Origin of the sequence: Polyangium sp. 6x1 (assembly GCF_029946515.1) — a bacterium.
Lineage (GTDB): Bacteria > Myxococcota_A > Polyangia > Polyangiales > Polyangiaceae > Polyangium.
This window is the reverse complement of sequence record NZ_JARZHH010000034.1, coordinates 1-112558: the sequence shown is the minus strand read 5'-3', so window position 1 is coordinate 112558 and position 112558 is coordinate 1. Positions and strand designations below refer to the sequence as shown.

General features: G+C 68.8%; 104 protein-coding genes, 1 tRNA gene and 2 pseudogenes (1 of these 107 cut by a window edge). 49 read left to right on the top strand and 58 right to left on the bottom strand.

Translation table 11 applies throughout. The features are described from left to right. From QHF85_RS28595 to QHF85_RS28570, 6 genes are all read right to left on the bottom strand, one after another. Positions 1-284: the 5' portion of an ATP synthase subunit I gene (locus QHF85_RS28595; RefSeq protein WP_281330515.1), read on the bottom strand. The gene continues 235 nt to the left of window position 1, outside the view; only the first 284 of its 519 coding nucleotides appear in the window; the start codon lies at positions 282-284; the stop codon falls past the left edge of the window. Beyond that, positions 281-679: an AtpZ/AtpI family protein gene (locus tag QHF85_RS28590; protein ID WP_281330514.1), complete on the bottom strand. Its 399-nt coding sequence runs from the start codon at positions 677-679 to the stop codon at positions 281-283. Before QHF85_RS28590 ends, QHF85_RS28595 begins: the two co-directional genes overlap by 4 nt. Continuing rightward, entirely contained in the window at positions 676-1341 is a 666-nt protein-coding gene (rdgB, locus tag QHF85_RS28585; RefSeq protein WP_281330513.1) for an RdgB/HAM1 family non-canonical purine NTP pyrophosphatase, read from the bottom strand. The genes QHF85_RS28590 and rdgB overlap by 4 nt, the downstream gene beginning before the upstream one ends. Continuing rightward, the gene (gene rph / locus QHF85_RS28580; protein ID WP_281330512.1) at positions 1338-2102 is read right to left on the bottom strand and encodes a ribonuclease PH; all 765 of its coding nucleotides are present in this window, start codon (positions 2100-2102) and stop codon (positions 1338-1340) included. The genes rdgB and rph overlap by 4 nt, the downstream gene beginning before the upstream one ends. A gap of 97 nt (positions 2103-2199) precedes the next feature. After that, on the bottom strand, positions 2200-2919 hold the full coding sequence (locus QHF85_RS28575; protein ID WP_281330511.1) for a hypothetical protein: 720 nt from the start codon (positions 2917-2919) through the stop codon (positions 2200-2202). 33 nt (positions 2920-2952) lie between these two features. Then, entirely contained in the window at positions 2953-3507 is a 555-nt protein-coding gene (locus QHF85_RS28570; protein ID WP_281330510.1) for a helix-hairpin-helix domain-containing protein, read from the bottom strand. Between the two features lie 181 nt (positions 3508-3688). On the opposite strand from QHF85_RS28570, the gene QHF85_RS28565 reads away from it, so the two are divergent. Further along, positions 3689-4768, top strand: a complete 1080-nt coding sequence (locus QHF85_RS28565; RefSeq protein WP_281330509.1) for a DUF362 domain-containing protein — start codon at positions 3689-3691, stop codon at positions 4766-4768. A gap of 19 nt (positions 4769-4787) precedes the next feature. Here the strand turns inward: QHF85_RS28565 and QHF85_RS28560 are convergent, their stop codons facing one another. Both QHF85_RS28560 and QHF85_RS28555 read right to left on the bottom strand, forming a co-directional pair. Continuing rightward, a complete protein-coding gene (locus QHF85_RS28560) occupies positions 4788-5603 on the bottom strand; it encodes a hypothetical protein (protein ID WP_281330508.1) in 816 nt (271 codons plus the stop codon). 254 nt (positions 5604-5857) lie between these two features. Then, positions 5858-6085 (bottom strand): type II toxin-antitoxin system MqsA family antitoxin, encoded by a 228-nt coding sequence (locus QHF85_RS28555; protein ID WP_281330507.1) that lies wholly within the window; start codon positions 6083-6085, stop codon positions 5858-5860. Between the two features lie 370 nt (positions 6086-6455). Here QHF85_RS28555 and QHF85_RS28550 point away from each other — a divergent pair, with 370 nt between their 5' ends. Genes QHF85_RS28550 through QHF85_RS28525 form a run of 6 tightly spaced genes read left to right on the top strand, consistent with a single transcriptional unit; the run spans position 6456 to position 11810 of the window. Further along, positions 6456-7358 carry a hypothetical protein gene (locus tag QHF85_RS28550; RefSeq protein WP_281330506.1) on the top strand — a complete coding sequence of 301 codons (903 nt, stop codon included), beginning with the start codon at positions 6456-6458 and terminating at the stop codon, positions 7356-7358. A gap of 52 nt (positions 7359-7410) precedes the next feature. Then, the gene (gene tssI / locus QHF85_RS28545; protein ID WP_281330505.1) at positions 7411-9483 is read left to right on the top strand and encodes a type VI secretion system tip protein TssI/VgrG; all 2073 of its coding nucleotides are present in this window, start codon (positions 7411-7413) and stop codon (positions 9481-9483) included. Positions 9484-9486: 3 nt separating this feature from the next. Continuing rightward, positions 9487-9855, top strand: a complete 369-nt coding sequence (locus QHF85_RS28540) for a PAAR domain-containing protein (RefSeq protein ID WP_281330504.1) — start codon at positions 9487-9489, stop codon at positions 9853-9855. Then, the gene (locus QHF85_RS28535; RefSeq protein WP_281330503.1) at positions 9852-10694 is read left to right on the top strand and encodes a DUF4123 domain-containing protein; all 843 of its coding nucleotides are present in this window, start codon (positions 9852-9854) and stop codon (positions 10692-10694) included. Before QHF85_RS28540 ends, QHF85_RS28535 begins: the two co-directional genes overlap by 4 nt. A gap of 4 nt (positions 10695-10698) precedes the next feature. Beyond that, on the top strand, positions 10699-11079 hold the full coding sequence (locus QHF85_RS28530) for a hypothetical protein (RefSeq protein ID WP_281330502.1): 381 nt from the start codon (positions 10699-10701) through the stop codon (positions 11077-11079). Continuing rightward, positions 11076-11810, top strand: a complete 735-nt coding sequence (locus QHF85_RS28525; RefSeq protein ID WP_281330501.1) for a hypothetical protein — start codon at positions 11076-11078, stop codon at positions 11808-11810. Before QHF85_RS28530 ends, QHF85_RS28525 begins: the two co-directional genes overlap by 4 nt. A 5-nt stretch (positions 11811-11815) precedes the next feature. On the opposite strand, the gene QHF85_RS28520 is transcribed toward QHF85_RS28525, so the two are convergent. Next, positions 11816-14098 (bottom strand): DUF2169 domain-containing protein, encoded by a 2283-nt coding sequence (locus QHF85_RS28520; protein ID WP_281330500.1) that lies wholly within the window; start codon positions 14096-14098, stop codon positions 11816-11818. A 15-nt stretch (positions 14099-14113) separates the two neighbouring features. Further along, positions 14114-15418 carry a serine/threonine-protein kinase gene (locus QHF85_RS28515; protein ID WP_281330499.1) on the bottom strand — a complete coding sequence of 435 codons (1305 nt, stop codon included), beginning with the start codon at positions 15416-15418 and terminating at the stop codon, positions 14114-14116. 192 nt (positions 15419-15610) lie between these two features. Here QHF85_RS28515 and QHF85_RS28510 point away from each other — a divergent pair, with 192 nt between their 5' ends. Continuing rightward, complete coding sequence (locus QHF85_RS28510) at positions 15611-16264, top strand: hypothetical protein (RefSeq protein ID WP_281330498.1); 654 nt, start codon at positions 15611-15613, stop codon at positions 16262-16264. Here the strand turns inward: QHF85_RS28510 and QHF85_RS28505 are convergent. After that, positions 16257-17435: a hypothetical protein gene (locus QHF85_RS28505; RefSeq protein ID WP_281330497.1), complete on the bottom strand. Its 1179-nt coding sequence runs from the start codon at positions 17433-17435 to the stop codon at positions 16257-16259. The genes QHF85_RS28510 and QHF85_RS28505 overlap by 8 nt on opposite strands. Positions 17436-17533: 98 nt before the next feature. Between QHF85_RS28505 and QHF85_RS28500 the strand changes: the two genes are divergently transcribed. Both QHF85_RS28500 and QHF85_RS28495 read left to right on the top strand, forming a co-directional pair. Continuing rightward, the gene (locus tag QHF85_RS28500; protein ID WP_281330496.1) at positions 17534-18391 is read left to right on the top strand and encodes a Uma2 family endonuclease; all 858 of its coding nucleotides are present in this window, start codon (positions 17534-17536) and stop codon (positions 18389-18391) included. Between the two features lie 390 nt (positions 18392-18781). Then, complete coding sequence (locus tag QHF85_RS28495) at positions 18782-19531, top strand: hypothetical protein (RefSeq protein ID WP_281330495.1); 750 nt, start codon at positions 18782-18784, stop codon at positions 19529-19531. Position 19532: 1 nt separating this feature from the next. Here QHF85_RS28495 and QHF85_RS28490 read toward each other — a convergent pair whose 3' ends face one another. Next, complete coding sequence (locus tag QHF85_RS28490) at positions 19533-19784, bottom strand: hypothetical protein (protein ID WP_281330494.1); 252 nt, start codon at positions 19782-19784, stop codon at positions 19533-19535. 144 nt (positions 19785-19928) lie between these two features. Here QHF85_RS28490 and QHF85_RS28485 point away from each other — a divergent pair, with 144 nt between their 5' ends. From QHF85_RS28485 to QHF85_RS28470, 4 genes are all read left to right on the top strand, one after another. Further along, positions 19929-21887 carry a SpoIVB peptidase S55 domain-containing protein gene (locus QHF85_RS28485; RefSeq protein WP_281330493.1) on the top strand — a complete coding sequence of 653 codons (1959 nt, stop codon included), beginning with the start codon at positions 19929-19931 and terminating at the stop codon, positions 21885-21887. Between the two features lie 59 nt (positions 21888-21946). Further along, positions 21947-24016 carry a hypothetical protein gene (locus QHF85_RS28480; protein ID WP_281330492.1) on the top strand — a complete coding sequence of 690 codons (2070 nt, stop codon included), beginning with the start codon at positions 21947-21949 and terminating at the stop codon, positions 24014-24016. Between the two features lie 276 nt (positions 24017-24292). After that, positions 24293-25168, top strand: a complete 876-nt coding sequence (locus tag QHF85_RS28475; RefSeq protein WP_281330491.1) for a hypothetical protein — start codon at positions 24293-24295, stop codon at positions 25166-25168. A 57-nt stretch (positions 25169-25225) separates the two neighbouring features. After that, a complete protein-coding gene (locus QHF85_RS28470; protein ID WP_281330490.1) occupies positions 25226-26410 on the top strand; it encodes a metallophosphoesterase in 1185 nt (394 codons plus the stop codon). Here the strand turns inward: QHF85_RS28470 and QHF85_RS28465 are convergent. Continuing rightward, complete coding sequence (locus QHF85_RS28465; RefSeq protein WP_281330489.1) at positions 26373-27128, bottom strand: response regulator; 756 nt, start codon at positions 27126-27128, stop codon at positions 26373-26375. The two genes, QHF85_RS28470 and QHF85_RS28465, sit on opposite strands and share 38 nt — an antisense overlap. 179 nt (positions 27129-27307) lie before the next feature. On the opposite strand from QHF85_RS28465, the gene QHF85_RS28460 reads away from it, so the two are divergent. From QHF85_RS28460 to QHF85_RS28445, 4 genes are all read left to right on the top strand, one after another. Next, on the top strand, positions 27308-28357 hold the full coding sequence (locus QHF85_RS28460; protein WP_281330488.1) for a thioredoxin domain-containing protein: 1050 nt from the start codon (positions 27308-27310) through the stop codon (positions 28355-28357). Next, a complete protein-coding gene (locus QHF85_RS28455) occupies positions 28354-29097 on the top strand; it encodes a 3'-5' exonuclease (RefSeq protein ID WP_281330487.1) in 744 nt (247 codons plus the stop codon). The genes QHF85_RS28460 and QHF85_RS28455 overlap by 4 nt, the downstream gene beginning before the upstream one ends. Next, the gene (locus QHF85_RS28450; protein ID WP_281330486.1) at positions 29098-29643 is read left to right on the top strand and encodes a hypothetical protein; all 546 of its coding nucleotides are present in this window, start codon (positions 29098-29100) and stop codon (positions 29641-29643) included. Positions 29644-29793: 150 nt separating this feature from the next. Continuing rightward, complete coding sequence (locus QHF85_RS28445) at positions 29794-30207, top strand: hypothetical protein (RefSeq protein WP_281330485.1); 414 nt, start codon at positions 29794-29796, stop codon at positions 30205-30207. A gap of 2 nt (positions 30208-30209) precedes the next feature. Here QHF85_RS28445 and QHF85_RS28440 read toward each other — a convergent pair whose 3' ends face one another. Beyond that, positions 30210-31421, bottom strand: coding sequence for a hypothetical protein (locus QHF85_RS28440; protein ID WP_281330484.1), 1212 nt, complete (start codon positions 31419-31421; stop codon positions 30210-30212). Positions 31422-31619: 198 nt separating this feature from the next. Between QHF85_RS28440 and QHF85_RS28435 the strand changes: the two genes are divergently transcribed. Beyond that, on the top strand, positions 31620-32330 hold the full coding sequence (locus QHF85_RS28435; protein WP_281330483.1) for a hypothetical protein: 711 nt from the start codon (positions 31620-31622) through the stop codon (positions 32328-32330). A 102-nt stretch (positions 32331-32432) separates the two neighbouring features. Here QHF85_RS28435 and QHF85_RS28430 read toward each other — a convergent pair whose 3' ends face one another. The 4 genes from QHF85_RS28430 to QHF85_RS28415 all read right to left on the bottom strand — a co-directional run bounded on the left by QHF85_RS28430 (position 32433) and on the right by QHF85_RS28415 (position 37599). Next, entirely contained in the window at positions 32433-34064 is a 1632-nt protein-coding gene (locus QHF85_RS28430; RefSeq protein WP_281330482.1) for a multiheme c-type cytochrome, read from the bottom strand. 56 nt (positions 34065-34120) lie between these two features. Then, positions 34121-35185 carry a hypothetical protein gene (locus QHF85_RS28425; RefSeq protein WP_281330481.1) on the bottom strand — a complete coding sequence of 355 codons (1065 nt, stop codon included), beginning with the start codon at positions 35183-35185 and terminating at the stop codon, positions 34121-34123. Between the two features lie 315 nt (positions 35186-35500). Then, positions 35501-35953: a hypothetical protein gene (locus QHF85_RS28420; protein WP_281330480.1), complete on the bottom strand. Its 453-nt coding sequence runs from the start codon at positions 35951-35953 to the stop codon at positions 35501-35503. Between the two features lie 179 nt (positions 35954-36132). Continuing rightward, the gene (locus QHF85_RS28415; RefSeq protein WP_281330479.1) at positions 36133-37599 is read right to left on the bottom strand and encodes an MlaD family protein; all 1467 of its coding nucleotides are present in this window, start codon (positions 37597-37599) and stop codon (positions 36133-36135) included. 109 nt (positions 37600-37708) lie between these two features. Between QHF85_RS28415 and QHF85_RS28410 the strand changes: the two genes are divergently transcribed. Both QHF85_RS28410 and QHF85_RS28405 read left to right on the top strand, forming a co-directional pair. Continuing rightward, on the top strand, positions 37709-39019 hold the full coding sequence (locus QHF85_RS28410; protein WP_281330478.1) for a tetratricopeptide repeat protein: 1311 nt from the start codon (positions 37709-37711) through the stop codon (positions 39017-39019). Positions 39020-39038: 19 nt separating this feature from the next. After that, positions 39039-40247, top strand: a complete 1209-nt coding sequence (locus tag QHF85_RS28405) for a CAP domain-containing protein (RefSeq protein WP_281330477.1) — start codon at positions 39039-39041, stop codon at positions 40245-40247. Positions 40248-40250: 3 nt separating this feature from the next. Here QHF85_RS28405 and QHF85_RS28400 read toward each other — a convergent pair whose 3' ends face one another. Further along, positions 40251-41336, bottom strand: coding sequence for a cation diffusion facilitator family transporter (locus QHF85_RS28400; RefSeq protein WP_281330476.1), 1086 nt, complete (start codon positions 41334-41336; stop codon positions 40251-40253). 134 nt (positions 41337-41470) lie between these two features. On the opposite strand from QHF85_RS28400, the gene orn reads away from it, so the two are divergent. Both orn and QHF85_RS28390 read left to right on the top strand, forming a co-directional pair. After that, positions 41471-42025, top strand: coding sequence for an oligoribonuclease (orn, locus tag QHF85_RS28395; RefSeq protein WP_281330475.1), 555 nt, complete (start codon positions 41471-41473; stop codon positions 42023-42025). 69 nt (positions 42026-42094) lie between these two features. After that, a complete protein-coding gene (locus QHF85_RS28390; RefSeq protein WP_281330474.1) occupies positions 42095-42982 on the top strand; it encodes a hypothetical protein in 888 nt (295 codons plus the stop codon). A 1-nt stretch (position 42983) separates the two neighbouring features. Here the strand turns inward: QHF85_RS28390 and QHF85_RS28385 are convergent, their stop codons facing one another. The 3 genes from QHF85_RS28385 to QHF85_RS28375 are packed head-to-tail and all read right to left on the bottom strand — an operon-like array spanning position 42984 to position 45179. Then, on the bottom strand, positions 42984-43682 hold the full coding sequence (locus QHF85_RS28385; protein WP_281330473.1) for a hypothetical protein: 699 nt from the start codon (positions 43680-43682) through the stop codon (positions 42984-42986). Beyond that, on the bottom strand, positions 43679-44623 hold the full coding sequence (locus QHF85_RS28380; protein ID WP_281330472.1) for an ABC transporter permease subunit: 945 nt from the start codon (positions 44621-44623) through the stop codon (positions 43679-43681). The genes QHF85_RS28385 and QHF85_RS28380 overlap by 4 nt, the downstream gene beginning before the upstream one ends. Before the next feature lie 31 nt (positions 44624-44654). Further along, on the bottom strand, positions 44655-45179 hold the full coding sequence (locus tag QHF85_RS28375) for a hypothetical protein (protein WP_281330471.1): 525 nt from the start codon (positions 45177-45179) through the stop codon (positions 44655-44657). A 390-nt stretch (positions 45180-45569) separates the two neighbouring features. Between QHF85_RS28375 and QHF85_RS28370 the strand changes: the two genes are divergently transcribed. Both QHF85_RS28370 and QHF85_RS28365 read left to right on the top strand, forming a co-directional pair. After that, entirely contained in the window at positions 45570-46340 is a 771-nt protein-coding gene (locus QHF85_RS28370) for an alpha/beta hydrolase (protein ID WP_281330470.1), read from the top strand. Beyond that, positions 46337-47215: a 1-acyl-sn-glycerol-3-phosphate acyltransferase gene (locus QHF85_RS28365; RefSeq protein ID WP_281330469.1), complete on the top strand. Its 879-nt coding sequence runs from the start codon at positions 46337-46339 to the stop codon at positions 47213-47215. The genes QHF85_RS28370 and QHF85_RS28365 overlap by 4 nt, the downstream gene beginning before the upstream one ends. 7 nt (positions 47216-47222) lie before the next feature. Here QHF85_RS28365 and QHF85_RS28360 read toward each other — a convergent pair whose 3' ends face one another. Continuing rightward, entirely contained in the window at positions 47223-47783 is a 561-nt protein-coding gene (locus QHF85_RS28360; protein ID WP_281330468.1) for a GNAT family protein, read from the bottom strand. A 159-nt stretch (positions 47784-47942) separates the two neighbouring features. Here QHF85_RS28360 and QHF85_RS28355 point away from each other — a divergent pair, with 159 nt between their 5' ends. After that, entirely contained in the window at positions 47943-49112 is a 1170-nt protein-coding gene (locus QHF85_RS28355; RefSeq protein WP_281330467.1) for a hypothetical protein, read from the top strand. A 72-nt stretch (positions 49113-49184) separates the two neighbouring features. Here QHF85_RS28355 and QHF85_RS28350 read toward each other — a convergent pair whose 3' ends face one another. After that, complete coding sequence (locus QHF85_RS28350; protein ID WP_281330466.1) at positions 49185-53129, bottom strand: MYXO-CTERM sorting domain-containing protein; 3945 nt, start codon at positions 53127-53129, stop codon at positions 49185-49187. Between the two features lie 211 nt (positions 53130-53340). Here QHF85_RS28350 and QHF85_RS28345 point away from each other — a divergent pair, with 211 nt between their 5' ends. After that, complete coding sequence (locus tag QHF85_RS28345) at positions 53341-53964, top strand: histidine phosphatase family protein (RefSeq protein WP_281330465.1); 624 nt, start codon at positions 53341-53343, stop codon at positions 53962-53964. A gap of 59 nt (positions 53965-54023) precedes the next feature. Here the strand turns inward: QHF85_RS28345 and QHF85_RS28340 are convergent, their stop codons facing one another. The 3 genes from QHF85_RS28340 to QHF85_RS28330 form a co-directional block, all read right to left on the bottom strand. Beyond that, positions 54024-54659 (bottom strand): DUF4360 domain-containing protein, encoded by a 636-nt coding sequence (locus QHF85_RS28340; RefSeq protein WP_281330464.1) that lies wholly within the window; start codon positions 54657-54659, stop codon positions 54024-54026. A 296-nt stretch (positions 54660-54955) separates the two neighbouring features. After that, positions 54956-55031 (bottom strand) — tRNA-Ala (locus tag QHF85_RS28335). 78 nt (positions 55032-55109) lie between these two features. Further along, positions 55110-57131 carry an HTTM domain-containing protein gene (locus tag QHF85_RS28330; RefSeq protein ID WP_281330463.1) on the bottom strand — a complete coding sequence of 674 codons (2022 nt, stop codon included), beginning with the start codon at positions 57129-57131 and terminating at the stop codon, positions 55110-55112. Between the two features lie 124 nt (positions 57132-57255). On the opposite strand from QHF85_RS28330, the gene QHF85_RS28325 reads away from it, so the two are divergent. Further along, positions 57256-57543, top strand: a complete 288-nt coding sequence (locus QHF85_RS28325; RefSeq protein ID WP_281330462.1) for a hypothetical protein — start codon at positions 57256-57258, stop codon at positions 57541-57543. Between the two features lie 34 nt (positions 57544-57577). Here QHF85_RS28325 and QHF85_RS28320 read toward each other — a convergent pair whose 3' ends face one another. The 4 genes from QHF85_RS28320 to QHF85_RS28305 are packed head-to-tail and all read right to left on the bottom strand — an operon-like array spanning position 57578 to position 60739. Beyond that, positions 57578-58126, bottom strand: coding sequence for a hypothetical protein (locus tag QHF85_RS28320; RefSeq protein ID WP_281330461.1), 549 nt, complete (start codon positions 58124-58126; stop codon positions 57578-57580). Further along, positions 58123-59244, bottom strand: a complete 1122-nt coding sequence (locus tag QHF85_RS28315) for a hypothetical protein (protein WP_281330460.1) — start codon at positions 59242-59244, stop codon at positions 58123-58125. Before QHF85_RS28315 ends, QHF85_RS28320 begins: the two co-directional genes overlap by 4 nt. A gap of 1 nt (position 59245) precedes the next feature. Then, complete coding sequence (locus QHF85_RS28310) at positions 59246-59896, bottom strand: hypothetical protein (RefSeq protein ID WP_281330459.1); 651 nt, start codon at positions 59894-59896, stop codon at positions 59246-59248. A gap of 57 nt (positions 59897-59953) precedes the next feature. Next, positions 59954-60739 (bottom strand): hypothetical protein, encoded by a 786-nt coding sequence (locus QHF85_RS28305; protein WP_281330458.1) that lies wholly within the window; start codon positions 60737-60739, stop codon positions 59954-59956. 482 nt (positions 60740-61221) lie between these two features. On the opposite strand from QHF85_RS28305, the gene QHF85_RS28300 reads away from it, so the two are divergent. Beyond that, positions 61222-62706 (top strand): PLAT/LH2 domain-containing protein, encoded by a 1485-nt coding sequence (locus tag QHF85_RS28300; RefSeq protein WP_281330457.1) that lies wholly within the window; start codon positions 61222-61224, stop codon positions 62704-62706. A gap of 192 nt (positions 62707-62898) precedes the next feature. On the opposite strand, the gene QHF85_RS28295 is transcribed toward QHF85_RS28300, so the two are convergent. Then, positions 62899-63918, bottom strand: a complete 1020-nt coding sequence (locus tag QHF85_RS28295; RefSeq protein WP_281330456.1) for an alpha/beta fold hydrolase — start codon at positions 63916-63918, stop codon at positions 62899-62901. A gap of 268 nt (positions 63919-64186) precedes the next feature. Between QHF85_RS28295 and QHF85_RS28290 the strand changes: the two genes are divergently transcribed. Beyond that, entirely contained in the window at positions 64187-64333 is a 147-nt protein-coding gene (locus QHF85_RS28290) for a hypothetical protein (protein WP_281330455.1), read from the top strand. A 45-nt stretch (positions 64334-64378) separates the two neighbouring features. Here QHF85_RS28290 and QHF85_RS28285 read toward each other — a convergent pair. Then, positions 64379-64705 (bottom strand): annotated as a pseudogene (locus tag QHF85_RS28285) (DUF1214 domain-containing protein); the annotation flags it as partial. Positions 64706-64902: 197 nt separating this feature from the next. On the opposite strand from QHF85_RS28285, the gene QHF85_RS28280 reads away from it, so the two are divergent. Together QHF85_RS28280 and QHF85_RS28275 are read left to right on the top strand one after the other, a co-directional pair. Then, positions 64903-66381, top strand: coding sequence for a vanadium-dependent haloperoxidase (locus QHF85_RS28280; protein WP_281330453.1), 1479 nt, complete (start codon positions 64903-64905; stop codon positions 66379-66381). Between the two features lie 395 nt (positions 66382-66776). Further along, the gene (locus QHF85_RS28275; protein ID WP_281330452.1) at positions 66777-67232 is read left to right on the top strand and encodes a hypothetical protein; all 456 of its coding nucleotides are present in this window, start codon (positions 66777-66779) and stop codon (positions 67230-67232) included. Between the two features lie 210 nt (positions 67233-67442). On the opposite strand, the gene QHF85_RS28270 is transcribed toward QHF85_RS28275, so the two are convergent. Next, complete coding sequence (locus tag QHF85_RS28270; protein ID WP_281330451.1) at positions 67443-68876, bottom strand: aerolysin family beta-barrel pore-forming toxin; 1434 nt, start codon at positions 68874-68876, stop codon at positions 67443-67445. Between the two features lie 247 nt (positions 68877-69123). Here QHF85_RS28270 and QHF85_RS28265 point away from each other — a divergent pair, with 247 nt between their 5' ends. Next, positions 69124-69525 (top strand): hypothetical protein, encoded by a 402-nt coding sequence (locus tag QHF85_RS28265; protein WP_281330450.1) that lies wholly within the window; start codon positions 69124-69126, stop codon positions 69523-69525. Positions 69526-69573: 48 nt separating this feature from the next. On the opposite strand, the gene QHF85_RS28260 is transcribed toward QHF85_RS28265, so the two are convergent. The 8 genes from QHF85_RS28260 to QHF85_RS28225 all read right to left on the bottom strand — a co-directional run bounded on the left by QHF85_RS28260 (position 69574) and on the right by QHF85_RS28225 (position 76500). Next, complete coding sequence (locus QHF85_RS28260) at positions 69574-70260, bottom strand: hypothetical protein (protein ID WP_281330449.1); 687 nt, start codon at positions 70258-70260, stop codon at positions 69574-69576. 165 nt (positions 70261-70425) lie between these two features. Further along, positions 70426-71214: an OmpA family protein gene (locus QHF85_RS28255; protein ID WP_281330448.1), complete on the bottom strand. Its 789-nt coding sequence runs from the start codon at positions 71212-71214 to the stop codon at positions 70426-70428. Positions 71215-71519: 305 nt separating this feature from the next. Beyond that, the gene (locus tag QHF85_RS28250; protein ID WP_281330447.1) at positions 71520-72044 is read right to left on the bottom strand and encodes a cupin domain-containing protein; all 525 of its coding nucleotides are present in this window, start codon (positions 72042-72044) and stop codon (positions 71520-71522) included. A gap of 81 nt (positions 72045-72125) precedes the next feature. Next, positions 72126-72668, bottom strand: a complete 543-nt coding sequence (locus QHF85_RS28245) for a hypothetical protein (RefSeq protein ID WP_281330446.1) — start codon at positions 72666-72668, stop codon at positions 72126-72128. After that, the gene (locus tag QHF85_RS28240) at positions 72665-73258 is read right to left on the bottom strand and encodes a hypothetical protein (RefSeq protein ID WP_281330445.1); all 594 of its coding nucleotides are present in this window, start codon (positions 73256-73258) and stop codon (positions 72665-72667) included. The genes QHF85_RS28245 and QHF85_RS28240 overlap by 4 nt, the downstream gene beginning before the upstream one ends. Beyond that, positions 73255-75453 carry a DUF3570 domain-containing protein gene (locus QHF85_RS28235; RefSeq protein ID WP_281330444.1) on the bottom strand — a complete coding sequence of 733 codons (2199 nt, stop codon included), beginning with the start codon at positions 75451-75453 and terminating at the stop codon, positions 73255-73257. Before QHF85_RS28235 ends, QHF85_RS28240 begins: the two co-directional genes overlap by 4 nt. Before the next feature lie 74 nt (positions 75454-75527). Beyond that, positions 75528-75782 carry a DUF4266 domain-containing protein gene (locus QHF85_RS28230; RefSeq protein ID WP_271928769.1) on the bottom strand — a complete coding sequence of 85 codons (255 nt, stop codon included), beginning with the start codon at positions 75780-75782 and terminating at the stop codon, positions 75528-75530. Positions 75783-75897: 115 nt separating this feature from the next. Continuing rightward, positions 75898-76500, bottom strand: a complete 603-nt coding sequence (locus tag QHF85_RS28225; RefSeq protein ID WP_281330443.1) for a hypothetical protein — start codon at positions 76498-76500, stop codon at positions 75898-75900. Between the two features lie 171 nt (positions 76501-76671). On the opposite strand from QHF85_RS28225, the gene QHF85_RS28220 reads away from it, so the two are divergent. Beyond that, positions 76672-77241, top strand: coding sequence for a TlpA disulfide reductase family protein (locus QHF85_RS28220; protein ID WP_281330442.1), 570 nt, complete (start codon positions 76672-76674; stop codon positions 77239-77241). Between the two features lie 232 nt (positions 77242-77473). Next, the gene (locus QHF85_RS28215) at positions 77474-79060 is read left to right on the top strand and encodes a long-chain-fatty-acid--CoA ligase (RefSeq protein WP_281330441.1); all 1587 of its coding nucleotides are present in this window, start codon (positions 77474-77476) and stop codon (positions 79058-79060) included. Between the two features lie 68 nt (positions 79061-79128). On the opposite strand, the gene otsB is transcribed toward QHF85_RS28215, so the two are convergent. Beyond that, positions 79129-79914 carry a trehalose-phosphatase gene (gene otsB, locus QHF85_RS28210; protein WP_281330440.1) on the bottom strand — a complete coding sequence of 262 codons (786 nt, stop codon included), beginning with the start codon at positions 79912-79914 and terminating at the stop codon, positions 79129-79131. A gap of 65 nt (positions 79915-79979) precedes the next feature. Here otsB and QHF85_RS28205 point away from each other — a divergent pair, with 65 nt between their 5' ends. Then, the gene (locus QHF85_RS28205; protein ID WP_281330439.1) at positions 79980-82244 is read left to right on the top strand and encodes a carboxypeptidase-like regulatory domain-containing protein; all 2265 of its coding nucleotides are present in this window, start codon (positions 79980-79982) and stop codon (positions 82242-82244) included. On the opposite strand, the gene QHF85_RS28200 is transcribed toward QHF85_RS28205, so the two are convergent. The 9 genes from QHF85_RS28200 to QHF85_RS28160 form a co-directional block, all read right to left on the bottom strand. After that, positions 82231-83592: a hypothetical protein gene (locus QHF85_RS28200; protein WP_281330438.1), complete on the bottom strand. Its 1362-nt coding sequence runs from the start codon at positions 83590-83592 to the stop codon at positions 82231-82233. The two genes, QHF85_RS28205 and QHF85_RS28200, sit on opposite strands and share 14 nt — an antisense overlap. Before the next feature lie 106 nt (positions 83593-83698). After that, on the bottom strand, positions 83699-83848 hold the full coding sequence (locus tag QHF85_RS28195) for a hypothetical protein (RefSeq protein ID WP_153823572.1): 150 nt from the start codon (positions 83846-83848) through the stop codon (positions 83699-83701). Between the two features lie 176 nt (positions 83849-84024). Further along, positions 84025-84438, bottom strand: coding sequence for an NUDIX hydrolase (locus QHF85_RS28190; RefSeq protein ID WP_281330437.1), 414 nt, complete (start codon positions 84436-84438; stop codon positions 84025-84027). A 20-nt stretch (positions 84439-84458) separates the two neighbouring features. Further along, on the bottom strand, positions 84459-86096 hold the full coding sequence (locus QHF85_RS28185; RefSeq protein ID WP_281330436.1) for a transglutaminase domain-containing protein: 1638 nt from the start codon (positions 86094-86096) through the stop codon (positions 84459-84461). Positions 86097-86163: 67 nt separating this feature from the next. Next, positions 86164-86628, bottom strand: coding sequence for a nuclear transport factor 2 family protein (locus QHF85_RS28180; protein WP_281330435.1), 465 nt, complete (start codon positions 86626-86628; stop codon positions 86164-86166). A 55-nt stretch (positions 86629-86683) separates the two neighbouring features. Beyond that, entirely contained in the window at positions 86684-87994 is a 1311-nt protein-coding gene (pcnB, locus tag QHF85_RS28175) for a polynucleotide adenylyltransferase PcnB (RefSeq protein WP_281330434.1), read from the bottom strand. A gap of 140 nt (positions 87995-88134) precedes the next feature. After that, positions 88135-89043 (bottom strand): serine/threonine-protein kinase, encoded by a 909-nt coding sequence (locus QHF85_RS28170; RefSeq protein ID WP_281330433.1) that lies wholly within the window; start codon positions 89041-89043, stop codon positions 88135-88137. Between the two features lie 58 nt (positions 89044-89101). Then, positions 89102-90109, bottom strand: coding sequence for a tRNA glutamyl-Q(34) synthetase GluQRS (gene gluQRS, locus QHF85_RS28165; protein ID WP_281330432.1), 1008 nt, complete (start codon positions 90107-90109; stop codon positions 89102-89104). A 191-nt stretch (positions 90110-90300) separates the two neighbouring features. Continuing rightward, complete coding sequence (locus QHF85_RS28160; protein ID WP_281330431.1) at positions 90301-91104, bottom strand: hypothetical protein; 804 nt, start codon at positions 91102-91104, stop codon at positions 90301-90303. A 71-nt stretch (positions 91105-91175) separates the two neighbouring features. Between QHF85_RS28160 and QHF85_RS28155 the strand changes: the two genes are divergently transcribed. Beyond that, a complete protein-coding gene (locus QHF85_RS28155) occupies positions 91176-92510 on the top strand; it encodes a hypothetical protein (protein ID WP_281330430.1) in 1335 nt (444 codons plus the stop codon). 30 nt (positions 92511-92540) lie between these two features. Further along, positions 92541-93443, top strand: coding sequence for a hypothetical protein (locus QHF85_RS28150; protein ID WP_281330429.1), 903 nt, complete (start codon positions 92541-92543; stop codon positions 93441-93443). A gap of 10 nt (positions 93444-93453) precedes the next feature. On the opposite strand, the gene QHF85_RS28145 is transcribed toward QHF85_RS28150, so the two are convergent. Genes QHF85_RS28145 through QHF85_RS28135 form a run of 3 tightly spaced genes read right to left on the bottom strand, consistent with a single transcriptional unit; the run spans position 93454 to position 95939 of the window. Next, the gene (locus tag QHF85_RS28145) at positions 93454-94041 is read right to left on the bottom strand and encodes a hypothetical protein (RefSeq protein WP_281330428.1); all 588 of its coding nucleotides are present in this window, start codon (positions 94039-94041) and stop codon (positions 93454-93456) included. Positions 94042-94099: 58 nt separating this feature from the next. Next, on the bottom strand, positions 94100-95323 hold the full coding sequence (locus QHF85_RS28140; RefSeq protein ID WP_281330427.1) for a DUF1015 family protein: 1224 nt from the start codon (positions 95321-95323) through the stop codon (positions 94100-94102). Positions 95324-95378: 55 nt separating this feature from the next. Beyond that, entirely contained in the window at positions 95379-95939 is a 561-nt protein-coding gene (locus QHF85_RS28135) for a hypothetical protein (protein ID WP_281330426.1), read from the bottom strand. A gap of 92 nt (positions 95940-96031) precedes the next feature. On the opposite strand from QHF85_RS28135, the gene QHF85_RS28130 reads away from it, so the two are divergent. The 8 genes from QHF85_RS28130 (at position 96032) to QHF85_RS28095 (ending at position 105391) form a co-directional block, all read left to right on the top strand. Next, positions 96032-97663 carry a helix-turn-helix domain-containing protein gene (locus QHF85_RS28130; RefSeq protein WP_281330425.1) on the top strand — a complete coding sequence of 544 codons (1632 nt, stop codon included), beginning with the start codon at positions 96032-96034 and terminating at the stop codon, positions 97661-97663. After that, entirely contained in the window at positions 97656-99158 is a 1503-nt protein-coding gene (locus QHF85_RS28125) for a glycosyltransferase family 39 protein (protein ID WP_281330424.1), read from the top strand. Before QHF85_RS28130 ends, QHF85_RS28125 begins: the two co-directional genes overlap by 8 nt. Before the next feature lie 22 nt (positions 99159-99180). Beyond that, entirely contained in the window at positions 99181-99507 is a 327-nt protein-coding gene (locus QHF85_RS28120; protein WP_281330423.1) for a TerB family tellurite resistance protein, read from the top strand. 230 nt (positions 99508-99737) lie between these two features. Continuing rightward, positions 99738-100403 carry a dihydrofolate reductase family protein gene (locus tag QHF85_RS28115; RefSeq protein WP_281330422.1) on the top strand — a complete coding sequence of 222 codons (666 nt, stop codon included), beginning with the start codon at positions 99738-99740 and terminating at the stop codon, positions 100401-100403. Positions 100404-100549: 146 nt separating this feature from the next. Continuing rightward, positions 100550-101590 carry a LysM domain-containing protein gene (locus QHF85_RS28110; RefSeq protein WP_281330421.1) on the top strand — a complete coding sequence of 347 codons (1041 nt, stop codon included), beginning with the start codon at positions 100550-100552 and terminating at the stop codon, positions 101588-101590. 2 nt (positions 101591-101592) lie between these two features. After that, complete coding sequence (locus QHF85_RS28105; RefSeq protein WP_281330420.1) at positions 101593-102723, top strand: serine/threonine-protein kinase; 1131 nt, start codon at positions 101593-101595, stop codon at positions 102721-102723. 61 nt (positions 102724-102784) lie between these two features. After that, a complete protein-coding gene (locus tag QHF85_RS28100) occupies positions 102785-104179 on the top strand; it encodes a DUF1573 domain-containing protein (protein WP_281330419.1) in 1395 nt (464 codons plus the stop codon). 204 nt (positions 104180-104383) lie between these two features. Beyond that, positions 104384-105391, top strand: a complete 1008-nt coding sequence (locus QHF85_RS28095; protein ID WP_281330418.1) for a helix-turn-helix domain-containing protein — start codon at positions 104384-104386, stop codon at positions 105389-105391. Here QHF85_RS28095 and QHF85_RS28090 read toward each other — a convergent pair whose 3' ends face one another. Together QHF85_RS28090 and QHF85_RS28085 are read right to left on the bottom strand one after the other, a co-directional pair. Next, positions 105392-106327 (bottom strand): hypothetical protein, encoded by a 936-nt coding sequence (locus tag QHF85_RS28090; RefSeq protein WP_281330417.1) that lies wholly within the window; start codon positions 106325-106327, stop codon positions 105392-105394. It abuts the gene before it with no gap. A 31-nt stretch (positions 106328-106358) separates the two neighbouring features. Next, positions 106359-108062 carry an AMP-binding protein gene (locus QHF85_RS28085; protein ID WP_281330416.1) on the bottom strand — a complete coding sequence of 568 codons (1704 nt, stop codon included), beginning with the start codon at positions 108060-108062 and terminating at the stop codon, positions 106359-106361. Between the two features lie 42 nt (positions 108063-108104). Here QHF85_RS28085 and QHF85_RS28080 point away from each other — a divergent pair, with 42 nt between their 5' ends. The 3 genes from QHF85_RS28080 to QHF85_RS28070 all read left to right on the top strand — a co-directional run bounded on the left by QHF85_RS28080 (position 108105) and on the right by QHF85_RS28070 (position 111838). Continuing rightward, the gene (locus QHF85_RS28080; protein WP_281330415.1) at positions 108105-108503 is read left to right on the top strand and encodes a TIGR02266 family protein; all 399 of its coding nucleotides are present in this window, start codon (positions 108105-108107) and stop codon (positions 108501-108503) included. Between the two features lie 105 nt (positions 108504-108608). Beyond that, positions 108609-110864: a hypothetical protein gene (locus QHF85_RS28075; protein ID WP_281330414.1), complete on the top strand. Its 2256-nt coding sequence runs from the start codon at positions 108609-108611 to the stop codon at positions 110862-110864. A gap of 62 nt (positions 110865-110926) precedes the next feature. Then, positions 110927-111838, top strand: a complete 912-nt coding sequence (locus QHF85_RS28070) for a M23 family metallopeptidase (protein ID WP_281330413.1) — start codon at positions 110927-110929, stop codon at positions 111836-111838. Between the two features lie 21 nt (positions 111839-111859). Here the strand turns inward: QHF85_RS28070 and QHF85_RS28065 are convergent. After that, positions 111860-112558 (bottom strand): annotated as a pseudogene (locus QHF85_RS28065) (hypothetical protein); the annotation flags it as partial.

The following is a 112558-nucleotide window of genomic DNA, read 5'->3' as shown; positions in this document are numbered from 1 at the left end:
CGCAGGATGAGCCAAACCCCGCCCAGCAAAAGCGCGAGCTTCAACGTGGCGATGACCGCCCAGGGCGCCGTGTTTCCCCGCCGGGACAAAAAGGCCTCGCCCACCTGCGCGAACACCCAGAGGTTCACCGGCGCGAGCACCCCGCCAATCGCCACGCCGATCCCGAACCGCGGACCGCCGAGCGCAAACGAGCCGATCGTCAAGACGACCGCCGTTCCGATCACCCCGACGAGCGCCCCGCGCATCGGCGCGTCGAGCTTGGAAGGCTTCTCCGCGTCGCTCATCCGCCCCGCCTCCCGTCGGCCTCGTCGTCGTCACGCGCGCCTTCGTCGTCCTTCGTGGCCTTCGCGTCGCCGTCGTTCGTGATCGCAGGCGCGTCCTTGCGCTCGTCGGGCGTGTCGTACCGCGGAAGCGGATTGCCCTGCTCGCGCTCCTCGCGCTCGGCCTGGGCCTTCATCTCGCGCAGCGCGCGCTGGAAGGCCCGCACGGCCGCGCCGATGCCGAAGCAGAAGCCGAGGATCGCGAGGTACGGCTCGGTGCCGAATTTGCCGTCGAGCCAGCGGCCGCCGAAGTAGCCGAACGCGATCGACAGCACGACCTCGAGCCCGATCGTCCCGAGGCTGCCGACGCCGCGCCACTCCTCGACCTTCGGCGGGCGCTTGCGCTCCTTGCCGTTCACCGCTCGCCCACCACGCGCGCCGCCGTCGCGCGCCGGTTCTCGATCAACGCCTCGAGCACGGGCCGCATCGCGCGCGCTGCCTCGGCGCGGTGGCTGATGCGGTTCTTCTCGTCGTCGCCGAGCTCGGCCATCGTGCGGCCGTCGCCCTTGACGATGAAGAGCGGGTCGTAGCCGAAGCCGCCCGCGCCGCGCGCCTGCCGCGCGATCGTCCCCTCGCAGCGGCCCTCGCAGATGACCTCGGGCTCGACCTCGTTCCACGGATCGAGCAGCACCATCGTGCAACGGAAGCGCGCCGTCCGATGCTCGTCGTCGATCTCTTCGAGCGCCGCGAGCAGCGCCGCGTTGTTCTCCGAGTCGGTCGCGCCTTCCTTCGCGAAGCGCGCCGAGCGCACGCCGGGCCGGCCCGCGAGCGCGTCGACCTCGAGCCCCGCGTCCTCCGCGAGCGTCACCATCATCGCGGCCTCGGCCCCGGTGCGCGCCTTGATCAAGGCGTTGTCCACGAACGTCGCGCCGTCCTCGATGATCGGCGGCAGATCGGGCAGCACCTGCGAGAGCGGAAGGAGCTTGATGGGCAGGTCGGCGAAGATCGCCAAGAGCTCCGCGAGCTTTCCGCGGTTCGTCGTGGCGACGAGGATCGAGAGCGGCAGGTTCGGCTCGCTCATGCGAATCTCCCCGCCTGGAAGAGCGAAGCGAGCTCGACCCCCGCGGCGGCGAGCGCGCTTCGTTGCATTGCCACGAGCTTCTCGACGCCCGCGAGCCCGATGTCGACCATGCCGTCGAGCTCGCGCCGACCGATCGCCTCGCCCTCGGCCGTCGCTTGCACCTCGACGATCGCTCCACGCGCCGTGGCCACGACGTTGAGGTCCACGCGCGCCTGGCTGTCCTCCACGTAGACGAGGTCGAGCATCGCCTCGCCGCCGACGTGACCGACGCTGATCGCGGCCACCTGATCGCGCAGCACCGGCGCGATCTGGTCCGCGGAGCGCAGCTTCGCGAGCGCGAGCGCCATGGCCACGAAGCCTCCGGTGACCGACGCCGTCCGCGTCCCTCCGTCCGCCTCCAGCACGTCGCAGTCGATCACGATCGTGCGCTCGCCGAACGCGTCGAGGTCGATCGCGCTCCGGAGCGCGCGCCCGATGAGCCGCTGGATCTCCTGCGTCCGCCCGCTCGGCGACTTGCCGCGTCCTTCGCGCGCTTCCCTTCGCGCGCGGCTCGCCCGCGGGTGCATCTGGTACTCCGCCGTCAGCCAGCCTTTGCCCTTGCCGGCCATCCATGCGGGCACGACCGCGTCGATCGACGCGGTGCAGAGCACGACCGTGCCGCCGGCGCGGTAGAGCACGGAGCCCTCCGCGTTGCGGTGGAAGTGCGGGACGATCTCGACGGGGCGAGGTTCGGCGGGGCTACGGCCATCGGGGCGGGACACGCCGCGTCCTTAGCACAGGCCCGAGGCCGCGCAGTGCATCCTCACGCCCGGCCCTCGCTCTCCCGGCCCGGCCTGCGCGCCCGGTAGTCGGTTTTTGTCACCAGCTCACGGGATACGCTGTGGCGTAGAGCCCCTCTCCCGCTCCGCCCCGCGTCGCGGCGCGCTGGACGAGATAAAGCTCCTGCTTCGGACCCTGACAGACGAACGCGCCTCCCTCGGACGCGACGTACACCTGGCCCCCGACGGTCTTCATGGTGAACCCCTCGGGCCACGACTCGCGCTTCTTCAAGTACTCGAGCGCCATGTTCGACCGCGGCGGGACGTCCGACCGTTCGAGCGTGCGGATCAGCCGGTCCGCCTGGGAAAACGCCTGGCCCTCCTGCTTGGCGATGTCGCCGATGCCGACCTTCGCGGGGAGCTGGCCGGGACCGACCTCGTTCGCCGGCACGCGGCGCGAGCGGACGACGGTGAACTCATCGCTCGTCTTGCCGCCCTCGACGCGGTAGCCGCGGCCGATCCATCGACCGTCACCCGAAGGCACGACCGCGTTCCACGGCTTGCACGTGCCGAACGCGTTCAGCACCGCGCACGGTCCGCTCTTCGCGTCGGATGCGCACTTGAGCGCCTTCTTCAGCGCGGCGACGTCGAGGTCATCGGGCGCTGCGATGGCCTCGGGCGGCGTCGCCTGCGCGGGCGGCGCGGCCGAAGGAGGCGCGGGCGTCCCGGTTCGCGCGGGCTCGGCGGAGTCCCCGGCTGGCTCCTTGGAACACGCGGCGAGTGCGATCGAGACGAGGACGGCGAAGGGGCGCGTTCGCATGGGCGCGCAGTCTGGCACGCCATCGCTCGTCCGCTACGGCGGGTCGACGAGGAGCTTCGGCCGAAGCCGCGCGAGCGATTTTCGCCCGATGCCCTTCACGCGGAGGAGATCCTCCGGCCGCTTGAACCGCCCGAGCTTTGCCCGGAGCGCGAGGATCGCCTTGGCCTTCGTGGCCCCGATGCCCGGCAGCTTCCGCAGATCCTCCTCCGCCGCGAGGTTCAGGATCACCCTTCCATCGGCCGTCACCGCCGCCGCACCCGCGCCCGCATCCGCTGCCGCTGCCGCCCCCGCATCCGCTTCCGCGTTCGCTCCCGCTTCCGCTCCCGCGTCCGCTTCCGCCGCCGGCCTTGGCGCCGCTGCGCTCGCGCTCGTCGCCGGCGGACCGAGGTAAGCCCCGACGCGACGCGGCATCAACGCCGCGGCCGCGCCCGAACCCACGAAGGCGAGCGCCAAGAACCCGAGCGCCCCGAGCGCGGCTTTCCCTGCGAGCGGCATCCAGGCCGACCCGCGGAGCCGCGCTCCGATCGCCTTGAGAAACGCTCGCACCCGCGCTCCGACTTGCTTCTCGTCCTCTGCCGATGGTTCCACCGAGAGCCTCCTCGGCGGCGTCCTCGGCGAACTTCGTGCCACGAGCAGCGAGGCCGGAAAGCGCGTCAATTTTTGAGTACAAAGGGCCCGCGCGAGGGTGGCGACGCCATGGCGGCGGGGTGGCGACGCCATCGGGACCTCGCGGTCGACCTGCGCTACGATGGCACGGGAGCAGGTGATCATGTCGAACCCGCGTCTTTCCCCGTACCCCGAGGCCTTCTCGCGTCGCACCTTCCTCGGCGCTGCCCTGACTGGCGCGGCGCTGCTCGGCGCCGATCACGCGCTCGCCGCGGGCTCGGGCCTCGTCGCCCAACCTCCCGCGGGCTTCGTGCCGCTCTCGATCCCCGGCAAGGTCGCCAAGGTCGCGAAGTCGAACGTGATGCAGCCGAACGGCCTCTGGCCCACCGAGGGCGCGGCCAAGCTCATGCTCGAACGCGTGATGGCCGAGCTCACGGGCAAGAGTGATCTCGGCGAGGCCTTCGCCAAGTTCGTCCACAAGGACGACAAGGTCGCCATCAAGCCAAACGGCATCGCGGGCCAGAAGGGCGCGACGATGGCCACGAACCGCGAGCTCATCCTCGAAGTCGTGCGTGGTGTCCTCGCCGCCGGCGTGCCCGCGAGCCAGATCATGATCTTCGAGCAGTACCCGAAGTTCCTCGAGGGCACGCGCATCTGGGATCGCAACAAGGGTCCCGACCCGGCGCTTCCTGCGGGCATCGCGACGGCCGTGCACGAGAACGAGGACGCGACGATGCCCGAGCGGACCGTGATGGGCATCCCGACGAAGTTCGTCCGACCCTTCACCGAGGCGACGGCCGTGATCAACGTCGGCCTGATCAAGGATCACTCGATCTGCGGCTACACGGGTTGCCTCAAGAACATCACGCACGGCGCGACGATCAACCCGCACGCCTTCCACCAGCACAACGCGAGCCCGCAGATCGCCGAGCTCTACGCGCAGGACGTCGTGAAGAGCCGCGTGCGCTTGCACATCATCGACGGCTTCAAGCTCATCTACGACGAGGGACCGCTCGACAAGAACAAGAAGCGCCGCGTGCTGCACGAGTCGGTCTACGCGACGACCGACCCCGTGGCGATGGACGTGCTCGGCTGGGGCATCATCGAGCAATGGCGTAAAGACAACGGCCTGCCGACGCTGAAGGACGCGGGCCGGGAGCCCACGTACATCCGCATCGCCGGCGATCTCGGGCTCGGCGTGTTCGACAAGAACCGGATCTCGCTCCGCGAAGTCGCGCTCTGAGGTGGGGTGAGAGAGATCGTCAGGCGGGGCTCGGCGTGACGGCCGGCGCCTCGCTCACGGCGGGCGCGTGCACCGGCTCGCCGGTCTTCGGGTCGACGTCGTCCGCGGCGCGACGCGCGCGCAGCGCCTGACCGATCGCCTCGTTCTGCTGGAGGATCGGCCCTAGCAGCGCCGCACGTCCGGCCCGATCGGCCGGCTCGTCCGAGGGGTAGCGCCCGACGATCATGGCGATCAGTTGCAGCATTCGCCGTTGCCCTTCGGCACGCGCGGCCTTCACCTCCGCGAACGTCACCTGCGGGGGCAGCGGCTTCTCGAGCGCGGCGCGATACTGCTGCACGAGGTCCGAGAGCCGCGCGACGTAACGCGAGAGGCCGAGCTCGTGGACGAGCGCGGCGCGCGTCGGGCTCTCCAGCGCGGCGAGGATCCGCTCCACCTCGCAGAGCTCCTCCACGAACGGGAGCGACGTCACGGCGAAGAGCCCCCGAGGAAACAGCTCCTTGAGCAGGCCCACGCCTTTCAGCGCGATCGGATCACCCGGCGCCGACGCCTCGACCTGGCGTTCGGCGGTATCACGAATGGCGCCGAGGACGCCGTCGATGGCGACATCGAGGATCTTGGCTTCCGGCGCAAACGCAGGCGCTTTTTCGTCCCGCGCCGCCCAATGCGCTTCCATGTTCCGCAAGGTCTCGTCGTGATCGACGCAAGACTCGGCGAATGTGACGACATCCGGCTCACCGGAGGTGAGCGCAGCCGAGCGGACCTGGGCAATCGCGAAGAGGCGACGGCCGAGCGAGAACGAATAGATATCGAAGATCGCAGCGAGCGAGGTATCCATGCAGAGCCTCCTTGGGGGCATGCCGGAAAATTCGGTCGGGGCTGTTGACGAGAAAGGGACCAGCCGCGACGCAATCGGAGCAGCATTCCGGCAAAGTCGAGCGGAGACCGGCTGCGCTGGGGGTCGACCGTCGGCGAAGGGGAGCAACGACCGGTTTCGCTGGGGGTCGACCCTCAGCGAAAGGGAGCAACGACCGGCTTCGCTGGGGGTCGACCGTCGGCGAAGTCGAGCAACGACCGGTTTCGCCGGGGGCCTCAGGCCGCGTCCGCGTAGCGGACGATGGCGAGCTCGATGCTGCGGTTGGCCGACTCGAGCAGCCGCTCGACGACGGCCATGACGGGGTCGCGAAGCAGGTAGCTGTGACAGTCGGGGCACTGGAGAACAGGGACGTCCTTCACGATGACGATCGTCCGATCGCCGAGCTTGAAGGGCAGATCGGTGACGCGTTCTTCCAGGTCGCCGCCGCAAGTCGTGCAGATCATGTGCGTTGCCTCCGCCGCCGGAATTCGGCGTCCCATTTCGAGACGTCAGGCAAGTATGCCGTGACGACCCGTACATTGTCACCCGCGACGTCCGCCGCAAAGAGGACGTGGAAGACCCCGTCCGGATGTTCTCCACGGACGAGGTAACTCGGCAGGTGGCCCGCGGAAGGGTGCATGGACGGATCCGGCTGTGCGCGCCCCGAGCACGCCGATCACCTCCGGGTCACATTGCCTCGGATCACACCACGTCAGGTTCGAGAGGGCGCACGTGCCCTCATTGCCGCGTCCGCGTCCGCGTACCGGACGTGGTGCTTGCCCGGCGCGCCCGAATCGCGCATTTTCGTACCGGATACCCCTCGAGGAGACCCTCATGGCCAGCGCGACCGGCACCGAAAAGTTCCTCGCCCAGGGCCCCGTCGCGTTCGCCCGAACGCACCCCATCGTCCCCGATGGCGGCCTCGCGCTGAACGACGCGGATGTGGCAGAGCATTTCCCGGGCGAAAAACGTCACGAGATCAAGGTCCCCCATCGCTTGCGGATGGCCACGATCACGAAGAATCACAACGCGACGAGCGACAAGAACCTCGCTTACCTGCTCACCCACCAGCGCTACAGGCCCGGGCACCCGATCGCCGCGGACTCCTTCTTGACCTGGTACTTGCCCTGGAACCCGGGCGGCGGTCAGGTGAACATGTCCATTCCCATCGACCCCGTCCTCGGCCCCGAGGGAGGCCCCGAGAACGTCAACCCTCCCTTCTTCTTCACGGCCGAGCTCACGGGCTGCTCCGTCTTCGTTCGTGGCGATCCGCGGGCCCCGGAGATCTTCCACGCGGGGGCCCAGAACCCGAGCTGGCAGGGCAGCGCCGGGACGCACTGGCGGACGCTCTTCGCCAAGAGCCGGCCCCTCACCTTCGAACAAGACCGCTTCGTGGAGGTGAACAAATACGATTACATCGGCGGCGACGTCCTCGGCGCCAGGTACACGCCGCCCCTCGTGAAGGCCTATGTCGAGCGCATCGAGGCCGAGGAGAAGCTCCGGGACGCGAACTGTGAAATCCTGGGCTTCGCCGGCTTCGGCTGCGTCTTCGGCCACCGCGACACCATCGGCCACTGGGCGTTTTACCTCCAGGAGAACGTCCGCATCTTTTATCGCCGCCCGGCCACGCCCAAGCCTTACGCTTGCGCCAACCGCGCCCTGCGCTTGTCGCAGATCTATCCCCACCGCGCCGTCGTCGCCACGAACGACGCCCCCAAGCCGCTCCCCTTCCCCTGAGCGAGTTTCATGGTCTCGCGCGCGGCGAGACCGGTTAGAATGCCGGCCACCCATGCCGATCCTCGAGCTCACACTGTCGGGCAGCGCGTCGCTCGCCGTGCACCACTTCTCCGTGCAGGAGGCCATCTCCGAGCTCTTCCACGTGAACGTCGTGGCGCGGGCGCAGCGGCCGGACATCGACCTCGAGGCGATCGTCGGAAAGACCGCCGGCTTGCGCATCGTGGCCGGGTGGACCTATGTGAAGGACCAGGGAACCCGGGCCTGGAAAGGCGTCTGCAGCTACATCGAGCAATCGCAGGCGCAGACCGAAGAGACCGGGCTCTCGACCTATTACCTCCAGATCGTCCCCGAGCTCTGGCTGCTCACCCAGCGCACGAACCACCGCATCTTCCAGCACCTCTCCATCCCCGACATCGCCGACGTGCTCCTCGGCGAGTGGGGCCTGAGACCCGCCTGGCAGATCGATCGCGGGCTCTACCCGAAGCTCGAATTCAAGGTCCAGTACGGCGAGAGTGATTTCACGTTCCTCTCGCGCCTGCTCGAGGAGGCCGGCATTGCGTTCTGGTTCTCGGACAAGGGCGGCGAGGGCTCGGTGCTCACGTTCGGCGACAAGCTCCAGGCCGCCTCGCCGCGCCCTCCGATCCCCTTCGTCGACAACCCGAATCAGTCCGCGCAGCGCGAGTTCCTCTCGCTCGTGCGCCTCGGCCACGAGGTCCGCCCGGGCGCCCACGTGATGCGCGACCACGATTTCCGCAAGCCTGCCTTCCAGCTCCTCGGCGAGGCCCCGCCCGCCGCCGGGCCCGAGACCAGATACGAGCAATACACGTACATCCCGGGCTCGTTCCTCGTGGAAGGCACCATGGGCGGCGGGGGCACGCCGGTGGCCGACGACAAAGGCGTCGCGCGGCACGACGCGAGCTACGGGACCGACCTCGCGACGCGCCGCCTGCAATCGCTGCGCGCCGACAAACGCCGCGTCACGTTTCAGACGAACACGCTCGATCTCTTCCCGGGCGCGCTCTTCACGATCGAGGACCACCTGCACCCGAGCCTCGCCCCGAGCCAGCGGCTCCTCGTCACGGGGTTTTCCGTGGAGGGCGCGCCGGGCGACGAATGGTCGATGAGCGGCACCGCGGTTTTCGCCGACCCCGCCGTGCCGTATCGTCCCCGGCTCAAGACCCCGCGCCCCCGGGTCTTCGGCGTGCAGAGCGCGACGGTGGTGGGCCCGCCGGGCAAGGAGATCCATACCGACGAATTCGGCCGGGTGCGCGTGCAATTCCCCTGGGATCGCGAGGGGAAGAACGACGACGGTAGCTCCTGCTGGATGCGCGTGAGCCAGGGCTGGGCCGGCACGGGATACGGGATGATAGCGATTCCGCGTGTCGGGCAGGAGGTGCTCGTCACGTTCCTCGACGGCGATCCGGACCGGCCCATCATCACCGGGCGCGTCTACAACGCCCTCGAGCAGGTGCCCTACAAGCTGCCGGACGACATGACCGTGAGCACGTGGAAGAGCCATTCCTCCCCGACCACGGGCGGCTACAACGAGATCAAGTTCGACGACAAGGCCGGATCGGAGCGCGTGTACGTGCAGGCCGAGCGGGATTTGCACAAGCTCGTCAAGAACGACGAGGTGCTCCGCACGCAGCACGACAAGATGGAGACGGTGGACGGCGCGTCGGACCTCGTGGTGAAGGGCGCGCGCAAGCAACTCATCGAATCGGCGGACCATTTGCACGTAAAGCTCGACCAGCGCAGCCAGGTCGACGGCGGGGTCTCGCTGACCGTGAAGATGGGCAAGCAGGAGAAGGTGGGGACCGATTACGCGCTCGACGCGGGCCAGGAGATTCACCTCAAGGCGGGCATGACGCTCGTGCTCGAAGCCGGGCTGCGGCTGACCATCAAGGGACCGGCGGGCTTCATCGATTTCCACCCGATGGGCATCGATATCGTGGGTCTCCTCGTCAACATCAACAGCGGCGGTTTTCCGGCCTTCGGCAAGGGCGCCTCCCCCGACGCGCCCGAGGACGCGATGGAGGCCGAGCCCCGCGACAGGCCGCCCGGCGCGCCGGCGGGGAATTCGAGCACGGGCGCCGGCGGTACGTCCGGCCAAGGTGAGAGCTAGGCCATGCCCCTCGCTGCACGTGTCGACGACGAGCTGACGTGCGAGGTCCACGGCGCGGGCATCATCACCGAAGGGTGCCCGACGGTGATCATCGGCTTTCAGCCGGCCGCGCGGGTCGAGGACGAGATCCTTTGCCAGGAGGTGCCGAGCGAGATCGCCGAGGGATGCGAGACGGTGTTCATCGGAGGAATGCCGGCCGCGCGCGTCGACGATGTGGCCGTGGACGGCGCGGTGATCAGCACCGGATTTGCCACGGTGAACATCGGCACGACGCCGCAGATCCAGGTGCTGCTCCTGGCCGCCGCGCTGGGTTTGCCCTTCTGCGAGGAATGCGAGCCGAGCTCGCTCGCCGGGCCGAGCGGGGAGCCATGAAGGCCGTTCTTTCCATCGTCACGGGGCGATCGGCGGGGCAACGGGTGCGGCTCCCGGTGGGGCAGCCATTTTGCGTGGGGCGCGGCGGGCGGGCGGATCTGATCCTCGCGCACGACGAGCAAATGGCCCTGGCGCATTTCGAGGTCGAATGGGACGGCGCCACGTGCCGCCTGCGCGATCGGAGCCGGCAAGGGACGGAGCTCGACGGCAAGCAGGTGGACGAGGCCGAGCTGAAGAACGGCGCCTGGATCGGCGCCGGCGCGACGCGCTTCTTGTTCCGCATTCGCAGCGAGGATCTCCGGTCGGAGCTGCCGCCGGCGCCGCCTGGGCCGCCGCCTTCGCCGGAACTGCTTTCGGCGCGCCGGGAGGCGCTCGTGGTGCTGTCGCGGGAGAAGCGTCTCTTCGCCATTCTGGATGCGGCCCGGGATCGACGCGTCCGCGCATTGCTCGCCGCATGCGACGAGGAATTTCGCTCGCTCTACGAAGGCCAGAAAGGCGAGGCCCTCGCCGAGGTGGCGCCGTACCTCGTGCAACTCCAGCCGGGATCACCGCTGCTCCCCGTGCTCGTGGAGGACGCGTGGGGCGAGAGCTGGGGCCTGTATCTGACGAGCGAGCGGCCGTTCAAGGAGGTCCGGCAAAGGCTGCGGCGGTCGCTCATGGTGAAGGACGAGGAGACGGGCAAGCGGATGTATTTCCGCTTTTATGACCCGCGCGTCCTGCGGCTGTTCTGGCCGGCATGTACGCCGCGACAGCGGAGCGAGATCCTGGGGACGGAAATCGAATCGTTCTTCGTCGAGGGCGCCACGAACGAGCTTCTGCGGCTGGGGCAGGAGGGGTGAGACGATGCTGACGTTGCGCCGGGGGCAGCGAAAGGCCTTCGAACCGCTGGTGGAGGACGCGCTCGTCGAGCGGATCTTCGCCTTCCTGCGCGCCCATCCCGCGGCAGAAATTCGGGCGCTCGACGATACGGCGCTGCGGGCGGCGGTCCGGTCCGGGATCTCGCGCGGGAGGAGCTTCGGCCTCACGTGGACGTCCACGTTGGCCGCGTTCGTGGGGCTCTCGCTCGTCGTGGGGCCGGCGTTCCACGAGCATCCGGCGGTGCGCGCGGTGCTGGAGGACGAAGCCACGCCACCGGACGAGCGAATCGCCCTGCTGGAAGAGCGGATTCCAGATGAAGCGTGGCAGGAGGCAGCGCAGGCGAGCGCGAAAGGAGATGCGCCATGATGCAGGACGACGGCGGCGGCAACAACGCGGGGAGGACGGCCACGCCGAGCTCGTCGGTCGGCGGAGCCGCGCGCAGGATGATCAACGCCTCGTCTCTCGTGTTCGAGGCCGAGGGGCCGAGCGGGCTCGTCCCGTGCCCATCCGTGCGCTGGAAATCCCTGCTCCCCACCCGACAAGAGCTCCTCGCGAATGCGGTCGACCTGGCGCGGTCGGAGAACGTCACGACACCATTCAAGCTCAAGGAGATCGTCGAATGGACCAACCGCGCCTACCTGGCTCCGCAAAAGGTCACGATCAACGTTGAGATGCTCAGGGACCGCCTGAACACGCCGACGTCCCTCGAAGAAGCCGCCGCTCTGGCCCGACCGAGATTATTGAAGCGGCTCAATACAAAGGAGACGACCGTGATTTGCGAGATGTGGGACACGGAGACCAAGCGCTGGTACGCCGGGAGGAGCGGCCATGGTCGAGCGCAGGGCAAGGTGCCCATCTCGATCTGGAAGCGGATCCCCGACGTGAATCAGGCCGACCGATCCGACTGGGCCTTCGGCAAGAACTGCGCGGAAGTGGAGTGCATCATCGAGGCCTACAAGGAGGGCAAGACGGCGCCCGATCTGAGGGGGTGTTATTTCATCGCCTTCCACATCCCCGACAACCGCGTCGTCGGCCCCTGCCGCACGTGCAAGAAGTGGGTACCTTCCTCGGGTGGTCAGGCCGCCATGCCGAAGTGAGCTCCTCACCCCTCCGGCAATCGCACCACCCGCCCCAGCGCCACCGCACGCAGCACAATCGGAAGCTTCTCCTCCGGGTCCACCGCGAAATGGACCTCGACCAGGAGCCGCACCGGGAAACGCGAAAACAGCGGCAGCTGCTCGGCGATCTCCGCCGGCAAGTACACCACGATCGGGTGCCGCTCGCCCGGCACGTGCAACAGCGCGCGCAGGTGCCAGCCGCCCAGCAATCGGCGCCGCTGGTAATGCCGCCCCTCGGCGAGCGAACGCGCGACCAGCTTGGCGAGGTCGTCGCCCGCGAGCGCGTGTGAGGTCAGCGCGAACTTGTCGAAGATCTTGCCGGTCATGCGCTCCGCGAGCACCCGCGCATTCTCGTAGCCCGGCGAGCCGACGAATTCGTCGGCCTCCCGGACGGCGGCCGTGAGCGCCTCATGGCCCTGCGCGAAGGGCATCGCCGTCGCCTTCGTCGTCCGCAGCGCCTCGATCTCGTCGAAGTGCAACGCGAGATCCCCTTCGCATAGCTCGATCGGCGCCACGGCGTGCCCCCGCTTCTTCGCCGCCCGCACCGCCAGGTCGAGCAGGCCTTCGAAGCCCACCGGCACACCACGATCGAGGATCACGTGCGCCTGCGCTCGCTCCTGGATCTCGGCCGGATCCCTGGAGAGCGCCGGATCGTCGGTCTCGGGATCGATGGGCTGCTCCTCGAGCGCGTCGAGGATCGGCTGCCACGCGCGCTTGCGCACGACGCGCGGCATGCTCTGCCGATCGAGCCACGCGAGCACGAGCACGTCACCTCGATCCGCGCCTCGATACGTCGCCGACGCGACCGTGAAGCCCGGCGCCTCGACGGCAGGCGTCGCGCTTCCGGCCGCGACCGCGACCGGCAGCCCGCCCTCGACCACGGCCTCGCCGATGGTCTTTCGAGGAGCAACGAATCCCTCCCGCGCATGTGCTGCCGTCCCCGGCGCCTCCGGCGAAGGCACCTGCGGCACCCCGCTCGCCCACGGGCTCGCCGCCGGCGCGGGCTCGGGCGCGGGCGTCGCGAAGATCAACGCAGGTGGCTTCGGGCCTTGCGTGATCGGGCTCTGCGACGGCGTCGTCGCCGCGAAGGGGAGCGCCGCCGCGGGGGAAGGCAGCTCCCCCGAATCGATGGCCATCGTCCCCTCCGAAGGTGGCCGATCGAGCGGCGATCGCGGCGGCGCCGGCGCGAAGGTGACGACCGCGTCCGGCGAGGTCGCCTTGAAGGGCAACGTGGCCGGCCCTTCCTCGTCGCGGACGAACGCCGCCGTCTTGCCCATCTCCTCGCGTGGCAGAGGCTCCTTCTCCGCGTGCTCCAGGCTGACGGTTACGCGTCCCTCTTCCTGCGCGCTTCGCAGCGGGATTTGCGCCCGCCACGTCACCACGAGGGCCGCGCGCTCCGTGTCGATCACCAGCGTATCGGCGCGCATGGGGATCACGCGTGGACCGCCCTCTCGACCCGAGAGCACGGCCTTCGGCTTGAGGCCCGGCAGGCTCGTCACGAGATGCGCGTGCTTCGGGTGCAGGTTGTCGAGCACGATGCGCTCGTTGTCGCGCAGCACGTCGACCTGCTGATCAGGCGGCGCGACCTGAAAGTACGCGAGCTCCACGTCCTCCGGCGCCGGCGCGCGCGAGAGCTCCGCGGGCGTCCATCGACCTGCGTGACGACCGAGCTTCTGCTGCCGCGACGGCCAGCGCGCCGCGAGGGGGCCGAAGCCGATGGGCGTGAGCAGATCCCCGGGACCACGCACCACCTTGTCGAGCGGCTGCAAATTGGGGACGGCGACGCGGCCTTGCCGATCCCGCGCGTCGGGCCGCATGCCCGCGGGGTTCCAGGTGTCCGGCCCTCCGCCGGCGCGCTCGTAGCGCAGGGACATGCGCGTGATCCGCGGCCCCTCTTGCAGCACGCCGTCGAGCGAGAAGGACCTGTCGCAGAAGACCTCGATCGACTTGTCGACATCGCCCACGAGCATCCGCGCCACGAACGAGCGCGTGGGGTGCCCTTCGGGCGCGAAGGCCATGCCCACGAGCACCACGTCGGCGCGTTGCTTGAGCGGGGCCATGTCGCTCGCGGCGCGCAGGCTCCGCGACTCGTCGTCGTCCCAGTGCTCGTCCTGCTCGACGACGGGGTCTTGCTCCGGCGCGAGCTGGGCCTCGGTGGGCACGAGCAAGAACGTCGCCTTGCAGACGACCGTGAGCGCCCAGGTGCCGGGACGCGACTGCCAGAGGAGCGAGGCGACGGGGAGCGGACCTTGAGCGACGACGTCCATGGCCCGCCGACGGTATCACCACGCGCGCGAGGCGAGCACCGCAGCGATCACGACGAGGGCCACGATCGCGGCCACGACGACCCCGACGAGCCCACGCGAGCTCGACGTCGGCGGCTCGACGAGGGGAGCGGGAGGCATCGGCGCAACCTTCGGAATCACCACCGTCGCGCCGTTTCGCGCGTTCGGCTCCTCGACGTGTGCCGCGGGTGCTGCGAGCGCGGGCGCAGGCGCGGGCGGCGCGGCGGGCACCTCGGGTGGAGGCGCTTTGGCTGGTTGTCGCAACGTCATCGCGTCGTCCGACAGCGAGACCTCGCCGAAGGCTTGCCTTGCGGCCTGCTCCAGGGCCGCGCCCTTTTGGGTCCCCTCGACGATCGAGGGCGGGCGCTCGGGCGGCACGACGCCTTGCAGGCGATGAATGCGCTCCACCGAAATGCGCCCCTCCTCGGAGGCGAACGGGAGCAGGAGCCGCGCGAGGTCGGCGACCGACTGCGGGCGATCGTTCGGCTTTTTTTCGAGGCATTGCAGCACGACGGCTTCGAGCCCCGCGGAGATCTCGGACCTGTGCCAGCGCGGCGGGGCGGGCGGATCACCGCCGATCCTCAGGAAAAGCGCGTGCGTCGCGTCGGCCTCGAAGGGGCGCTTGCCGGTGAGGATCTGGTACAGGATGACGCCGAGGGCCCAGATGTCGGTGCGCGCGTCGAGCCCTTTGAGCCCGCGGATCTGCTCGGGCGACATGTAAAACGGCGAGCCGATGATCACATGGGCCGCGGTGAGGCTCGTGTAAAGCGCGTCGGCCCTCGTCGCCTTGGCGAGGCCAAAATCGAGCACCTTCACGAGCGGCGATCCATCGGGCCGCGTGCCGACGAAGATGTTCGCGGGCTTGAGGTCGCGATGAATGATGCCGAGCACGTGCGCCTCGGCGATGGCCTCCGACGCTTGCAGCACCACGTCGATCGCCTGCGCGATGGGCAAGGGCCCGCGCTGCCGCACGATCTCTTGCAGATCGGCGCCGGTGAGCAGCTCCATCACCATGTACGGCAAACCCGACGCGAGCGTGCCGAGGTCCATCACGCGCGCGACGTGCTCGCTCTGGATCGACACGGCGGCGCGCGCCTCGCGGAGAAATCGCTCCACGGCGTCGCCTTGCTTGGCGGCCTCGGGCAGGAGGATCTTGATCGCCACGCGTTGCGGCAGCGTCATGTGATGGGCCTCGACCACGAGGCCCATGCCGCCTTTCCCGATCACGCGCTCGACGCGGTACTTGTCCGCGATGACGTCGCCCGGCTCTGCGGGGATCTTGGGGGCGCTGTCCGTGCTCATGCGCGGGGGATGTCGGGCCTTTGATCGTATCACGCTCCATGGCGGGAGCGCATCGAATGGAGCCGACGCTGCCGGACGTCCCGACGCTCCGCGTCACCTCCGCGATCTCGCGCCCTCCCCTGTGCGTGCTCCCCACGCGACCTCCGTCTCCTGCTACCTTCTCTGCTAGGACGAACCCACGAGGAGCCCACCATGCCCGCTGCCCTCTCGATGCCCGAGGACCGCAAACCGCTGAAGGACTGGATCACCGAGATCGAAGCGGCGGTGAACAAAGCCGGTATCAACCTCGACGTGAAGACGCGGTGGGCCAACCTCAAAGGGCAGGGCCTCAAGGACGGCGCCTGGCACAAGAGCGTGAAAGAGGACGTCGTCGTCCCCTACAACGTGATCCACGGCAACTGGGCCGGAACGAAGGCGATTGGCAACAAGAACTACCCGGGCCTGCCGAAGGACAAGGCGAAGGGCAGCCCGCACTTCGTCGTCGGCAAGATCATGCCCGGCGGCATCGAGAGCATCCTCGCAAACTTCAGCAACATCACGAAGGGCGTCTTCAAAAACCTGTGGCGCGACGGCGGCTCCGGCGGGCGAGGCACCGAGGTGTTCGGCACCGTCACGCTCGATCACAAGCGTATCGGGGCGGGGCGCGCGACCGACCGTTTGTGGTATTTGCCGAACTCGCCTTACACGGCGTACCTCGTGAGCGGCCACGTCGACAACACGCAGAATGGCCAGGCCGAGCTCGGCAGGATCACGAACCTCATCACGGGCTGGCAGAACGTCGCCGCCATCGACGTCGCCTACCTGCACCTGACGAACACCGTCTCGTCGCTCTACGTCCTCACTTGAGGCTGAGCGCCTTGAGGCGTCCGTTCGAGCACGCCGCGTTCGTCTCGCATTCGATCCAGTAGAGCGCCTCGTCGTCGACCGTGAAATGGAACGGCCCGGTCGGCCGCACGACGATCTCGGCCTCCTGGCTCCCCCAGTTCGATCCGCCCACGGGCAGCCGCGCGATCGCCTTTCCTCCGCCCGCGGTCGAGGCGCCGAAATAGACCCAATCTCCGCTGACCTCGATCGGCGGCAACACCGCGAGCCCGAAGTCCGTCGCCGCATCGGAGAAGACGAGCTCGCCGCTCGGCGCGAACGACTCGAACGCCCCGCCGTCCTTCGAGACGCGGTTCAGGAGCGCGCTGCCCTGCGCGAAGAAAAACACGTATTCCTTCGAGACGTCGAGGCTCGTCACGTAATCGATGCCCTTCACGAGCGCCTTCTCCTCCACGCCCACGCCGACGGACGGATCGATCGCGTACACCGCGCCCGTCTGTGCCTTCTCGCCGTCGTCGCATGAGCTCGGGACGTCGTCCCCCAGCGCGAAGCGCGTGAAATAGAGGCGGCCGTCGCTGTAGCGGATGTCGAAGAGCATCGAGGCCGCCATTCCCTCCTTGTATTCCGGGTCGATCCAGAGCGCCTCGTAGTTCGTCGTGCCCTTCGCCACCCGCCCGACGAGCCCGTCGGTGAGCATGTAGTAAAGGTAATCGCCGCCGAGCGCGAGACCGGCGAGCTTCTCGAATTCGGGTTGTTCGCCGAGCACGGGGATCACGTCGGGCTCGCAGTGCCTCGGGTCGCACCAGGAGAGATTCGACCCCAGGCATGTCGACTCGTTGCCGCGCTGGGTCCACGCGAGGAAATCGTGCGAGACCACGGCCCACTCGAGCCGCAGGCCGCCGACGTCGAGGAGCGGCACGGAGCATCCGGGCTTCGGCAAGCGTCGAATCGAGCCGGGCGTCGCGTATTGCCGGATGACGATCGACTCGGCGTCCGAGCTCAAGCCTCCCATGACGACGTTTGGCTCGATGACGAACGGCTCGCACGCGTCCCCGCTGCCTCCGCAGGGGATCGCGGCGCAGGCGAGGTTCGGCGGGGGCTTCGGCGCATATTCGTCGTAACCATCGTCGACGCAGCTAGACACGAGCACGGCCGTGATCCCCATCGAGGAAACGCGAAGGAATGAACGTATCATGGGCGGATCTTATCGCGCCCCGGGCCCTGCCCCGAGAGCCTCGTGACGAGCGGCCGGAGAGCGCGTGTCGTGAAGCACGACATGCTACGTTTCCCCCCATGAGGCAGCCGGTCGCGTACACCGTCGACCCCGAGGACCCGCGCGCCCCTCCCGAAGAGGTCTGGGATTCCCTGTCCGCGGAGGAGCGGCGCCGCGTCGTCGCCATGCTCCCGGCGGACGTCCCCATCGACATCATGGCGCCCGAGGGCGACCCGCACCGCGAGGCCAAGGAGCGCACGCTCGATGCGCTCGGCCGCTTCTTCCGCCGCACGGGGCGCAGGGTCTACCTCTCGTCGGAGCTCGCGACGTATTACCCCGACCGCCCGCGCATCGTGCCCGATGTCCTGGCCGTCCTCGACGTCGACCCGCATCCGCGGAGCAAGTGGGTCGTCGCCGACGAAGGCAGGGGGCTCGATTTCGTGCTCGAAGTGCACGTCGAGGGCGACAAGCGAAAGGATCACGAGCGCAACGTCGCGCTCTACGCCGAGCTGGGAATCCCGGAGTATTTCGTCTTCGACCGTGGCCGGCTGAGCCTGCGCGGGCACCGGCTCGCGTCCTCGGGGGCGCGCGTCTACCAGCCCATCGTGCCGCAGGGAGGGCGTTATGCGTCCGCGCTGCTGGGGCTCGAATTGATGCTCGTGGAGGGCCGCCTGCGGTTCGTCGTCGGAGGCACGCCGCTCCTGGAATCGGAGGAGATCATCGGCCAGCTGGAGTCGATGGTGGACGGCCTCGTGCATCGACGCGAGGAGGACGAGCGCGCCCTGGAAGAAGCGAAGCGTCAGATCAAAGAGGAACGCAAGCGGGCCAAGGAGGAACGCAAGCGGGCCGAGGGGGAGCGCAAGCGGGCCGACGAAGCCGAACAGCGAGCGGCTGCGCTGCAGGCAGAGCTCGATCGGCTTCGTGGTGGCAAGCTGTAGACCACGTCCGCAAGGTCCACGCCTTCGACCACGACGTCTCCGACCTCGACCACGACGTCCGCGACCTCGACCACGACGTCTCCGACCTCGACCACGACGTCCGCGACCTCGACCACGACGTCTCCGACCTCGACCACGACGTCTCCGACCTCGACCACGACGTCTCCGACCTCGACCACGACGTCTCCGACCTCGACCACGACGTCTCCGACCTCGACCACGACGTCTCCGACCTCGACCACGACGTCCGCGACCTCGACCACGAGCTCCGCGACCTCGATCGCAAGCTCCCCGACCTCGCCCGCGGCCTCCCCGACGCCGCGCGCAACGTCCCCGATCCCGCGCGCCCCCCTGCGTGCTCCCCGCGCGGCCTCCGTCTACCTGCTAGCCTTGAGGCTCGCTCACCCCGAGGGGCTCGCCATGTCGATGTCGCGTTTGCTTCCTCTTTTTGCTCTTCTCCTCGCTGCCGAGGGATGCGCGTCCCAGACGAACACGCAGCAGCCCCCCGGCGCGCCCCCGACCCCCAAGACCGTCACCCGCGAGAACCCGGGCGGCGACGCCGACGACCCCGAGAGCGCGGCCCTCGCCCGCCTCGCGGCCGAACCCTGGGGCCATCGCAAGGACTTCTGGAACACCCTCCACGTCCCCCTTGCCGACTGGAAAAACTGGCGCAGGGTCCGCATCTTCGGCCACCCGACGCGCGCCTCCTATCGGTACGGCGACGACCACTACGCCGTCGCTTCCATCTGGTACACGACCATCGAAGGCCCGAACGAGCCCGAGGCTTGCCTCGCCAAGTTCATCGACATGGCGATGCCCCTCGCCGACGCGAACGGCGTGCGCATCGGCGAGCGCCAGCGCGTCCGCATGACCCAGAGCGTCGGCGCCGAGGTCCGGCCCATGATCGTCGACCTCGTCGAAGGCAGGCTCGACAGCTTGCTCGGCCGCGACGACTACGTCGGCGCCGTCGCCGCCTACCAGTCCTTCCCGGGCACGTGCCTCGTCCAGGCTTTCGCCGTCGTCGCCACCGAGCACCGCGACGTCGCCAAGAAGGTGCGAGATCGATGGGTCGCCGAGGGCGCGAACAAGCTCGTCTGGGAGCGCCACGTCAAGCAGGCGCCCGAGCCCCTCACGCGCTAGCTCAAGCGAACTGCGCGACGACCCGCGCGACCACGTACGTGAGGAGCGCAGCCACCCAGAGCGCCGCGCCTTTCCGGAAGCCTTGCCGATATCCCCAGATCGGCGCGAGCGGCGGCACGAGGAGCGCGAGCGCCCCGCGCAAGCGCGACGAACCGCGGAGAATCAGCCTCCCCGCGAGCCACACGTGCGTGGTCACGAACGAGGCGAACCCCACGATCAGGAGGACGACGACGGCAACGTCCTTGCCGGACACGCGCCGAGCGTAGCGCGGACGGAGGCGCCTCGCCTCGACTTCGCGGACCTTCGGCGCCCTTTCCCACGAACCCGGCGCGATCCCCCGCGTTCGATCCACGCGCGCGGCTCTGTCCCCGCTCCATTTTCACGCTAAGCTCTGCTCGTGCCGAGAAGCCTCATCCCCGTCCCCGACACAGATCGCCCCGCCTCTCCTCGATCTTCGCTCCTCGACAGACTCCTCCCCGGCTCCCGCGTCGTGCCCGCAGGCCTCGCCCTCGGCGTGATCACGAGCGCGCTCGTCGGCGTCGGCGTCGCGGAGGCCATCACGGATCCGCCCGATACGTTGCCCCTCTCCGAGGTCAAACCCGGCATGAAGGGCTACGGGCTCACCGTGTTCTCCGGGACGAACCCCGAGCGCTTCGACGTGGAGGTCATCTCCACGCTCAAGAATTTCCGGCCCAACCAGGATCTCATCCTCATCAAGACGCCGAACCACCCGCGCCTCGACGTCGCGCGCACCGTCGGCGGCATGAGCGGGAGCCCCATCTACCTCAATGGAAAGATGATCGGCGCCTACGCCTACGGCTGGCTCTTCGGCGTCGAGCCCATCGCCGGCGTCACGCCCATCAAGTCGATGCTCGACGAGCTCGCGCGCCCGATCCCGAAGGCGATCATGCCCGTCCCCGGCAAGGGCCCGCTGCCCTCGGTCGAGGACGACGGCCGCCCGAAGCGCGACAAGCACGCGCGCATGTTCCACGGCGCGCCCGAGAGCTACGATCTCCAGGGGCACGCGACGCAGCTCGCCGCGCGCGCCGCGACCGCGCTCGCGCCGCCCGAGGGCAGCGCGCTCGCCCGCGCCTCGACGCCCATCATGCTCGGCGGCCTCGCGGGGACGTCGCTCAAGATCGCGCAGAACCTGCTCGGGCCGATGGGGATGGAGCCGCTCCAGGCGGGCGGCGGCACGTCGACGAAGCCCCCGCCCGACGCGCCGACGAAGTTCGTCGACGGCGGCGCGATCGGCGTCGAGATGATCCGCGGCGACATCTCCGCGATGGGCCTCGGCACGGTCACGCGCGTGAGCGGCGACAAACTCGTCGCCTTCGGTCATCCGATGCTCGGCGGCGGCGTCGAGGCGCTGCCCACGGCCGTCGCGCGCGTGCACTGGATCATGGCGAGCCAGAACCGCAGTTTCAAAATTGGCGAGGCTGTGCGCTCCGTCGGCGCGCTCGTCAACGATCGCCAGGCCGCGATCGTCGTCGACTCGGCCGTGAAGGCGCCCGTCTTCCCGATGAAGGTCACGATCAACGCGCCCGGCGGCGTCCCGCACCCGACGTGGAACCTGGAGGTCGCGCATGATCAATTCCTCTCGCCCACGTTCGTCGCGATGGCGATCGGCAACGCGTTCGAGACCTCGGCCTCCGAGCGCAACGACCTCACCTACCGCGCCACGAGCAAACTGAAGATCGGCCGCTGGGGCACGATCACGCTGACGGACTTCGGCGCCGGCAACGGCAACCCCCCCGGCGCCGAGGACTTCGTGCGCGGCCGCCTCGTGCGCGCGATCGGCTCGCTCATGAACAACCCCTGGGAGCCGGTGACGATCGAAGGCGTCGAGACCGACGTGAAGGTCTCCTACGAGCGCGAGGTCGTCACGCTCCGCGGCGCGAAGATCCTCGAGCCCGAGATCGACGCGGGCGGCAAGGTGCACATCCAGCTCGAGTTGCAGCGCTTCCAGGGCAAGACCGAGACGAAGATCATCGAGGTCGACGTGCCCGCGGAGCTCGCGGGGCGCGAGGTCGAGATCGAGCTCGCCCCCGGCTACGAGGTGGAGCGCCCGCTGCCCTCGCCCGAGAACGTGGCGCAGCTCGTGGCGAACCTGCCGAACCAGACCTTCGATCCGGAGAGCCTCGTCGCCTCGTTCCGGCTGCGCGAGAACGGCGCCGCCTACAAGGGCAAGATCGCCTCGCGCCTGCCCGCCGGCGCGCTCGACACGCTCCGCTCGAGCGTCGACTCCGACACGGCCGAGGTGTTCGTCGCGCAGGTGCAATCCGCCGTGCCGCTGAAGCTGTTCATGGTCGGTCGCGACACCGTGCGCGTGAAGGTCCGCAACGTCCTGCGCTGATCGCTTCGCTGCTTGAACGAAGAAGAACGATCCTCCCCCGCCCCGAAGAAAGCCTCACGATGACATCCCTCTCCCCCGGAAAGATCGCGCGCCTCGGCATCGGCGCGCTCGTCCTCGCTGCCGCCGTCGTTCCCGCGAAGACGGCCTCCGCCGTCGGCACTCGCACCTTCCAGCTCGACACGATCGACGAGCTCAAGGGCGGCGATCTGACGGGCGTCAGCGTCGACTCGAACGGCAACGTGCGCGCCGGCCTCACGCTCGGCTCGATCCCCGTGCAGGACGCGAGCAGCGTGTGGAGCTCGGTCGTGCTGCCCGACGGCTCGGTGCTGCTCGGCACGGGCAGCGACGGCAAGATCTTCAAGGTCTCCGGCGGCAAGGCCACGCTCGTCGCGACGACGGGCGCGATGGCCGTGAGCTCGATGGTCGTCGCGTGGAACGGCGACGTCATCGCGGGGACGTTTCCCGACGGCAAGCTCTACCGTTTGCCCGCGGGCGGAGGCAACGGCGGTCCCGCGGCGGCGTTCGGCGATCTTCCGGGCGCGGAGGACGTCTGGGCGCTCGCGTTCGACGCGAAGTCGAAGTCGCTCTACGCGGCGACGGGGCCCGAGGGGAAGATCTTCCGCGTCGATCAAGCGGGCAAGGCGCAGGTGCATTTCGACAGCGACGAGGCGCACATCGTCTCGCTCGCGGTCGCCGACGACGGCACGCTCTACGCAGGCTCGAACGGCAAGGGCCTGCTCTACAAGATCACGGGCCCGGGCCGCGCGACGGTCGCGTACGACTTCGACGCCGACGAGGTGAAGGCGATCGCGTTCGGCAAGAACGGCTCGATGTTCGTCGTGGCGAACAAGATGGGCGAGAGCTTCGCGCCGCCGAAGCGGAACCGCACCGGCCCGCCCGGCCCGCAGTCGACGCGGCCCTCGAAGCCCGGCAAGGGCGTGCTCTACCGCTTCGGCAAGGACGGCATCGCCGAGCAGCTCCTCACGGACAACGATTCGCACTACGTCTCGCTCGCGATCGACGACGCGGGCGCGCCGTACGTGGGCACGGGCGCCGAGGGTCGGCTCTACACGGTCGACGACGCGCACGTCGCGAGCCTCGTCGCCGACACGGACGAGCGCCAGATCGGCGCCGTCGTGGTGAGCGGCAAGCAGCGCTTCCTCGCGACGACCGACCCCGTGGTGTTCCGCGAGATCAAGGGCACGGGCGGCGCCGACGCGGTGTGGACGAGCAAGGTGCTCGACGCGGGCCTGCGCGCATCGTTCGGTCGTCTCGCGTGGCGCTCGGAGGGTCAGCTCGAGCTCTCCACGCGCAGCGGCAACACCGAGACGCCCGACGCGACGTGGAGCGCGTGGTCGGCGGGCCTCGGCGCGCCTGGCGACGTGCAGAGCCCGCCGGGCCGCTACGTGCAGATTCGCTCGCGATGGAGCCGCGACCCGAAGGCGGTGCTGCGCGAGGTCACGCTCTACTTCGTCACCGACAATGCCCGCGCGGTGATCACCTCGATCGACGCGACGGCGAAGAACAGCGGCAGCAAGAGCGGCAAGATGGGCATCGTCCCGTCGGGCGGCGAGTCGCCGCGGCCGTCGAGCTCGATCAAGCTCTCGTGGCGCGTCGACAACCCCGATCAGGACGACCTGCGCTACCGCGTCTCGTACCGCCTCGAAGGCCAGAACACCTGGCGCAGCGTGCAGAAGCCGGGCGAGAAGCTCACGCGTCCCGAGCTCGACTGGGACACGACGGGCCTGCCCGAGGGCCCCTACCGCATCCTCGTCGAGGCGACGGACGAGCTCTCGAACCCGCCCGATCGCGTGCAGAAGCACTCGCTCGAATCGGCCACGGTCCTCGTCGACAACACGCCGCCCGTCTACAAGGCGCTCGCGATGCAGGGCCGCAAGCTGAAGGGCGAGGTCGTCGACGGCCTCGGCCCCATCGCCCGCATCGAGGTCTCGATCGCCGGCTCCGACGAGTGGCGCCCGCTCTTCCCGAGCGACGGCGTTCTCGACGAGCCCGCCGAGGCCTTCGACGTCGACATCGCCTCGATCGTCCCGCCCGGGGCGCACATCGTGGCCGTCCGCGCCTACGACAGCGCTGGAAATGTCGTCACGCGCGACGTCGAAGCCAAGTAAACCGACGACGCCATGACGCTCGCCCTCTCCGCTCGCGGGAGCGGAGAGGGGCGCATGCGCTGTGCCTCGACCTCGCCCCGCGACACGGGCGTCATGCCTCGACGCCGGTGCCCCGCGCCTCGCATCGTCCCTGCGGACGGTCCGCGCCGCATCTGCGGGCGGGAGTCCAGATCATGACGCGTCGATCCCTTGCGCGAGCGACGCGCGGCACGGGACGTGAATGAGGGGTGGTGATAAACTCGGGCATTCCTTCCCGCGCTCGCACCCCACCTTGCCATGGCCTCAACGAAGCGCTCCCTCCAGTCCTTTTTCCTTCTCTCCTCGCTCGCGGCCGCGTCTGTCCTCGGCGCCGCGTGCAGCATGCAGCTCGACGCTTCCTACGAGCGTTCGGCCTCGTTCAGTAACGAGGACACTGGGAACTCGGCCGGCGGCGAAGGACTGCCGCCGCCCCCGACCGACGGCGCGGGCGGGACCGCGGGCGACATCCCGTTTCCCACGACGAACCCGCCGCCCGACGGCAAGACGTCGTACACGCACCTCTGCGGCGAAGGGTGCATGTCGAGCGAGAGCGCGATCGGCTGCGGCGTCTCGATGAACCCCGACGGCACGCCCCTCGTCTCGTGCCAGATCGTGCCGACCCCGATGGGCGCGTCGGCCCAGTGTTTGACGCCGGGCACGTTCAAGTCCGGCGACCCGTGCACGCGCACGAGCGACTGCGCGCCGGGGCTCGGCTGCGCGCTCACCGGAGCGAGCGTGGGTTCGTGCAGGCCCTACTGCTGCGGCGCGGTCGAGGATTGTCCCGCGAACACGTACTGCGCGCCTGCGCCGATGGCCGACGACACGGCGAACGCCGCGCCGCTGCCCATCCCCGTATGCATCGCCGCGACGGAGTGCACGCTGCTCGACGACACGTCGTGCCCCCAGGGCCTGACGTGCACGCTCGTGCGCGAGGACGGCACGACGAGCTGCGTGGCGCCGGGCGCGGGCACGCTCGACGGCGCGTGTCCGTGCGCCGCGGGCTACCTCTGCGTGGCCGCCTTCAACAGTTGTCGCGCGCTCTGCCACACGAGCGGCAACGACTGCCCCGATGGCATGGTCTGCCAGGGCGCCTCGAACAGCTACCCCGACGGGATCGGCGTCTGTGTGAAGTAGTGTGATCGGTCGACCCGGGCGGAGCGCCGCGCGCACGTGCGTGGCATTCTCCAGCGCGTGCAGCGCTCCCTCCTCCAGTACGCGATCTTCCTCGTCGTCTTTGCCCTGCTCGTGGGGGCGGTCCACTTCTACCTCTGGCACCGGCTGCTGCGCGCGCCGGCGCTGCATCGGCGCGTGCAGACGTGGGGGAAGCGCGTGCTCGTCGGGCTCGGGGTCGCGCTGCCCGTGTCGATGTTCGTCGTGCGCTTCTTGCCGCGCCCGGCGGGCACGATCGTCTCGTTCGTCGTGTACACGTGGATGGGCCTGGCTGCGCTGCTCGTCTCGACGCTGCTCGTCAGCGAGCCCATGCGCGCCGCGGTGCACGCGCTTTCGAAGCTCGCCGCGCGCCCGCTCGACGAGGCGCGACGCAAGTTCCTCTCGCGCACGATCGCGGGTTCGGCCGGCATGATCACGTTCGGCCTCGCGGGCTCGGGCGCGGCGGAGGCGCTCGGCGAGGTCGCGGTGCGCAAGGTGAACGTCACGCTGCGCAGGTTGCCGAAGGAGCTCGCGGGCCTGCGCATCGTGCAGCTCACGGACGTGCACGTGGGCCCGACGATCGGGCGCACGTGGCTCACGGAGATCGTCGGTCGCGTGAACGCGCTCGATCCGCACGTCGTCGTCATCACGGGCGACCTCGTCGACGGCTCGGTCGAGGCGCTCGGCGAGCATGTCGCGCCGCTCGCGGATCTGCGCGCGAAGCACGGCGTCTACTTCGTCACGGGCAACCACGAGTACTACTCGGGCGTGGAGGCGTGGATCGAGGAGCTCGGCCGCCTCGGCGTGCGCGTGCTGCACAACGAGCGCGTGTCGATCGGCGACGGCGCGGCGAGCTTCGACCTCGCGGGCGTCGACGACTGGACCGGCGGCTCGTACGTGAAGGGGCACGGCCCCGACATCGCGAAGGCCGTGGCGGGACGTGATCCGAACCGCGAGCTCGTGCTGCTCGCGCACCAGCCGCGCCAGATCTTCGAGGCCGCCGCGCACGGCGTCGGCTTGCAGATCAGCGGCCACACGCACGGCGGGCAGATCTTCCCCGCGACGATGTTCGTGCGGCTGCAGCAGCCGTTCGTCGCGGGGCTCGATCGCCTCGGCGAGACGCAAATCTACGTCAGCCGCGGGACGGGCTACTGGGGCCCGCCGATGCGCGTCGGCGCGCCCGCGGAGATCACGCTCCTCGAGCTATCGTCCGGCGTAACAAGCTGAAGATGCGCGCGCCGAGCTCGGGCGCGCGGAAGGGCTTGACGACGTAGTCGTCGGCGCCGCTCGCGAACGCCTCGACCATGTCCTGGCTCGACGCGTTCGCCGTCAAGAACAGGACCGGCAGCGTGACGTTGAGCTCGCGCCGGATCATCCGGCAGAGCTCGATGCCCGTCATCTTCGGCAGGTTCCAGTCGAGCACGAGGAGATCGAAGTGCTCGCGTTGCACGGTCTCGAGCGCCTCCTCCGCGCTCGTGCGTGTCGTGACGACGAGGCCCACGGCTTCGAGCATCGCGCTCACGACGTCGCGGATGTCGGGATCGTCGTCGACGACGAGGATCTGCGCGCCTTCGCCGGCGCGCGGCGGCCACGAGCGCGGCAGGCTCGCCGGCAAGCTCGCCGGCAGCTCGATCTCGGGCTGCGAGGCGCGCGCGGGCGGCCGCGACGAGGGGCGATGGAACGCCTCGATCGCCGCGAAGTCCGCGAGCCTGCGCCAGTCGCGTGGTTCGAACGCGAGGAGAGGACCCTCGGGGCCGATCGAGGCGCGCGCTGCCGCGGACGTGGCCCGTCGCTCCGGACCGACGTCGAAGATGGCGAGCACCCACTCGCCGTCTTCCACCGATTCGCCGGAAGGAAGACCGAGCTCGAGCTCGGAATCCCCGGCCGAACCGATCATCTGCTCGAACTGCCGAGGGTCGGGAAACCGATAGCAGATGCTCCGCACGCGCACACGCTACACCCAGTCGCGCGACGGGGCTACGCTCGGCAAACCGGGCGACGCTCCAAAGTCCGGTTCGCCGATGGGGCTCCGCTCGGCAAACCGAGCTACGCCCCAAACCCCGGTTTGCCGATGGGGCTCCGGGGCTAGCGCCCCGCGAAGGGTCCGACTAAGCTCGCGCCGCGATGGCCCTACTGCGATGGTCGCCTCTCCTCTTGGCCCTCCTCGGGAGCGGCGGCGCCTGTCATGGTTCGTCCGACCCGAGCGAATCGAAGCCCGCCCCTTCCGCGACGCCCGATCCGAGCGTCCCTGGCATCGAGCTCGGCCAGCTCACGCCGCGGGAGCGGCGCGAGTGGACGGCACAGGTCTCGACGCTCCTCGCCCCGTGCGCGGAGACGCCGGTCCCGATCACCCAGTGCATCCAGGAAAAGCGGGCCTGCAAGGCGTGTTTTCCCGCGGCGCAGTTTCTCCTCAAACAGGTGCAAGCCGGGCGCAGCAAGCAAGAGCGCGAGGAAGCGTACGCGGCTCGCTTCGATCCGAAGAAGGTCCGCACGCTCGTGACCGACGGCTCGCCCGAGCTCGGTCCTCCCGACGCGCCCGTGACGATCGTGGAGTGGGCGGACTTCGAGTGCCCCGCATGCCGCGCGTTTTACCCGGTGGTCGACGACCTCGTGAAGCGGTTCCCGGGCCAGGTGCGGGCCGTCTACAAGTTCTACCCGCTCGGCAGCCATCCCCACGGGGAGATCTCGGCGCGCGCGGCGAACGCGGCGTTCAAGCAGGGCAAGTTCTGGGAGATGCACCATCTCCTCTTCGACAACCAGGATCGGCTCGAGCAGACGGACCTCGAGCGGTACGCGAAGAAGCTCGAGCTCGACCTCGGGAAGTTCCGCGCCGACATGGGCTCGGACGACACGATCGGCCGCATCGAGAAGGACAAGAAGCAAGCCGACGGCGTCGGCCTCCAGGGCACGCCCACGGTCTTCATCAACGGCCGTGAGGTCGAGCTCGGCAAGCTCACGGACCTCTACGGAGACCTCGAGGAGTGGATCAAGCTCGACCTCGAGCTCGCGGGCATCAAGCCGGCGCCGGCCCCCGCGAAGCCCGAAGGGTCGGCAATCCCCGCGGCGGGTTCGGCTGCGCCCGCAGCGGGTTCGGCCGCGCCCGCGGCGGGTTCGGCTGCGCCCGCGGCAGGCTCCGCGGTGCCCGCGGCTTCCGCAGGTCCCGCGAAGAAATGAAGGTCGCCGATCCCTGCGGCTGCTTCCCGACCGGAAGGCACTACCCCGGCATCGCGCACCTGCTCAAGGTGCGCGCCGTCGGCGTCGCCTCCGAGCTCGACGCGAGCGGGCCCTGGCTCGATCACCCGATCGCCTTCCTCGACGTCGAGACCACGGGCCGCAACGCCGCGCAGGATCGGCTCGTCGAGGTCGCCGTCGTCATCGGCATCCGCGGCGACGTGGTCGCGCGCCATAGCTGGCTCGTGAACCCCGGCCGCCCGATCCCCGCCGAGTCCACCGCCGTGCACGGCATCCGCGACGAGGACGTCGCCGGAAAGCCCTCGTTCGCCGAGGTCGCCGGCGAGATCCTCGCGACGCTCGGCGGCGCGATCCCCGCCGCGTACAACGCCGTCTTCGACCGCGGCTTCTTGCTCGCCGAGCTCGAGCGCGCCTCCGTTCGTCCGGAAAACCCTCCGCCCGCGATGCGCCGCGAGGTCGACTGGATCGATCCGCTCACGTTCGCGCGCGAGCTCTACAAGCACGAGGGCAGCCGCGCGCTCGGCGACATGGCCGCGCTGCTCGGCATCGAGCTCGTCAACGCGCACCGCGCCACCGACGACGCCGAGGCGGCGCTGCGCGTGCTCTACGCGCTCGCCAAGGACTCGCGGGTCCCGCGCGCCTACGGCAGCTTCATCCAGGAGCAGCGCCGGCTCCTCCGCATGCAGGACGAGGCCCGCGCGCGCTGGCGCAGGCCGAGCTAGGTGAGCGCACCCGACAACAAGCGACGCCTTCCCCTCGTGCAAGCGGGGCCGCCGCCGGACGAGCCGGACGCCGAGGATCGGCCGCCGTGGCACTGGTCCGGGATCGGCGCGGTCGCGACGTTCCTCGTCTGGCTGCCGCTCGCGGCGATCGCGGCGAAGCTCGGCGCGCGGCTCGTCGATCGGGCCGAGCTCGGGGTCCCGGCGCCCGCGGACGCGAAGCTCGTGGTGCCGCTCTCCGCGCAGCTCGCGTTCATCGGCCTGCAGCTCGCGGGGTTTTTGGTCGCCTCGCTCGCGGGCGGGTTTCTCGTCGGTCGGTTCGGCGCCAAGGCGGGGCCGAAGGAGGGCGCGGTGGGCGGGTTCGTCGCGGCCGCCCTCGCCTGGGCGCTCGCGGCGGCGGCGCCCACGCCGGGTCCGTCCGCCCCGACCTGGGCTGTGCTGCTCGTCTTGCTCGGCGGGCTCGGCGCGCTCTTCGGCTTTCTGGGCGCCCGCCTTGGATATGCGCGCCGTCATCCGGCCGAAAAGCACGCTCCTCTGGGCAAGGTTTGACCTGCCAAACGAGTTCTTTGCCTCGATGACGGAGTGATCGCACCGTCATTCTCCATTCTGGACGGAGCGACGGCCGTACCTCGTCGTGGGTGTGCTGTACGCGGCGAAGGGCTTTTCCGACACCGAAAGTCCGTGGTACCATGCTCCTCCATGAATGCGAGCGCCAGCCGCGCGGCCGAGGTCGCGCATGCGATGTCCCAGTGCATGAACCTCCTCTTCATGTTCGCGGCGCCCCGCGTGTTCGCCTCCGTCCGCTCGGCGAGCCCCGAGGCGCTCGCGTCGGCGACGGAGACGCTCCGCGCGTTCGTGCGCACGGCGGAGGGGATCCGGTCTCGCAGCGGCGAGCTCTCGGGCGACGTCGGCCGCGTGGTCGAGGCGGCGACGCTCGTCGAGGAGATCTGCGACGCGCTGCCGGGCGGCGCTCCCATCGAGGAGGAATTGCCGCCGGCGGTCGTCGAGCCGGCGCGGCGCACGCTCGCCGTGCTCGGCTTCCCCGGCCCGCGTGAAGGCTGGGACGAATTCGAAGGTTTCTTCGTGCCGACGCCGCCGATGCCGAAGGCCTGAGCTCAGCAGCCTCGGAGCCCCTCGGCGCCCTCGCGGGGCCGCAAGATCCCGCTCTTCAAGCAGCCAGCCAGATCGACGACTCCGTCCTTGCGGAGCGGAATCGGCACGATGCCGGCCCGCACCACGAGCCCGTGGGCCTTCAGGTCGCGGCGCGGGCAGATGGCGGTGATCCGCGTGATGTCGTCCGACAGCTCGACCGACTCGCCCGCTTGCAGCGTGATGTCGGGCAAAACGAGCGGGCCGCCGAGGCGCACGGTCCAGCGCGGGGGCAAGAGGTCGTCCCCGGGCCAGCATTGAAAACGGCTCCCCCTGGGAAAACGGAGGCCGGCCGCGCGCCCGTCCTTCGCCAGCGTGAATCCCATGAGCTCGCCGTCTTCGTTGAACGAGAGCACGTCCCGCCCGTTCACCCAGGTCCCATCGATCTCCACATCCGATTCGAATGCGCTGCGCAGGCTGGACAGTCGCCCCGACGGGGCGAACACGAGGCTCGCCCCGGGGCGGACCATCTTTCCGAGCAGCGGAATCGGCCCGCCGAGCACCACCTCGTGCAGCCGGTCCTCCCGGCGCGGATCGAGGAAGCGGTCTTCATTGAAATGAAACGTCGACCCCGGCGGCACCTCGACCTCGCCGACGTACACGGGCGAGACGGATCGGACCCGCCTGAGCCGCCCCCGTCCGTCGCGGATCGCGCGGACGAGGTCGAACGCGCCCATCTGCGGCCCGAGCCAGAAATTGCGTAGCTCGGGCGGCACCGGCACGTTCGCCACGGCCGCGCGCATGGCTTCGAGCGCGAGGACGAGCCTCGCGTGCAGCCGAAAGAGCCGCGTCTGGCCGAACCGGGGACCGAACACGTCGGATTCGTTGTCGAGGCCGGGATCGGCGTACGGCTCGCGAATGACGAGCCCCGTCATCTCCGCCAGATCGAGGTCGTGATGAATGTCGATGTCCGCGTCGAGCAACGAATGCCGCCGGTGCACCGGGACGAGCCAGAAACGGTAGAGCGTCAGGCGAATGCCGTCCGGCCCGATCCGGATCGAATACCGGCAGCCGACGCACAACGCGGCGACGATCCCGAGCCCCCCGAGGACCCAGGGCGAAGGCAAGAGCGCCACGAGCAATCCCCCGAGCACGAGCGCAAAGGCCCCCCCGAAGAGAGCGCCGGTCTCGTCGAAGCCCGCGCAGTGCGTCTCGCCGTCGGTTGTCCAGACGAACATCGTTCCGGGGCAAACTATAGAAGCAGCGCCCACGTTTGACAACCGATACGTTTGTCGCGGGGCAGTTTTTTTTCGTCCGATCCGGACCAGGCTATACCCGAGGGTGCGTCCTGCCGAACCCGCCCGAGGCGCACGCGGGCCCCGGAGGCTGGCCGTGCGGGATTGGCGCGGACGGCGGCGTCGCGATACGCTCGGAGGATGTTGCCCCCCTGGGAGCACCCCGACTGGTACGACCTGCACGACACCACCTTCACGGCCGGGCCCGAGCGGGAACCCGAGCACTACCGTGAGCTCGTCCTCTCGCTCCCGCCGCTCGGGGCCGACGATCACCTCGTCGACGTCGGCGCCGGCACGGGCAAGCTGACGCGGCTCATCGCCTCGGCATACCCCGAGCTCGGCCGCATCACGCTGGTCGAGCCGAACATTCAGAAGATCATCCGCGCCGAGCGCTCGCTCGCCGAGGCCCTGACCCGGTCCTCCACGCGGATCAAGTCAGTCGCGCAGGGGCTCGGCGACGGCGGGCTCGCCATCGCGCCGCTCGCCACGGTCGTCACGGTGGGCAGCGTGCTCATGCCCGTCATGGAGCTACGCGGCGGGACCCTGCGCGACGGGCTCGCGTGGCTCGATCGAGCGCTCGAAGAGCTCACGGCCATGCTCGCGCCGAACGGCACCTTGTTCCTCGTGGAGACGCTCGGCGCGCCCTGGGCCCGCGGAGGCCTCGACGGACCCGTGCGCAGGCTCCAGCTCCCCGAGCTGGAAGAACGCCTCGACATGGCGGGCCTTTCGTCGATCGAGTGCACGTACCGCTTCCGCGACCGCGTCGTGCTGCGCGCGCAGCCGGTCCTGGACGAGGGCGACGACCACCTGACGCGGGTCATGATGAACGCCGGGCTGCCCGTGCGCGGCTGAAAACAGGACAAACCGCGTCGGAGACGGGATTCGCTCCCGTCAAGAGAAACGTTTTTCCTGGGAGCGTCGACAAACCGACGCATCCCGCGACCGCGCGATACGTTATTTGCCGTGCCCCGGCCCGAGCACGAGCTCCATCTTCGCCACCGGGTCGAAATTCTCGACGTGCGGCGGGTGGTGGCATTGCGAGACGCACGACTGCGGATCCGGCTTCAGGATGATGAGCCCCTCGGCGTCCGGCTTCCTCGCGTGGAGCGACCCGGGCCCGTGGCACTCCTCGCATTGCACGTCCTTGAGTTTGTCCACGTACGTGACCGTCGAGCCGCCCGGTTTGTCGTAGCCGGTGACGTGGCAGCTCACGCAATCGAGGTTGAACTCCTTGAAGTCCTTCGCCAGCGTCGCGTAAGCCTTCGCGTGCGCCGTGCCGTCGTAGACCTTGCGCTCCTCGTCGTGGCAAACCGTGCACGCCTCGATGCCGATGTAGCTCGCCTTCCCTGCCGCCGCGGGCGCGGGCTTGCGGTCCGCGAACGCCGTGCGGTTGTGCTCGTTCACGCGCTTGTAGTAATCGACGAGCTTCGTGGCCATCGCGCCGTCGACGCCGAGCTTCTCGCGCACCTCGACGAGCTTGTACCGGAAGAAGCTGCCCTTCGGCGCGGGGCTCGGCTCTTCGAGCTTCGCACGCTCGGCGCGGAGCTTCTCGAGGTCGGCCTTGCGCGCGGCGAGATCCTCGGCCTTCACCTTGCCGCCCTTTTCCCACGACTGAATCCGCGTCTCGAGGTCGCGAATGCGCCCCGCGAGCACGACGAGCTCCTCGGCGCGCTCGATGCCGCTCGCGTCCGCGAACGAGAGGACCTCCGCGTCCCGCGCCCGCACGTAGAGATCCACGACGCCCACTGTCTGCAAATGGTTCGAGGTCTCCACGACGAGCGTCTGCCCCACGCGCATCGGCGGCTTCGGCGCGTCGTTGTTGTGGTCCGTCTCCTGCGGCTTGCCGAGCACGAGGACCGCGAGATCCGGGATCGCGTCCGCGAGCCGCAAAGCCTCGCCGCGCGGGATCGCCGCGAGCCCCACGAGCACGCGCGCGCCCTGCTTCTTCGCCTCCTCGACACCCGCCTTCATCGCGTCGAGCGTCGGCTTCGTGGTGATGCCCTCCGGCAGCTTCCCCGCGCGATCCCGCGGCTCGGACACGCCGATGATCCCCACCTTCACGCCCGACACCTCGCGCACCACGACGCCCGTCACGCCGGCCGCGCCTTCGACGTTGCCTGCGAGCAGCGCCGATCCCGCGGTCGACACGTACTTCGTGAGTGACGCGCCGCCGGCGGCCCAGTCGTTCAGGCCCGGCGCCCATGCCACGAGCCCGATCTCCTTCGCCGCGGCCGCGAGCGTCTCCGCCTTCCACGACTGCTGCGTCACCTCCTCGGGCCGCAGCGTCGGCTCGCCGAAGAGCATCGGACCTGCGCCGAGCACCAGGCTCGAAGGCGCCGCGGTCGACTCCGCGCGAAGGAATGCCGCGAGGTGATCGACGCCTCCAAGCTGATCCTTCGTGCACCCACACGGCTCGATCGCGCCTGCGATGGTGCTGAGGAGGTACAGGCGAATCGTCGGCTGCCCGGGGGCCGCGTCCTCCTCGGCGGTGACGGCGGGAGGCGTACGGCACCCCTGACACGCGGCCACGGTGGCACCGAGGACGAGGGACAGGATGAGGGCCGTGCTGGGGAGCGCGCGAGGCATCGGACGGCTTGTAGCACAGCGGGAGGCGCTTCGTAGCCGGCCGGCCGCCGCGCCCCTCAGCCCCGCGAACGGCGGCCGGACTTCGGCGGCGCCGCATATTCGTGGCCGAAGACTCTCCGATCGAGCGTGCGGCCGCGAGCATCCCGCAGCGTCAGCCGCCACCGCACGTGAACCCGTTCCCCGAGCTCCAGCGTCGGCCCCCAGACCGTGTGTTCGGCGAGCACGCGGGACGGCAGCCGAATGCGCTGACGACCCACGAACACGTCGCCGTCGGGGATCACGATCACCTCGCCCTCGCCGAGCACCTCGTGGCTCGTGTCTTCGAGCGCGTAATGCAGCGTCGTCGGCACGTGCGCGCGACCTTCGATCGAATAGCGCACCGTCGCCGACAGTCGTGTCCCGGCCGCGACCCCGCGAATGCTGCCTTTGCCGACCCCTGCGGCGGCCTGGCAGCGCGCGAGCGGAAAATCCCCGAATGGACCCATTCGAACGGGCAGGTGCGTCGCATGCCACCGTCGTTGCAGAATCGCCCGTGACTGTTCCAGCGCTCGCATGTCCGAAATGTACTTCGCGCCCTGAAACTCCACGTCGCCATCCGAGGTTTGCAGCGCTTCGAGCAACGCGCCGGTGAACCGCGCTCGTCCTGCGCCCTCCGTACCCGCGCCGATCCGCGTCGCGCGCGCCGCCGCCACGCGCATGCCTTTGCGCGCCCGCGCGACAGCCTCGACCCATTTGGGGACGACGTCCTCGTCAGGGACCGCCCCGACCACGAGGTCGAGGACGAAAAGCATGGACGGCGCGGCCACGCGCTCGAAATGGCGAGCGAGCGCGTCGGCGCCGATGCACCCATCCGCGACGTGGAGCCCCTGTTCGCTCGCCCTGCCCGAGAAATACACCATGAAAAACGGCGTGCTCTCGTGTGAAGCCGCGTCGAATGCGCGATTCACCGCCTTTTTCGTGGCGTCGTCGCCGACGAGGCATGTCGCCACGGTGCCCGGGGGCCCGAGCGCTCCGGTGAACAGGTGAAACACGTCGCGGGCATTGGCCTCTTCACACCCGAGCTGCGGCGCTCCGGGCACTCCGAGGCAAACGACACGATGACTGGCGCTGGGCGGAGCCATGGCGACATCCCTGGCGCGCGAACAGGCCCGAGCAGCACGTCCGGGCGAGGCGCGACCTGCGCCGGATACTGAACGAATTTTCAGTCCATGTCAACGGGGCTCGCGATCCAGGTTCGGCCCAGGATCCGCCGACGAACCGGCCCGCGAGGTTCCAAGAGGACGAACGTACGCGACGTTGCGCGGGATACTTTTTGGAGCCGCCTCGACCGGGCCGCAGGGTGCGGTTGTTCAGTAGTACAGCAGATGCCTCCGGTCGAGGCGGGCGTGGGCGGCGGGGGGCTCAGCGGGCTACGGCGTGGGGCGAAAATCGGCGAATCAAGCGGCTTTTTCCGGCTTCTTGCCGTGGTGGCGGCCCTTCTTCTTGTCGTGGCCGCCCTGCTTGAGGCCCTTCGCGACCTTGCGGACCTCCTTGGCCTCTTCCTTCGTGACCGTCCCGTCCTGCGCGACGCGCTTGGCGGCGGCGCGGACCTCGGTCGCGCTCGCGTCGAAGGCCTTGCGGCGCGCGGCGCGGTCGGCCTCGGGGAGGTTCTTCTCCTTCATGTGGCTCTCCATGCGCGCGCGGGCCTTTTCGATGTGCTTTTCCATGTGCTTCGCGAACTGATCGGCCTGGATCGGGAACGAGATGCGCTTGCGCTTGCCCGCCTCGTCCTTGGCCTTGGCGCCGGCCGGGGCGCTGTTCTCACCCGCGAAAGCGACCGTGGGCGCGGCGGCAAAAGCGAGGCAAAGAGCGACGGCGAGGGGGCGGAAGAACGAGGGGACGTGCATCATGGCTGGCTCCTTGGGACAGCGCCTGTCTCGGCGCTCGCGAGGAGGAATTGCACAGTCCGTGCCGAGGCCGTTCGAGCGCGAGATCCGCGATTTTCGCGGAAAATCGGCTGCGGAGCGATCGCCGCGGGCGCGACGTGCGGAGAGATCGGTGCGGCGCGGGCTCCGCACCCTTCGCGATCTCAGAACACGGGCGGCGCGAACGGCAGGATCGTCTTCAGGTCCTTGTCGTTGAAGCGGAGCTGAAGGCCAATGAAGTAGTCGCGCCGGTCGGCGTTCAGGATGTCGTCGACGCCACCAAGCAGCCACAACTTGCGGATGAACTCGTACGCGAGCGCGACCCTCCAGCGCGGCGAGATCTGCTCGCCGAAGCCGAAGAGGTCCTGCCGGAGCTCGAATCGATCGTCGAGCAGGTGCAAATCGAGGCCGAGGCCGCCGGTCGACTCCTTGATGCCGAAGCGGCCCGTGAAGGGACCGAATCGCTTGGCGAACTGGAACGAGAAGCGGAAGGCGTTCGTCGTGACCGTACGAATCTCGCGGTAATGCGGCGGGTCGTTCGGGTTCGTCGTGTCGACGTCGATCTGCTCGAACGTGGTGAGACCGCGCGGATCGTTGACGAGCTCGATGAGGTAATATTTGTCCTCGGACGGCTGCAAGCGCAGCTCGACGTAGCTCTTGATCGTGTTCGCGAGGAAGTTGTAATCGGTTCGCAGGCCGACGATCGTCTGCAATCGGCCCATGCCGCCGACGAGCTCGCCCACGTCGCCGACGGCGCTCTCGACCTCGTTGATGAGCGTCTCGTCCTTCGTGAGCTTGCCGAGCGTCCCCTCGCCGCGATCGATTCGCGCCGCGACGTTGTCCGCGTGCGAGAGCGCACTCTCGAGCGAAGTCGTCGCCTTGTCGATGCGCGCCGCCGCGCTGCGAAGCTCGCCCGCTTTGCCGTTCTCGCCGTTCGCGCTCGTCATCTTGCGGACGTCGCCCGTCACCTGCCGCAAGTTGTCGAGGATCGCGTTGATGTTCGGCTGCGAGTTCTGCGTGATCGTGTTGATGTTGGTGATCGTGTCGCGGACCGCCGTGCGGTTCTCCTTGACGGTCTCGTTCAGCGCCTCGGTCACCTCGGCGAGGTTCTTCAGGATCTTTTCGAGCTGATCCTTGCCCGTGTCGCTGCCGACGGTGCCCTTCAAGGACTCGGTCACCGTCTTGACGTCCTTCAAGATCTCCGAGACCTGCCCCTGCAAAGACTGGATCGAGGGCTCCTCGATGTAGTTCTTGATCTGCCCGCGATCGGGGATCCGCGGATAACCTTCCGTCCCGGGCGCGAGCACGATGTAGTATTCGCCGATCAGGCTCGTCGCGCGCTTGCCAATGGCCGCGTCGTCGAAAAGCGGGGCCGTCGGGAACATCTTGATGTCGACGCGCGCTTTGCCGCCGTCGAGCCAGATGCGGTCGACCGTGCCGACCTGGATGCCCTGGATCATCACGCGCGAGTGCGGCGCGACGCCGGTCACGTCGGGCAAGTACGCCCAGACGCGATAACCGTTCTCCGTACCCGCATCGGGCGAGATGAAGCGAAACGCGCCCCACGCCGCCGCCGCGAGCGCGACGGTCATCAAGCCGACCTTGGCGCCTTTATTGACCTCGATGCCCAAGCGACCCGAGCGTACCACGGAAATGCCGAAGAGACGGCCCCTTTCACGTGGTCACTGCCGCGAGCACCAGGGAGCGACAGGCGCGCGGAAATTTGCTACCACCCAAGGCATGCGTGGCGTAGCTCGGGCAGCGCTCGTGACGTTCGCGCTCGGCGGCGTGGGCTGCGCCGGCGCGGCGCCGATGACGCCCGCCCCCACGGCGCCGGCCGCAGAGTCGCAGGCAAAAGGCAACACGCCGGCGTGGCTCCCGGCGTACTCCGCGGCGCAGCGCGCCCTGCTCGCGCCCGTCGATACGCCGATCCAAACGCCCGCCGCGCGCGTCTACCCGGACCTGCATCGGTTTCAGTACGCGGGCCCCGCGCGCCTCGACGATGTCCGGAGGACGCTGCGGTTCTCCACGTTGATCGTCTCGGTGATCGACAAATCGCCGCGCCTCTACACGCTCGACGACGCGGCGCCGGAGCTCGCGAACCTGGTGGCGCAATACGGACCGCCCCCGGCCGCGGAGCCGGATCCGTGGCAAACGGCAGAGGTGAGCCGCAAGGACCGCGCGCTCACGCTGACCCCCGTGACCCTCTCGGACGAGGCGAAGGCGTCGCTCGCGACGGCCCGATCGAAGCGCGACGCGGGCGAGGCGAAGGCCGCCGCCGAGGCGTTTCGCGCGGCGCTCGGGCACACGCAGGCCGCGGGAATCGCCCTCGAGCTCGGCGAGTTGCTCGTCGCGCAAAACCAGCCGCAGGAAGCACGCGAGGCCTTCGAGGGCGCGATCCGCATCGACCCGACGCTCGCGACGGCGCACCTCCGGCTCGCCGAGCTCGCCGAGAAACGAAACGATCGCGACGAGGCGCGCCGCAGGCTCGCCGAGGCCATCGCCTTCTGGCCCGCCTCACGTCGGGCGATCGAGCTCGCCGACAGGCTCTCGAACGGCCTCGCCTCGTCGCGCCACACGCGCCTGCCGCTCTTCCGCGTCTTCCTCGACGTCGACAGTGTGGGCGCGATCCACGTCGGCTCCTCGGGCGGCGATCCCGGGCGCATCTACGCCGGATGCCGCGCCGTGATGCGCTACGAGCCCGAGGTCCGCGCGCGCATCTTCGAGCAGCCCGAGGACGTGCCCTACCACCTGACGATGATGGAAGAGCTCATCTGCCTGGAGTCCGCGATCGGGACGTACGTGGCCGCGCGGATGTCCAAGGAGGGCGCGGCCGTGGATCCGGCCATGGAGGAGCTGCTCGACGTCGCCCGCGAGGAAGGGCTCGGCGGCTACGTCATGACCGAGATCCTCGGCCGGCACCGTCCCGAGCGGGCGCGAGGGGCGCCGCGCGAGGTGCATCAGGCCATGGTGCGCTACGTCGAACGAACGATGCTCGGCGCGCCGCTCGTCGCCGACCCCGCGCAAGGGGTGTACACGGCGGCGCGTTGACCCCACCCGGAGATCGTCGATGAACGCTCCTTCGCGCCGATTGCACCGAGGTCCGTCCCTCCTCCACGCGCTCGCTGGCTCGCTGCCCGCCCTCGCCGCCCTCGCGCTGCCGCTCGTCGCCTCCGCCGAAGCCGGCGCGCTGCGCGTCTCCTGGAAGCCCACGGTCTCCTCCCCTCACCCGGCCGCGAAGACCGGCCCGCGCGAGGCCGCGCTGCTGAACCTCTGCGGGCCAGCCGACAGCGCGCTCATGGATGTCGCGGGCATCGTGGCGCGGCGCCAGCTCGACGGAGCGAGCGCGCTGACGGCCGACGAGCTCGCCTTCACGCTGCGCGCCGCGGGAGACCCGCACGTGTGGCCGAAGGCGTGGTCCTTGTCCGGGCAGAACCTCGACGACGCGGACACGGAGACGCGCTTCAAGGGGTGGATCAGCGGGGTTCGTTCGCTCGGCGCGCGGCGGTGCGGCGTGGCGAAGATCGACGGCGAAGGAGGGGCGTCGGTCGCGACGGTGATCACGTTCGACGCGCTCGCGGACATGGCGCCGGTGACGACGACGGCGCGCGTGGGGCAGTGGATCACGGTGGAAGGGACGATGCTCGTGCCGGCCTCGGGCGTGCAGGTCGTCTTGCTCGGGCCACGCGCGGCGCCGCGCACGGTGCCGAGCTCGCTCTCCGGCGGGAAGATTCGCTCGACGTTCTCCGTGGACCAGCCCGGCGCGTGGCTCGTGCAGGTGCTCGCGACGGTGTCGACGGGGCCACGTCCCGTGCTGGAGACGACGATCTACGCCGGGCAGAAGCCGCCGAGCGAGTTCGTCCGTTCGGCCGTGCCGGGCGAGGAGGCCGCGGCGGGCGCGAAGGACGACGCCGACGCGATGCTGCGCATGATCAACGCGGCGCGGATCGCCGAAGGTCGCAAGCCGCTCGTGCGGGACGCGGCGCTCGACAAGGTGGCGCGGGCGCACTCCGAGGAGATGATGAAGACGCGGCTCGTGGGCCACGACGTGGGCGGCGGCGATCCACGCAAGCGCATCGAGGCGGCGGGGATCCAGGCGGCGATCGCCGGGGAAAACGTGGCGAGCGCGAGCTCGCTGCCGAACGCGCACCGCGCGCTCTGGGCGAGCCCGTCGCACCGAGGCAACCTGCTGCTCGAGCGTTTTACGCGCGTGGGGGTGGCTGTCGCGCGGGGTACCGATGGGTCGTACTGGGTGACGGAGCTGTTCTCGGGGTCGTGACGGTCAGTTCTTCCCTTCGTTTGACGTCGAAGGGTTTTCCGTCGAAGACTTGCGGCGCAGGGAGACGAGCTGGGGCTCGGGGGAGGGCTCGGGCTGGATGGTGCAGTGCTCGAGGCCGTGGGCCTCGCGCATGCGCGCGGCGACGGCCTGGACGACGTCGGTGCCGTGGAAGCCGCGGGCGATGACGATGTGCACCGTGAGCACGTCGAAGCCCTCGGAGATCGACCAGACGTGCAGGTCGTGGAAGCCCACGACGCCGGGGACCTTGAGGAGCGTCTCCTCCACGTGCGCGATGTCGACCTCGATGGGGCTGCCCTCCATGAGCACGTGCGAGGTGTCGCGCACGAGCTTGAAGCCGCCCCAGCAGATCAAGAGCGAGATGACGGCGCTGATGATCGGGTCGGCCCGGGTCCAGCCGAGCGAGAGGACGAGCACGCCGCCCACGATCGCGCCGACGGAGCCGAGCGCGTCGGAGAGGACGTGCGCGAGCGCGGCGCGGGTGTTCATGTTGTGCCCCTTGTCGCCGAGCGAGAGCACCGCGGCGGCGACGAGGTTGACCACGAGGCCCACGGCCGCGGTCGCCGTCATGGCCGTGCCGTCGATCGCGCGCGGCTCCTGGAAGCGCTGCACGGCCTCGCCGAAGATCCACACGGCCGTGAGCGCGAGCGCGACGCCGTTCGCGAAGGCCGCGAGCACCTCTGCGCGGCGATAGCCGTACGTGCGGGCGCGCGTGCGCTGCTGCGAGGCGATGCGCTGCGCGATCATGGCGAGCGCGAGCGCCGCCGCGTCCGCGAGCATGTGGCCGGCGTCCGCGAGCAGCGCGAGGCTGCCCGACAGGAAGCCGACGATCGCCTCGACGAACATGAAGCCCGCGGTGATCGCGAACGCCACGACGAGGCGCCGGATCGGCGTGCGCCGTAGCTCGCTCAGGCCGTGCGCGTGCCCGTGGTCGTGGTCGTGGTGCGCGTGACCCTTGTCGTGATCGTGACCATCGTGGTGGTCGTGGTCGTGATCATGGTCGTGATCATGACCGTCGTGATGCGCGTGGTCGTGATGCGCGTGTTCTTCGGGGTGCGCCGCACGGGCCATGGCCGGGAGGGTAGTCCATCCGCGAGCGAGCGAAGGCACCGATCGACGTGCTCGGGGCCGCGCTCCTCCGCTCGGGCGAGCCGGGCGGGTCAAAACTTGGCGGGGGACGGGCTTCGTTGACTATGCTCCGCCCCATGGCCGAACCGTCGGACCGCCTCGTGTGGGTGGACCTCGAGATGACCGGGCTCGATCCACAGCGCTGCGCGATCGTCGAGATCGCGACGATCATCACGGACTGTAACCTCCGCGTCGTGGAGGAGGGGCCGAACCTCGTCATCCACCAGCCGCCCGAGGTGCTCGCCACCATGAACGACTTCGTCCGCGATCTGCACGCGCGCTCGGGGCTGCTCGAGCGGATCCCCGCTTCCACGGTCACCCTCGACGACGCCGCCGCGCAGACGCTCGCCTTCGTGCAGAAGCACGTGACGAAAGGGACGGCGCCCCTCTGCGGCAACTCCGTCTGGAAGGACCGCGAGTTCCTCGATCGCTACATGCCCGCGTTCGTGGGCCACCTGCATTACCGCATGATCGACGTGTCCACGCTGAAGGAACTCGTGAAGCGGTGGTGTCCCGAACGGCAAGCGCCGAAGAAGAAGGAGACGCACCGCGCGCTCGACGACATCCGCGAATCGATCGAGGAGCTCGCCCATTACAGGCAGCTCCTCTTCGCCCCCCTCGCGCGCGCCTGAAGATCGCCGTGTAAGGCGGCGCCGCGGGCCTCGTTCTTCTGCACACGCCACGGAGAACGGATACCCGCCATGATCGCCCGCACCCGCCTCGCCTCGACAATCGCCCCCGTCCTCGCCTCGCTCACTCTCCTCGCCGGCTGCGGCGGCGCGCCTTCGCCGATGGCCGAGCCCCAGGCCTACGCGGCCGCGCGGCCCGAAATGGTCGCGCCCGCCGCGCCCGCGCTCCAGCGCTCGTACTTCACGAAGGACGTCACCGGCGCCCTCACCGAGCAGGACCTGCAAACCGTGCTCGAAGCGCCGATCGACCTGCAGCTCCCCGCCCGCATCGGCGTCATTCCCCTGGCGGAACCATTTGACCCCAAAGGATCGCCGTCCCTCGGGCTGCGCAACACGGCGTCGCACCATTTCGCGAAGGCGCTCGCGGGAAATCCCCATTTCTCGCAGGTCACGGACATCTCGACCGATCTGCCGAACGTGGGCGGTATCGAGGGCCTGCGCGTGATCGCCGCCCGCTACCGGCTCCGCTATCTCGTCCTTTATTCGGAGCGCTTCGAGGACAGCACGCACCTGAACGGCTGGGCGTGGCTCTATCCGACCGTGCTCGGCATGTTCCTCGCGCCAGGCGTGACGGTCGAGAGCCAGGGGATCGCCCAGGCCGATTTCCTCGACGTGCGCACGGGGACGATCCTGTTTTCGGTGAGCGAGCCGCTCCACGTGTCGAAGAAGGAGCAGATGATCGGCGCGGGCCGCTCGCACAAGGAGGAGCAAGGGAAGATCGCCGCCGACGGGGCGCGCACGCTCGCCAAGCGCGTGCACGTCCAGACGAACGCGCTCGTGGCCTTCGCCGACGCCACGCACGGCGCGCAGCCGCGGCCGAAGCTCCTGCCCGCGCCCGTCATCGCGTCCTCGCCCGGGACGGCCGTCGCCTCGGAAATGGGCCTCGCCGCCAAACCCTGAATCAAGCGCGCCAGAGCGCGAGCACCCACAAAGCCACGCCCGCGAGCGCGACGAGCACGCCCGCGCGCGCCCGCGCGAGGTCGAGGCCGTCCGGTGATGCGCTCGCGCGGCGCACGGCCCACGCCGCGCCACCCGCCCACGCGACGAACGAGGCGAGCAGGAGCACGACCCACGACGTGCGCGGGGCCTCGTCGCGGAGCAGCGCCGCGAGCTGCCTCTCCTCGATGCGCTGCGGCGGCTCGGTCCGCGTGCCCGGCGGGCGCGGCGCCGCGGCCTCGATGCGCGCGATGGCCAGGTTCGCGCGGTCGAGGTCCTCCTTGTGCGGCACGAGGAGCCAGCGCGTCTCGAGCGCCGCCGTGCGGACGCCGCGCCAGGCGAGCAGCGCGAGATCCCGATCGCCGAGGCCCTCGGCCGTCGTGGCGATCGACGCGAGCCGCTCGTAAGCGACGCGCACGTGCGGCGCGCCCGGCGCATACCAGCCCGCGGCCCTGCGCGCCCGCACCGTGGCCTCGTAGGCGTCGCCGCGCCGCAAGGCCGCCGCACTCTCGGCGATCTCCGATTCGCCCGACCACACGACGCGCGCCGTCACCGCGCCGACGAGCAGCCCGACGAACGCCACGGCGTTGAGCGCGCGCACGATCCGCGCGACGAGGCGCGCGCGCGCGGGAGAAATCGAGGGAGAAGCCGCCGCGTCGCTCACAGGAAATCACGCTCGTTGAAGACGAGCGCTGCCACAGCCAAGAGCCCGAGCGACCAGCCGAGCGACGTGAGCGAGGCCATGCCGAGGTAGCCGGAGAGCTTCACGTCGATCGCCTCGCCGACGAGCAGCGGGCGCGGCGGGACGAAGATTTGCAGGTTCGGGACGATCTTCGAAAGTGCGACACCGAAATCGTGAATCGATTGTCCGAATTGCTTCACGGGCAGCCGCGCGAGGCTGTCGGCCTGCCGGCCCACGATCCATACGCCGAGCGTCAAAAGCGCCGAGAGGAACGGCGTGGAGAACGACGAGAAGAGCGTGGCGGCCGCGGCGACGATCGCGATCTCGAGGAGCGTGAGCACGCTCGACGCGAGCACCACGCGCCGCTCGTCGGGCGCGACGCCCGAGAGCGCGACGCCGAGCACGAGCATGCCCGCGGCCCACGGGATCACGCCGTACGTACGCATCGCCGGGATTCGCCAGCCGGCGAGGACCATGAGCAAAAGCCAGCCGAACGCCCCGCCCACGATGCGATAGAGGTGCGCGGCCGATTCGCCCGCGCCGAGGCCCGCGCTGAGCAGCAGCACGAGGCCCGCGTCGGCCATCACGAAGACCGCGATGGTCAAGAGCGTGCCCAGGTACTTGCCGACGAGGTACTCGCTCCGGCGGATCGGCCGGGCGAGGATGGGAAAGAGCGTCTTCTGTTCGAGCTCGCGGTAGAGCGAGGTCGCGCCGATGACGATCGCCACGAGCAAGCTGAAGATCGAGATCGAGGCCGCGCCGAGGTCACTCACGACGCGCGGCGCGTTCTTCAGCGTGAAGGCGCCGACCACGAGCGCGTAGAGCGACACGAAGAAGGCCATGACCGCGAGCCCGAGCAAGATGCGCGCGCGCACCGACTCGCGGTACGTGTTCAGGGCGATGACGCCGATCCGGCCGAACATGGCGCGGAACGTACCACGAAGCGATCGGTTGTCAGACCTTGCGTACGCAGCCGCCGCCCACGTCGAGGAAGCTGCCCCGCCGCAAGGCCGACTCGAGCGCGGCGTCGAGCCCCGTCAGGATCGATCCGCCGCGCTGCAAACGCGCAAAGGCGAGACCCGTGTTCGACGCGGCCCAGTAGGCCGCGAAGCGCAAGGCCGCGTCGCGATCCGTCGGCTCGCGGTCGAGCGCGTTCATCAGGCAGAGCGTCCAATCCTCGGACGAGTAATCCTTCGCTTCGGTACGAATGGCCCGGATCTGGCCGCGCTTCGGCCGATCGAAGCGACCCGCGCGCAGGCCGTTGTCGATCGCCCGCTCGACGGCGACGCGCGCTTTGGCCTTCTTCGCTTCGTCCTCCTCGTCGACGAGGCCGAGCAGGACGAGCGCGTCGAGCGCTTGCCCGACCGCATCGTCCCTGTCGAGCGCGCCCTTGCCGAAGAGGATCTCGAAGACCCAATCGATCTGCGCGTCGCGGCTTGCGAGCACGAAGCCCGGCTCGCCGTGGTTTTCCGATTCCACCCGAGGGGAGGCCGACCTTCGCCGATTTCGAGGAGGTGTCATCTTGCCCGTTCCAGCCCCGGATCGAGGCCGAGCGAGCGGCGTATGTACTTCCATGTGAGCGCGCCGTCGAGCCCCCACGTTGCGCCCCAGGAAAAAGCTTTCCTTCGTTGCGGTTTCGTGATGTGGGCAATCTTTCACGGGTTCGGCAAGCGCTCATGCATCGACCGGACGCACACCAGCCGAATGGTTTCGCTCGACGTCGCCTGGTCCGTCAGTACCCTCCGGCCCGTGGTCGTATCCGGTGGTCAGGGCCAGGGGCGTTCGCAGTCCTTTCCGTTCCCTACGCGCTTCGCCGCGCTCCGGCGTGGGGACGTCGCTTACTTCGACGCAGGAGAGGGAGAGTGCGTGGTGTTCGTCCACGGACTCGTGGGTGATTTCACGCACTTCGAGCATGTCGTGAAGCCCTTCGCCGGGCGATTTCGTGTCGCAGGGCTCGATCTCCCGGGCTGCGGGCTCTCGTACAAACCGAGGACGCGAAACACGGTCGCGGGGTACGCCGATACACTCCTGGAATGGTTGGATGAGCGTGGGATGCGCCGGGTGACGCTCGTCGGGCACTCGGCCGGGGGGCAGGTCGTGGCGCAGGCGGCGCTCGCGGCGCCGGATCGGGTCGAGCGGCTCGTGCTGATCGGCGCGGCGGGGATGCGGAGGTACCCGCCCGGGACTCCGTGGCTCGCCGAGACGCTCCTTCAGCCGTGGCTCTTGTCGCGCACGCTCGACCGCCTGGCGATGCCGATGCTCGACCACGTGTTCGTCGCGAGAAACGCGTATACCGAGAAATTCGTGAAAGACTCCCTCGATAGGCCGATTCACCCGACCATGAATGAAATGGCGAAGGTGTTCCACGACCTCGCGAGAGATCTGGTGTCCCCGACGATCCTGGAAAACGCGCACCTCTTTCGCATGCCAGTCCTGGTCGTATGGGGCGAGCGGGACCGGTTGATTCCTCAGGAGAGCGCGGCGGAGGTGGCAGCCAAGCTACCGAAGGTTATAATGAGGATCATTCCTGGGTGCGGCCACTTGCCCATGATCGAATGCCCGGACGAGGTCGTCCGGACGATCGAGGGCTTTTTCGGCTCCGTGATCGTGCCCGACATGACCCGGACGGCCCCTGCATGAAATCCGAAGTCGCGCAGCATTCGAGCGCGTCGCGAACCTCCCGAAAATACGGACATTCCTTCCCCGAGATCCAGAAAGACGTCGTCCGGCGCTCGCACCGCATCATCTCGCGGATCGTGAAATCGTATTTCCGCAGCGAGATTCGCGGCGCCGAGCGGCTCCCGTCGTCCCAGACGATCATCGTCACCCACCACGACGGCGGCGTTCTGCCCATCAATGGCCTCTGCCTCGGGGTCCACTGGTACGACCATTTCGGATTCGATCGTCCGCTCTACGTCCTCACGCACGATCTCCTGCACAGCCTGTGGGATCCGTTCTCCAGGCTGCTCGCGGATTCGGGGCTGCTCCGCGCCGATCGAAAGGCCATGGACGCCGTGCTCGAGCGCGGGCAATCCGTCCTGATCTTCCCCGGCGCCGCGCGCGAATCGTTCCGGCCGTTCTGGGACCGAAAAAACATCGACCTCGGCGGCCGCAAAGGCTTCATCGCGCAGGCGATCCGCTGGGGACTGCCCATCACGCCCGTGGTCTCCGCCGGCTCGCACGAGACCGTCGTCGTCCTCTCGGGGGGCCACGCGTTCGCGAAAAAGATCGGGATCCCGAAGCTCGTGCGATCCGCCGACATCTGGCCGGTCGTCGCGGGGCTGCCGTGGGGCGTCTGGGCGCTGCCGTTCCTGCCGCAAATCCCGCTGCCCGCGAAGATCACGACCGAGGTCCTGCCCCCGATCCACCTCTCGGAGGAGCTCGGAAGGGACCTCGGGCCCGACCACGCCTCCGATCCGGAGATCGTGCAGGCCGGCTTCGATCTCGTCGTCGGGCGCATGCGCAAGCGCCTCGGCGAGCTCTACGACGAGCGCAAGTACCCCGTCCTCGGCTGATCTCCGCTCAGCGCTTGCGCGACGAGCTCCACTCGCGACGGAGCAGGCCGTAGACGCACTGATCCACGCGGCGGCCATGGATCATGAAATGCTCGCGCAGCGTGCCCTCGTGCACGAAGCCGAGCTTCTCGGCGACCCTGCGCGACGGGCGGTTCGGCTCGCTGATGTACGCGTGGAGCCGCGCGAGGTCCGTCTGCTCGAAGACCCGATCGATGAGCGCCGCCACCGCCTGCGGGGCGATGCCCCGGCGATGGTGGGCCTGCGCGACGTGGTAGGAGAGCTCGGCGTGGCCGAGGCGAAAGCTCGGCCGCAGGATCGAGACGATCCCCACGCACTCGTCCTGCCACTGCACGATCCAGCGGTGCTCCTGCTTCTCGGGGTCCGCGAGGTCCGGCGTGGACGCGACGAGGCGGCGGCGCAGCGCGTCGACCGACCAGGGCTCGATCGGCATGTGACGCTGGGCGTGCGTCTCGCTCCGCCAGCCGAACCACAGCGGCGCATGCGCGGCGCGCGGCGGCACGAGCTGGACCTGGGAAGCACGCGGGACCGCAGACAAGGCCATCGTCATCGAAAAAGAACCGCGAGGGTCCGGGGAGCCGGGATGCTAAGGGCACTCGCCCCCTCGCGCAATGGACGCGGGTAGCGTCCACGACGATCCTTCTCGAATCCCACGTTTCACGATATCTCTCGGGGCTCTCTGAATCCTTCGAAAACCCGGGAGCTTGCCATGTTCACCCGCGTTCGGCCTCGTCGCACATTGCGTCTCTCCGTCGTCGCCTCCACCGCCCTGGCTGGCGGCGCGCTCACCCTCCTCGGCGCGTCGCTCTTCGGATGCGGCACCGATACGTCCGACGTGTTCCAGACCGGCGGTTCCGCCGGGGCCGGAAACAGCACGAACACGGGGGGCTCCGCCGGGCAAGGCGGCGCAGGCGGCGCCGGGGGCGGGCAAGGCGGTACAGGCGCCGGGACGACCGGATCCGAAAACTGCCTCGACGGCGCGGACAACGACGACGACGGCGACGTCGACTGCGCGGACGACGATTGCACCGCAGGGTTTGCCTGCGTCGACGAAGCGCCGTCGGGCTGGTCGTACGCGTGGACCGCGGAAGGAGACGCGGCGCCCGGGGCCTGCGCGAACGGCTCGGCGCCCGAGGCGCTCTTCACGGATCCGGCGGGCGCCGCCGAGTGTTCGGCGTGCACCTGCGGGGACGTGCAAGGCGCGGCGTGCTCGATGCCGGGCCTGCAGTGTTATCCGAACCTGACCATGTGCTTGGGCGGCGGCGACAACTGGTCGGGCGCGTTCCAGAACGGCGCCACCTGCGCCAAACCGACGAACCTGCTCGGCTTCGCAGGCGCGCTCGCTTGCCGCCTGAACGGGGCGGCGACCGTGACGTCGCCCGGGAGCTGTCCGCCTTCCGTGAGCGAGCTCCAGAACAAGGAGCCCTTCGCCGGCAAGATCACGGCGTGCGCCGCCAAGACCTCGAACGGCGGTTGCGGCGCCGGATCGGCGTGCGCGCCGAAGCCCGCGGCGACGGAGAGCCTTTGCATCCGGCAGGAAGGCGAACACGCCTGCCCCGACGGCTTCTCCCAGGTCGTGAGCTACAAGAGCGCCGCAGACACGCGCGCGTGCAGCGCGTGCACGTGCGAGGCCGGCACGACGTGCGCAGGCGGGTTGTACCGCTTCCACGATCTCGACAACTGCGTGGCAGAAGGCGCCAGCACCGCCCCGATCGCGCTCGACAGCGACACGTGCAGGAACGTGACCGGACAGCTCGACTCGAACTCGTGGTCGATCGAGGCCGTCCCGGCCACGCCGAGCGGCAACTGCACCGCGAAGGGCGGCCAGCCGACGGGAGAGCTCACGCCCGAAGGTGCGGTGACCTTCTGCTGCAAGTGAGCCCGCGTTTGGAGAGATGAACGGGGGGAAGGAGGGGCTCGGCGCCGAAGGCCGAGCCCCTTTTTCGTGGGCTCAGGCGCGCCGGCGGCGACGGCCGAACGCGAGGAGCGCGACGCCGAGCGCCGCGAGCATGCCACGCGAAGCGTCGTCGTCGGTCGCGACCGCGCAACCCGCGCAACCACCAGCAAGCGTGACGCCGGCATCCGCGGCGCCGCCCGTACCACCCGTGCCGCCGCCGCCTTCGCCGCCCGCGCCGCCCGTGCCGGTCGGATTCACGCACTGGCCGATGGTGCTGTCCGTCGACGAGCACTCGAGCCCCGACGGGCAACCGTTGCCGCCGACGCCGCGGCATCCCTCGACGCAAGCGTTGCTGCCGTTGCAGACCATGCCGCTCGTCGGGCCGCCGCAATCCGCGTCGACCGCGCATTCCTTGTCGACGTCGTCGCTCGGATCGTTCGGATCGGTCTCGCCGCCGTCGACCGTGCCGTTGTGGTTCGCGTCCTCGACGCCGTCGGGGATGCCGCCGTTGTCGGTGTCCGCGTCGATCGGGCTCGTCGTCGTCGCGCCGTTGTCCGCGTCCGCCTTGCAGATGTTCGCCGCCGGATCCGTCGCGGGATTCGAGCAGTCCTTGCCCATCTCGAGGCCGTCGGGCAAGCCGTCGTTGTCGCTATCCGGATCGACGACGTTCTTGATGCCGTCGCCGTCCGAGTCGTCGCTCGGGTTCGGCTCCTCGCCGTCGATCACGCCGTCGTCGTCGCTGTCGGCGTCGTTCGGATCCGAGCCGAGCGTGCCTTCGAGATCGTCGGAGAGGCCGTCGCCGTCCGTGTCGACGATCGTGCTGTCGTCGCTCGGATCGTTCGGGTTGCCCTCGCCCGGATCGACGACGCCGTTGAGGTTCGCGTCCTCGGAGCCGTCGGACACGCCGCCGCCGTCGGTGTCCTTGTCGATCGGGCTCGTCTTCGTCGCGCCCATGTCGCCGTCGGGCACGCAGTGACCCGCGGCCTGGTCGGTCGCCGGATTCGAGCAGTCCTTGCCGAGCTCCGTGCCGTCGAACAGGCCGTCGTTGTCGCTGTCGGCGTCGAGCACGTTGGGCACGCCGTCGCCGTCCGTGTCGATGCTGAAGTTCGGCTCCTGGCCGTCGGGCACGCCGTCGTCGTCCGAGTCCGCGTCGTTCGGATCCGAGCCGAGCGTCTCTTCGAGATCGTCGGAGAGGCCGTCGCCGTCCGTGTCGACGACAGTGCTGTCATCGCTCGGATCGTTCGGATCCTTCTCGCCCGGATCGATTTGGCCGTTGAGGTTCGTGTCCTCCGAGCCGTCGGAGACGCCGCCGTCGTCCGTGTCCGGGTCGATCGGGCTCGTCTTCGTCGCGCCCATGTCCGCGTCGGGCACGCAGACGGCCGTGTTCGTCCCGGCTCCGTTGCAGTCGTAGCCGAGCTCGGTGCCGTCGAGCAGGCCGTCGTTGTCGCTGTCGGGATCGAGCGCGTTGATGAGCCCGTCGCCGTCCGTGTCCTCGGCCGGGTTCGGCTCTTGGCCATCGGGCACGCCGTCGTCATCCGTGTCGGCGTCGTTCGGATCGGTACCGAGCGTGCCTTCGACGATGTCCGAGAGGCCGTCGCCGTCGGTGTCGACGATCGTGATGTCGTCGGCGGCAAGGTTCGGATCACCCTCGCCCGGATCGATCTGGCCGTTGAGGTTCCCGTCCTCCGAGCCGTCGGAGACGCCGCCGTCGTCGGTGTCGGCGTCGATCGGGCTCGTCGTCGTCGCGCCCATGTCCGCGTCGGGCCTGCAGGTGCCGGCGCTCGTGTCGGTCGCGGCGTTCGAACAGTCGAGCCCGAGCTCGGTGCCGTCGAAAAGGCCGTCGTTGTCGCTGTCGGCGTCGAGCACGTTGGGCACGCCGTCGCCGTCGGTGTCGATCGAGGGGTTCGGCTCCTGGCCGTCGATCACGCCGTCGTCGTCGCTGTCGGCGTCGTTCGGATCCGAGCCGAGCGTGCCTTCGACGATGTCGGAGAGGCCGTCGCCGTCGGTGTCGGCGATCGTGTTGTCGTCGGCGGGGACGTTCGGATCACCTTCGCCGGGATCGATCTGCCCGTTGAGATTTCCATCCTCGGAGCCGTCGGAGACGCCGCCGTTGTCGGTGTCGGCGTCGAGCGGATCGGTCTTCGTCGCGCCCATGTCCGCGTCGGGGCGGCACGCGCCCTTCGAGGCGTCGGTCGCAGGGTTCGAACAGTCGAGCCCGAGCTCAGTGCCGTCGAGCAAGCCGTCGTTGTCGCTGTCGGGGTCGAGCGCGTTGATGAGGCCGTCGCCGTCGGAGTCGATGTTCCATTGCGGCTCCTCACCGTCGATCACGCCGTCGTCGTCCGAGTCGGCGTCGTTCGGATCGGTGCCGCTGCCGTTCTCGTCGTCGTTCGAGAGGCCGTCGCCGTCGGAGTCGACGATGATCACCGTGGGAGGCGCGCCGGGATCGCCGCCGTTGCCGTCGGTCGGCGTGTCCTCGGAGGGCGCGCCCTGCGTGCCGCTCGCGTTGATGACGGCCTGGTTGATGATGCTGCCGCCGACGCCGGGGTTCACCGTGACGCGGAAGCGGATCGAGGTCGTCTCACCGACGTTGAGGCTGCCACCGACGGTGGCATCCGCGCCCGCGCCGAGGCGAACGATCACCGTGCTCGAAGCCGCGTCGAACTCGCCTTGATCGTCGGCCGTCGCGTCCGTCTTCGCGCCCATGTTCGGGCCCGTGACGATCTCCAGCGAGCCGGGCACGTAGCTGACCTCGGCGGGGAGTTTGTCCGTGAGGACCGTCTCCTTCGAGGTGTCGTCGCCCGTGTTGCTGACGACGATCGTGTACTCGAGCTCGTCGCCGGGGTTGACCACGCCGCCGTTGAGATCGGAGACGCTCTTCGCGGACGAGGTGAAGTCGGGCTTGAGCGTGGAGATCGCGGTGATGAAGCCGCCGAGGATGTAGCCGTCGCTCGACGTCTTCGCGACGAGCTTGGCATCAGTCGAGCCGGGCGTGACGATGCTCGTGATGTCGAGAATGTCGAGATCGATGCCGCTCATGCTCCGCGGAATGCCCGAGAGCTGCGGCAGATCCCCCATCACCGAGACGGGCGCGCCAAGGCTCGAACGCGTGCCGTTGAAGAAGTTGCTGGCGGGGTTCTGGGCGTCGGAGAGCAGCTTCGCGTCCCAGCTCAGGCTGTCGCCGCCTTGCTGATCATCGCCCTCGTACGCGACGACGCCGAGCTTCGCGTTGTAGGCCGCGAGCGGCACGTTGAAGCCGGAGATCGTGGCCGTGATGCCGTCCACGTCTTCGCTGCTGATCTCGTCGAAGCCGTCGAAGAGCGTGATGTTGCGCGGCGGCTCGCTCTGGAGCTCGTAGACGACGACCATCCACCAGCCGGCGAACACCGAGTTGTTGTTGAGGTTGGTCAGCGCCACCGAGTCGACGCCGCCGAGGCGGTAGGGGCCCGAGCCGTACTGCTGCACGAGCGCCGTGACGTCCGCGACCGACTGGTAGTACTCGTCGATGTTCGAGAGCGGGTCGCCGGCGATGGAGTCGAGCGCGGCCACGTCCTCGGCGAACGCGTTCGGGAACGGCGCGGGACGGTCGAGGGTCACGTTGAGATCGGCCACGCCCGTCGAACTGCGCGCCGCCCAGTAGAGGTACGCGTGCGTGACGGTCGCCCCGATCGGGATGCTCAGAACCGCGGTCGTCCGCGCGGCGCTCGCGCCCACCATCGTGCTGGCCGTGGCCTGACCGGCCCCGGGCGCGTCGGCTTGCCAGTACACGTCGGGCGCCGAGTCGTTCGTGTTCGTGCCGCAGGCGCCGAGGGTGCCGACGACCGGCGCCGGGACGAGCGGCGGCACCGTGGGCCCGCAGTCCTGCGCGAGCGTGTTGCCGATCAAGACGAAGTCACCCCGCTGGGTGACCTGGAAACGCAGCGCGGGATCTGCGCTCGCGGTGCTCGCCGCCCCGCAGATGAGCGTGGCGACGATGCCGCTGAGGGCCGTTCTTCTTCTCATGCGTCCTCTCCAAGCAATCGGATGCAACCCAGGTTTACCATCAAGTTCCGTACCAGCAGTCGATGCACGCGTCACCCCGACAAGAGGCCCGATCCTGCTGGATGAAGAAGAATTCATATCGATGCCTGCAGGCATCAAGTCGTGCGGCTCGTGGTCCTCACCCGCGCGGGCGCGTTATGCTGCGCGCCAAGGGGCAGAGCGCTCTCGCACCATGCACATCGAACTCATCATCGTTCGCCACGGTCAGTCGGAGGGGAACCGCGATCGTTTCTTCACGGGGCACGGCCCCTCGCCGCTCACCGAGCGCGGGCGCCGCGAGGCTGACGCCGTGGCGCGGCGGATCGCGGAGCAGCCGGTCGCCGCGATCTACGCGAGTGACCTGCCGCGCGCCCTGGAGACGGCCGCGCCCCTCGTCGAGAAGACGGGCCTGCCGCTCGTCGCGGACCCCGCGCTCCGCGAGCGCGACTTCGGCGATCTGACCGGCACCTCGTTCGCCGACCTCGAGGCGCGCCACCCCGACGTGTGGCGGGCGCTCCTCGCGCGCGACCCGCTCTACCGCCCGCCGGGCGGCGAGTCGAACGCCGATTGCCGGGCCCGGATCGCGGGCTTCGTCGAGGGCCTCTTCGCCCGCGGCGCCGAAGGTCGCATCGTGCTCGTGAGCCACGGCGTCGCCATCAACCAGCTCCTCTACCACCTGCTCGGCGTCCCGGCCGAGGCGCCGCCGCCCGTCGTCTTCCGCGTGGACAACTGCTCCGTGCAGCGCGTCGACCGCCAGGGCGACACCGTGCGGATCCTCTGCATCAACGACCGGAGCCACCTCGAAGGTTTGACCTGAAACGAAGGGGCCCCCGGACGAACGTTCGTCCGGAGGCCCGTCATTCGTTCACGAGGGCGTCAGCACTTGCGCCAGATGATCCCGTACGTCTGACGCACGACGAGGCTGAGCGAGTCGAGCGTCATGAGGCCGCTGCCCGCGCGGTTCGCGAGCGTCGAGACGGCCGCCTGCGTGCTGATGTTGAGCGGACGAGACGCGCCGCACGGCGACCAGATGGCGGCCTCGAGCGCGAGGTTGTCGCGGCGGAAGTAGTTCTCCGAGAAGGGACCGACGAGCTTCGTGCGGAACGAGTACCCGAGGCCGCCGGTGAAGTAGTAACTCGACGTCTGCGTACCGACGACGGCCGCCTCGAGGTCGGCGTAGCCGCGGTAGTCGGCCGAGACGATCGAGAAGCTGTACCCTTGCGGGAAGCCAAGATCGACGGTGAGCTGACAGAACTTGCGCGCCTCGCTCGGCAAGCCGACCGGGCTCGCCTCGGAGGTGAAGGCCCCGAAGACGAGCTCCAAGGCTTTGAAGTCCGCGGAGAGGGTGCCTGCGACCGAGTTCTGCGGGCAACCGGTCCCGTTGTACACGAGCCCGCGGATCTCGACGCCCTCTGGTGCCTCGATGAGGTCGTACGGCTGTGCATCGGCCTGCGAAGCGGTGCCGAGGACTGCCGAACCGGCCGCGACGAGCGCAACGAGCTGCTTCTTCATTCTGATACCCCCCTTGTTCGGTCGCTCGCGGGTGATGACCCGCGGCGGTGCATGGGCACGACGAGAGCGCAGGGGTCCGCCCAGACCTCCCCCCTCGTGCCGTCCGATCGCGAACCTGTGGAGGCGAGCAGGCGGTCGCAAGCCTTCGAACGACGTCCGCCGCGCAGTTCCTTTCCCGCGTTTCCGAGCGCGCCGGCCTCGGCCCGGCGCATTCCCGGCGGGAGCGGGGGGCATGGAAAACGAAAAACGCCGTGTTCCAGTTCGGAACACGGCGTCATCTCGCTGCGGGTTGGTCTTGGTGGACCTGACAGGGATCGAACCTGCGACCTCTAGAGTGCGATTCTAGCGCTCTCCCAACTGAGCTACAGGCCCGTCAGCGACTCGCGGGACTCTACTGATTGAGCTTCACGAGTCAAGACGAAAGTTTCGCCTTCGACGGTCCGCTCACGCTCACGGCTTCGCTTGGCCGCGGGTGGCGGGGTTTTCGAAGGAGAACAGCTTGTTCTTCTCCAGCTTGTACGACTCGGTCTTGCCGAAGGGCGGGTTCATGTCCTGCACCCAGTACACGTCCCCCGAGACGATCGCGTCCTCCGGGCGCCCCGTGCGCTCCGGGTAGCGGAAGATGAAGTCCCGCATCGCGTCCCGGTACGCCGCGTTCGCCGGCAGGTGCATGCGGTTGAAGTAGTCGCTCCAGATCTGGTTGTACCGAAGGCTCTGCGCCTTCGTGAGGTCGAACTCCGGCGGCTTGCCGGTGAACGGGTCGATCGAGCGGCCGTCGATGGTCTTCGCGTCGACGATGATCGTGCCGTCGTCCATGACGGGGTTCGGCGAGAACATGAACCAGCCCTGGAGGTACCGCATCTTCTGCGCGAGGACGCGCAGCGGCTCGGGATGCGGGACCTTCACGCGGCGGTTGACGACCCAGAGCTCGACCATCGCCTGGTTCACCGCGCCCGCGAGCATCGCGACGATCGCGAGCTCGCGCAGCGTGATGACGAAACGCCCGACCTTGCGGCGAAGCGGCGAGGGCTCGGCGCTCTTCACCACGCCCGGCGCGCGCGGGACACGCAGGCCGAAGAAACGCGAGACGTCGCGGGCCGTGACGGCGTTCCAGATCGCGTCGACGAGGTGCGAGAGGCCAGGGACGCGGAGGAGCCAGGCGATCGCGGGGCCGAGCGGCAACGCGGCGATGATGTCGGCGAGCGCGGCGCTCCGTTCGAGACGCACGTGGTCCTTCGGACGCTCGACGGCGATGCCACGCGTGAGGCCCTCCTCGGCGCGGAACGTGAGCAGCTCGTAGCGGTCGAGGCGCTTCAAGACGCGGCAGAGCCAGAGCGAGGCGCCGGACGAGGCGTCGAAGAGGACGACACGCGCGCGGTGGGTGCGGCGCATCGTGCGGACGGCGAGGTCCCAGTCGTCGGAGGTGAAGAGCAGCGTGGAGAAGACGCACATGGCCCAGGCGAAGGGGCCGAGGACGAACGTCGCGCCGAAGCCGATGTGGAGGACGCACATGAGCGCGACGGCGAGCCTGCGAGCCCAGGTGCGACCGAGCGGCGTGGCGACGCAGATCGGGATCGTGGCCTCGGCCATCAGGACGAACTTCGTGGCCACGATGAGGAGCGCGGGCGGCGTGATCTGGCGGGCGAACGCCACGATGGGCGTCACCATGCGGTCGACCCAGAGCACGTAATGGACCGCGGTCCCGTTTTTCCAGGCGGCGCCGGTCTTGTGAATGACGTTGAAGTAATAAATGGCGGCGATCTGGAGGAGGACGACGCCGGCCACGAGGGAGACGTGGGGCGTGAGGCGCCGCGGATCGATGACGTCGGTGCGGTCGTTGAGCTCGTCCGCGTTCGCCTCGCTCCGACGGCGCATCGAGGCGAGCAGGGCGTCGACGGAGAAGCGGTCCCCCATCGGGAGGAACGCGGTCCACATCACGAGGAGGTTGAAAACGACGTATCCGCCATTCTCGATGAGGAGAATCCGGCCATTCATGCTGGCCACGAAGATCGCGGCGAGCACGTGAGCGATCCGCGTCTTGTAGCCGACGAGGACGCAGGTGAACGTGACGAGGAGGATCGCCCAGAGGGCCCAGAGCTCCGGGGCGGTGGAGAAGGCATTGAAGAGGGTGAAGGCGCCCCAGGCCTGCGGCCGGAAGAGGTTCACGTGCGTCGGTAGGACCCCCTTGTCGGAGTACATGTGGAGCCAGTCCGGCGTGCGCCGGAGGAGGTCCATGACGAGGAGGAAGCCGAGCATGATCCGGGCGAAGCCGAGGGTCCGCCGGTCGATCGAGAGGTAGACGTCGCGGATGATCGTCCAGTAGCCCTGGAGGTGCCACGTGAGCCACCCGAGGCCCTTCGGCGTCTCGGCCGAGCCCGCGGGCGCGGCATCGGAGGCCTCGTTTGGCGCTTCTTCGAGGGCCTCGGGGGCCGTGCTGGCGTCGATGGGCGGCGTTCCGGTGGCGGAGCTCATGGGGCGTCCCCCCATTAGCGCGAATTCTCGCCCGCCGCACCTCTTCCCTTGCCTCCCCTTCCCCTCGCGGGGCGGTTTGCGTTAGGCTCGGCGCGCGCGCGGGTATCCTGCGCGGGGCTATCACATGCTAGACGCTACGGAACGGAAGACCCTGGCCTGGTGCAGCTTCATCGCGGGGGTGCTTTGCCTCATCCCCGGCGAGCAGATCCAGGGCCCGTTTGAATGGTCGCGGCGGTGGGAGCTCATGTTCCAGCTCCTCCGCCGCTTCCCCGAGCATCGAGCCGCGCAGATCGCGTGGACGATTTCTGCGATCTGCCTGATCCATCACCTGTGGAAATCTCGGACCGAAGCGGCTTCGACGCCGGAGACCCCCACGTCGCCCGAGGAGAGCGCGCGGACGGGCGGGGCGTAGGGGATCGAGCCTCGGTTGGGCCTTGACAAGTCCCTCAGAAGGAAACCCTGCCGGCGACCGCGGGTTCCACGCTGACGCCGGTCCACGCGAGCGTGCGGAGGAGGCGGACGCCGCAGGCGGCGACGAGGGCGAGGTGGTTCGCGAGCGTGTACGCGAGCCCGAGATGGATGGCGGGAAAGAGGCCGAGATACCGTGAACAGAGTCCCCACGCGTTGCAGATGGGGACGCGGCCGAAATCGAGGTGCGCGGCGAGCTCGAAGGACACGGGGGCGCGGAGAGGTCGAAGGCTGGCGCTGAGGAGCGGGCCTCCGAGCACGCCCATCCAGGCCGGGTCACGAAAGAGGCCGAAGGCACCCAAATGAGCGCCGAGGCCGAGGGATAGGTTTTCGCGCAGGGCAATGGTGCGTCGGGCGGAGAGGGACGGCATGAGGCCGCCGGTCGAGCGTTTGGCGTGGTCGCCGAGGACGACGTAGGAGGCTTTGACGTCGAATTGCCAGGCATTGGGCTCCGCGTGGGCCGTGCCGGCGTGGAGGGACGCGGCGAGGATGGGCGCGCAGAGCGTGACCATGATACGGGGATTCATGGTTTCTGGGGCTTCGGCATAACTTCGCGGACCTTGCGGATCGCGGCGAGCCAGGCTTCCGAGGGGCGCGGAGGCTCCTTTCGCGTGCAGGCCGCATACACGGCGAGGGCCGCCGCGAGCGTCTCCCGCTCGGGCTCCTCGGGTTTGTCGATCATCCGATCGCCGACCCAGTAGAACTCGTCCGGGAGGCGAGTCGCGAGCGCCCTCTCGTCTACCGGTATGCCTTCGGTCTCGCAATACGCGCGGTAGGCGAGCTCGGCGGCAATGTCCTTGCGCGCGGCGCGTATCCTTCGCAGGAGGCCACGCTCACCCTCCCGATGGGCGTGGGCCCATTCCGCGTCCTCCTCGGGGATGGGGTCTTGTTTCGCCCGGCGGTCGAGCTCCAGGAGCGCCGCGAGCAGCGCCTCCCTCTCGGCAGGATCGACCGTGCAATAAAGCTCGCGCGCGAGCTCCGCCTCGCGCGCGGCGGAGGGGCCTGGCGCGAGCGGGAGGATCTTGAGCTCGGCTCGCTTCATCCGGAGCTCACGGATTCGCTCCTTCGTACCCGGAGGGACGACCGATCCTATCACGGGTTCGAGGGGCGCTTTCGGGGCGCGCGCCTTTCTGTCCGCCCAATTCGTTCGAACGGCGCGGGCTGCCGCGAGCCAGTGCTCCGACGGTGTCGGCGCTTGCTGTCCCGTGCGGCTTCCAAATGAGGTTAGCGCGGCGACCAGAGTCTCCTCGTTGCTCTCGCCTTCGGGGGCGCCCGCCACGCGGTCACCGAAGTCGCACCATGGCTCGTGATGCACCTCGCGGCTGTTCCATGGCACGCTACGGCCCTCGAACGTGCCGCCCGCGCTCGCGACATACGCCTCGTACGCCCATTGCCCCGCGTTGGTCCACCGTGACGCTTCCAAGTTCCGCGCAGCTCGTTCGCGGTGGAGCCGCGCCCATTCCAGGTCCTCCGCCGGGACGGGATCACAAAACGCCCGTTGGATGAGCTTTTCCTTCTCACGCGCGATCGCAACCTTCTCGGCCATGTCCTGCACGTAATAAGATTCGCGCGTGAGCTCCTCCTCTAGCGCGGCGCTCGGCCCTTTCGCGATGGGCTTGGGGTCGAGGGTTCGATCCCGCTTCACGTCACCCTCCCCCTTCCGGCGGATCGGTCTCGGTGTACGGATCGCTCGGGCACCCCCACCCGGGTCCTGCGCCGAGCGGGCAAAGCAAGGGCGCGAGCTCGGGCGCAATGAAGCCCGGTGGGGGCGCGGGGAGGCTGACCAGGAAGTCGATCATCTCGTCGAACGAGATCGATTCGGCCTTCCAGAGCTCCTCGGGGAGGATGTCGGGCTCGTACCGCCAATCGAACTCGAACCGGCACTCCACATCCTTGCCGGGGGTCTGCTGCGCCATGATATCGCCCTTCTTCAACGTAGTTTCCGTGGACAGAAACTGATCCTTGCAGTCGAGATAGCTCACGTTGAAGGGATCATTTCTGAGACAGTCGAGGACGTCGTCGACCCTCCATTCCTTGTCCCCCTTCCAATCTTGCCACTGACCCTCGACATACTCACGGCAGTAGAGCTTGCCAACCTTATCGTTGCTTGGCCTCTCTTTGAAATAGAGGATCCCCCTCCCGTTCATGGCCCCTTTACGCAACTGGAAGATGTCTTCAGGCATCATCCCGGCGAGGCGATCACGCAGCGCCTGACGGTCATCCGGATCCATGATCGAACAGCTCGGGAGAACAAGGGCGATCAGCCCGATCGCCGCGGCGCGGAAAAACGGTTTCACAGGGACATGCTCCCACGGGGTCGACAAGAACGTCAACCGCGCCCCCCCCCGGACGCCTCAACCCTCCGGCGTCTCGGCCCCCTGCTTCCCCTTCGCCGCTCGCTTTGCCCGCCTCCGCGCCGTCGCCTTCTCCGCCGCCGCGAGCAATGGCGCGCGGATGGCGTCCACCGCAGCCGCGGGCGCAATCGATTGTTCGAGGTTCGCCAGGATCGTCTCGGCCAGCGTGGCCCACGCGCGCATGCGCTTTCGGACCTCGGCGGGCGCAATGGCATTCTTTTGCGCCTCGGCGGCGGCTTGCGGCTTCTGATTCTCGACGGCCCCGAGCTGCTTTCCTGTCTCCCCGAGCTTCAGCGCGACGTCCTTCGCGGACGTGTCCTTGTCGACGTGAATGGTTTCGAGCAGGGGGGCAAGCTCGCCCTCGGCGAGCTTCGCGATCTGCGCGGCATTGCCCGCCTCCGCCTGGTACGAGGCCGAGACGATGCTGAGACGATGCGGAAAAAGCGCCTCCCGCGCGCTCTCGATGGCCTCGGCCCTCGCTTCATTGGGCACGGCCTTCCCGAGCTCGTGATATTGGGCCGCGAGCATCGAATAAAAGAGGGTGCGCGAGAGGTGATCGTGCCGATCGTCGAGCCCCTCGGCCTCCTCGCCGAGGGCGCGGAGCGCGGACGACGAGGTGTCGCCATCGCGCGCCGCGACGAGGTTCGCGTGCACGATCTCGATCCGACCGACGAGCGGGGCGGTTTCCGGAATCGAGAGGAGAACGGGCTTGTGTTCGGGAGCGAGCCAGTGCGCAGAGACACTGATCATCTCCCCGATCTGTAGGTCACGGACGGATGCTGTCATGGTACGGGACTGTACAGCTCGCACAGAAGGGCTGGCAAGGGGCAAGAGAAAGTGCGTCGGGATACGAAGACCGACCTCCGAGGTTGGCTCCGAGCGCCGCGCGGACCTCGAAGGTGACCTCGGAGGTCGGTTCGCGGCTCGGCGCAGACCTCGAAGGGAACCTCGGAGGTCGGTTCGGAGCATCGCGCGGACCTCGAAGGTGACCTCGAAGGTCGGGTTGGAGCTCCGCGCGGACCTCGAAGGTGACCTCGAAGGTCGGGTTGGAGCTCCGCGCGGGCCTCGAAGGGAACCTCGGCGTTGGCTCCGAGCGCCGCGCGAAGCTCGAACCCCACCTCCGAGGTCGGTTCCGTCACCCCCCGGACCGGGCGCCGATCTCCTGCTCTTTCGGCAAAAGCCGTGACTGGAAAACCGACCTGAGGTACGGCGGCACCGTAAGCAACGAGACACCCTCGTTGGCGCACGGCAAAGCAAGGACTGCTACGATGTCTTCAAAACGCTATACGGTCACCGCGATCACCGGCACCAAGCAACACGCCGACACGCGCGCCAAGGTCTACATCACCCTCAAGGGCGCCCTCGGCGCCACCCCCGAGCAGAATCTCGCGGGCGATTTCGGAGTCGGCACGACCCGTAGATTCCCTATCGAGTCTCCGGATCTGGGAGATCTGCAGAGCGTCACCATTCGCCACGATAACACCGGCGACGCCGCGGCCTGGTTCCTGGACAAGGTGCTGATCAAGGACGAGGCGACCGGCGCGGAGTGGATCTTCCGCTGCGGCGCGTGGCTGTCGCAGGACGGCGGGCTGTCCCGGACCCTCACGGGCGAGCTTCTCAAGCCGGGCACCGTGGTGACACCCACGCTGTCGGTGGACTGGGCCTGGGGGGCCAACAACTGGAGGCAGGCGGACGGCGACGCGGAACCGATCCGCAATAAGCCGATGACGCTGTCGCACCTCACCGATTACGGCGTCCGAGCCCTGGCGTCCGGCGGCTGGCATAACCTGGCGCTGATGGAGAATGGCTCCATGATGGCGTGGGGCGCCAACAACTTCGGCCAGCTCGGCGATGACACCACGACCACCCCGACCAAAGCGGTGGAGGTCTCGCACCTCAGCAAGCTCGGGCTGCGCGCGAAAGCCATCAGCGCCGGCACCTGGCAATCCCTGGCGCTGCTCGAGGATGGCACCGTACGGGCCTGGGGACGCAATGACTATGGCCAGCTCGGCATCGGCAGCGTCGGCATTCAGGGCGCCGGTGAGGTGGTCGGGCTGCGCGGGGTCAAGGCCATCTCGGCCGGCGGCTGGCACGGCCTCGCCTTGCTGGAGAATGGCGAGATCTGGGCCTGGGGCTACGACGGCAACGGCCAGCTCGGCAACGCCGCCACCACCAGCACCACCAGCAAGCCCGTGCCGGTGAAGATCTCGGATTTCGGCGGGGTCAAGGCCAAGGCCATTTCGGCCGGCTGGCGGCACAGCCTGGCGCTGCTCGAGGACGGCACGGTGTGGTCCTGGGGGCAAAACAACTTCGGCCAGCTCGGCAACGGCACCGTGAGCGCCAGCATGGACACGCCGGTGAAGGTTTTGAACCTCTCCGGCGTCAAGGCCATCGCGGCCAGCACCAATGCCGACTTCGACGAGAGCTACAGCATGGCGCTGCTCGAGGATGGTACGGTATGGGTCTGGGGCCTCAACAACTGGGGCCAGCTTGCCAACCGCCCGACCGTCGGGTACAGCGCCACGCCGGAGAGGGCGTTCGACCTCACCGGCGTCACGGCCATCGCCGCCGGCGGCTGGCACGGCCTCGTGCTGCTACGGGATGGCACGGTGCGGATGTGGGGCGCCAACAACTGGGGCCAGCTCGGCGACGGCACCCTGATCACCACCAGAGACAAGCTGGTCGAGCTGCCGGAGCTCACCGGCATCAAGGCCATCGCCGCCGGCGGCTGGCACTGCGTGGCGGCCCGCTGACCACGCGCTCGCGACGAATGGCCCCGCATTCGTCGCAGTGCTCTTCCCCCGCTCCCGTGGACAAACGTACTTGTCCACGGATCCGGGGGAAGAGCAGGGCTCGGAGGTAACCTCGAAAGCGATCGACAGGCTCGCGATCGACACCAAACACCGCTGCGCCCCATCTCCGTCGACCAGCGTGACGGCGAAATGCTAGCAAGCCGGAATTCGCTCGGACAGCCAATCCACGATGACAGCGTTGGTCTCCGGCGCATTCGTGTGAAGCATGAACGAGTGCCCGGCGTCGGGGACGACGTAGAGCTCCTTGTCCCCCGACAAGGCAAAGAGGGCCAGCTCCAGCTCGCCCACGGGCACCCCCAAAACGTCCGGCGGGAAGAGAATGTCCTGCTCCGCGAGCACCAGCAACACAGGCGCGGTAATGAGGGGCATGACCAGCCGCGAGGGCTGTGAGCTCATGGAAAGAATCTCGCCCGAGGGTGTGAGCTCGGCCATCGCCGTGTCGAGAGCAACCACGGCCGGATCCGCGACGGAGAGATTGTACATGTACTCGGTCCGCTGCTCCGGCGTCCCACCGAAGTACTCCCGATCGGACAGAGCGGCGCGCACGGTGTCCCCCGTGGTGAAGTCCGTCAAGATGCGCGGCGTGGGAACGTGCGTGTACGCCGTGGCAATGACCACGTCGACACCACCGAAGAGGCCGGCCGTCAGCTCGGCGATTTCGGTGCCCGCCGAATGGCCCATGAGCCCGACCCGCGTGAACGCAATGGGCAAGGACAGCAAAGACGTCTGGTACAGACCGGTCCGGAGCTGCGTCACGATCTGCGACGTCATCGCCGCGTAGGACTCCACCGTGAGGGTGTAGCCATTGGGGTGATCCGACGCGCCATAACCCAGATTGTCGATGGCGACCGCCGGGAAGCCCTGGGACGCCAGGGCGCGCGCGACCGAGTACGTGTCTGGCTCGAGCGGGAAGTCGTAGGCCCAGGCGCCGTACGAGAGCCCCGGGATGAGGAGCATCACCGACTTCCGGCACAGGGGGGCGTTGGCGGGGAGATAAAGCGAGCCCCGCACCGTCCGGAGCACACCGAGCTCCAATGGGTTCGTGACCGTGAAGGCCACGGGCCGTACGACCACCGAGGGGGTGGCAAGCGCAGGTGTCGGCGCGGCAGCAGTCAGCAGGAACAAGGATAGGATGAGAACGAGAATGCGCATGACGAGCTCCTGAGCATGAGAAGAAATGGCTCCCCAATACGGACGAGCACCGTGAACGGATCGAACGGCGACGCGGCGGGCGGGGTCCTAGCGCGAGGCCAGGACGAGGGCCCGAGCCGTGGCGCGGACGATCCAGGCTCGCACCATGAGCTCAAGAGAATAGTCGATCCGCCGAAGGCCGAGAAGGGGGCGCGAGGTGGCAGGGCGCATCGCGGGAGGGAAATCGTGCGAAAGCAACCGCCCCCCGGCGCCTCACCCCTCCGGCGTCTTGGATCCCTGCTTCCCCTTCGCCGCGCGCTTCGCCCGCCTGATGGGCTTCGGCAGTGCGGGGCGGTTTCGCGTCGAGTACAGGAAGCACTTCCACGAGAGCCTCTCCGAGACGCTCTCGCGCCGTCGCGTCGCCGTCGCGCGTTGATCAAGAAACGCAGAGCTGAGGTCTCATTTCCGTTTCCTGGCGCGATCAGAGGCCTGTTGCGCCGGGGGATGCGGCGCGTATCAGCTCGATCTCGCCAGGGCGCCACGTCTTTTCGAACCAGGGAGCCAGCGGCCCGTAGAGGCGGAGCATACCGAACCACCCCTTTCCTTCGATGGTATCGATCTCGTTGTTCGGGGGACTCTCGGGCGGCTGCTTCGGCCCGAAATAGAGGTCATAAGAGCCATCCGTGTTCCTTGCGAGTTCACTCCGCTGGCTGTTCTTGCTCGGAAACGGTTGGCTCGTCTGGAGCTCGGAGCGCGTCTGCGGATCGTAGACGACGACGGACCAGAAGTCCTGCGCGGGCACGTCCGAGGAGGCGGAACTCTTGGCTCATTTGTCCTAGACGCGTTAGGGGCGGATCGTCCGTCAACGGCGGGCCATCCATAGCTCAGGAACGGTCGAAAGCGTCAATAACGTACAACCAATACGCGATTTCGAGCCAGCGCAACAAGCGGCTTGCACGAACCGAAAAACGCGCAACACTGCGAAAAATCAATAGAGGGGGATGTATGCGTTCCACAAACATCATTAAAACATTACTCGCTTCTGGACTCGCGCTTGCTGCCATACATTCTGCGCGGCCGGCGAGCGCATTCGATTTGGACACTGGAAACGCCGCCCTCGAGGTCGTCGTGCAAACCGCGGCTCCGGTGATTTTATCGACCGTGAGCCCGAGTGACGCGTCGCTGATTCTTCGCGTCACAGCGGTCACTACGACAGCATGGTTCGATGCCATTGCTCCCTACGGTCCGACCACGGTGGGGGTATACTCGCGCCTTGGACGGCGGCCGCCCGGGGAGTCCGTGACGAACCGCAACAAGAACATCGCACTCTTGTATGCATCATATCGCACACTGAACAGCCTCATTCCGAAAGAGGCGGATGTGTGGACCGACATGTTGCTTTCGGTTGGTCTCGACCCGAACGATACCTCCACGGACATCACGACAGCGGTCGGCATAGGCAATGTGGCGGGCGCAGCAGTGGTGAGCGCCAGAGAGCATGACGGTATGAACCAGCTCGGTGATGAGGGCGGTTGCCTCTACAATTGCCAGCCCTACGCCGATTATCTGGGCTACTCACCCGTCAATACAGCCTACGTCGTCAAGGATGCCTCGCGGTGGCAGCCGAACATTACCACGACGGGTAACGGGATTTTCCTGGTGCAGCAGTTCGTGACCCCGCAGTGGAGCGTTACCACGCCGTTCTCTTACGCCGATCCGAGCATATTTTTCTCACCACCGCCGTTCATGAGCAGGTGGAAAGGGAATGGGTTCGGGAAGGGTGTCGGCTTCGCCGATTACAAGGAACAGGCCGACCAGGTGCTACAGGTTTCAGCGGCACTGACGGACGCGCAGAAGATGACTGCGGAATTCTTCAATGACAAGATCCGTAGTCTCGGGGCCTCGACAGCCTTCGCCGCCGCGACCCATGGGCTTACGCTGGACGAGTTCGTTCAGCTTGACTTCCTTGTCAACCTTGCGGCATTCGACGGCGGCATCGCCACTTGGCAAGAAAAACTTCGCTACGACGCCGTACGGCCTTTTACGGCGATTCGCGTTCTTTATGGAGATACACCCGTCCAAGCGTGGGGTGGTCCTGGCAAGGGCACGGTCACCGATCTCCCAGCCTCTCAGTGGAAGAGTTACTTGAATGTCGCCGATCACCCCGAATATCCGTCCGGCTCAGCGTGCTTCTGCGCCGCGCACGCAGAGGCCAGCCGCCGTTTCCTCGGGAGCGACAATCTTGGATGGGTCGTGTCGATCCCCCAGGGCTCCTCGCTCGTGGAGCCGGGCATCACACCGGCGCAGGATATCACGTTGAGCTTCGCGACGTGGACGCAATTCGAGGAAATATGCGGAATGAGCCGTAACTGGGGCGGCGTTCACTTCTTGGCGTCCATTTCTTCTGGTCGAGACCTATGCAGTCCCATCGGCGATCTGGCCTATGAGTTTGTGAAGGCACATATCGCCGGTACGACGCCCTGAGCGTCAAAGCGCGAGCGCCGCTCAAGCCCTGCAGGCTCCTGCGGCGTGCTCGCTCGATCGCCTTGCCGAGCGCCGCGAGGGCCCCCTCGTGCAAGGGGGCCCCGCTCATGTAAACGCTACTTGCGCCGTTGACTTCTGTTTCGTGCCAGTTCGCGGGGGCCGGCTGGCGGCAGGAGCCTGGATTCGTCCGGGCGGCCTCGCTGGTTCGTTATGCCGAACCGTGCGCCGGGCTCTTGTCGTTTCCGGTCGTTGCCTGGGAGAGAAAGGTTCGTCCACGGGTTCAATGCGCTGCCCGGGCATGAACCTGCGCACCGCCTCGGTCGGCGCGCTTGCGGCGCCTGCGATGGTCGACGACGCGGCGGTGGACCCGCGCGAGAGTGCTATAGCGTGCGCGCATGAAACTTCATCCTGTACCTGTGCTGGGCGTTTTCCTCGTCGCGTGTGGCGGTTCAGAGCCGAGCCCCGTCGCCGCCCCGACCCCCGCGCCCACCTCGGCCTCGACGAGCATGCCCAGCGAGGAGGCGCCCCCGGCGCCGGTGAGCCCCGCGCCTGTCGCCGAATGCACGATGACGAAGAGCCTGTCCGCGTCCTGTGCTCCGTGCGTCCAGTCTCGTTGCTGTTCTCCGCCTGTGGCCTTCACCGCCGGCGCGGCCCAGGCGCTCGGGTGCCGCATGGGATGCCGCATGCCGCTTCCCGCCGGAATGCCCGTGCTCGAAGACAGCGACCGTGCTGCGATGCTCAAGACCTGCCTCGCCAGGTGCGGCGAGATCTTCGAGCCCTCCGACGACGCCACGCGACTCGATGGTTGCATCGCCGAGCGCTGCAATCCCGAGTGCCTCGCCGGTGGGTGAGGCGCGGGCCTCCCATTCGATGGTTCTCGGAGGTGATTGTTGATTTTCAGCGAATGACCGTCGGCGGGAGCCTGGATTCGTCCGGGCGGCCTCGCTGGTTCGTCATGACCGAACCGTGCGCCGGCCTCTTGTCGTTTCTGGTCGGAAAGCTGCGCGTGCGTCCCGCCGGGGGGCAACGGGAGGCCCTGCTCACCGCGCGAGACGACCGGCCTACTTCAGGCGCGTGGGGTCCCCGTACGTGACGTCGTCGTTCCAGCTCGTGAGCCCCTTCCAGATCCCCTGGCACGTCGTTTCGATCCCGTCCTTCGAGCGCAAGGTCATCGTGTAGGGGACATCGAGGGTGCACTTCTCGACGGTGAGGGTGACCTCCACCGAGGAGTGCGGGGGGACGGTCACGGGGACGGTTCTCTTGTACGCCTTTTTGATGGTCGTCGTTTCGCCGTACGTTCGGGTCGACTCCTCCGAGAGGCCCAGCGTGAGCGCGCCGCTCACCTCGCCTTTCACCACGGGGATCGCCGCCATGAACTGCACGCCGGCCTCCAGGGTGATGGTGGAGGTCTCGCTGTTCTCGAAGTAGGAGGTTTCCTCCGTGGACCCGGCCAACTCCGTCTGGGGCGTCTGCTCCACATCGGTGTCATTGTTGACGGTTGTCGTATACATGACGGCCAAGTGCCTGTCCGTCGTTTGGGCCTGGTCCAGATCGTACTCCACTTTGACGATCTCCATCTTATCGTGGACATACGTCCAGAGCTGGCCGTTGTTGCCCCCGCCCTGATAAAAGACCGAGAGCATGCCCATGGACTCGACCGCCCCTGGACTCCAGGAGGCGCTGGCGCCGTTGACCTTCTGGTCGGCGAACCAGCTCGAACCGTCGGTGGTGGATGAGAACCAGAGCTCACCGGTCTGGCTGCCCCCACGGTGGAAGACATAGAGGCGGCTGGTACCAAACACGATCGCAGAAGGACTCGCCGTTATGCCAACGTTCGACATCGTGACATAAGCGGACCAGTTCGATCCGTCAAACGTCTGGTAGTACAGCAAGCCATTCGCACCTTTGCCCTGGTAGAAGAGATAAAGTCGATCATTGAAGACGACCGTCGAGGGGGCCGCAGACATGCCGACGCCCGAAATCTGCGTATCGGCGCCCCACGTGCTACCGTCCGTGGTGCTGGTGTACCAGATTTGGCCGTTCTCTCCGCTTCCCTGGTGGAAGACGTAGAGCTTGTTCCTGAAGACGACCGCGGAAGGGCTTTCGGTGATGCCGACATTGGAGATCCGCTTGTCAGCAACCCAGTTCCTACCGTCCGTGCTGGTGGTGTACCAGACTTGGCCGTTCTTACCGCCTCCGTGGTAGAAGACGTAGAGTTTGTCGTTGAAGACGACACCGGACGGACTATACGACATGCTAAAGCCGCCGATCTGCGTGTCCTGGCTCCACGTGGTGCCCCCATCGGTGCTCGTGGTGTACCGAACCTGACCACTTTCCCAAGAGCCCTGGTGGAACACGTAGAGCGTGTCCTTGAAGACGACCGGCGCAGGGCTGCAAGATAGGCCGACGTTGGGGACCTGAGTGTTCGAGCCGATTGAAGATCGGCCGACGTTGAGGCTCTGAGCGTTATCGGTTGAGAAAGTAGCGACGTCCATGGTGCTCCTCAAGCGATCACCGCGACGGGCGATCGTCGTTCGACTGCGGCATGGCGCTCCCCTCATGAACAGCAGTTAGCCGCAGCACAGACCCATCGCTTACTACACATTTCGTGAGGCACAATCAAGTGGAACCTTACTGTAGACAAGTACAACGTTATTGTTGATGTTGTAAAACAAACAAAGACGGCTCATACATGAAGACGCGCGGGAGGTGGAGCCAGCGACGCCCAATGCTACGGATTGGATGACACGCCGCACTCCTTTAGAATGCCCCCTCATGAGCTACGCCGTTTACATCCTCCCGCGCCGGATCCAGACGAAGTTCAAAACGAAGACACGTCAGCTGCTCGAAGCGCTCGAACGCGAGGCGCTGGGTGAGCACGTCCTCGATCGCTTCGCGGAAGCGGAAATGGAAGAGCTGACCGAGCGGCTCGCCTTCGGGTGGGAAGAACAGAAGAAGACCGAACGAGGCCGTCTGTTTTCCTCCGATTTCGGTGCCGAGGCGCTCCTCACACCCTATGCGCTCTTTCTTTCGTGCCCGGCAGGGAGCGACGCCATCTTCGAGATCTCGCAATGGGCTTCGGAAGCGGCGCTGGGGTCGGAGTCTTTCGCCAAATTCGATCCACAAGAAGGATCTTGGGAGTAAAAAAGCCGCCGGCGGAGAGGAGGGATGAGGGCGGACCGTTCGCTGTCGCTACAAGACAGCGCGACCAATCGCGACATGCGTGCGGAAATCGATACGTTTCGGAGAGCCAAACCAGCCGAACCCGGTGGGCTCGCCGTGCGGGTCGTCGAGGTACAGCAGCATGGTGCCATACCCGAAACCGGTTCGCTTGCCCTCCGCGCGCGTATCGTCGCCATGTGGAATCGACGTCGCGTCGACGATACGCACCAGATAGCGGTGGCCGGCGCGATCGAGCCGCTGCGGGGGCGCGACGACGAACGCGACGTGCCCCGTATTCTGCGACACGATGGTGGATGGTTTGCGCCACGCAAGGACGTCGCCGGGGCGGACGTCGGCCATTCGCGCCACGCGCAGCCATGGTCCGCGCGAACGATCCTTCGGCGCGGCAGCGATCACATCATGGTAGTCGCGGGCCACCGGGCGACCATTCCCGTTGCGCCGCATCACGGCGGCGTGGGCGGAAGGGGCCGCTCGGGAGAGCACCCACGCGGCCATGCCAGAACAGTCGAAATCGTAGCGCCCCACGCGCTCGTCGACACGCGTGACGTGTACGTAGCGCGTGGTCCGTAGGCGCTGATCGATCCGGCGGATCACCTCCATCACCGGCTGTCTGGCGCGGGCGGAGGCTTGGGCATTCTGGGCGCGAGCGGGGGAAGCGACGGTCCCGGCCACAGCCGCCGCGAGCACGGCGATCACGGCCAACGTCCCTCGAACATTCATGGTGGGGGACGATAGTACCGCTCGGTCACCCGGGTCACGTTTCTGGCAGGAGCATGTGGCTCCCGCGCAGACCGCCAGGGGCGCGGACCTCGGAGGTGACCGGCGGCCGAGTGAAGGGAGCCGCGGCGCGGCCCCGGGCGCTCACTCCTTCGTGAGCTTGGTGAGATCGATCATTTCGTCGACGTCGGGCACGACGATGAGATCGCAGCGCCGATTCTTCTGCTGCCCGTCCTTCGTGCCGTTGTTCGCCACCGGGTCGGTGTCGGCGAAGCCCGCGGCGCTCCAGTGCGAGCGCGGCAGCGCCCCGCCCTTGCCCACCAGGAACAAGAGCACCGAGCGGGCGCGCATCAAGGACAGGCCCCAGTTGTCCTGGTACGGGCCGCCATTGAGGGGCTGGTTATCGGTGTGACCAGCGACCTGGTAATCACGATCGACCAGGGATTTGTCGGCCTTGACGACCTGGGCGACCTTCTTGAGGATGTCCTCGCCTTCCTTCTTCAGCTCGACCTTGCCCGTATCGAAGAGCACGTCGCCCGGGAGCGAGATGACCATGCGGTTCCTGCGGATGCTGACCGCGAGGCCGAGCTTGGTCAGCTCGTCGAGCTTCTTGCGCAGGAGGTCGAAGCGCGCCTTGATGGCCTCGAGCTGCTTGGCGCGGGCCTTGTACTCGGCGAGGGCCTTCTCCTGGTCCTCGAGCGTCGAGCTCATCTTCTTCACGTCCGCGCCGGCGTCCTGGAGCTGCTTCTCGAGGTCGGCAACGTGCTGCTTGGCTTCGGCGAGCTGCTTCTCCAGCTCGGCCTTCTTTGCTTCGCTGGAGTCCTGAAGCTCGTTGTACTTGGCGAGCTGCGCTCTCCACTCGGCCTCGGAGTGGCCGCAGCCCAAGGCGAACGAGGCCAGAAGGAGCGGAATCACGAGAAGGCGTTGATTCATGAGCACGGTCTCCATGCCTCGCGAGAGGCGGAATGGCCGGCGCCCCGAGGCCCCGACCGTAGGGTGTCTGGAAGACAGCCTCTCTCAGGTCGACGCCAGAATCCAGTGCAATGATGCCCCGCAGCATGCTCTCGGCGGCGAAAAAGTGGTACGCACGTCGCCCTGCTAACGGCGATGCGGCACCCGCATTAAAAAATTCGAACCAGATCACCCCTGGTTTTTCCAGATCCTCGTTCCGGACGGAAGGGGCGAGAGGCGAGCGGCGGCGACTACATTTCGACGTGGCGGACCGGCGACGAACAACCTCACCGAACCTGCGCGCCGAACGCCTCGTCTTCGCGGTCCGCCTCTGCATTCGCCTTCGTCTGCTGGACCCGCCCGGGGATGTGGTTCGGGGGCGCGTAGAGCGTATACAGCTTGAGCGGCGTCTTGCCGGTATTGATGAAATTGTGGCGGACGCCGGGCGTCACGAGCACCACGTCACCAGGCCGGAACGGCGACGCGACGCCATTGACGACGACTTTTCCTTCTCCCTCGACGAGGAAAAGCACCTGCTCGACATGCTTGTGCTGCTCTTCCCCGATGTCGCCTCCCGGCGGGATGCTCATGGCCACGACCTGCATCCGCTTCGCGGTGAAGAGCACCCGGCGATAGGCCTGGTTCTGCCGCGTGAGCGCGTCGATGTTCGCGTGAAATGTCGCCCTGGCCCGCGGCGCGCGTTGCGCCCTGGCCTGCTGCCGAGATTCGGCCCGCGCCGAGGGCGAGAAAGACCCGAGAATCGCGAGAAAGCCTGAGAGAGCGAGAATACCCGCCAATCGAGCACGCATCATGAGCCCCTCCCCTGGATGATGTCCTCAGGAGGGAGCCTAATGCAGCCGCGCGGGGTCGTCAGCCGTCCATGGCCGACGGACTCAGGGGTGACCCAGCTCGACCTCGCACTGCGTCGTATCGGTATTCCCCGTCAGCCAGTTGACCATGCACACGTCCCCGGGGTCGCCTTTGTTCCACAAGAGCCCGCCCTTGTGTTTCTCGCGCAATCGCGCCTTCCGCACGATCGACAGCACCTCGGGGTCCGCCGTCTTCGCGAAGACCTTCGCCGAAAGCTCCGGTTCGAGCGCCAGGATCGAGCGGTAATTGTCTTCCAGCTCGGCCAGCGTCGTCGGCTCCTTCCCGCCCGAATAGTATTCGTCGTAGTTCTCGACGTTCGGCGAATTGCGCTCCTCGTACCGGCGCAGCCCGTATTGCCCATAGAGCCGCAGCGGCCGCGCGGCGTGGCCGTGACAATCGAGCGTGCCGCAGCGGCGCTCGAGGACCGCCGAGACCGCACGGAACGAGGTCGGGTCGAAGGGCGGCGCCGCGATTTCGTTCACCGCAGGGCCCAGATCGCCGCAACCAGCGGCGACGAAGAGCGTCACGCCGAAGCAAAGAAGGCTCGCCTTGCGTCGTGTGTTCATTTCGGGGCTCCCGGGCATGCTGCGTCTTGCGGCGGGAACGGCGGCTCCGTCTCGGCCTCGGCGCACGTCACCCACCCGGGCGAACCCTGGGTCCGCGTGCTCGTATGGCAACCCGCGCACGATCCGTCGCGGCTGATGCGCGTCGACATGACCACGCGCTTCGTGCTCTCCAGCGCGCCGGGCACCGGGTACTCGATCTCGGCGCGCAGCGGAAATGCCGGGTCCCACTTCTCCGCTTCGACGAAGAAATTGCCCGCGCAGTTCGTGCCGACCTCGTATTGCTCGCCGAACGAGTCGGTCAGCTTGACCTTCACGCCCTTGACGGGCAGCGGCTTTTGCTCGGCTGTCTGCGTCGGGTACGCGTAGATCGTCCCGCCGACGCTCATGATCGGGTGCTCCCGCAGGTACTCGCCATGGCAGAGCAGGCAAGGCTGTCCGGGGCGATGAAACTCGCCGACGGGGACGTTCGGGTCCTCGTCGCCGAGCGCGGCGATGCGCTCGTCGACGGCGCGGTTGCCGCAGCCGACGAACATGCCGATCGCGCCGAGGACGAGGAGCGACGAGGCGAGGGCGGTTCGGACCGTCATCATTCGACGTCGACCTCCAGCGTGAGCGCGCCGAAGTAACCAAAGCGCTGCAGGATGAAGAGCGTGTTCAAAAAACGCGTGTAGATCACGTCGCCGCTCGCGATGAGGCCCCAGTTCTTGTTCTCGCCGAACGCGATGCGCGTGCCGAGACCACCCGTCACGCCGAGCAGCGGCCCGAGCTCGCGATCGCCGGTGCGCAGCGCAGGCACTTGCAGGCCCGTGGGCGTCCGTTCGGCCACGTACGCGAGTTGCCAGAAGGCCGCGCCCGTCTGCGCGTGGAAGCGGAAATGCGGCCAGATGCGCACGTTCTTGCCGACGTCGAAGAGGTAACGGAGGTCCGTCGTCGTGGCCTTGAGGCCCCAGCTGTCGGCGTAGAGCCGCTCCTCGGCGCGCAGCGTGCTCGCAGAGAAGCGGTGCGCGTAGCGGGCGGCGAGCGCGAAGCGCTGTCGGCTGAGCGGGAGCTGTTCGAGGATGCGCTCGGGGTTCCTGTAAAAGTTCACCGTCGCGAGCGACTGTCCCGGCAAGACGCGCGGGGCGATGTCCGGCGAGAACGTCGGGATGTAGCGGTAGGGCTTGGAGCTGTCGCCCGACTCGATGACCGCGCTGAAGTTCGTGGTCAGGATCGAGCTCTTGTCGAGCACGAACGACGAGGCGAGGTCGAGCGCGTGGCGCTGGATGCGCCGCGAGAAGACCTCGTAGCTCGTGCCCGATCGGCCCGCGATGTCGTACGAGAAGTCGTAGCTCAGGCTCGGCGTGACCGTCTTCTGCTTGAGGTCGATCGCGACCGTGGTGCCGACGCTCGTCGCCAGGTAGTCGGGCTCGATCGACATCGCCGCGTGCAGGTTCACGTCGACGTCGCCGAACTTCTTGTGGCCGCCGAGCGCGGGCACGTAGCGCTGCTCGGTCCAGCGCGGCGAGGCCGTGGCCACGATGTCCGTCGACGCGGCCGTGACGACGTCGACGAGGAACGAGCCACCAAAACCCCAGCCGCTCGTCGGGTTCTCGACGTTGAAGAAGACCGTCGGGCTGACGACGTCGACCTTGTCCGAGTCGTGGTACGCCGAGAACTCCAGGCCGAACTTGAGGTTCAAGGGCAGCTTGCGGCTCTTCGCGATGCAGTCGTCGAACTGGTCCTGCGTCTGCGCGTCCTGCATGCACTTGACGAGCGCGCGGTCGATCGCCTTGCCCTTCGGCACGAGCTTGACCTCGACCGTGGCCGTCTCGCCCTCGGCGACGTTCACCGTCTGCTCGAAGGACTGCTCGGCGCCGTTCACCTTGCCCGTCGCGACGACCGTACGTTCGCCGGGGTTCACGGGGATCTCGGCGCCGAGCTGATCCTCGCTGAGCGTGGCGCCGTTCAAGCGGATCTTGAGGTCCGTCGCGTTCGCCGGCTTCTGGACGACGATCTTCGGGATCTTGGCGCGGAGCTCGTCGGCGCGGCGCTGGGCCTGCGCGCTCATCTGGCGGATGTTCTTGCGCGACGCAGCCTCGACCGTGGCCTCGTAGTCGGCGAGGGCCTCGACCCAGAGGCCCGCGCGCGCCTCACACCCGGCGACGAGGAAGAGCGTCGAGGTGCGATCCTCGGCCTCGTAGGAGGCCCGGCCGTACGTGGCGCAGTCGAGCCACTCGCGCGCCTTCTCGGCCTGGATCGCCTGCTCGTAGTAGAACGAGCCCTCGCCGGTGCGCCAGCCGCGCGCCGGCGCCTGGCCGTCGTACGTGACCTTGAGCTTCTTCGAACCACCCGACGCGCCGGCCGCGGCCTTGGGGTCTTTCGTGTCCGGGCTACCGCCGCTCGAGGCGCCGCCGGAGCGCGCTTCACTCCACGCCTTCTCGATCTCGGGCGAGGTGAACTCAGGGAAGAGCGCGATGGTCGGGTCTTCCTTGATCGCGGTGGCGAAGGCGGCCTTCGCGTCGGCAGGCTTCTTCATGCCGCCCGCGAGCACGGTGCCGAGCGCGACGTAGAGCTTCGCGCGGACCTTCGTGCTGCAAGCGGTCTTCTTCGCGCACGCTTGCTTGGCGAGGTTCAGCGTGTCGAGCGCTTCCTTGTACTTGCCTTCCTTGTAGCTCGCCTCGAGCACCGTCTGGACGAGGACCTCGACCTCCTCGTCGTTCGGCGCGGCGCTCGCAGGCGCGGGGGCCAAGGTGATCGCGGCGGCGACGAGCGGGGCGAGGAGGGCTTGTGCGAGGCGGCGAATCACGCGGAAGCCACGATAGCCCCGTCCCCAGAAAAAAGGATCCGACAAGATGGCGACCTTCGGCTGGGAGGAGGAGATCAGTTGCAGCCGCAACCGCTGCCGGTGCCGCCGCTGCCCCCGACCGCGCCCTCGGTGATGGCGCGCAGGTGCGACTCGCCGAACCCGGACATGTCGGCGGCCGTCATCGTCGGGTGCGCGAGCTTGCCGCGCTCATACGGCGCGACGGGCGCACAGCCGGTGCTCGCGAGGAGACCTCCGCCGAGCACGAGGACCACGAGAAGCGCGCGACCGGCGCGCACGACGAGCGAGGCAGAGGTGTCTTCGTTCAGCATCGCGGGAAGCTCCGGTTTTCTCTTGTATAACGGGGTTTTTCTCGCCCCGCGTCAAGAACGATTCCCTCATCCCCATGCAGCATCGCGCGTCCCCTCCCCTCTGAGGGGGTCCGCGTCACGGCCCGGCGTCGCCGCTGCCTCCGCCCGTTCGGCGCAGGCCGCAGAGCGCCCACTGCTCGATGATGGCGTAGTCGGTGTCGGACAGGCCGCTCGGAGGCGGCATCGGCGCGCCGCCGCCCGGCGTGCCCTGAAGGTTGCAGAGGATCCAGGAGCGCGAGGGGTCCTCTTCGTTGATGTAGGGATACCCCTGGGCGCCCGAGTACCCTTTGAGCTCATCGTAAAACGCGTCGGAGCTGTCGGGCGAGAGGAAGATGCCGCGCGCGCCCGGGGCCGCGCCGTGACAACCGCCGATCGTGCAGCCCGCCGAAGGGCCCGTGAGGATCGAGTAGACCTCGGCCCAGCTCGGCGCGGTCGTGCACGCCGACGGGTCGAGGATCGTGAGCTCGGGGCAGCCGGTCTCGCGGACCTTGGGACCTCCGGGCGGGCCGTAGGGACAAGCGTCGTCCTTGTCGTTGACGATCGACTGCTCGGTGCACGCCTGGTCCCCAACGCTGACCTGGCAGCCGGCAAACGCCGCAAACGCGAGGGCGGGGATCAGGGCGAGGGCGGCGCGGAGGGTACGGCGCGACCGGACCCCGGGCGAGGTTCTCGCGGACATGGCCTCGCATGGTGCCCTTGGTTCGTCACAAAGTCGACTGGGTGGGTTTGGGCTGAGGTAAGCTCGCGCCGTGCGCGCGGTTCAAAGGGCCCGTCGTGCTCGCGCGAAAGAGGCCCGAAGCCGCAGTTTCCGAGCGCAAAGAGCGCCGTGTTAGCAAACCAGGAGACCTGAATGAGCTCGAGATCGTCGATTGTCCGCACCCTCAGCGCGCTCGTCATGGGCGCGGCCCTCTCGCTCACCCTCGCCGCGTGCGGCGGCGGCGCCGCGTCGGGCGGCGGTGCAGAGACCGGAGGCGCCGAGGGCGACCTCGTCGGGAAGCCGGCGCCCGAGTTCACCGCCGAGGCGGTCACCGGCGAGGGCCCGAAGAGCGTGAAGGAAGCCGCCGGGAAGGTGACCATCATCGACTTCTGGGCGACGTACTGCGGCCCGTGCAAGAAGTCGTTCCCGAAGTACCAGGAGCTCGTCGATCAGTTCGGCGGCGACCTCAGCGTCATCGCGGTGAGCGTCGACGAAGAGGACACGGACAAGGCCAAGCTCGAGGAGTTCGTCAAGGCGACGGGCGTGAAGTTCTCGGTCGTCTGGGACAAGAACAAGAGCGCCGCGAAGGCCTACAGCCCGCCCAAGATGCCGACCGCGTTCGTCGTCGACAAGACGGGCACGATCCGCCACATGCACGCCGGCTACGGCGAGGGCGAAGAGGACAAGATCGCCGAGGAGATCAAGGCGCTCATCGGTCAGTGACGGGTCCACGGTGGGGGGCTCCGGTCGGACCACCGAGCGGTCCTTCTTCTGCCCCCCGCCCCCCCGCAACGCCCTCCTTCGAGCAGCCACCCCACCACACCGCGGCGCCCTCGTCGAGGCACGCGCTTCGACGACGGAGCCAAACCTTCACGCCCGCATGCACGAGGGCTCTCGAGCGACCGCATGTTCGAGGGCGACGGTGCCCACGTTTGCGCGGTAGATTTTGCGGACCATGAAGGTCCCCCTGCTCGTCAACGACTTCCTGCGGCGCGCCAGCAAGCTCTATCCCGACAAGGTCGGCGTGATCGATGGCTCGAAGCGCTTCACGTATCGCCAGTTCCACGGGCGCGTGAACCAGCTCGCCCACGCGCTGCGGAGGCTCGGGGTGCAGAAGGGCGATCGCGTCTGCATGCTCAGCCCGAACTCCCATTACTTCCTGGAGGCGTTCTACGGGGTCAGCCAGATCGGCGCGATCCTGGTGCCGCTCAACTACCGACTCGCCCCCGAGGAGCACGCGTACATCATCAATCACGCGGGCGTGAAGGTCGTCATCGCCGACTACGATCAGGTGCGCGCCATCGAGCCGATCCGAGGGAGCCTGAACCGCGTCGAGCACTTTGTGGTCGCTGGCGGCGCGGCGGAGTCCTTCGCCCAGGCGGGATGGAAGGACTGGGACGCGCTCACGGGCCTCGAGCCCACGACGGCGACGCCGCCGGTGGACGTCTCGGAGGATGACGTCTTCTCGATCAACTACACGTCCGGCACCACGGCGCGGCCCAAGGGTGTCATGCTCACCCAGCGCAACTGCTATCTCAACGCGCTGAACCTGGCGATCTTCGGCGGGCTCCACCATGACGACGTGGAGCTGTGGACATTGCCCATGTTCCACGCGAGTGGTTGGGGCGGCCTCTTTGCCATCACCGCGCTCGCCGGAACGCACGTGGTGCTCCGCGCCGTGGTCGCGAGCGATATCTTCCGCCTCATCGCGGACGAGAAGGTCACCTTCTTGTGCGGAGCGCCGGCGGTGCTCTCGACGATCATCCATTTTGCCGATCGAGCGAGCTACGACATCACGACGCGCCCGCGCATGTGGGTGGGCGGCGCTCCGCCGCCGGTGGCGCACATCGAGCACCTCGAAAAGGTCCTCGGATGGCAGTTCATCCAGATCTACGGGTTGACCGAGACGTCGCCGATCGTCTCTGTCAACGTGCCGGACTTCTACAACCCCGGCGGCGCGAACTTCGAGCGGCGCGGCCGCGCCGGGACCGAGGTGCTGGGCGTCGATCTCCAGGTGGTCGACGAAGAGGGGAAGCCCGTTCCGCAGGACAACACGAGCATCGGCGAGATCGCCGTCCGCTCGAGCGTGGTCATGGAAGGCTACTGGAACCAGCCCGAGGAGACCGCCAAGGCGATCTACGATGGCTACTTCCACAGCGGTGATCTCGCCGTCTGGGACGAGCACGCGAACGTTCACATCGTCGATCGGAAGAAGGACGTGATCATCAGCGGCGGCGAGAACATCTCGTCCCCGGAGGTCGAGGGCGTCCTCTATCGGCACGAGGCGGTGCTCGAGTGCGCCGTCATCGGTGTCCCCAGCGAGAAGTGGGGAGAGACGCCGAAGGCCATCGTCGTGCTCCGCGCCGGCAAGTCGGTGAAGGCGGAAGAGCTCATTGCCTTCACCCGCGAGCACCTCGCTCACTACAAGTGTCCAACCAGCATCGACTTCGTTCCCGCGCTCCCGAGGACGGCGACGGGCAAGCTACAGAAGTTCGTGCTCCGCGAGCAGTACTGGAAGGGCTACACCCGCCGCGTCCATTAGAGAGATCCCAATCGGCAGGATCCTTCGCGCGCGAAAGGCGCAAGGAGCCACCGGTCAGGCGGCCTCGTTCAAGCGGAACGAGCGGACGCGATCCGAGCGAGCATGTCGACCCACGCGCGGGGGCCGGGCAGCACGAGGTCCGCCTCGACGCTCGGCGTCGGCCGCTCCGCCGACGCCACGTAAATCCCCGCCCCACCACGCCGCCGCGCCAGCGCGATCGCGCCCTCGTCGGTCGTGTCGTCTCCCGCGTAGATCAGGAACGTGTCCTCGGCGAACTGCCGGAGGAGCCGTTCGAGCGCGTCGTCCTTCGAGGCCGCCGGATCATGCGCCTCGACCACCTGCCGTCCGTCCATCACCGCGAGCCCCTCGGCCGCGGCGAGCTCGCGAAACGCGGCGAGCACCTCCGCCGCAGCCTCGCGCGACGCGGGCGGGACCTCGCGCACGTGCACGGCCACGCTCCGCACCTTGCGCTCGGCGCGCATCCCGGGCACGCGCGCGGCCATGGCCTCGGCGCGGTGCGCGACGCGATCGATGATCTCGTCCGACAGCAGGCCGTTCGGCGCTCGAAGGAGGTTGCCGTCGGGCTCTTCGATGAAGGCTCCGTGCTCCGCGACGCGGTAGATCGACCCGAGCATCGCCGTCCGCGCGCGCAGGCTCTCGAGGTCGCGCCCCGAGACGACGGCCACGCCCACGCCGGGGGTGACAGAAAGCTTGGAAAGCGCGGCGAGCGCGTCGTCCCTGCCGCGCGCGTGCTCCGGCTCGCGCACGATGTCGGAGATCGTGCCGTCGAAGTCCGTCGCGACGAGCAACCACGGGGCGCGTGACGCCCGCGCGATCAGCACATCCTCATCCATGCCCCGAGCGTCCCCCGAAGGCGCGTCTCGCGCAAACGTATGAGCGTGGTGGTAGGGTCGGGTGCATGTGGCGTCCCGGCAAACATGCGCGTCTCGCCTCGGCCTGGATCGCGGCCACGGCCGCAACCCGGATGCTCTCCGGTTGTGGTGGAGACGACCCCGCGGGCGCAGGTGGCGCGGGCGGGCAAGGCGGGGCGGCGTCCGTGGCGTCGTCGTCGTCGTCTTCGGCGACGGTGGGCCCGACGACGGGCGCGGGCGGCGCGCTTCCCGACGTGTTCACCGTCACGGGCGTGGTGACGGACGGCGCGTCGCCGCTCGCCGGCGCGATCGTGATGCAAGGCGGCGGCGCGCCCGCGCTCGTGACGGGGCCTGACGGCGCGTTTTCGATCGAGCTCTCCGCGTCGATCCCGGGCGCGCCCACGGTGGTCGCTGCGAAGGTGGGCTATCGGAGCGCCGGGATCGAATTCGACGCGCTGCCCGAGGGGCCGATCGAGCTCGTCCTTCACGAGGCGGCGCCGCCGGACAATGCCGACGGCTACAAATTCGGCGTGCCGGGCGTCGGGGACGAGAACCTCGACGCGACGACGGCGATCTGCGGGCATTGTCACACGACGCTCGTCGCGCAATTTCAGCAATCGGCGCACGCGAAGGCGACGCGCGACCCGCTCGTGCAGGATCTTTATGCGGGAACGACGCGCGCGCACGCGGACGCGGCGTCGTGCGCGGCGGCGGGCGGCGAATGGCGGAAGGGCCTCGTGCCGGGCACGATGATGGATACGGCGCCGCGTTGTTATCTCGGCGGCGGGGTCTTGCCGGATCTCAATGGGTGCGGCGCGAAGGGCGCGCTCGCCTGCGACGATCCGGCCCTGCCCGCGGCGGACAAACCCACCCAATTCGGCGCATGCGCCGATTGTCACGCGGCGGGGCTCGACGGAAAGGCGGGCGGGCGGGATCTGCTGGAGGCGACGGGGATCGCGTTCGAGAATGGAAACCATTGCGACACGTGCCACAAGGTGAGCGACATCGACCTCGACAAGCCGCCGGGGACGGCGGGCCGGCTCGTCTTGCAGCGGCCGAGCGAAAAAGTCTCGAACGACCCCCTCGGAAAACTCCGTCAGGTGATGTTCGGGCCGCTGCCGGACGTGCCGAACGAGTTCATGGGTGGGAGTTATCAGCCGAAATTCTCGGAGGCGACGTTCTGCGCGGGCTGCCACGAGCAGGCGCAGCCGGCGCTCTTGCCGGGCCAGACGGTCGATCCGGCGCGGTTCCCCGGCGGCCTGCCCGTGCATTCGACGTTCGCGGAGTGGTCGGCGAGCCCGTGGGCGGAGGCGGGCGCGCCTTGCCAGCATTGCCACATGCCGCCGAACGAGGGGCTCTGGAACACGCTGGACAAGACGACGCCGAAGAATGGCGGCATCACGTTTGGATTCGTGCGCCCGCCGGAGCAGATTCGATCGCATGCATTTCGCGGCCCGCTCGCGGGGACGCCGCGGCTCCTGGATCTGGCGCTCGGGATGTGGATGACGGCGAAGGCGACGGGGGGCGTGGTCGACGTGTCGGTGACGCTCTCGAACCAGGGATGCGGGCACGCATTGCCGACGGGCGAGCCGATGCGCGCGCTCGTGCTCTTGGTTCGCGCCGAGGCCTGCGGCGAGCGGCTCGTGGCGAGCGCGGGGCCGACGGTGCCGGACGTGGGCGGCGCGTGGGCGGAGGGCGTGCTCGGAGAGGACGTGTCGGTCACGGGGACGCAATGGTCCTGGCCGGAGGGCGCGGCCCGCGCGAAGCCGGGGCAGGTCCTGCGGGTGGTGCGGGAGACGGGGACGTTTCTGGACTATCCGGGAATCGGCTTCTTCGCGGATCCGGCGCTCTCGCCGGCGGAAAAAGGCATTCCGATGCGCGTGCCCGTCGCGGAATTGAACATCCTCTCGGCGGGCAACGGGCAAATCGTGGTGGCGGGACAGGCGGACGTGATGCCGGGGGATCGGGTGTTCCTCGGGAATGGGCTCGGGGCGGAGGTGATGGACGGGTCGGGCGCGGCGGCGCTCGCGGGCGCGCCGGGGCAGGCGTTCGCGCGGGTGCTCATGGGCGCGGAGGGAGCACGGTTCGTCCCGCATTATCGCGCCGTGGACATGGTGAGCGACAATCGCCTGCCGCCGCTCACGCCTGTCACGAGCCTGCATTCGTTCGTGCTTCCGGCGGGTTGTCCGGGCGCGACGGTGACAGCGACGGCGCTCTATCGGCCGGTGCCGGTGGTGCTGGCAAACGAGCGGGGATGGGAGGCGCGGGATTGGGTGGTGGCGGCGCGGAAAGAGGTCGTCAGCGCGAACTAGGAGAAGCGCCCGCGCTCTTCTCCACGGGAAACGCCTGCATGCGCGGCGCGCCGCCGGCCCTCGCGTCGGCTCCCCACATCACGATGACGCCGTCCCGGCGCACCGCCCACGTCCGTCCGGGCGAAGCGTCGACGGCGACAGCGCCCTCGACGTCGATCCGCACCGGCATCGCATGACCCTCGCGGACGTCGTCCGGCATCACGCAACCGGGGACGCGCTTGTACACGGGCGCCACGCTCTCCCCGGCGCGCCGCGCATTCCATTGAAGCCGCGCGCATGCGTCGTCGGGTCGTCGCACTGGCACATTTGGATCGACCACCTCGACGGGCGAGCTCGATTTCGGGGACGGCTCGCACGGGGGATGCTCTTCCGCCCATTTCCGCGCCTCCTGGGTCGCCTTCTCGTCGACGGGGCACACCTCGACGTCCTTGGTCGCGGCCTTGCCCGCCTCGCCCGTCTCTCCGTCTTTCGAGCGGCCCCAGCACCACACGTCGCCCTGCTCGTCGATCGCGCAGGCGTGCTCGCCGGACGTGGCGACATCCACCACGCGCGGCAATCCGACCACCCGCACGGGCATGTCGCGCATCTCGCGCGTGCCGTCGCCGAGCTGGCCGAAATCGTTCCGACCCCAGCACCACACGCTCGCGTCGTCGCGCACCAGGCACCCGACGAGGCTGTTGAATCCGAAGTCCGCCATCGACACCCGGACCACCCGATCGAGCAGCACCTGGTTCGTCGGGCGTCCGGGGCCTCCGAGGACGAATCGACCGTCCGCGAGCAGCGCGGCCCGGCCCTTTGCGTACAGCGTCCGGATGGGGCCGTATGCCTCGAGCTCCCCGTAAATCGCCTTCATGTCCCGCGGACAACGCACCTGGCCGTCGCCCGTCACGCAGACGAGCCCATAGTCCCGGCTGACGACCTCGGCGAGACGGGTCCCGCCTTTCGCCTCGAACCCGACGCCCCCGTCGGTGAAGTCGTTGTAAGGCCTCTCGGGGCCGTAGCGCGCGTCGAGGCTGCGAAGGACCACGCGGCCATCCCGGAAAAGGAGCGCGACGTCCTCGCGGCGACACAGGTAATCGAGCACGGGCTCCGAGGACGTCCAGCTCGCCTGCAGGATCACCTGATCCGCCCCGCGCCCGACCGACGCCACCGCCACCCGCCCGTCCGCGAGGCGCAAGCAGCGCTGCCCCGACAGGACGCGCGGCGGCTCCCGATACCCCGCGGAGATCGTCGCCGGCCCCGAGACCACGCCGGGGCCCACGCCCTTGCCCGCCCCACAAGCCGCGGAGAGCAAGGCAAACGTGGCCGCACCCGTGACTCGTAAAAACGCTCGTCGTGCTCTCGTCATGCGCTTCGGGCGACGAGGCTACCACACCTGGCTTCCGCGCCGAAAACAGGAAGAGCCTGCCATCGGGCAGGCTCTTCTGGAATCTCCTCTGCAATTCCACTCGCCTTCATGACTCCCCGATATTTACCTCCGCGAAGAGCTCACCGCCCCATCGCCAGAAGGCCACGGTGCGGCTGAACAACAAGACCACTTCGAGGCCCAGGCCGCTGTCGAATTCGACGCGCCAGCGGCCGGGGTCGACTTCGAGAATGCGCACGAAGGTTGGGGGTGCAATCGATGGGCCACGGAGGCCCGGCGTGGCGCACAGATTCCCACGTCCCTCACATGCAATTCATCCGTTCCGAACGAAGGGCCGCCTTCGCGATGCGCGGCCCTTGCACGGGGATTGCGCAGGCCTCTGGCATGGCGCCCGGACGATCCCGCCGTTCGACCTCATCGCAAGACGAGCGCCCGGGTCACGACGCGCCGAACGGCCTCCGTCACGCCGAGACGGACGAAATCGTCCACGCGCGCGAGAATCACCTCGCTCGCGTCGTCCCCCGCCCGTAGGTCGCCGCCCGTCCGGAGGCATGCGTAATCGAGGATCACGTAATGGTACGGGGGATCGATGACCTCGACGACCTCGACGAGCGGACCAACTCTGACGACGAGCCCCGACTCCTCGGAGACCTCCCGAGCGACCGCGACCTCGAGCCGCTCGCCCGGCTCGACACGTCCCCCCGGCAAGGACCACGTCCCGGCCATCGGAGGGCGCGCGCGGCGGACGAGCAAGATGCGCGGCTCGTCCTCGCCGCGATCGATCACGGCAGCCCCCACGGCGAGGCGTGGCGCGCCCTCGACGAACACCTACGGCTCGCCCCGCGCGGTCACTTCGTCTCCCCTGCCCCGCAACGCGCGCCGCCCGGCGTGCGCAGGACGAGCTCGTACTCGCCGAGCGACAGCTCGCGCGGGATGACGACGGGCCCGTTGTACCCGCCGCGATCGTCGGTGGAGAGCGAGCCGACGACGATGCCCTCGGGCGCGGTCGAGCTGCGCAAGAGCACGTCGACGCGCACGTTCGGACAAGCGCTGCCGCCGCTCTTCACCTCGCCGCGCAGGATCACGGGCAAACCACGACGCACGTCCCGGCCGACCTCACCCACCGTGATCTCCGCGGGCGGCGCGTTCGGATCGACAGGCTCCGTGGCGCTCGGCGCAGGCTCGGGCGGGCTCGCGCTGGAGGACGTCGTCGCGCTCGGCGAAGGCGCGCTCCCGTTCGTCCCGCCGTTCTGCGCGTTGCCGCTCTGGCCGCCGCTCTGGCGCGAGCGGTCCGCCATCTCCTGCCCGGAGTCCTGGTTCTCTGGCCAAGCGTAGGGATCGGCCGGCGGCTGATGCGCGGGCCGATCATCCTGCTGCGCCTCCATGTTCAGCGCGGCGCCGCCGAGGTCGATGCGATGCCAGATGTTCCCATCGAAGGCCTCGACCCAAGCGTGCGCTTCGTTGACGATCATGCGCGCGGGCAGGCCGACGTTGAGGGCGGTCACGAGGAACGCGAACGAGCGATGTCGGCAGACGCCTTTGCGCGTGAGCGCGAGGTCGAGGTAGATGTCCTCGCGGCCGCGCGGCGGATCGTCGGAGGGCTCGAACGAGCGGAAGTAGCCGACCATTTTTTCGAGCACGTCGCGCGGACGCATCGCGCGCGAGATGCCGATCGCGTCGGCGACCTGGGCGAAGGCGGCGCGGTGCGCGGTGGGCTGCGGCGGCACGAGGCGCTCGAGCTCGGTCCAGCCGACGTCGGCGAACGCGCTGCCGAACGCGGCGCGCGGGATGCCGAGCTGGACCACGAGGCGCACTTCCTTGCGATCGTGTCCGCGGACGAACCAGTTGTCGGCGCCGTCGCGGAGCACCTCGATGCGCGTCTCGGGGTTCGAGCTCAGCCGGAGCAGACGCGAGCCGGGCCCGACGTTCGGGATGCGCACCGGCTGATCGGGGACGAGGCCGACGGAGAAGTCGCCGTAGAACGTCTCCTCGCCGGGCGCGAGCGCGCCGCCGATGGCGACGGGGTGAAGCGTCTTGTCGCGGACGGCGAGGGTGTAGTCGTCGAGGACGGCGTCGAAGGCGCGCAGGCGCTTGAAGGGCGCGGTGGACGGCGTGAAGGGGTCTTCGTAGTTCTCGACGTTGGGGCGGCGCGTGTCGCGGTCGGGCTCGTAGGTGGACTCGGGTGTGTCGTCGGTGGTCGAGCCGCCGTAGAGGTTGCGCGCGTCGGGCGGCCTGCGTGGATCGGGCGCGGTGGCGATGCCGCTCGGCGTCTGCACCGCGGCGGGCAGATCGCCGTCGATGGTCGTCGTGTTGAACGAGAGGTTCTCCTGCGGATCGGGCGGGAGAAACTCGTGCAGGATCGTGCTCTGCTGCGCGTCGACCGTGCCCGAGAGGGCGATCGTGGCGGCGAGGACGAACGGCACGAACGGCAGGCGCGCGAGGGCGCGTTGAAGTCGCGAGCGGGCGGGGAGCGGGGAAGGAGCCACGCGCATGACGTTCCGCTAGTGAACCACGAAGGGCGCGGAAGTTCCACGGAACGCGCGGGAGATCGCGTCAGGGCATGGAGTAGCGCACGACGAGCGAGGCGATCTTCCAGACGCCTCCTACGCGGCGGTACTTTTCTTCGTAGCCGCCGAACACCGTGGCCCGAGCGGCGTCGGGCGGGTCGCGCGGGATGCGGTGAACCAGGAAGCACCACGTGCCCTCGGCGGTATCGCCCTGGACCGAAAGGACCGGGTTCACGACGTGGTGGGCGCTCCAGCGCGTGCCCGCGGGCAGCACCTCGGCGAAAGCGCGGAGCAGCTCTTCCTTGCCGGAGAACACGCCGAACGGGCCGTAGTCGGCGGCGGCGTCGTCCGTGAAGAGGTCCGCGAGCGCGAGGGCGTTCGCGTGGCTCGGCGCGCCGAGGCAACGGTCGGCGAGGACCGCGTACCGCGCCTTGAGCGCGCGGAGCGCTTCCACCGATTCGAGGCGATCGAGTCGCGAGAGCAGATCGTCCGCGTCGTTCGAGCTCGGCATGGATCCTCCGCATCTTCTCCCCTCTCCCGCGAGGGAGAGGGGTGAGGGTGTCGTCTTACCGCCGACCGCGATGCGACGGATGCGGCCGCTCGCGATGGTGGTGGTGCGGCAGCGACGTCGAGGGGGCCGAGCCGCGGAACCGCTCGAGCGTGGCCGTGGGCTCGCCGCGCGCGGTGAGGTCGGCGAACGCGACGTCCAGGGCCGCCTGGAAGAGCTCGGTGCGGGCGAAACGACCGGCGCGGCCGGCGGAGAGGCGCGGCATGACGCCGATGATGCGGCGGATGCCGTCGGCGTACCTGCGCGAGAGCGCGAGCCGCTCGATGAGCGGTTCGAGGAAATCGGCCACGGCGGCGCCTCGGTCGCGCGCGCCGTCGCACGCTTCCTTGAGCGGTTCGAGCAGGAGCAAGGTCCAGAGGACGGTGTCGTCGAGCGGGCCTTCCTCGTTGGTGCGCCGATCGATGTACTCGAGCAAGCGCCACTGCCGAACACCCGGCCCGTCCTCGCGATCCTCGTCGTAGAGCAGCGAGGAGAGCTCGGGCAGGAGCACGTCGAGCACGCCCGTCTCCCACGCGAGGTAGATCGTCCGGCGCGCCTGACCGCCGCGCAAGAGACGCAGGATCTCCTCCGACAGACGCGGGCGCGCGGCGAGCGCGAGCGACTCGCGGCAGAAGACGATCGCGTCGTAGACGTCGGGCGTGATCGCGAAGCCGAGCCTGCCTGCGAACTTGAGCGCGCGCAGGATGCGCACCGGGTCTTCGCGGAAGCGCGTCTCGGGGTCGCCGATCGTGTGCACCACGCGGCGCTCGACGTCGGCCATGCCGCCGACCCAGTCGAGGATCTGGCGCGCCTCGATGTCGTAGAACAGCGCGTTCATGGTGAAGTCGCGCCGCATGGCGTCTTCACTGGCGACGCCGAAGACGTTGTCGCTGCGGATGAGCAGCTCGGCGGACTCGTCGCCGTCGTCCTTCGGGTTGCGCCGGAACGTGGCGACCTCGATGACCTTGCCGCCCTGGAAGAGGACGTGCACGAGGCGGAAGCGTCGGCCGATGATGCGGGAGTTGCGGAAGAGCTCGCGCACCTCCTCGGGCCGCGCGCTCGTCGCGACGTCGAAGTCCTTGGGGCTCCGATCGAGCAAGAGGTCGCGGACGCAGCCGCCGACGAGGTAAGCCTCGTGGCCGTGCCGCGTGAGGCGCCGAAGGACCTTCTGCACATCCGGGTCGATGCGCGCCTCGTCGAAAGAGACGTCGTAACGACGCGCAGGCTCGGACGGCGGGAGCGGAGCCGGGCCGATGGTGTAGCTCGGCTCGAGGTCAGCCTCGGCGTAATCAGGGAGGGGATTCAGAGGGGAGGGGGTCGTTCGCCCCATGGCTTCCATGCGGCTCGTGGGAGTTTTGCTCGGCTCGCCCGAGCGTTGCGCACGACCAGGGCCGCCCTTCGAGAGGATTCACCGCGTCTAGCAGGGGACGGCCCCGGGGGCAAATGGCCAGCGCAGACAAGTTAGCATTCTCACCGTAAACAGCGACCTTCGGGGGTGTCGCGCAGGGCCTCGGCCATGGCGGCGGCCGAGCCGTAGCGGCGGCTCGGGTCCTTCTCGAGCGCGCGAACGACCACCGCTTCGAGCGCGGTCGAGGCTTCGAGCGCGGCGTTCACCATGCGGAGCTGGGGCGGGCGCTCGACGGCGTGTTTCTCGGCGACCACCGCGGCCGGACCGACGAACGGCGGACGGCCGGCGAGCATCTCGAAGAGCACGACACCGAGCGCGTAGATGTCCGCGGTCGGCTGCGCGACGTCGCCCGCGGCCTGCTCCGCCGGCATGTACTCGGGCGTGCCGACGGCCGAGCGCCGCGTGGTGAGGCGGAAGGAACCGACGCCTCCAGGATCGCCGTCGATCCACGCGAAGCCGAAGTCGAGCAGCTTGACGAGCTCGCGCCCGTCCGGCGCGTGCACGAGGAAGATGTTCTCCGGTTTGACGTCGCGATGCACGACGCCGGACGTGTGCGCGGCGGCGAGGGCGAAGGCGGTGTCGACGGCGATGCGCGTGGCGCGGGCGGGCGTGAGCGTGCGCGCGTAGGAGAGCGTGTCGGCGAGGTCGAGCCCGACGAGAAGCTCGGCCACGAAGTACGGCAGATCGTTCGGCAGGGTGCCGCAGTCGTGGATCTGGAGGACGCGCGGATCGACGATGCGCGTCGCGGCGGCGACCTCGCGGTGGAAGCGCGCGCGCAGCATGTCGTTCGACTGGTGCTCGGGGCGCAGCACCTTCACCGTGACGCGAGGACCGTTGCGTCCGCCGCGCAGCGCTTCGGCGACGTAGACGTGACCGACGCCTCCGCTGCCGAGGTACTGGATGACGCGGAAGCGCTTGTCGATGACGGCTCCGAGGAGCGCATCGGACGTGGCGGAGCTCTCGCGGTGCATCGGCGAGCCATCCTACCGCAGCCGACGCGAGCCGGGGCGACGCATCGCAAAACGTCGCTCACACGTGTGCGACGATCGCCGACACGCGCACCGCTTCGCGAGGCAAGCGAGACCAATCGAGCGAGGCGGCGAGGGCTTCGAGCGGCGCCTCGGCGTCGCCGAGGTCGTGACCGTACGCGCGGGCGATGGCGCGCACGAGCGCGCGCGGGTCGCGACCGGCGTCGCGATGATCACGGAGCGCCATGAGCTTGTCCCGCTTGGCGAGGCGGCTGCCGTCATCGGCGACGAGCAAGGGGACGTGGGCGAACGTTGGAGGTGCTCCGCGGAGAAGTTTGCTGAGGAGGATCTGTCGCGCGGACGAGCTCGCCAGGTCGCCGCCGCGCACGACGTCGGTGATCTGCATGTGCAGGTCGTCGACGACGACGGCGAGCTGATACGCGAAGACGCCGTCGCCGCGACGCAGGACGAAGTCGCCCGTCACCGCGCCGACGTGCTCGGTGCAGGGGCCGAGGACGCGATCGTTCGTGGTGACGATCGCGCGGTCGTCGTCGGGCACGGCGAGGCGAACGGCGGGCGGGCGGCGGAAGTCGCGCTTCTGCATGCCGAAGCGCCTGCACGTGCCGGGATACCGTGGCCCTTCCTCGCCGGCGTGCGGCGCGCTGGCGACGCGGGCGATCTCGGCGCGGGAGCAATCGCAGTAGTAAACGAGCCCGCGCGCGGCGAGGTCGTCGATCGCGGCTTCGTAAAGGGCGAGGCGCTCGGATTGCACGTACGGCGCGAAGGGGCCGTTGGGGGTTTGGGGGCGTAGCTCGGCTTGTCCGAGCGTAGCCCCCAAGCGTGGATAGACGGGGGATTCGTCCCAGCGGAGGCCGAGCCACGCGAGGTCGTCGAGGATGGCCTCGGCCGCGCCGGGGACGACGCGCGGGCGGTCGATGTCTTCCATGCGGAGGACGAGGGTGCCGTCCGCTTGTTTGGCGGCGGCGGCGCAGAAAAGGGCGGCGGCGGCGCTGCCGAGGTGAAGGGCGCCGGTGGGGGAAGGGGCGAATCGGCCGCGGTAGGCGGGCATGGGGGCGGGTATGGTGACAGAACCACGCGGGAGGGGGATCGAACTGGCTGCCGCGTGGTTCGAATCACGCGAGGAGGCGGTCCCGAGGGGGCTTCAGGTGGTTTCGAACCACCTGGAAGGCGGCTCGGCGCGGCTCTTGGGTGGTTTCGTGCGGCGTGGGAGCGGCTCGGACCGGCGGGTCGCGTGGTTCGTCAGGGTGCCTCGGGGGTCTGCGCCGGCGCGCTCGTGGTTTGCTTGGCGGCGGTCGCGCTCCGCGCTCGCGCGTCGGCCTTCTTCTCGGCGTCCCGGAGAGGTCCGAAGACCAGCGCCGCCGTCGCGGGTGCGAGCTCGGCGAGCTCGCCGTCGGCGACGAGGGAATTGGCGACACGAATCCACCGATTGCGGGCCTTCACGAGCGCCGATCCGGAGGCGAGCTCGGATTGTTCGGCGAGGAGGCGGCCCTTTTCGTCTTCGAGCTCGCCGAGATGCTTGCCGAGCGCAATCCACTCCTGGAGGTATTCCGTCAGGAACCTCTGCGCAGGCCCATGGCCGATGAAGATGGTATTCGTGCGCGATGTGATTGCGGGCGTCAGACGCTCGGCGAGCTGCTGTGCCTGGCCCGCCTGCGCGCGATAGGTCTTTTGCATGCTGGGGAGTCCGTCGGGGACGAGGACGTCGCGGAGCTGAATCAAATCGGCCCCGGCCTCGCCGCCGAGCAGCTCGGCGGTGGAGGTGAGATAGCCGTGAACACCTCGAATGATGGCGTCGTGCCGGAGGTCGATCTTGCCCTCCTCGGCGCTGATCTCGTCGAGCCGCGGATTCTTGGACGGCTGGGCGGCGGTGGCGAGGATGGAATGAATCTCGTCGATGCGAGGGAGCTTGGCGGAGAGGTCGGGGATGGAGAGAATGGCCGCGCGGGCGGGGGATTCGGGGTCGGTCCAGGTGGCGGAGACCTGGAGCATTTCTTCGGTTTGGAGGTTCTTGAAGGCCATGGAGAATGGCTGGGACGGTATCATGGGCTACCACGACAAGGCAAGGGAGCTTCCAGTTGGGCTCGCAGGGCTGGTACCCTCGGCGCGGAGGTCCCATGCGCCGTGGCGTCTTCACCTCGTTCCTGCTGCCGCTGCCGCTTCTCTTCTTCGCCTCGGCCGCGCATGCGCTGGAGTTCCGCGTCTGCGTCAAGCCGCCGGACGTCCCGCCCGGCCTGACCCAGTGGGCCTATGAGGAGGGGTCGGCGACGGTGTGGACCACGCGCAGCCGAGCGGAGTTCGCGCGGAAGGTCGAAGGGCGCGCCACGTTCACCTTCGACCCTTATGCCCCGCCAGAGAGCGTCCGTGTCTTGCCGATCCCGTACAACACGCTGAAATGCCCGCCACCGCCGCCGCGACCGAAACCGGCGCCGGCGAAGGATGCGCCGAAAGAGGAGAAAAAAGCGGAGGACGGGAGCGCGAGCAAAGGGGGCGGCAAGCGCGGCGGCGACGAGGAACGCAAAGGCGGGGGCGACGAGGGCAGCGTCGAGAAACGCGTCGAGAAGCATCGCCTCCCGCAGCCGAAGGAGGGCCCGCCGCCTCCGGCGAGGCGGCAAGATCCCGTTTTGCCGCGACAAGGTGTTTTGTCGAGCGAACCGATCCTGCCGCAACGGGAGGCGAAGTGGGCGGACAAGGAGCACGGGCTCCAGGACCGAGGCGGCGCGCTCCCACAGCTCGTGGAGACGGAAGACCGGAAGCCCTTGACCGTCACGTCGTGCGAGCAGACGAAGGAGGGCTGCCCGACGCGGAAGCAGAAGACGCGGGCCGGGGCGGTCCTGGAGCAGGTGGTGATCGCGGGGGCGATCTTCAACCTGCAAATGAACGAGGACCTCCATCGGCCCGACGGGAAGGAATACGGGATCGTCGGCGGGATGAATGCCGACGGGCCAAACGACCCGAGGCTCCAGGCGGCGGCCGCAGCCGTGATGTTCTCGCCGGTCGCGATGGCGCTCGGAAACAGGTTCATGAAGGCGACGTCGGAGGCCTTGGCACGCGGCGAGAAGGTCGTCATCAAGGACGTGAGCGATCTGTCGGAGGATGCCGCCAAGTACCTGGCGGAGGAGTTTGGAGAGGAGCTGACGCAGGCGCTCGCGAAGGCAGAGGTGATCGGGCCCTATCGCGTGATGCAGCACTTCACCGGGAAGCATGGGCGAAAGTGGCAAGCGCACCATATCTACGAGACGGCCAAGATGGAGGGCATCGGTCTCGACCCTCTGGATGGGCCGTCGGTCATCCTTTCGAGCGAGGAGCACAGTATGTTTACGGCCACTCTACGCGATGCTACGAGAGGCATTCCTCCCCGCGAGCTGGCCAAGCTCTGGGACGCATACCAGAAGTCCTACAAATTGAAACCGCACTGGCTGAAGGCGATCGAGCACTATTTCTTGGACTGATCCAAACGGAAGCCCTGCAGGACATAGCCGATGAAAACCAAGTTTCTGTTGCACTTCGATAGCAACGATGTCCCGGGTGGGGAGCAGACCGTCCTTTCGCCCTCGGGCTGCGGACCCGACGTGGCGGAGGTACAAGAATGGCCGATCCGGAGACCCGTCGTCGAGGTCCGACTGGACGCGAACGATCCCCGCCTGCCCCTCCTGCTCCAGCTCCTCCTCGCCTACAAGGTCCAATGGTTCGAGGATCGCTGGGACGAATACACGGACGAGGAGTTCGAAGCGGCACCCCTCATCATTGCGATCGGCACGTGGGAAGTAGAGGTCCTCGGAGGCCCTCGGTTCGGCACGGACTTCGACATCTCGACGGCGTGCCCGACGTGTGGCGCGGGGATACGTCAAACCTCCGCATACGTGCTCGATGGCACGAGCCAGGAGAGCATGCCGAAGCTCGGGGAGTTTCGCGCCGTCGGCAGTTATGGCGAGATCCTGGTCGACGAGCGGCTCGCCGAGACACTCGAGAACGCCGGGCTCTCGGGCCTCTCCTTCCGGAGCGTGTACGCAAGGCAGAAGGATATGCGGCAGACCAAGCTGTCATGGAGGCAGATGTGGGCGTCGCACACGTTGCCCCCGATGTCCTCACGCTCGACGGGCGTCGAACGGGGCAAGGTGTGCAAGGCCTGCGGGCGCAGCAAGTTCAACGTCTCCCTCAAGGAACCTTTGCGCCTCGCGTACCACGCCCAAGATCTCGTCGGAGCGCAAGACGTCAACCGGATGTGGGAGCGTTTCGGTATCGCGCGGTGGAACGGCGATCTGAAGACGGCCGTGCTCTCGCAACCCGATTTTCTCGTCACCCCCAAGGTCTGGCGCATCTTCAAGGACGCAGGCGTGACCGGGTTCAAGTGGCTGCCCATTCGCGTCGTCGAGGACGAATGACGGGGCCTGCCTACCGCCCCCGCTCGTAATCCTTCGCCGCGCGATCGACGATATCCCAATCCCGCGCCGCGCGCTCCGACTCGGCCACGAGATCCGCCGTGAACAGCGTCAGCCCCCAGATCCCATTCTCGCGACGCCGAAACCCGTACCGCGTTCCGCGCGCCGTCTCCACCGTCGCCCGCTCGCCCACGATTTCGACCTTCGCCATTCCCGACAAATCTCGCCGGAGCCGCGTCACGAATCCCTTTTTCGTCGCGAGATCCACCCACACGTCCGCCCCGTCCTCCGCCGTCGCGTGCGTCCGGTATGCGTCGACGAGCCGCGTGCGCTCGGGCTCGGGGTAGGATTGCGCGATGCGCTCGCTCGCCTTCTTGCGGTAATCGCGAATGCTGTAGGCGGCGTGCTGCGCGGAGTCTTCGAGGTAATGGAAGCAGGTGCGGGCGTCGCCCTGCGAGAGGTTGAACGCAATCCGCAGGTAGGCGCCCTCGGGCGTGGTGTCCGGCGGGAAACGAGATGCCGCCCAGAAGATGTAGCCGCCACCGCCGAGCGTGAGGAGGGCGAGGCCGGAGGCGAGGGCTTGTCGGCGCGTGAGGGGCATCGGCGAGGTCAGCGTCTCGTTTCCACGTAAAAGGCCACTCGGCAAGCAGCCGGGCGCATCAGAACGTGTGCACGAACAGCCCGCTCCTGAGCTTCGGCTCGAACCAGGTGCTCTTCGGCGGCATGAGCAGGCCCGCGTCGCTCACCGCGAAGAGCTGCTCGATCTGCGTCGGGTAGAGGTGCAAGCCCAAGGTGAAATCCCCCGCGTCGACCCGACGCTCGAGCTCGCCGTAGCCGCGGATGCCGCCCACGAAGTCGACGTGTTTGTCCCGGCGCGGGTCCTTCACGCCGAAGATCGGGCCGAGCAGGAGGTCCTGCGCGATCGAGCAGTCGAGCGAGGCGACCGGATCCTCGGCGCGCGCAGAATCCTCCGGGGCGCGGAGGAGGTACCACTTGCCCGCGAGGTAAGCGCCGAAGGTGCGCGGCTCGGGCGGCGTCGCGGCGAGGCCGTCGGGGCGCGGCTCGACCTGCATCACGGACGCGAGGCGCTCGAGGATCGCCTCGGGCGAGCGGCCTTCGAGGTCCCGCACGACGCGGTTGTACGGCATGATCTTCATCTGGTCGTGCGGGAAGACGACGGCGAGGAAGACGTCGTGCTCGCGGCCGTCGCCGCGGAACGTCTGGTGCACGCGCGCCGCGGCAGCGCTGCGGTGGTGGCCGTCGGCCACGTAGAGACACGCGATCTGCTCGAAGCGATCTTCGAGGGCGCGCGTGGCGTCGCGGCCGAGCACCCAGAAGCGATGGCCGACGCCGTCCTTCGTGGTGAAGTCGTAGATCGGCGGCGCCTCGGTCGACGCACGGACGAGCGCGTCGATCGTCGGGTCCTTGCGGTACGTGAGGAAGACGGGCTCGTCGTGCGCCGAGAGCTCTTCGATGTGGCGCGTGCGGTCGTCTTCCTTGTCGGCCCGGGTCTTCTCGTGCTTCTTGATCGTGTCCGCGAGGTACTCGGAGACCGCCGCGCAGCCGACGACGCCGATCTGCCGGTGGTCGCCCATGGTCTGCGCGTAGAGGTAGAGGTGCGGCTCGGGGTCCTGGGCGAGCGCACCCTCGGCGATGAGGGTCGCCAGGTTCTTCGCGCCCATGGCGTAGACCGCGTCGTCGTGCTCGTCCGTGCCTTCGGGGAGGTCGATCTCGGGCCGCGAGACGTGCAGGAAGCTCGCCGCGTTGCCCTCCGCGAGCTTGCGCGCCTCGGCCGTGGAGATGACGTCGTACGGCGGGCTCGCGACCTCGGGGGCCAAGGAGGGCGGGGGGCGGAAGGCGCGGAAGGGGCGGACTTTGGCCATGCGAGGCGGTTAACCCGGTTCGGGCGTCGTGTCGAGATGGGCGGCGAGCGGGCCCTCAACGAAGGCGGATGGGCTCTTCGGTGGAGAGGAAGACACGCCGGTTCCGATAGAGGTAGACCTGATTGGCGACCGTCCAGAACAGCGCGAACGGCGCGTGGGGGACGAAGATCGCCGCAGCAGGCAGGACCCAGTGGAGGTAGTAGCCGAACGCGTGCCGCCGCGAGAGCAAGACGGCGACCGTCACCACGAACGAGCACCGCAACGCGGCGACGAGGAGCACGATGAGGCTGCTGCTCCCCTCCCAGAAGGCCTGGGCAGCGATGAACGCGGTCCCCACGCCGCCCATGCCGAGCAGCGCCGGGTAGTAGTTCAACCACGAGAACTCGTGGCGCGGGTCCTGTTGCGCCCGACGCGCGATCGAGAGCTCCCCCGGATCGACCTTCCCCCGATAGACGCTCGTGCTTCGCTTTTGCAGCTCCGCGGCGGCGAGCTCCAGGGCCTCTTCCGTGTAGTCCTCGCGCGCAGAGCCGACGACCGAGCTCAGCTCTTCATCGGTCATCTTCGCGAACCGCGCAGCGGCGTAGGCTCGATCGATCTCCGAGTCCGGCGTCGACATGGCACCCCCGCGCCCGAGAGTGTCGGCCTGCGAGCGCGTCCCGGTCAAGCGCTCGGAGCCGATCGGTCGGATCCTGTGGTACACGTCCCGCCGTGCCCGTGCCCGGAGACGACGACAACGAGCGGCTGACACCCACGATCCCGCCGCCGCCCATGATCGAGTCGCCCTCGGGCGCACGCACGCGGCGGGTGATCGCCGTCGGAGGCGGGCGCGGCGGCGTCGGCAAGACGCTGCTCACCGTGAACCTCGGCGTCTACTTCGCCCAGCTCGGCCGCGAGGTCGTCGTCTGCGACACCGATCCGTTCGGCTCGAACCTGCACGGCGTGCTCGGCCTGGAGACGCCGCCGCTCGTGACGAGCGAGGCCCTCGAAGAAGGCAAGGCCAAGCCCGTCAGCACGATCGTCCCGGGCCTGCGCCTCTTGCCCACGGCCTACGATCCGATGACCGCGACGCCGATCCGCCCGAACCGCGGATCGCACTGGGCACGGCAGATCGAGAAGCTCGACGTCGACTACGTCCTCCTGAACCTCGGCGCCTCGACGACGGCCTCCACGCTGGATCTCTTCCTCCAGGCCGACGTCGGGATCTGCGTGACGGCACCCGAGCCGCTCGCGATCGAGACGACCTACCGCTTCGCCCGCGCGCTCTACCTGCGCGTGCTTCGGCGCGCGCTCACGAAGGAGCGCTTCAAGCTGCGCCTCGTCGAGCGCGTGATCGCGGCGCTGCCGCCGCTCGCCCCGCCGCCCGCGATCGTCGCCGAGATCAAGCGCTACGACGACGGCGTCGCCAAGGTCGCGGCCGAGGAGATGCTGCGCGTCGCGGCGCACCTCGTCGTCGGGCAGACGCGCCTGCGCTCCGACCTCGACCTCGGCATGAGCATGTCCGTGATCGCCGAACGCTTCCTCGGCATCTCGCTCGACTACCTCGGCCACATCGAGCACGACGACGCGGTGTGGCTCACGGTGCGGCGCAGGCAGCCGCTGCTCATCGACAGCCCCACCTCGAAGAGCGCGCGCAACATCGAGCGTGTCGCGCGCCGCATCCTCGCGCTGCTCGCCGCACAGAGCACCCGCGGCGGCGCGCTCCCCCCGCGCGCGCCGGCGGCCCAGCAGCGCGCCGCCGCCCTGCCCGCCACGCTCTACGAAGTCCTCGGCGTGCCGCGCACCGCGGCCGACGACGAGATCCGACGCGCCGTGAAGCGCCAGCGCGAGATCTTCCGCGAGGGCAGCCTGCCGCTCTGCTCCGTCGTCGCGCCCGAAGTCTTGCGCCAGGTGCAGGCGCGGATCGAAGAGGCGCACGACACGCTGCTCGATCCGGTGCGCCGCCGCGCCTACGACCTCTCCACCTTCCCCGACGACACGCCCGCCACGGTGGTGCCGCAGCGCAGCAGCAACGCCGCGCAGATGGCCGAGCTCGCCATGCTCCAGGCCGAGCTCGCGCGGGAGATCAATGCCGAGACCCAGTTCACGGGCGCGCTCCTCCGCAAGGTGCGCGAGTCGCAGGGGATCGAGATCACCGAGATCGCGCAGCGCACGAAGATCAACGTCGCGCACCTCGTCGCGATCGAGAACGAGTCGTTCGGGGACCTGCCCGCGCTCGTGTACGTGCAGGGCTTCGTCCAGCAGATCGCGAAGTTCCTGAAGCTCGACCCGGCGCAGGTCGCGAAGACGTACTCGCGAAGGCTGCGGGATCTCTCCCTGGGACGCGCGAGGGGCAGTGGATAAGCCTGCGGACGAAGCAAGGGACCGGCTTTTTTCGGCCGCCCTCTTCGTGCTGGCGCTCCTGCCGCGCCTCTACGTCGCCATCGCCTGGGCCCGCGAGCCGGTGTGGGACGGGCACTACTACGACTTCGGCGCGCGCCGCATCGCCGAGGGCCTCGGCTATTCCGACGACGTCGTCCTCGGCGGCCAGCGCGTCTGGCACCCGTGGTGCCACTACCCCGTCGGCTACAGCGGCTTCCTCGCGATCTTCTACCGCCTCTTCGGCGCAGGTCCCGCGACCGCGCCCGTGGTCAACGCCGTCACGGGCGCCCTCGTCGCGGTGCTCGTGCACAGGCTCGCGCGGTACGCGACGACGAAGAACCGCGCCCGCGCCGCGGGCCTCCTTTGCGCGCTCGATCCCGGCCTCATCGTCTACGCCGCGCTCGTGATGACCGAGCCCCTCGCCGCGCTCGGCCTCGTCGCGGCCGGGTGGCTCGTCGCGCGGGACGCGAAGGAAAAACCTCTCCGGGGCGCGCTTCTCGCGGGCCTCACGCTCGGCCTCGCCACGCTCGTCCGACCGCAGAGCTTGCTCTGCGCGCCGGCGCTCGGGTTCTTCGCCCTCGGCGGCGACGGCGCGCTCCGCGCGAGGCTCGGGGGTTTGGGGGCGCAGCCCGGCTTGTCCGGGCGTAGCCTCCAAGCGTGGAAGAAGAGTGTGATCACGGCTGGCCTCGCGCTCACGACCGCCGTGCTCGTCGTCCTGCCCTGGACCGCGCGCAACTGCCGGGTGATGGACGGCTGCGCGTTCGTCTCGACGAATGCCGGGTGGAACCTCGCGATCGGCGCTTCCCCGCGCGCCACGGGCCGCTTCGAAACGCTCCGCGCGAGCGACGGCTGCAAGGTCGTCACAGGCCAGGTCCAGCAGGATCAATGCTGGCGCGACGAGGGCTTGCGCTGGATCACGAACGACCCGATCCGCTGGCTCTCGCTCGTCCCGAAGAAGCTCGGCCACACCTTCGACCACGAGTCGTTCCCGATGGGCTACCTCGGCGAGGCGAACCCCGCGGCCTGGCCCGAGCCCCGCAAGGCCACGGGCCGCGCCGTGCTCACCGCCGTGCACGTCGCGCTGCTCGCGCTCGCCGCGCTCGGCCTCGTGGCCTCTCCGCTCGGGCGTTTGCCGCTCCGCGCGCGCCTCACGCAGATCGCCGCGCTCCTCGCCGTCGTCGGCGTCGTGCTCCACGGGATCCTCTCCGACGCGCATCCGTTCTGGCCGCTCGCCGTGCTGATCGTGCTCCTCGGCGCCTTGCCGCTCCCCGGCGCGCCGGCCCGCAACGCGACCGTCTCCTACCTCGTCTTCGCCGTCGGGACCGTGGCGCTCACGCACGCGATCTTCTTCGGCGAGGACCGGTATCACGTCGTGATCACGCCGATCCTCTGCTTGCTCGCGGCCCTCGCGTGGAGGCCGTCCGGAGCGCTCGCCGCGCTCTCACCCGCGCCTGCAGACGTTCCCCCACCGCCCTGACCAGGTCTGGTAGAGTACCGTCATGTTGAAGAACCTGAGCCGCGAGGATCGTCTCCAGGTGATGCGGTTCGTGTGCTCGTTCGCCTGGGCGGACCTCGAAATCAAGCCCAAGGAGCGCGCCCTCGTCCACAAGATGGTCAAAGAGCTCCACCTCGATCCCGACGAGGCGAAGCAGGTCGAAGGCTGGCTGAAGGTGCCGCCGCGCGCCGAGGAGGTCGACCCGGCCACGATCCCGCGCGCGCACCGGCAGATGGTGCTAGACGCCGCCCGGCGCATCATCAAGGCCGACGGCAACGTCGACCCGGAGGAGCAGGAGAGCCTGTCCCTGCTCGAACAGCTCCTGGCGTGACGGTGAGGGGCTCCGCCCGCTCCCGTCCGCTCCCCTTTTGATCCCCAACGCTCGAGCGCACCCGTTCGTGGTGTCTCGGCGCACCCTTCACGCTCCCGCCGTGTGACGACCGTCAAGCGAAAAAAAAGTCGCGGGCGTGTCGATCCGGCCCTGGCTCGTTCGTCGCCCCCTCGGAAGACGGTTTGTCCCAACGGGCGCAGGTGATGTCTGTGCCGAGAGGAGGTACGCGCATGTCCAGGCTTCGGGTGAACGCATTCTCGATCTCGATCGATGGGTACGGCGCCGGTCCCGACCAGAGTCTCGACCATCCGCTGGGCGTTGGCGGCCCCGCGCTGCACAAATGGGTCTTCGGCACGCGGACGTTCCAGAAGATCCACGCCGATTTCGCCGGAGCGCTGATCGGCGACGAGGTGGGCCGAGAGGGCGTCGACGACGATTTCGCCGCGCGCGGCTTCGAGAACGTCGGCGCCTGGATCCTCGGCCGCAACATGTTCGGGCCGATGCGTGGCCCCTGGTCCGACGACGGCTGGAAGGGATGGTGGGGGGAAAACCCGCCCTACCATGTGCCCGTCTTCGTGCTCACGCACCATGCGCGCGCGCCCATTACGATGGAGGGCGGAACGACGTTCCATTTCGTGACCGATGGCATCCATGCCGCGCTGAAACGCGCGACGGAGGCGGCGCAGGGCAAGGACGTCCGACTCGGCGGCGGCGTCGCCACCATTCGCCAATACCTCACCGCGGGGCTCGTCGATGAGCTCCACCTCGCGATCTCCCCCGTGCTCCTCGGCCGGGGCGAGCACCTCCTCGCCGGCATCGATATGGTGCGCCTCGGCTACACGTGCACGGAGCACGTCTCCACGGCCCAGGCCACGCACGTTGTCCTGACGAGGTAGCTCAAAAGATCCCGAGGAGCAGGAGAGCCTGTCCCTGCTGGAGCACCTCCTGGCCCCACGGGCTCCGGTCGGCCCCCATACCCTCCGCTCGTATAAAGGTTCGTGTAACCGTTCGCCACCCAGCGTCCGTCTGGTACGCTCGGCGCGTGCTTCGCAAAGGTCACGGTCGCCAGCGCAGGCCGTGGGGGATCCCCCTCGCGTGCGTGGCGGCCGCGCTCGCCCTCACGCTCGCTCCGGCCAGGCACGCCGACGCGTTCCCGCACGTCGTCCGCTCCGGCGAGACGCTCGCCCAGATCGCCGAGCGCGTGTACGGCCGCGTCGAGATGGAGCAGATCCTCGTCGCGGCAAACTCCCTCGACGCAGGCAGGGGCCTGTCGATCGTGCCCGGCATGCGCCTGGAGATCCCGTCCGTCGGGCACCACCGCGTCGCCGCCGGCGAGACCTGGACCTCGCTCGCCGACACGCTGCTCGGCCACCCCGAGCGCAGCGACGTCCTCGCCTTCGCGAACGAAGCCAAGCCCTGGATCCAGCCCACCGAAGGCCAGGAGATCCGCGTCCCGTACAACCTGCGTTACGTCGCGGGACCGGGCGACTCCACGCTGACCGTCGCCTACCGCTTCCTCGGACAGCGCGACAAGGCGTGGATGCTCGATCGCTACAACCGCCTCGGCGGCGAGTCGCTCCAGCGCGGCGACGTGGTGCTCGTGCCGCTCACCGAGCTCGAGCTCACGACCGAAGGAAAGGCCCTCGCCGCGAGCGCCGGCGCGCTCGTCCGCTCGGAAGGCGCAGGCCGCGCGCGCGAAGCCCAGCGCCGCGCCGAGACCGAGCTGCCGCAGCTCGCCGCCGACGTGCGCACGGGCCGCTACGTCGACGCCGTCGCCCGCGCGAGCCGCATGCTCGGCTCGGGCGAGCTCTCGCGCACGCAGCTCGCCCAGATCCACCAGCGCCTCGTCGAAGCCTACGTTGCGCTCGACGCCCAGGGCCTCGCCGAGACCTCCTGCCTCGCCTGGCGCGAGGCCGACCCGGCGCTCGTCCTCGACCCGATCGAGCTCTCGCCGAAGATCGTTCGTGCCTGCACGAGCGCGAGCACGCTCGGCGCGGCCGCGCCGCCTCCCGCCGTGATCCCTTCTGCCTCCGCGTCCGCGGCTCCGTCTGCGCCGCGCCGCGCGCCCGTGGGAGGTCGGTAGGCGTGGAGTCTGGCGAGACGCGCGCCCCGGTCTCCTCCGACGCCGAGTATCTCGCGCCGGGCACCGTCGTCGCCTCGCGGTACACCGTCGAGTCCGTCGTCGGCGAGGGCGCGAGCGGCATCGTCTACGTCGCTGCGGATGGCGAGACGGGCGCGCGTGTCGCGCTGAAGGTCATCCACCGGAGCCTCTGCTTCGACCCGCTCTTCTCGCACCGCTTCACGCGCGAAGCCTCGATCCTGAAGCAGCTCGAAGGCAACCACATCGTGCGCCTGCTCGACGTCACCGAGGACGACGGCTTGCCCGTGCTCGTGCTCGAGTACATCGAGGGCCTCTCGCTCGAAGCGACCTTGCGCAAGCACCGGCCTTCGATCGAGGAGGCCGTGGAGATCACGCTCCAGATCTGCGCCGCGCTCGGCGCCGCGCACGCGGGTGGCTTCGTCCACCGCGACCTCAAGCCCGGCAACGTGATCATCCAGGGCGAGCTCGGCACCGGCCGCGTCCCCATCGTCTGGGTCGTCGACTTCGGCCTCGGAAAGGCCTTGCACCGCGATCCTTCGGGCACCTCGCTCACCGAGCGCAACATGATCCTCGGCACGCCCGAGTACATGTCGCCCGAGCAGGTCCGCGGCGACGAGCTCGATCATCGCTGCGACATCTACGCCGCCGGCGTCCTCCTCTTCGAGATGCTCACCGGTCGCGCGCCGTACACGGGCAAAACGCCCATCGCGGCCATGACGGCGCACCTCACCGAGCCCGTCCCCTCGCCGCGCGCGTCGAGCCCCGATCGGGACATCCCGCCCGCGCTCGAAGCCGTCGTCCACCGCGCCCTCGCGAAAAACCCCGACGAGCGGTACGAGACGGCGCGCGCCTTCGCCGAGGCCCTCTCCTCCGCGCGGGACGGGCATCACGTCATCGCGCCGGCGGCCGTCGTCGACGCCGACGCTCTTGCCATGGGCGACACCGAGCTCGAGCTCCGCACGGCCGTCGCGAAGGCCGTCGCGCTCGAACCCAAGCCCGCGCCGATCGCGAAGCCCCCCGCGGAACGCCCGGGACGCCCTGTACCGTGGGTCTTCATCGCGCTCGTCCTCGCGGCCGTGGCGATCGCCATCGGCGCGATGGCGGGCGCGCGGTAGACGCGCGGCGCGCTTCGCGGATGGCTTTCGCCGCGCATCGCGGCGATAATGCACCGCGACCATGAAGACGCGCTTTCTTTGGAAGAAATATTTCCTCGCGGCCTCAGCCCTCGCCCTCGGGGTCGCGGTTTTTCCGAGCGCGGCACGCGCCGAGGTCGTCGCCGTCGATTGCGACGTCGATCCCGACTGGTGCAAGACCGCCCCGATCGCGTTCTCGCACAGCGACACGCTCCCGATCGAATGGAGCTTCGACACGGGGTGGGTCCCGGCGAACTCGCCGCTTCAGGTCCACCTCTGGGCGGGCGTCTATGCGACCACGCGCGTCTCGCTCAAGGGCGCGCTCGAGACGAGCTGGCCCGAGGCGCTGCTCCTTCGCGCGCCGGGCGCGCCCGAGGGCGGCTTGCTCTCGTATCACTACGGCGTCGAGCTCGGCGCGCAGGCGCAGCTCCACGTGAAGATCGCCGGCATCCCGTACGACTGGGTCGGCGACATCCCGTACATCCCGCAGATCGACTTCCAGGTCGAGGGCGAACAGGTCTTCGACGCGTGGGGCTGGAAGCCCGGCGCCACGCTCGCCAGCAAGACCACGCCGCAGACGATCATCGAGGTCGGCCTCAGCGACATCATCAGCATCCCCAGCGTCCTCGTGGACGGCGGCCTCAAGGTCGACGTGCAGATGGAGCTCGCCGCGACGTACACGACCGAGCGGATCGTCGTGGAGAACGCCGAGGGCAAGAGCGTCGCCGGCGGCGACATCACCGAGGAGGGCGGCGAGACGAAGGCCGAGTATTTGAACGGCCCCTCGATCGACCTCGACGTGCATCCCGAGGGGCACATCGATTACGACGGCATCATCCACCTCATCCCGGGCATGTGGGTGGAGATCCTCGGCCAGAACTTCGCGTTCGACCTCGTCGACATCCCGATCTCGTTCCCGATCACCGAGACGCAGTGGTCGTTCCCCAAGCAACGCGTGCACGTCCCGCTGCCCGACGTCGTGCTGCCGAAGACCGAGATCGATTTCGGCGAGATCGAGGTCGGCCAGAAGAGCCTCGAGAGCTTCAGCTTGTGGAATGCGGGCGAGGCGCGCGCGAAGGTCACGATCGTGTCGAGCAGCCCCGAGCTCTTCCCCGCGTGGGATCCGAGCCTCGACATCGAGCCGGGCGTCACGGCGGATACGGCCGTGCGCTTCATGCCCAGGAAAAACGGCCCCTTCGAGGCGACGTTGTTCATCGCCTCGAACGACCCGAACGACCCGGTGCAGGAGATCGTCTTGAAGGGCGTCGGCTTCGGCGGCCCCGTGGCTCCGTCGCAGGACATCTCGCAGGAGAGCGGCTGCGCCTGCCGCGCCGCGGGCGGCGACGCGCCCACGCCCGCCTCGGGTGGCCTCGCCCTCGCCGCCCTCGCCGGCGTCGCGGCCTTCGTCCGGCGCGTTCGCAAGGGGGGTCGGGGCTGACCCCCATGGGTCACACACGACCCTCCTGACGGAACGTCATAGGATCGACACACACGTCATTTCGGTAGCTTACAAAATCAAGCGTGGGTCTGCCACGACCCCCCCATCCGATGTAAATCTGCGAAACTTCGCCAATTCCTTGGCTGGCATGTCGCTTGCTGATGTCCATTCCGGACCTGACTTCAGCATCGGGGAGTTCCTGACATGTCGACGGCCACGCTGGACCAGCACAACCACGAAACCCAGCCCTCTTCGCAGACCCGCGCCGTGCGCCAGGCGCTCGTCTCCATGGGATCCCGCGTCGTCGGGCAGAGCGCCGCGATCGAGGAGGTCGTCCGCATGATCGGAGGCCTCACGATGTCCCGCGCGCCGATGCTCTTCGTCGGCGAGCCCGGCACCGGCAAGCGCTTCTTCGCCCGGGTCCTCCACGAAACGGCGGCCCAGGGCCCGCTCGTCGTGCTCTCCGACGAGGGCGCGCCCATCGACGACGCCGCGCTCCGCACCGCCGCCGAGAGCGCCCGCGGCGGGACGCTCGTCGTCGTCGGGATCGATCGCCTCCCCGAAGGCCTCGCCGAAGAGCTCGCCGCGATCTCGAACCGCGGCGACACGCGCCTCATCGCGACCGCCGAGCGCCCGCTCGATCCTTCCAGCTGTCACGCCGCGCTCTGCGCGCTCTTCACCGCGACCACGGTCCATCTGCCGACCCTGCAAGAGCGCGCCGACGACCGGCCCCTGCTCATCCAGCACTTCTTCGACCTCCACACGACGCGCGCCCGCCGGAGCGATCTGCGCGGCATCTCCCCCGAGGCGATCGCGCGGCTCGAAGAGCACGCGTTCGTCGATCATGTGCGCGGCCTCGATCGCGCGATCGAGCAGGCGGTCGGGTTTGCCGAAGGACCTTACGTCACCGTCTCGGATCTGCCCGAGGAGATCCGCAGCGCGCAGGCGCAAGCCGCGCCGCTCCTGCTCGGCGCCCTGCCCGTGCAGGGGCTCGATCTGCGCGCCGCGGTCGAGGAGTTCGAGACGCGCATGATCCTCCAGGCGCTCGAGCGCACGGGCTGGAACAAGAACCGCGCCTCGCGCCTGCTCGGCCTGAATCGCACGACGCTCGTCGAGATGATCAAGCGCAAGCGCCTCGCGCCGCCGCCGAGCGCCCGCAGGCCGATCTCCACGAAGGCCGACGCGCACGAGGCGCTCGCCGACGCCGAGTGATCAGCGCATCACGTCCTTGAAGCTCATCGCCGGCTTCGGCGGCCCCTCCTGGGCCAGCCGGATCACGAGGTCGGCCATCTTCTCCACCACCCACGGAAAGTGCTCGGGCCCGAGCGACGTGATGTCGAAGTCGGGCGCCGAGTTCATGAAGTCGATCGCGTACGGCACGCCGTCGCGGATCGCGAGCTCGACCGTGTTCATGTCGTAGCCGAGCGCGCGACAGAGCGAGCGAGCGTCCTCCACGCACCGCGCGAGCAGCGCGGGTTCGAGCGCGGGCATCGTCTCGCTCGCGCGCACGTACCTGTCGAAGTGACCGAGCCGCGGATCCCAGAGCGCGGGCCGCACGTGCTCCTTGCCGATCACGATGCACCGCACGTACTGCGACCACGGGATCGCCTCCTGCGCGATCATCGTGAGCGTCCCCGTCCGATCGTAGGCCTGCCAGAGCTCCTCGAGCGAGCTCACGCGGTAGACGTCACGGAAGCCTCCGCCCCAGTGCGGCTTGATGAACATCGGAAAGCCGAGCTCGCGCGCCGCGCCTTCCCAGTCGAGCGGGAAGCGCAGGTTGCAGAGCGTCTGGCTCGACACACCCTCGCCGTACGACTTCGACGGCAGGACCACGGTCCTCGGCACGCGCACGCCGAGCCGCGCGGCGAGCGCCGTCCCGAAGAGTTTGTCGTCGGCGATCCGCCAGAACGGGTTGTTCACCACGCGCGTGCCGTTCAGCACCGCGAGCTTCAGCACGGGCTGGTAACACGTCACCTCGTGCGAGATGCGATCGACGAGCACGTCGTACGGCGGCGGCCGATCGATCGAGGTGATGTCGAGCTCGGCGTAACTCGCCACGACGCCTGCGTCGCGCCGCGCGACCTCGGCGATCAGGGCATCGGGAAACGAGCGCTCACGTCCGACGAGCAAGCCAACGCGGAGGACCATGGAGCCGTCCTACACCAATCCTCCGCGCTCGTCACAGGGCCATGGCGCGCAGCTCGCGCTTCAGCACCTTGCCTGTCGGGTTGCGCGGCAAGGACGGAACGAACACGAACTCGCGCGGCACCTTCGCGCCCGACAGCCGAGCGCGCGCGAACGCTTCGAGCTCCTTCGGCGCGACGCTCGCGCCCGCCCTGAGCACCACGAACGCGCGCACCCGCTCGCCCCACGCTTCGTCCGGGACGCCCACGATCGCGACCTCCGCGACCGCTGGATGATCGTGCAGCACGCCCTCCACCTCGGCCGGATACACGTTCACGCCGCCCGAGATGATCATGTCGCGCTTGCGGCCTTCGAGGAAGAAGTAGCCGCGCTCGTCCCTGCGCGCGAGGTCGCCGACCGAGAAGAACCCGTCGCGCATCGCGTCGCGCGTGCCCGCGTCGTCGGCGTGATAACCCGCGAAGAGCTGCCCGCTCCGCGCGTAGAGCTCGCCCACCTCGCCGGGGCCGCAGATGCGCCCTCTCTCGTCGTAGAGCCGCACCTCCGCGCCCGGGATCACGCGTCCGATCGTGCCCGGCGCCGCGCGCAGATCCGCCGGCTTCGCGAGCGTCACCACGCCCGTCTCCGTCGCGCCGTAGAAGTTGAACAGTTTGTCCCCAAAGATCCTGAGCACCTCGTTCGCGAGCGGGACCGAGATCGCCGCGCCGCCCGTGAAGATCGCCTTCAGCGACGACGTGTCGTAGCGCCGGATCCTCTCCTCCCCGAGCTCCACGATCCGATGCAGCATCGTCGGCACCACGGCCGTCGTGGTCACGCGGTAGCGCTCGATCGCTTCGAGGAACGACTCGGGCCGGAAGTCGCGCAGCACGATCACCGTGCTGCCGACGAGGTACGACATCGTGAGGAACCCGAACGCCGTCGCGTGATAGAGCGGGCACACCGCGAGGTGCACCTCGCCCACCTGCATCGGCGTCTCCCCGATGAACGCGAGCGCCGCGCTCGTCGCGCCCTTCGCGAACTGCCGCACGGCGCCCTTCGGTTTGCCCGTCGTGCCCGACGTGTACATCACCACCGCGGGCTCGTCTCCGGGCCTCGGCGGCGGCCCCTTCGCCGACGCGACCAGCGCTTCGAGCGTCGGGAACGGCTCGGCCGCGCCGCCCACCGAAAAACACCGCTCCGCGCCGATCTGCGTGAGCCTCGGCGCCACCTCGCGCACCGCGTCGGCGACGTCCACGTCGAAGAACAACGCGCGCGCGCCCGAGTGCGTCGCCACGTACTCGAGCTCGTTCGGCGTCGACCGGTACGAACAGCTCACCGCGCCACACCCGAGCTTCCCGGCGGCGATCTGCAGCAGCACGAACTCCGGCCGGTTCTTGACCATCAGCGCGATCCGATCGCCCGGCCGAACGCCTCGCTCGGCGAGCCCCGCGGCGATCCTCTCCAGCCGCTCGTTCATCTCGGCGAACGAGTACGCGCGCTCCTCGACGAGCCTGCCGCTCGGCAGCGCGTGGAGCCCGACGAGGCCCACGGTGTGGGGATCGTTGTGCGCCATGAAGTGAAAGAGCAGCGGCGGCGCGGCCTTGCGGGTCCGCACGAGCTCGCGCGCGGCGGCTTCGAGCCCGGCCCAGTGGACGTGGCTCGGCATCTTGGTCTGGATCGCGACGCGGCCTACGGTCCGCGCCCCGAACACCACGTCCTCGGCGGCCCGCTTGAGCGAGGAGAGCCTCTCCTTCCAGTGCATGCCCGGATTGTAGTCTCGCGACGTTGGGGATAGGTTACTCCCGTGAGCGACCGGCGAACCACCGGAGGCCGCGCGGCCATCGAGCTGAACGTCGAGTACAAGCGCCTCAACACGTTCTTCGCCGACTACACGCGCAACATCTCGAAGGGCGGCACGTTCATCCGCACGGATCGGCCCCTCGACGTGAACACCGAGTTCGTCTTCGCGCTCAGCATCAAGAACCTGGCCGAGCCCCTGCGCCTCCGCGGGCGGGTCAAGTGGATCGTGCGCCCCGTCGACGCCACGCCCGACTCGCCCGCCGGCATGGGCATCGAGTTCCAGTACAACGGCGAGAACGAGCGGCGCGAGACCGAGTCGATCGTCGAGAAGCTCATGGCGAACGAGCTTGGCGACGAGCTCGCCGGCAAGCTGCTCGGGCACAAGCCGAACACGAAGACGTAAGCGCTCCGAGCTCGGTTCGTCTACGCCGGTTTCGAGCCTGCTTCTGCGGCGAGGGGCCCTCGTCGCCTCGTGCAGGTTCGCGCCCGCCGTGTACACTCCGCGAAGATGCCTTCGAGATCTACGCCCCGCGCGCGCGCGTTCGCCCGAGCCATCCTCGCCTCGCTCCTCGCCGCCGGCGCCGCGGGCTGCGGGACTTCGGTGAAGCCCACGAAGACCCCCGTGCAGGTCGTCGAGGGCCCGATCAAACCCGCCGACGTCCAGGACGCGGACTTCGCCGCGACGCTCGCGCGTGTCCTCTCGGACGGCTCACGCACGCCCGAGCGGCTCGGCACCGTCGCGGGCGTCGTGCGCCGCCAGCTCGCCCACGCCGAGCGACGCTTCGCGCTCGGCGAGCCCGAGCGAGGGACCGCGAGCGTGATGGGCGCGCTCTACCTCGTCCGCGTCGGCGAAGGCCAAGGCGCGATGGTCGATCCGGCCGGCGCGCGCGCGCTCGACGGCGCGATCCGCTACCTCTCGAACCTCGGCGACGAGGGCCGCGTGCACGCACTCATGCGCATGCGCGCCGCGGCGCTCGGCAAGGAAGCGCCCGGCCGCGCCGAGCTCGACGAGCACCTCTCGAACCTCGAGCGCTGGATGGGCGACACGCACGCGGGCAGCCCCGGCGTGCGGCTCGGCGCCGAGGCGCGTTACCTGGCCGCGCGCGCGATGGTCGACCCCTCCGGCGAGACGCTCGACGCCGCGGCGAACGCGATCGAGGCGTGGGTCAATCGTGGCATCGAGATCAACCGCATCTTCCGGCAGACGGGCAAGCGACCCGAGCGCGCCGAGGCCATGGAAGCCGCGCGCTCCATCGAGACGGGCGCGGTCATGCTCGCGTCGATCTTCATCCGCCACGGCGACGCGCAGGGCGCGTTATCGCGCATCGAGAGCTCCGAGGTCCGGCTCATCACCGAGCCTTCGCTTCGCAGAAGCCTCATGGTCGCCTCCGAGGACGGCGACGCGCAGGCGTGGGAGATGGTCGCCGCGGCGTTCGCGAGCGAGGGCGCGCCGACGGGCGAGGACGAGGACGAACGCGAAGAGCGGCTCGATCCGCGCCTCGTCGAGGCGGGCGTCTGGGGCAGCGTGCTCGAAGCGTACCGCAAGGACCCGAAGAACTTCCGCATGGCGGCGTTGCTCGCCGAGGAGCTCGTTCGCATGGGCATGTCCGAGGGCGCGCCGACCGTGCTCGCGGGCGCGCTCGGCGCGCAGCCGAGCGCGAGGTTCGTCGCGGCCGCGAACCGCATCGTCTACGAGGCCATGGCCACCGACGCCGACGCGGGCGACGTCGACGCCGTTCGCCGCACCTTCCGCGCCGCGGCGCCGATCCTCGCGGCCGCCGATCGCCCGGAGATCGCGCAGGCCGCCCTCGAACCCACGCCGGCGCGCCTGCGCTTGCTCATGGCCTCCGTCGAGGTGCGCAGCGGCGACCTCACCGCGGCGCGCCCGCTCTTCGTGGCCGCCGCGAAGGGCGATCCCTCGGTCGCCGCGTGGGTGCGCGTCGCGCGCGCCGATCGTCAGGCCAAGGATTCCGCGGCCGCGCTCGACAACCTGCGCCGCGCGTTCGCTGCGCCCGACGCGCGCGTCGCGCTCGCCGACCTCGCCGAGGCGCACCTGCTCGCGTTCGAGATTCAGCGCGACCTCGGGGCCGAAGGCCCGGCGAAGGCCGAGCTCGCCGAGGCGCTCTCGGCCGCGCTCGCCTCGCAGAAGCAGCGCGGCGACGTGGGGACGCGCTCGCGGGCCGAGAGCTTGCTCGCCCGCGTCCTCGAGGCGTACGGCGACGCCAAGGCCACGCGACGCGCGTCCGATCGGGCCCTCGCGGTCGCGGCCACCGATCGCCCTGCGCTCGGCGCCACCATCCTGCAAGTCACCTCGCGCGCGCTCGTGCGTCGCGACCTCGACGCGGCGCGCGCGGCCGTCCGCCAGGGCCTCGACGCCGACGTCGATCAGGAAGAGCGCATTTACGGCGGCCTATGGCTCTTGCTCCTCGAACGGGAGCTCAAGGCGGCGCCGGACGACACGGCCACGCGTGCGCTCGCGACGAACGGCGATCGTGACGCGTGGGTCGTCAAGCTCGCGCAGTGGGCGCTCGGGCGCATGACGGACGAGGCCCTCTTTGCGTCTGCGCAGAACCCGGCGCAGCGAGTCGAGGCGGAGTTTTACACGGCCATGGCACGCCGCGCGTCGGGGGATCCGGCGGCGCAGGAGCGTTTGCGCAAAGTCGCGGATAGCCCGGTCCTCGATCTCGTCGAGGTCCAGCTCGCGCGGGATCTGCTTGCGCCGAATTTTCGCGCAGAGCTGCCCCAGGGCGTCGCGTTGCCCTGAACGGCCGGCCCTGGGAAGCGCATTTCCCTCCCGCAGCCGGTGACGAATGATATCATACAATCATGAAATTCTTATGGCTGCGGGGTACGTCCATCCTCGTTTCTGCAAGCGCGCTCGTCCTCGCCGGCTGCGGCGCTGACGGACCTGTCGTCTGGCCGATCAGCGGCGCGACGGACGGTGATTTTCCGCTCTCATCCACCTTTGGCCCCCGTGTCCGTACGGACGACGACGTCTACGACTTTCATCGGGGCATCGACATGGCCGTCCCCGAGGGCACGGACATCTCCTCCATCGCCGCCGGCCGGGTCAGCGAGATTCAGGAAAATACGAGCGCCGGCGGAATGCTCGTGAAGATCGATCACGGCGGCTACTTCAGCACGTACGTGCATTGCTCCGAGGTCGACGTCGACGTCGGGGACAGCGTCGACGCGGGCGAGGTCATCGCGCAGAGCGGCAAGGCCTCGAATGGCTTCGCGCACCTGCATTTCGAGATTCGCAAGCCCGGCGACAACAAGGCGGACTGCGTCCACCCGCTCGACGTCCTGCCCTACGCCGACAAAGGCGCGCCCACGCTGGAGATCGGCAAGGTGGACATGACGAATCCCCTCGAGCCGAAGGTCACGATCACGGTGCGTATCCCCGCGGGCGAGCTCGATCTCCGCCGCGTCTCCGTCGCCACGTTCGAGGCCGACGCGGGCAAGATCCTCGAGGACCTCGTGCCCCTCTCCCAGCGGGACTACGACATCGAGGCCTGGAATCGCACCTATACGTCGAGCGAATCCGACGTCGTCATCGACGACCCGAACAACGAGGGCATCCTCGTGCGCCCGCAAAAATACAACAACACGATGCCCTCCTACGAGATCGATTTCACGTTCACGGGGCTCGTCGGCACCGTGACGAGCGGATTGCTCCGCGTCCGGGCCGTGGCCGAGGACGCGAGGGGCAACGTGATCAGCGTCGAATCGCAGTGAGGCGCAGAAAACCTGCCCGCGTCAGGGCAGGATGTTGAGATTGTCGAAGCGCCCCCGGCCTGGGTTTGGCGCCGCCTCGTCGATTCCTCCGACCAGGGCCACGTACAGATCTCCGGGGGGCAGCGGGTTCGGCGCGCTCGCCTGCACCGTCCATTGCTGCGCGTCGGGCGACGTCTCCCAGAACGTCGTCCCGTCCTGCTGGCGAATGCGCCAGAACGCGTGCTCTTGGGGATCGTAATCGAGGAACCCCACATCGGTGAAGCTGCCGGCGAGAATCTTGTGGAAGTACAGCGTCCCCTGGTAGGAAACGATCTCGATCGCGTTATCGAGCTCCGTGCCGATCTGGAGCGATGCAAAAGCTTGGAGGGTCGGGTTCGGGACCTCCAGCACCTGGACGAACACGGCGCAATTCGAAATGTCGTACGCCTCGGTCGAGTAATGCACCGCGTACCCGACGGCCCCGGCCCCGATCGTCGCGACCAGGTTGCCCCCGGACTCGGCGATCGACGTGCCGGCGCCTTCCGCGTAGTTCGACCATTTCGCCGAATTTGTCATCCCGTCGTCGAAATCGTCCTGCAAGGCGATCGTGCACTGCGGGGCCCCGCCCCCGCCCCCGCCCCCGCCCCCGCCCCCGGCGCCCCCCGCGCCCCCCGCGCCGCCCATGCCGCCCATGCCGGAGCCGGAGCTGGCGCCGGCGCTGCTGCTCACCTCCGCGCCCCC

Coding starts and splice junctions, on each gene's coding strand:
- rdgB (WP_281330513.1), bottom strand. CDS start 1,341: ATGAGCGAGCCGAACCTGCCGCTCTCGATCCTCGTCGCCACGACGAAC.
- QHF85_RS28575 (WP_281330511.1), bottom strand. CDS start 2,919: ATGCGAACGCGCCCCTTCGCCGTCCTCGTCTCGATCGCACTCGCCGCG.
- QHF85_RS28565 (WP_281330509.1), top strand. CDS start 3,689: ATGTCGAACCCGCGTCTTTCCCCGTACCCCGAGGCCTTCTCGCGTCGC.
- QHF85_RS28560 (WP_281330508.1), bottom strand. CDS start 5,603: ATGGATACCTCGCTCGCTGCGATCTTCGATATCTATTCGTTCTCGCTC.
- QHF85_RS28555 (WP_281330507.1), bottom strand. CDS start 6,085: ATGATCTGCACGACTTGCGGCGGCGACCTGGAAGAACGCGTCACCGAT.
- QHF85_RS28550 (WP_281330506.1), top strand. CDS start 6,456: ATGGCCAGCGCGACCGGCACCGAAAAGTTCCTCGCCCAGGGCCCCGTC.
- tssI (WP_281330505.1), top strand. CDS start 7,411: ATGCCGATCCTCGAGCTCACACTGTCGGGCAGCGCGTCGCTCGCCGTG.
- QHF85_RS28540 (WP_281330504.1), top strand. CDS start 9,487: ATGCCCCTCGCTGCACGTGTCGACGACGAGCTGACGTGCGAGGTCCAC.
- QHF85_RS28535 (WP_281330503.1), top strand. CDS start 9,852: ATGAAGGCCGTTCTTTCCATCGTCACGGGGCGATCGGCGGGGCAACGG.
- QHF85_RS28530 (WP_281330502.1), top strand. CDS start 10,699: ATGCTGACGTTGCGCCGGGGGCAGCGAAAGGCCTTCGAACCGCTGGTG.
- QHF85_RS28525 (WP_281330501.1), top strand. CDS start 11,076: ATGATGCAGGACGACGGCGGCGGCAACAACGCGGGGAGGACGGCCACG.
- QHF85_RS28520 (WP_281330500.1), bottom strand. CDS start 14,098: ATGGACGTCGTCGCTCAAGGTCCGCTCCCCGTCGCCTCGCTCCTCTGG.
- QHF85_RS28515 (WP_281330499.1), bottom strand. CDS start 15,418: ATGAGCACGGACAGCGCCCCCAAGATCCCCGCAGAGCCGGGCGACGTC.
- QHF85_RS28510 (WP_281330498.1), top strand. CDS start 15,611: ATGCCCGCTGCCCTCTCGATGCCCGAGGACCGCAAACCGCTGAAGGAC.
- QHF85_RS28505 (WP_281330497.1), bottom strand. CDS start 17,435: ATGATACGTTCATTCCTTCGCGTTTCCTCGATGGGGATCACGGCCGTG.
- QHF85_RS28500 (WP_281330496.1), top strand. CDS start 17,534: ATGAGGCAGCCGGTCGCGTACACCGTCGACCCCGAGGACCCGCGCGCC.
- QHF85_RS28480 (WP_281330492.1), top strand. CDS start 21,947: ATGACATCCCTCTCCCCCGGAAAGATCGCGCGCCTCGGCATCGGCGCG.
- QHF85_RS28475 (WP_281330491.1), top strand. CDS start 24,293: ATGGCCTCAACGAAGCGCTCCCTCCAGTCCTTTTTCCTTCTCTCCTCG.
- QHF85_RS28460 (WP_281330488.1), top strand. CDS start 27,308: ATGGCCCTACTGCGATGGTCGCCTCTCCTCTTGGCCCTCCTCGGGAGC.
- QHF85_RS28455 (WP_281330487.1), top strand. CDS start 28,354: ATGAAGGTCGCCGATCCCTGCGGCTGCTTCCCGACCGGAAGGCACTAC.
- QHF85_RS28445 (WP_281330485.1), top strand. CDS start 29,794: ATGAATGCGAGCGCCAGCCGCGCGGCCGAGGTCGCGCATGCGATGTCC.
- QHF85_RS28440 (WP_281330484.1), bottom strand. CDS start 31,421: ATGTTCGTCTGGACAACCGACGGCGAGACGCACTGCGCGGGCTTCGAC.
- QHF85_RS28435 (WP_281330483.1), top strand. CDS start 31,620: ATGTTGCCCCCCTGGGAGCACCCCGACTGGTACGACCTGCACGACACC.
- QHF85_RS28430 (WP_281330482.1), bottom strand. CDS start 34,064: ATGCCTCGCGCGCTCCCCAGCACGGCCCTCATCCTGTCCCTCGTCCTC.
- QHF85_RS28425 (WP_281330481.1), bottom strand. CDS start 35,185: ATGGCTCCGCCCAGCGCCAGTCATCGTGTCGTTTGCCTCGGAGTGCCC.
- QHF85_RS28420 (WP_281330480.1), bottom strand. CDS start 35,953: ATGATGCACGTCCCCTCGTTCTTCCGCCCCCTCGCCGTCGCTCTTTGC.
- QHF85_RS28410 (WP_281330478.1), top strand. CDS start 37,709: ATGCGTGGCGTAGCTCGGGCAGCGCTCGTGACGTTCGCGCTCGGCGGC.
- QHF85_RS28405 (WP_281330477.1), top strand. CDS start 39,039: ATGAACGCTCCTTCGCGCCGATTGCACCGAGGTCCGTCCCTCCTCCAC.
- QHF85_RS28400 (WP_281330476.1), bottom strand. CDS start 41,336: ATGGCCCGTGCGGCGCACCCCGAAGAACACGCGCATCACGACCACGCG.
- orn (WP_281330475.1), top strand. CDS start 41,471: ATGGCCGAACCGTCGGACCGCCTCGTGTGGGTGGACCTCGAGATGACC.
- QHF85_RS28390 (WP_281330474.1), top strand. CDS start 42,095: ATGATCGCCCGCACCCGCCTCGCCTCGACAATCGCCCCCGTCCTCGCC.
- QHF85_RS28380 (WP_281330472.1), bottom strand. CDS start 44,623: ATGTTCGGCCGGATCGGCGTCATCGCCCTGAACACGTACCGCGAGTCG.
- QHF85_RS28365 (WP_281330469.1), top strand. CDS start 46,337: ATGAAATCCGAAGTCGCGCAGCATTCGAGCGCGTCGCGAACCTCCCGA.
- QHF85_RS28360 (WP_281330468.1), bottom strand. CDS start 47,783: ATGACGATGGCCTTGTCTGCGGTCCCGCGTGCTTCCCAGGTCCAGCTC.
- QHF85_RS28355 (WP_281330467.1), top strand. CDS start 47,943: ATGTTCACCCGCGTTCGGCCTCGTCGCACATTGCGTCTCTCCGTCGTC.
- QHF85_RS28350 (WP_281330466.1), bottom strand. CDS start 53,129: ATGAGAAGAAGAACGGCCCTCAGCGGCATCGTCGCCACGCTCATCTGC.
- QHF85_RS28345 (WP_281330465.1), top strand. CDS start 53,341: ATGCACATCGAACTCATCATCGTTCGCCACGGTCAGTCGGAGGGGAAC.
- QHF85_RS28340 (WP_281330464.1), bottom strand. CDS start 54,659: ATGAAGAAGCAGCTCGTTGCGCTCGTCGCGGCCGGTTCGGCAGTCCTC.
- QHF85_RS28330 (WP_281330463.1), bottom strand. CDS start 57,131: ATGAGCTCCGCCACCGGAACGCCGCCCATCGACGCCAGCACGGCCCCC.
- QHF85_RS28325 (WP_281330462.1), top strand. CDS start 57,256: ATGCTAGACGCTACGGAACGGAAGACCCTGGCCTGGTGCAGCTTCATC.
- QHF85_RS28320 (WP_281330461.1), bottom strand. CDS start 58,126: ATGAATCCCCGTATCATGGTCACGCTCTGCGCGCCCATCCTCGCCGCG.
- QHF85_RS28305 (WP_281330458.1), bottom strand. CDS start 60,739: ATGACAGCATCCGTCCGTGACCTACAGATCGGGGAGATGATCAGTGTC.
- QHF85_RS28300 (WP_281330457.1), top strand. CDS start 61,222: ATGTCTTCAAAACGCTATACGGTCACCGCGATCACCGGCACCAAGCAA.
- QHF85_RS28295 (WP_281330456.1), bottom strand. CDS start 63,918: ATGCGCATTCTCGTTCTCATCCTATCCTTGTTCCTGCTGACTGCTGCC.
- QHF85_RS28280 (WP_281330453.1), top strand. CDS start 64,903: ATGCGTTCCACAAACATCATTAAAACATTACTCGCTTCTGGACTCGCG.
- QHF85_RS28275 (WP_281330452.1), top strand. CDS start 66,777: ATGAAACTTCATCCTGTACCTGTGCTGGGCGTTTTCCTCGTCGCGTGT.
- QHF85_RS28270 (WP_281330451.1), bottom strand. CDS start 68,876: ATGGACGTCGCTACTTTCTCAACCGATAACGCTCAGAGCCTCAACGTC.
- QHF85_RS28265 (WP_281330450.1), top strand. CDS start 69,124: ATGACACGCCGCACTCCTTTAGAATGCCCCCTCATGAGCTACGCCGTT.
- QHF85_RS28255 (WP_281330448.1), bottom strand. CDS start 71,214: ATGAATCAACGCCTTCTCGTGATTCCGCTCCTTCTGGCCTCGTTCGCC.
- QHF85_RS28250 (WP_281330447.1), bottom strand. CDS start 72,044: ATGATGCGTGCTCGATTGGCGGGTATTCTCGCTCTCTCAGGCTTTCTC.
- QHF85_RS28245 (WP_281330446.1), bottom strand. CDS start 72,668: ATGAACACACGACGCAAGGCGAGCCTTCTTTGCTTCGGCGTGACGCTC.
- QHF85_RS28240 (WP_281330445.1), bottom strand. CDS start 73,258: ATGATGACGGTCCGAACCGCCCTCGCCTCGTCGCTCCTCGTCCTCGGC.
- QHF85_RS28230 (WP_271928769.1), bottom strand. CDS start 75,782: ATGCTGAACGAAGACACCTCTGCCTCGCTCGTCGTGCGCGCCGGTCGC.
- QHF85_RS28225 (WP_281330443.1), bottom strand. CDS start 76,500: ATGTCCGCGAGAACCTCGCCCGGGGTCCGGTCGCGCCGTACCCTCCGC.
- QHF85_RS28220 (WP_281330442.1), top strand. CDS start 76,672: ATGAGCTCGAGATCGTCGATTGTCCGCACCCTCAGCGCGCTCGTCATG.
- QHF85_RS28215 (WP_281330441.1), top strand. CDS start 77,474: ATGAAGGTCCCCCTGCTCGTCAACGACTTCCTGCGGCGCGCCAGCAAG.
- otsB (WP_281330440.1), bottom strand. CDS start 79,914: ATGGATGAGGATGTGCTGATCGCGCGGGCGTCACGCGCCCCGTGGTTG.
- QHF85_RS28205 (WP_281330439.1), top strand. CDS start 79,980: ATGTGGCGTCCCGGCAAACATGCGCGTCTCGCCTCGGCCTGGATCGCG.
- QHF85_RS28200 (WP_281330438.1), bottom strand. CDS start 83,592: ATGACGAGAGCACGACGAGCGTTTTTACGAGTCACGGGTGCGGCCACG.
- QHF85_RS28180 (WP_281330435.1), bottom strand. CDS start 86,628: ATGCCGAGCTCGAACGACGCGGACGATCTGCTCTCGCGACTCGATCGC.
- pcnB (WP_281330434.1), bottom strand. CDS start 87,994: ATGGGGCGAACGACCCCCTCCCCTCTGAATCCCCTCCCTGATTACGCC.
- QHF85_RS28170 (WP_281330433.1), bottom strand. CDS start 89,043: ATGCACCGCGAGAGCTCCGCCACGTCCGATGCGCTCCTCGGAGCCGTC.
- gluQRS (WP_281330432.1), bottom strand. CDS start 90,109: ATGCCCGCCTACCGCGGCCGATTCGCCCCTTCCCCCACCGGCGCCCTT.
- QHF85_RS28160 (WP_281330431.1), bottom strand. CDS start 91,104: ATGATACCGTCCCAGCCATTCTCCATGGCCTTCAAGAACCTCCAAACC.
- QHF85_RS28155 (WP_281330430.1), top strand. CDS start 91,176: ATGCGCCGTGGCGTCTTCACCTCGTTCCTGCTGCCGCTGCCGCTTCTC.
- QHF85_RS28150 (WP_281330429.1), top strand. CDS start 92,541: ATGAAAACCAAGTTTCTGTTGCACTTCGATAGCAACGATGTCCCGGGT.
- QHF85_RS28145 (WP_281330428.1), bottom strand. CDS start 94,041: ATGCCCCTCACGCGCCGACAAGCCCTCGCCTCCGGCCTCGCCCTCCTC.
- QHF85_RS28140 (WP_281330427.1), bottom strand. CDS start 95,323: ATGGCCAAAGTCCGCCCCTTCCGCGCCTTCCGCCCCCCGCCCTCCTTG.
- QHF85_RS28135 (WP_281330426.1), bottom strand. CDS start 95,939: ATGTCGACGCCGGACTCGGAGATCGATCGAGCCTACGCCGCTGCGCGG.
- QHF85_RS28120 (WP_281330423.1), top strand. CDS start 99,181: ATGTTGAAGAACCTGAGCCGCGAGGATCGTCTCCAGGTGATGCGGTTC.
- QHF85_RS28115 (WP_281330422.1), top strand. CDS start 99,738: ATGTCCAGGCTTCGGGTGAACGCATTCTCGATCTCGATCGATGGGTAC.
- QHF85_RS28100 (WP_281330419.1), top strand. CDS start 102,785: ATGAAGACGCGCTTTCTTTGGAAGAAATATTTCCTCGCGGCCTCAGCC.
- QHF85_RS28095 (WP_281330418.1), top strand. CDS start 104,384: ATGTCGACGGCCACGCTGGACCAGCACAACCACGAAACCCAGCCCTCT.
- QHF85_RS28090 (WP_281330417.1), bottom strand. CDS start 106,327: ATGGTCCTCCGCGTTGGCTTGCTCGTCGGACGTGAGCGCTCGTTTCCC.
- QHF85_RS28085 (WP_281330416.1), bottom strand. CDS start 108,062: ATGCACTGGAAGGAGAGGCTCTCCTCGCTCAAGCGGGCCGCCGAGGAC.
- QHF85_RS28075 (WP_281330414.1), top strand. CDS start 108,609: ATGCCTTCGAGATCTACGCCCCGCGCGCGCGCGTTCGCCCGAGCCATC.
- QHF85_RS28070 (WP_281330413.1), top strand. CDS start 110,927: ATGAAATTCTTATGGCTGCGGGGTACGTCCATCCTCGTTTCTGCAAGC.